Source organism: Treponema vincentii F0403 (assembly GCF_000412995.1).
In the GTDB taxonomy this organism is placed as follows: Bacteria; Spirochaetota; Spirochaetia; order Treponematales; family Treponemataceae; genus Treponema; species Treponema vincentii.
The window spans coordinates 492,697-608,039 of sequence record NZ_KE332512.1; the positions used below are offsets into that span (position 1 = coordinate 492,697).

Consider the following 115,343-nt stretch of genomic DNA (forward strand, 5'->3'; position numbering starts at 1 on the left):
CACGTTAAGGGTCTTGAGCTGATTGGTGTTGCAGTCAAGCTCTTGCAAAGCGGTTAAGCCCGACACGTTAAGGGTCTTGAGCTGATTGCTTTGGCAGTCAAGCTCTTGCAATGCGGTTAAGCCTGACACGTCAAGGGCGGTGAGCTTATTGAACCGGCAGTTAAGCTTTTGCAAGGCGGTACAGCCGTGCACGTGAAGGGCGGTAAGCTCCTTATTGCTTTGGCAGTCAAGCTCTTTCAAAGCAGTTAAGTCCTGCACGTTAAGGGTGGTAAGCTTATTGCCTGTGCAGTTAAGCTTTTGCAATGCGGTTAAGCCGTGCACGTTAAGCTCAGGTATCTGATTGCTTCTGCAGTTAAGCTCTTGCAAATCCTTTAAGCCTTGCACGTCAAGGGCGGTGAGCTGGTTTTTGGCACAGTCAAGCTTTTGCAAGGCAGTGCATCCTGACACGTCAAGGGCAACCAGCGATCTATTGCTAGTGTCTTCTGAGCCTCTACAGTTAAGCTCGGTGAGCTCTCCTATTAGGGCAATTTGTGTTCCCGCCACTTTTGCGGTCAGTGTGGTTTCCGCCTCGTTTGCAAGCTCGGTCTCGTTGCAGCCTTCCACAGTTATGGGCTTGCCGTCAGCTGTCTTTGCCTTCACTTTCACGGTGTTTTTGCCTGCCTCAAGGGTGAGGAGGGCTTTTTTTGGCTCAAAGCTTACGGTGACGGCGGCAGGCTTTGTTACAGTAAGCGTGTATTCTGTGTTTGTGCCTGCTTCGGCGATGGCTGTTCCGTCAAGCGTCCAACCCTTTACACGGTAACCAGTGTCCGGCGTTGCGGTAAAGGTTACGGTTTTGCCGTGCTCGACCTTGTCGCCCGAGTTGATTTCGGTTTCGCCGACCGTTGCTTTAAGCGTACCGCCGACACCACCGTCTACGCCGAAGGTGATTGCATAAACCGGCGCCCACTGTGCGGTGTATGCGGCATTAGCTTTAGGAAAGAGAAACGGTGTAGGCGGTTCGGGAGACCATCCTTTAAAAGCGTAACCCTCTCGTTCGGGAGCGGGTGCGGGTGCGGTCAAGGCTGTTCCGTATTTGCCTGTTTTTATGATATCGGCCGTATTGCCGCTGACATTGCCGCCTGCAAGTTTAAAGGTTACGTTCACCGTATTGCGCTCGTAATAGAGTTCTACGACGGTGCTGCTGTCAGCATTTATCGTACCTTCTGTCTGTACGGTGTTGTTTACTTTGGTAAGCGCAGACTTGTAGGTAAAGCCTGTGTAGTTTTTCGGCGTGTATGCAGCGTTTGTTCCGACCGTACCGTTTAAGTTTTCGGTTTCCGTCGGTTCTGCAGGATAGCCGCCTTCCGCTTTTTCCTGATAGTGTTTTACCGTATACGAAGCTCCGCCTGCAAGAAAGTTTACCTTAACGGTTAGCGCTTTTGTTACGGTGCAGGTATAGGTGTTTGACGTGCTGCCTGTAACAACGGCGCCGTCTGCCTTCCATTCTTTTACCGTATAGCCTGCATCCGGCGTTGCCGTAAAGGTTACGGTTTTACCGTGCTCAACCTTGTTGCCCGAATTGATTTCGCTTCCGTCGACCGTCGCTTTCAGCGTGCCGTTCCCGCCGTCTACACTGAAGTTTACCGCGAACAATTCGGGCGGTAGCTTTTCAAAGCTCACTTTTACGGTTACCGCTTTCTCGATCTTAAGCGGATAGGAGTCGGAGGTATTGTTCTCTACGGCTTTGCCGTCAAGCGTCCAGCCCTTTACCTTGAATCCGGCAGTAGGCGTTGCGGTAAAGGTTACGGTTTTATTCGCTTCTACTTCGTTACCGCTCTTTATTTCTGTTTCACCTATCTTTGCGGTAAGGATACCCCCCCCCCCCCCCGTCTACGTTAAAGGTTACCTTGTACTTGGACGTTGCCGTTTGCACCGTCGGCTGTTTACAAGCGGTAAAAGCCATCGCTGCAAGCGTAAAAAATGCAGCTATGATGAGCGCCGCGGCTCCTCTCAAGGTGTGCGCCTTTTTGCCGATTCTACACTTTGTCATATAAATCTCCTGTCTTTTTAATTTGTAATTGGTAATGTGTAATGTTTAATGTTTAATGTTTAATGGGTAATTGATAATTACCAATTACAAATTACCCATTATTAATTAACAATTATGATAGAAAAAATCTTCTTAATAAAGCAATTTTAATGAAAAAAGAACTCCGGTTGCTTAAAAAGAACCATGGTTACAGTAAAAGATCGTAAGGGCGGACACGGACTGCTGCGGCTGCACCGGAATCGAACCGGGCGCAATGACACCGGTGATCATTTTGATGATCGTCGTTTTTCCCGCTCCGTTCGACCCCAAAAAACCGAAAACCTCTCCGGTTTTCGCCTTAAAAGAGAGGTTATCAACCGCCTTTCCCGCCGACCGGCCATACGTTTTTGAAACATTCCGTATCGTAGGCATCTTGCCACCCTGTACAAATTCTTAATTCTTAATTAAGAATCACCCCCTCTCCCACCATTCGTCAAACATCGCCTTTGCCTCTTCCTGTAAGGCAGGCGTAACGCAGAGTTCCAACTGTTTGAGGTTATCGGCATAGTACATACGGCCGAGTTCCCGTACCGCTTCTCCTATCTCGCTGCCGATAGCGGGATGTTCATTCAAATAAGACAGAAGAATAGTAAAAACCGAAGAGGCGGAACACACCTTTTGCCATGCGGCAAGCTCGGTGATTTCCCTGCGGGACGTTACACCGGTGTTGATGCGATAGTTATAGATAGTATCGGGTATGCCGAAATACGTACCGGCATGTAAGGCGATAAAAAAATAGAGCAACAGGTCTTCCGCCATGGTGCAGTAGGTAAAGGGAATTTCTGTGTATGCTTTTTGAACAAGGGCGGTTTTAAAGAGCTTTCCGCATACAAAGCCGCTGTATCCGTTTTCAACAATAAACGCACGAAGGATTTTGTTGCCGGTCAAAATGCCCTCGTACACGTTTTGAGCCTTCTTATTAAAGGCTTCGATCCGCGCTTCGGGCTCCCCTTCCGTACCGAATACGGCAATACTACCATGTATAATATCCGCACCGGACGCACAGGCTGCATCGTACAAGATACGGAGTGCATCGGGCGGGAGCTCATCGTCGGGGTCGACAAAGATGAGGTGTTCGCCCGATACCGCATTTGTTGCCGTACGCCGCGCTTCAAGCGTCCCGAGGTTTTTGCTATGTTCCAAAAATACGAGCGGCAGTCCCCGCTCTTTAAACTGCTTGGCGTACGTTTTAATGATGCACCTGAGTTCTTTTGCGCCGGGACTGCCGTCGTTTACAATGACAGTTTCAAAAAGCGGCGCAGAGTCCTGCTGCAACACGCTGTCTAAAAACCGCCCGACAAGCCCCTCCGTCCCGTAAAGGGGAACACAGAGGCTTACGAGCGGCTTTTGCCGTGTCGCATGCCGAGAGCGTGCAGCACGAAGAATAAAGCTCATCGTACGGTTTAGTTCCAGAAAAAACCGGAACTGGTAAGAGTTTTAGAAAATGTACCGCCCGATTCTTTGTCCTCTCCGAATACCATGTCTTTTAAATTGAATTCCACAATCCTGTCACTATTGTCCCCATTCATGCTGTTGACTCCATCACCCCATGCGCTATCCGAAGCGATGATGCACTTGATCCGTTCTTGTTCATCGTATTTTACGGCAATAAAGCGGTAAAAGCCGTAGCCGATTCCAGCTCCAGCTGGTTTTTCTTTTGTAACTAAAGGCTCGTTAGGCAATGCCTCCTTCGTATCACCGATTCCATACAGTTTACTGCTGTGTTTAAAGACATCCGTAAAATACCTACCAATATACAGTTTCCATTCCCGATGCAGCTTTGATGAAATACCGTACAACTTACCGTTACCTATCTGCAAACCGTTAATTGTCTCTTGATATTGATGACAGGGAGTATTAGGCTCATGATTCAGATCCAGAGAGGGGGCAGGGATCGGAATCGGCGGATTTGCCGTATTGGTATACGAAACGGCATTATCGACAAGCGTAATTTCACTATCGTGACCTCCATCTGCTTTTTTGTATTTTTGTACCTTCAGCCGGTATTTATCAATTGTACCGTCCTTGTATTTTTCTTGTACGGCAACAAATAACCCGTCCTTGTTTGCGGCAAGCGCGGTAACTTCTTCACGACTTGTCGGTACTGTGATGCTGTAAGCAGTATCAGACTCGGCACTCGTAAAACTTTCATGACTGGTGTGCCCCCATTTAAACCTTTTTACGGTGTGCGGACTACTATTGGTATCTGTATAATACAAATAGTTTTTCCCGTCGGAAATATCCGCCGCAATCGCAGAAATAGTATGGGGTGTGTTTAAGTCCAAATTTTGAACCGAAATAGTATCGTACGAACCGTCTTCTTTCAGTGCAAAACGTCTAACCTTGTAAGCTGAACTGTCTTTCCACAGTATATACAGATTACCGTCTTGGTCATAGCAGAAAACATCGGTAGGTTTATTCGAAGAGTCGGCTTCAAAAAGTTGATTCGCTTCGGACACGTCGGAAAATTTTTCCTTTCCCGTCTCGCTTATCCAATAATTCATACCACCATTGGAGCCTTTTTCCCACAACAGTATTTTCGTGTTGGGCTTCTTGTATTCAAACTCTGCGTACCATGTCGCATTCGTATCGCTGAAGGTCAGGTTGCCCTCTTTGCGGTTAAACGCTGCAATGCGGTTCTTATTACCGCTGACTCGCCAGTTTTCGTTGAGATATTCGATATTTGCACCGTCGTCGGCAATGTAGATGTTCTCTTCATCGCTGCCGATAAAACCAATCGGATTGGAAAAATACCGTGCATTAAAAGCGATGGCGTTTTCAGTTGAAGCGACCGGATTAAGCCCCACCTTGGTTTTCTCGGTAAGCGCACTGCCGGAATATGTATAATGGACAAGCTGCCCTTGTGCATACATCTTTCCGTTACGCAATTCTTGCTCTTTAAGCAGGCAGTACACCCCATCCTCGTCAGCAAATAGACCGATACACTTGGTGCTATTATTGCCAAAAGAAGGAGCTGTGCGAAGCTTTTGAAGCGGCTTCGTATCCATTTTTGTCAGCGCCAATACAGGCCCCGACAGGTCAGCCTTACAAGCCATCACATGAAGGGGTTCGGAGCCTGTCTTTGTTACCGCTAAGTACACTATACCATTATATGCTGCAACAGCATGGATATCAGATACGGCAGAATCAATCCGTGCTATAGAATCAGGAAGTAAAGGAACAAAACTGTTTTCTTTATTAGTGTAATAAATTTTCCATCCCAATGATGTTCTTGCCACAAGGAACAACGTATCCGTTTTTGTATCAACCGCAATATCAGTACAGTGGAGAACAGCCGTTAACAATGCTGCGCCGGGAAATGAAGTATCTTCCTTCCCCTCTACATCAAAGCGTTTAAAATGACGAACGGAAAATCTATCTTGATAAAAAAGGTATAGTCTGCCGATACTATCCCGTGCAGTAAGCGGTTTTGCGCTGTTATTGATCAGAATTCCGTCGAGCAGTTTTTTACCGTTTTTCATGCTTAAGGACACGATATTACTCCCCGAAGTGTGTGTCCCCGTAATAGAGAACAGCAGATTGGCAACATCTTTCGGCGCTTTGGAAAGCTTTACGGCAACGGTATTGGTTCCTGCCGTAACGGTGTGCTCTTTTGTACCGCGCCATTCGCCTGCATCGGCTTTTACAACAACCTTTATATTGATCTTCTTTCCGATATCAAGCGTCAATGTAATCGGCGTTGCCCCCGAAGCTTTCTTCAGCTCAGTTCCGTCCTCGCCGGTAACGGTGATAGTAGTATTAGATCCATCAAAAACAGGCATTCCCTCGGCATTCACGGCTCGGCTTGCTCCATTATCGATGACAATCCTTACCGTGCCGGTACCCTGTCCGGCTGTCAGACTCTGGTTACAGGCCGTAAAGATAATGCCCAGCGCTGCAAACAGAATACTTACAGAGATTAAACGCAGTGTTTTCATATCCTTCCTCCTTAGTAACTATCAGCTATGCTGATGAGGGATGGCAAAAAAGTAACCACCTTTTGAGACATCCCCATTCCCTACAAACAAGAGTCCCAATTCATTCACTATCTTGTTAACCAATCACATTTTACCGGTTTATTCAAATGCAGTATAGGGCATCTTTGCTGAAAATTCGATTTTGCCGAAGGGAGTAACTAATTCATAATTATGGATTAATGCGTTTACCCAGCGGTTATGTTAGATGAGGGATAAAAGCCAATCTTTTAGTTCTTGCACTGACGAGCATTCGAGTATCGGCTTATCGGCCGTTTGCTGGTTATATTCAAAACGGTGAGGTACCGAAGGATATATCCCTGTTGCCGTTCTTACCATTTCGGAATGGAAAGCGGGGTGGCTTATTTCAGGTATAATCGTAATACAGGAATGCACGGCAGAATCATCGGATAGCCAGCCGGGCAACGACCCGCTATGCAAACAAAAATTTTCGATAGTTTCCGCTATTGCAGTTTCCGTAAAACCGTTCCGCACCGCCCCCCAAGCATACCACACAGCCGCAACATCGGGACTGACAACATACCCCGTCCGTTCTTTACAGTCTCTCATCGCTTCTACAATAGAATCTTGATTTAATCGGAACAAAGCAATTTCCGGTATGCATTCCTCCGTATTGCCCTGTGTATACAGCATTTTCACGCGGGTGCATTCTTCTTCGTAATCTATCTGCGGATCATTGCAGAAAAAGTCGGCCGTTGCTATAAAACCGTTTATCGGCGCACCCATTTTCTTTGCGAGCACGGCAGCGCTGACGGCATTCGGCTGCTTCAACGGAGTACCGATAATAAGCTGAGGCTGTTCAATATTGTTATCATAACCGGCTCGCGAAAGTACCGTCAATACGGCATACAGACAGCAGCAAACTTGCGATAATAAATAAGTTGTCTGAGCCGGATGAGGAATAAACAGTTCCATAGAACCGCTCATATCAGCATCTTCGGTTATTTCCGCGATGATTGCCTTGCAGTCATCCAAAGAACCATTGACATTAAAGATATGAATATTTTCCGGAAGCGAAATAAATTGCTGTTTTATCATATCCTGAACATCATCTTTCGGATATAAAAAAGTAGCATGAATATCTTCAAACTCGGAAAATGCTTTTGCAAGCGAAAGTGTTTCCAGCTCGCTGCCGGCAAAAAGAATATGCATCGGGAGCTCGCTGTGCCGGCAGAAATAGTCGATGAGCAGTGCAGTAAACCTCGCCCCAAAATCGGCATAGGAGCCGCCGTCTCCGTGTGTAAGCTCAACGATATAAGTACGCGGGTCAATGGGAAATACCGGCACCTTGAAAGGGAAAGCACGTGCAATAAGGGTATATAAATCGGATTCGGAAATAGCATCCTGCAAGAATGAGCGGAACACTTCAAATGCAACATCACGAAATGACGGCGGAGGATCTTTATATATCAGCGAATCGGGTAAGGACGGTATCTGTTGCGGAATATAATATCCCCCCTCCGTACCGTTTACTCTCAGAACCTTTTCTAAGGGAATGCATACGGACGGATCATGCACATTATAAAAAGGTATAGACGATTGCATATCTATTTATAGCATAGATATACGGCGCATTCAATTATATACTGCATATTTTTTCTTATTTTTCCTGCCAAAAGGGCTGCTCGTGCGCTATATATCATGTATGACTGTAAATCAAAATATGAAGGAAAAACCGAATATACGGGAACGTCTTTTAAAGTATGGGGCGGAAAAGCTGAGCGATGTCGATTTGCTTGCCGTTCTCCTGCATACCGGTATTGCGAATAAGCCGGTAACAAAACTGGCGGAAGAAATTATCCGGCATATCGATACTCGCAAAGCGGAAAGCATTGAAGCGGCATTACAGACCGTTAACGGAATAGGAGAAGCAAAGCTGTCAACTATTCTTGCGGCATTCGAGCTTGGAAGGCGGTATTACGGTGTTGGGGGTGAAAAAATCCGCCACCCGTGTGATATTGTCCCCTTCTTGCGGCACTATTCGGTTCGTAAGCAAGAGCAGTTTATCTGCACCTCGCTAAACGGCGCACACGAAATTTCGGCAATCCGCGTAGTGTCGGTCGGGACGCTGACGCATACGCTCGTTCATCCGCGAGAGGTATTTGCCGACCCGCTTGCCGACAGAGCCGCCGCAGTTATTATTGCGCATAACCATCCGTCCGGCAGTTTGGAACCGTCGGCAGAGGACTTAACGCTTACGAGGAGACTTTATCAGGCAGGTAATCTTTTGGGAATTGAGGTGTTGGATCATATCATTCTGTCGCCGAACGGCGAGTATCTGAGTTTTATTGAATCCGGCTTTCCGCTCGGGTAATCGCATCAGATGAATTTTTGAATATCCCCGCAAAATAAAGAGACTATTCGCCCAGAGTTGAACCTCTTCGCGGTTCAAATGGTCTCATAGTCTTTTTATTTTGCGATTCTGATGTATAATTATCTGATACGATTACCCTTTCTATAAAAAAATGCAGGGAATTTTAAGAAAAATTTCCTGCAAAAGGAAGGTAATCGCACAAAGTTTTGTTGAAACAGGCCCTATCCATTTTTGAAAAACTACGCAATTTGCTTAGCGGCGTAAAAAGTTACGGAAAGTATATGCGGGATAGCGTTCCTTATCGGTAGAGTAAAACCAGCCTTTTATCGCTTCAAAAGCGGCCGGTTGTAAGTACGGAAGGGAAGCATCCGATATTGCCTGCTTTAAGAATAGGTCGAGCCAGCCGAGTATCAAAAAGCGGTAGCGCATATAGAGTTCGCCGTTGAACCAGCCTGAAAGGATATTTCCCGAACCGTCGAGCGAACCGCTGTGGCCGCTGTCTTTAACGGATAAAAAAGCCGCCGGGGCGGAAGTATTGCAGTTTCGGTAAAATTCAAAGGTTTTTTCGGGATAGGCTACCTGATCATTGCTGCCGGTAAAAATAAGAACCGGTGTTTGCAGCGTTGCAAGATCGGTTCCGAGCACTTCATTTTTACCGGCGACTAATTCTATAAGAAAAGGAGCACGGTTATAGGGATTCAGCGCTATAACGGCACTGATATCGGAACGCCCTTTTGCAAAGTGCAGTGCGGCCGTTCCTCCCATAGAGTGTCCGATTACGGCTGTTTTGCTTATTTCGATACGGTTAAACAAAAGGCTTGAGGCATTTTCGTTTGCTTTCTTTAAAAGTGAATACGCCGCTTCAAATGATGCAATAAAGTCTTCAGGGTAATCTTTCTTCTTTGCCGAAAGAATTGCCGTAACATAGCCTTGAGAGGCAAGATAACGGGCTAAGCTTGCATTCGGTTTTTTTGAAACTTTCCATCCATGGCAGATAATAACAAGCGGGTACGTTCCTTCAAGCACGGGATAAAATACCGTGAGCGGAGCGTCGAAAATAGCTTTATCGGTTAATTCAGGCGCGGCAAAAGTTTGATTGAGTTCATAGTCATATATGTGATTATATTTTTCAAAAGATTCAGGATTCAATACGGCAACTTCATATTCAACTAAGGCGTTAACGCTTTGTGCATACGGTACGGCGGCGCCGATTAACAGAAACGGTAAAACAAGAAAGAAAAATTTACACTGTAGACATGACGTCTTTTTATATATTTTCATAAAAGCTGAGAGGCAAGCAATTCATTGTACGGACGCACTTCGATAGCCGATCGCGGAATCTCCAACGCGGCAAGCAGCGTATCGAAAATAATCCGGGCATTGCGGATGTGCCGTTCCGAAGCGGCGGTATCGGAGTTTTCGTCAGGGTATAGAACCTCAATTTCCAAAAAATATCCAAGCGGATGTATGACGGAAAGTTCCGCCGACACTGAACGGGCGTCTTCGAGTATGTCCGCTGTGAACAAACTTGAGTGCGGAAGAAAGACTTTCGTATCCTTTTGTTTTTCCGCTGTGCGGATCATGCCGAGGCTTTCGAGCATTTCGATAAATACCGGTACGGACGATACCGGAAGTTCAAATTCAAGTTCGCGGTTGGTCTCTATCGTTCCGGCATACTGTTTCTGCTTATGCGTTACCCAAACCGTTTCTTTGCCGGCAACGAGCTCTCGCCGTACCCGTACCGTTTTTTCGCCGAGCGTCCAGTACCGATCGGACTTAACACAGCGGAACGAAAAATCCGCAATACGGGCTAGGCGCACCTCGGTTTTTTCGGGGTGCTCAAGATGCGCCTTTAATTCAATTTCGTGCATTAAACGGATAGAGCCTTATGCTTGGACACCGTTTTTGATCGTGCGGGCGAGTTCAGCGCCCCGTCCTTCAAGCAGCCGGAGATCGGCGTCAAGCAGCTTTCCTTGCCATTCATACTGCTCCAGTTGATTCCATTTCAGGTTGGCTATTTTCTGCTCGTATTCCTTCTTTGCGCCGCCCGACCATCCCCAGTTTCCGATGCGCAGTACCGTTTTATCGGTGATGTGTTTGCGTTCAAACAAATCCAACACGTAGGCCATCGGCGGGAACATCTTATATTCATACGTCGGCATTGCGAGTACCAGCCCCGCAGCCTTGTACGCATCACCCAGTATATAGGATACATCCGTGTCGGGAATATCGTGGATGGTATAAGGTACTTGTTCCGATTCAATTCCTTTGATGACGGCATCGAGCCCCTGTTTTGTATATCCGTACATGGAACCCCAGATAATGCAGATTTCTTTTTCGCATCCGCCGCCGGTATTATAACCTGCAAATCGTTTATAAAGAGAAAAAATCCGTTGTACATCGGAGCGCCAGATAAGGCCGTGACTCGGTGCAATACATCGGATGTCCAGCGAGGCGAGTTTATCCAAGGCTTTTACGACAAAGGTGCTGAAACTTGCAACGATATTGGAATAATAGCGCAATGCTTCGGCTTCGTAAAACTTGAGCGATTCTTCCGAATGCTGATCGTCAAAGATTTTTTCGCCGATAGCGCCGTAAGAGCCGAATGCATCGCAGGAAAAGAGCACTTTACCGGCAGGATTATACGTCATCATCGTTTCAGGCCAGTGTACGTTCGGCGTTTCGTAGAATTGAAGAATCTGTCCGCCGCCGAGGTCAAGGCTATCGCCCGTTTTAACCGCATGAAGATTCCCGTGTACTTTAAAAAATTTCTCGACCATCGCAAGTCCTTTTGAAGTGCTAATGACTTCCGCTTGCGGATTACAGGAATGAACATACTCGATTAAATCGCAGTGATCCGGCTCCAAGTGATTCAGGATAAGATAATCGATGTCTTTGAATGAAAGCCCGATGGACTCCAGCTGCTCAGTGTAGCTTTTTAAAGAGCCGTCCCAATCGCGGACAATGTCAATCAAAGCGGTTTTTTCGCCTTTTACGATGTATGAATTAATGCTTACCCCTTGAGGCAGCAGCCACAGGCCTTCAAATCGGCTGGTACGTGCACAAATATCCGCATGGATACAATACACCCCCGCACTTATTTCTTGTGCTTTCATAGAGTCCTCCACATTATGTGATTTATGTGATATCAGTACCGGCCGGCACCGGCGTTTCAGGCTTTAACAGAACGCAGATCGATGAATCCGGAGATTCCGCACAGAGCAGCATACCTTCGGAGATATGCCCGCGCATTTTAGCCGGTTTGAGGTTTGCAAGTACGATAATTTCCTTACCGACCAATTCTTCGGCAGTATAATAGTCGACTAAACTCGAAACGATTTGACGCGGCTTTTCTTCGCCGAGGTCAACCTGTAAAATGTAGAGTTTTTCCGCATTTTCAGCTTTTACACATTCCAAAACTTTGCCGGTTTTCAGCTGCAGTTTTGCAAAATCATCATAGGTAATTATTTCAGTTGTTTTCTCATTCATACTGTTTAGTATATGAGAAAGTGATAAAAACTGCAAGCGCCGGCATTTTGTGTACGGTGTACGGTACAAGAAAATGGCCGGCGAAAAAGTTTCCGAGTTCTAATAGAAAATTATGAGTTATGCATTCTTAATTATGAATTATCAATACGTCCACTTTTCGGTTGCGCTTGACTTTTCAATCATGCTCTTATACAGCGCAGATTTTTGCAGTAGTTCCGCGTGCGTACCTTCCGCATCGAGTTTGCCGTTATTCATCACGATTATTTTGTCGGCGTTTTCAACGGACTTGAGGCGATGCGAAATGATGATAACGGTTTTGCCTTTTATGAGCGTGTTGAGACTTTCCTGAATTTTCATTTCGTTTTCGACATCGAGCGATGCGCTGATTTCATCAAGGATGATAATCGGCGCATCTTTTAAAAGAGCGCGGGCAATGGAAAGCCGCTGCCGTTCTCCGCCTGAAAGTTTACCGCCGTTTTCTCCGATGACCGTGTTGTAGCCGTCGGGCAGCGCTTCGATAAACTCGGTACAGTTTGCAAGACGAGCAACTTCTTTTACTTGATCGTCGCTTGCATTTTTATTTCCGACTCTGATGTTTTCCATAATCGATGTATTGAAAAGTCCGACATCTTGGAAGACAATCGAAATTTTATCGAAGAGACTGTCGGTATCGATCTTTGCTATATCTTTGCCGTCGATGAGAATGCGCCCCTTGTCGTAATCGTAAAGGCGTGATGCAAGCCGAAGCACGGTTGTTTTTCCGCAACCGGACGGACCGACAAGCGCGGTAACGTGATTTTGTTCCGCCGTAAACGAAATCCCGTCGATCACTTTTTGCCTGCCGTTATACGAAAATGCAACATTTTCAAATTGAATACCGTAATGCTGCAAAGAAGCGGGCTCGCCTTCCTGCGTTTCCGTTTCGCGCAGTTCGTTTATCCGTTTGACACGCGCATCGATATACATCATCTCCGCAAGGTTCGCCTCAACACCTGCAACAGCATCAACAATACGGGCTGCAGCAATGATATAGCCGATAAAATACAGGAGCGAAGCGGTTCCTGCCAAATACATTTTTAAACCGAAGAATACGGTAACGCCGATGGAAAATTTCAACAGCAACAGCGCAACGTTAAGCGGAATAGCTTGATGAGCTTCCACACTCAAATGCAGTTTTTCCGCTTCGTCGACATTGCGGTTCAGCTTCGCCGCCGTGGATTCCGTAAGACCGTAGCTTTTTATTTCCTGCTGTAACTCGATTGCCTCTTGGAAAAATTCCGTGCGCTCGCGCTGTTTGTGAAAGTCCCGCGTGGTTTCCCGCACTTGGATTTTTTTTGAGAGAATGAGCAGAATAAAACTGATAAAGATCGGTACGAATACGCACAATCCCAATCCCGGATGAGCAATAATCATTATCGCACCGATGATAATCAGATAAATAACCAGCCCTATCGTTTGCGGAATTGCATGACTAATGGCATGTTCAATAGTCGCGACGTCGGTCATTACCGTTTGCGATAAATCGGAAACATCGTGCTTTGAAAAATAAGCAAGCGGCAGCGCTTTAAGTCGATCGGCAATGTTGACACGCAGTTCTTTGCATTCTTTAAATGTCGCCGTGTATAGCGTATTGTAATTGGTATGCACAAGCACATACATCACAACCGCAAGAGCCGCAATAATACCGATATAAAATCCCGCCGAACGCAGCGTTCCGTCAAAGTATCCTTGCAAAAAGAACATCGTTAAAAACATCGGCAAAATAAACGCCACATCCGCAAGCATCGACCATATCGACGCCGTAACGATGCCCTTTGCTCCCGATTCGGTTACCCCAAACCATTTTTGTAATCTATTCATATCAAACTCTCCACTCATTCGCTTTTGAATATAGTCGTTGTAGATGACTGTATTTTCCGCCTTTTTGCATAAGCTCGGCATCGCTGCCGCGTTCGGCGATGTTTCCGTCTTCGACCACGAGAATTTCGTCGACGTTTCTAATCGAGCTCAGGCGGTGCGCAATCATAATAACCGTTTTGTTTTTCATCAAATTGGAAAACGCTTGCTGAATTTCGTATTCGTTTTCGGGGTCGGCAGCGGCGGACGCTTCATCCAAAATAACGATGTCCGCATTTTTCAGAATGGCGCGGGCGATTGCAACGCGCTGAATTTCTCCGCCGGATAGGTGCGCGCCCTTTGAACCGATAACCGTTTTTTCACGTTCGGGGAATTTTGCCAAAATATCTTCGCAGCGTGCAAGCCGGAGCGCAGTCATTACTTCTTCATCGCTTGCATTCTTGTTTCCCATTTTGACGTTTTCAAAAATACTTGTTTTAAAGAGCTTCGATGTTTGGAATACAAAGGCAATATGGTGCATCAGCGCATTCTTTGAATATGATGAAATATTTTTCCCGCCGATTAAAATCTCACCCGAATTTATTTTGTAAAAACCGGAAATCAATTTTGCAATGGTTGACTTTCCGCCTCCCGATGAGCCGACCAGCGCATACGTTTTATTCGGTTCAAGTTTAAAGCTGACATCCTTTAAAATTTTTTCTTCCGTGTACCCAAACGAAACGTTTTTAAATTCAATACCGAAGTTGTCAAACGTTTCTTCCGTACCGTGTTCAAGATTATCTTTTTCCATTTCCGCAAAAAGATTTTCGAGTTTGTCTACCACGCTTTTTGCCTGAAAGTTATACATACCGACATACATAACGCGCATAAATGCCGAAAACAGTATGCCTGCAATACAAACAAAAAAGATGATCTTTGCAATGATGAGATTTCCATCCGCACCCTTGTTCATAAGATACACTGCAACCGGAATGGTGAACACCGAAAAGAGATTAAACAGCACTTGGAACAGCACATACGGTGTCCGGCAGCTGAGCGTGTATTTGTACGCCAAATCGGAATAGCCGGTAATCGCTTCGTAAAATGCTTTAAAGGATTCAACCGTGCTTTTAAAGATTTTTACAATCTGCATTCCGCGCACATATTCCACCGCTTCTGCGTTCATCCGTTCCAGCGCCGCTTGGTACTTCCGCATAAAGTCTTTATTGCCCATCATAAACATCATCTGCACACCGCCGATGACGGCGACGGCGACCAGCAAGAGACCAAGCTTTACATCGACCGCAAATACGATGATAAACATAAAAATCGGCGTAAAGAGCGCGGAAATATTGTCGGGAATTAAGTGAGCAATCAGCATGTGCGTTTCCTGCGCATTATCGTCGATGAGCTTCCGGATTTTTCCCGACGGGTTCATATCGAAAAAAGCAAACGAAGCGTTCATCAAATGTTTGATTGCCGTTTTGCGTAAATTCGATTCGAGCCGGAACCCGAGTACGTGCGATGCCCACAAGGCGCAGAAGTAGACGACCGAATAGCCCGCTAAAAGTGAAACAATCACCGTCGCATACATCGAACCGTCCGTCACGCTTTTGGTAACCAAAAGCGCGTACAAAAACTTCCACAAGAACCAAAACGCGCCCATCTGCGAAGCAACTCCCAGCACGGCGCACACCACCGAAATATACGCGCAATACATTTTCTCCGGCGTATATTTTAACAATCTTTTATATGTATCCATAGATAACAATGTTATGAAAAAGAAGGAAAAATGTCAAGCATGGGTAACTACTATGCGGAATATTCATAATGTGTAATTGATAATTAGTTATCACACTACATATTAGGACTTACCCGTTAAACCATATCAATTACTTCACCGCTTTATCTTTAAGCCCTTAAAATAGTCTTCGTCCTTTTCATAGATAAAACACCGCGCCGTATCCAAATTTTTTATCCGTAGCGGTTTTTGAACGGGATAATGCCGCGCGAGGATATGCAGCATGACCGTCATCTGAAATGCGTGACCGACAATAACGACATTTTTATTGTGCATTCGTGCAATCAGATCGGCAACTTCATGCTCAACCGTCTGCTTTGTTCTCTTCTGCTGCGGATGATTGCAAAACCACTGCACCCGACCCCAGAAGAGCCATCGCCGGAGTGCAATCTCTTTATCGGAATCCCTGTACGGATATATCGGTATTTCAGAAAGCTCCGGTAGCTGTATCGGCGTGTTATCGGGAAAGAGCATTGCTGCCGTTTCAATGCTCCTTTTCAATGGACTGGTATAGAGCTCAAACTGCTCCGGTAGCGCATCTCTGATACGCCGAATTTCCAAATCGGTTATCCGCTCTATCGGAGCTTGATCGTACGCAGCCTGAGCCGCAGCAAATCCGGAGGCTGTATATTTCTTTTCCCAATTAAAAAGCACTTTTGCATGCCGTATCAAAATAAGCATAAGAAACACACCTCATCAATTACTCTACGCAACATCCATAGTACCATACATTACACGCGGACGTCTATAAAAAATGAGAGCAGTTTTTCGCGGGCTGCGGCGGTGTTCAGTGCATAGGTTTCTTGTACCGTGCCTGATAAGCTTATCGGATGGGCATCCCTTAAACGAAAGTTCAAACAGGGAGAAATGCACAACATCCAAACCAGCTGTAACAGAGCTGCCTTCGAGCGTTCTTTCATAATAATGCGGGATGAGCCCATTGATAGCCTGCGTTACCGTTGTTTTTCCGCAGCCGGACGCGCCGCAAAGCAGCACAAAAAAGCCGCGCTCTATCGTCATGGAGTTCTGCTCTTTGCCGTTACATGTGGAACATCGATACGCAACACCGTAATCGATTTTGTCATCTGTTCGGATATGTCAAAATCTCTACCTGTCTGTGTTTTCATCAAGAGCTGCAAGCCGAATATTTTTTCAGCAACATCTTCAACAACAACAACCGTGCCGTCGCCCATAACGCTTGCATATTCGGATCCGTACTTACACGGAATGTCACCGCCGGAAATAATTGCAGCTTCAGTTTCGAGTTCGATAAAAACACGCGGATTCTTTTTGATAATATCGAGTTTCCGCCCTTCCTTTGCACAATGCACATACAAGGTCAGCTGTCCATCGGCAAAGACAAAACCGTACTGCATCGGCACTACATACGGGCGGCTCCCGTCAACCATACCAATATGCACAACCTTTGCCTGTTCTATAATCGATTGTATTTGCCGGTTATCCGTTACTTCTCTATCCGTTCTTCGCATCGATAAATCTCCTAATCATATCAAAATTCTTTACGTATTCTTGTTCCAAGTTTTTTTTTCCAATCGCCATTGAGGCGGTTTTCCATCGTCGCCCCAATACTCATCCAGTGAAATTATTTTATCGTCTTTCAGTTTTATAAACGACACTACGTGAAACGAATCGGTTTTATCGGTACTGTACACGTTGACGGCTGTATCCTGTATGTTCATAGTTTTACCTCCTTCAGCGTTTTGTTTATAAACAATACAACGGCTTCTTCGAGCTGTGCGATGCCCGGCTGTTCAATCGGAAAATGGCCTGCGTTTTTAAGTGTGCACAGTTCTTTTGTACTCCCTATGCGGTCGAAAAAAAGGCGGCTTATCCGTTCGGGCGTCCAACGGTCTTTTTCGGGATGACAAAGCAAAAGCGGAAGCTCGAATGCTTCAGGTTCTGCGGCAGGAACGCTTTCCATCATCGAACATAAAAAACCGAGGTATACGGAAGATCCTGCACCCCTTTTATCCTGCAGCAGCAAAGACAGTACCCGTCCGTCGTTGACGATTGCGTTCATATTCGTTACCGCCTTTACGGGGATTTTTAAGCGCCTCATCTGTTTCGGCATAAAACGCAAAAGCGGCAGGGCAAAGCGGGCATGCAGCTTGTTCTTTGCCGAATATTCCCGCACCGGCTTTAAGCGATTATCCAACAGGGTGGTAACGATGACGCCGGACACACCTTGAACCGAGCAAGCGATGTTGTATGCGAGCATACCGCCTGCGCTCAAACCCAGCACAAAAAGCTTTTCGCAGCGCTGCAGCTCCTGCCTCACGATATGAATGCCCGTATCGATCCATGTTTTATAAGACGGCACGCCCTCGTATTCGGTATAGCCGTACCCCGGCAAATCAGGACAAATAACCTTATAGCCGCGCCGTGCCAATGGAACCGCTATAAACGACAGAAGCCGCCCGTTCCCTCCTACGCCGTGAAACAGCACAAGCGTAACACCGTTGCCGTTCCATTCGTTGTATACGTCGATATGAATATTCGCCCCGCCGAATACATTGAACGTTTCTGACGGCGCACATGAAGCGCTTATTCTGTTGCGTTCGGGCAAAAACGCTTGAAGCTTTTTCCATGTTTCATCGTTCGCATACATGTTCATAATTATTAATTATTTCACCTATCAATCTGTTCTATCCAATACTGTTTCCAACCAGCACAATGATAGATATTAAAATCGAGCGCATATTCTACAGCTTCCGATTTTTTTAAATCATGATAAAAAATTTCTTTTAAATTTTCAAAATGTGCAGATACCATGACATGAACAAAAAAACTTCTCCGGCGCGAAATCGTCACATTATCATATTCCAATAAACGGATCGTATCGTGCTCGACAAGATCGATAGCTTTATCAAAAATGTGTTCATAAGAACTTCCTTTAGAACAACAAACAATCAGCTTCATAGCCACCCAGTTATCATAAAAGAAATCTACCATTCTTAAAAAGCGCAGCCGCGATACTTCCGTAATTGCAGAAAGTTCACCGGTTTTCATACCGATATCCTTTTCTTTAAAAACATCAGTGTGCGTTATGAGACCTAAAAATTCATCAAATACATTTCCGATAAGGGCATCAAACAAGCCTTCCTTGTTTTTAAAAAGGTGATACAGTGCGCCCGTCGTTACGCCTGCACGTTCTGCAATAGTGCGGACATTAGCATCCGAAAAGCCTTTATCAAAAAACTCCTGCTGTGCCGTACACAAAATCCTTCCGCGCGTATTCAATTCTTCCGCATCGATTACAATCTTTTCTTGCATACCCGTTATACCTGTTTATTCCGTTACGCGGGGTATATGAGGAAGATATCGGCTTGCCATTTGCAGCTGATAGTTAATTACCACTTTACAATACAAAATCGAGGAGATATACGCATTACAAGTTAAAAAGATAATTTGCACTAATGACGGCGGCGTATATTGCGGATTATCAACAATGGAAAAGCCGATATAAAAAGCGGGAATATACAACATAAGAAAAAAGGGCAGAACAACAACAAGATTTTTCCGAAAGATAGCTTTGCTTTCCGCAATAATAAGTTTCATCTTCATGCTCTCTTTTTTATAAACCAAAATTGTCGGTACAAATACTAATCGACTAAACCAATATAAAAGAAAAATAAAAACCAAACCTTTTCCTATCAAATCCGTAATAGAGAATATGGAAGATGCGCCCGACTGCAGTGAAGTGAAAATAATCATAACCGCAGTAACCGGTATCGTTATGATCATCAACTGAATAAAATAAATAAAATAGAGATGCAGAATTACCGTAAAAATAGAATTAAAAACAACATTTCCTATCTGTTGCTTTATATATGCCCGCTGAAAATACACAATAGCAGCTGTTTGAAAAACTGATACAGCAAGTGTTACGAGATACAAAAACGAGTTAACCGCTTTGTTTGAACTGTTAAACAGGGATACCAGATTTGAAATGACCGCTAAACCTATATACACAAGGGTATAGTTAATAAAAGGCTTTCTCAGAAGCTTCATATCAGAGATAACGGATTGAATAATACCTATGAGCTGTTTCATTCTTATATTCCTTTTTATGAACGCTACTTTACCGCAAACGCTTAAGCTGCCCGTATGATAATCGATATTCAGTGTTATTACAATGAGATAATAAATTTTCCGGTTAATTAACCGTTACTTAACAGGAAAAATAAGCATTCCCCTCACCTGCCCTGCATAAGGTTAAAAAGCTTTTCAAACATATCTTTTGCGGTTCTGCCGTACCGTACGTCAAGCCGCTCCAGTACCGAATGAACGGCTCCCCTCCCCTGCGTTTCCGCGTCGGCAATCGAACCGCTTGCACTCAATAACGCAATCGCTTTTTCCACCGCAGGGCTCTCAATACCCTCCCGCTGCGCCTGCTCAAAATAGGCGGTAAGCGCCGCGGCATCTTCAGGATGTTTTTCGATATGCAGTATCACGGGCAGGCTTTTTTTCCCTTCCACAATATCGTCGCCGCGTTTTTTTCCGGCATTGCCGGCACTGATGTTCTTTGCATCGTCGAGTATCTGAAAGCCGACGCCGGCAGCTTCAAAAAGAGACGCAAAGGCTGCGCTTTCTTCATGAGCTTTTCCCGCAGCGCGCATACCGGTATAGGCCGCAAGCGCGGCGAGCGCCCCCGTCTTTAAACGGATCATCCGCTCATAGTCCTTCCGCGAAGGGAAAAAACCGGCAGTCCGGTGCCAATGAATGTCGAGCGCCTGCCCTTCATGCAGGGCACGGATATGCGTAAGCGCCGCGGCATATAAATCGAGTTTTATGTTTGCAGGCGCCCGATATGCTTCGAGCGAGCCCAATGCCTGAAAATAGAGCCAGCTGCCGGAATTAAGCGCCGAATCAAGCCCATAAGCAACATGGGCGGCAGGCTGCCCGCGGCGCAGTTCGGAATTATCTTCTATATCATCATGAATAAGGCTTGCCGTATGGATTCCTTCGATAAGCGGAGTAAGCGTGTATATTTCCTCTCCGCTGCCGCCCGCAAGCTGATAGGCAAGTACCGCAAGCAGCGGCCGCCAACGTTTTCCGCCGCCTGCAACCAATGAGGCGCACGGAGCGGATAACAGCGCAATCGGATTGAGCTCCGAAGCGGCATTCGGCATATCGGGTAAAAAGGCGGAGTGCAGCGCACATTCAATTTTTGCAAGCCGTTGCGTAAATTCATCATTCATACTACTATTATAGCCAATATTTTATTGATAGAGAACTACTCTAGCAAAGTGCAAAGGCATCGAATAGTTTCTAAATATAGCCCGCAGAATAATGGAGGCTGTTCAACCAGAGTTTCGCCGCTTTGCGGCTCAAATGGTCGCCCAACCTCCATTATTCTGCGATATTGCTTTACTCTTTCGATACCTTTGCACTTTTTGGGGTAAAAAAAGGAATAGATGGGAAATCAGTATCGGGAACCCGACTATTGGTCGCGCAAGGCTTTTTCGGAAGGCTATCCCGCGCGGTCGGTCTATAAATTGGAAGAAATGCAAAAAAAATTTAACCTATTCGGAAAAACCGATAGTGTGCTCGATCTCGGTGCGGCGCCGGGAAGTTGGACAACGTTTTTGCTTCGGTTCCTCTCTCCGGAAGGGCGCGTATGCGCAGTGGACTTGCAGCCGCTTTCAGAATCGATACGGGATCCGCGGCTTTCGTTCTTCCAAGGAGACCTTACCGGCGCGGACATGGCTGCTGCGGTAAAAAGCTGCGGCCCCTATCGCTCCGTTATCTGCGATGCCGCCCCCGCGACCACCGGCAACAAAACCGTCGATACCGCCCGTTCCGCCTCCCTTGTCGAAATGGCGCTTTACTATGCCGAAACGCAGCTGGAAGCTCACGGCAACTTCGCCGTCAAGATTTTTCAGGGCGGCAGCGAACAGCAGTATTTGCAGCAGATGCGGAAGCTGTTTAAAAGCGCCCGCGCCTTTAAACCGGAAGCATGCCGCAGCAGCAGCTTTGAAACCTACCTCCTCGGCTTAGACTTTAAAGGCTGAGGGTAAGCATTCTCGATTATTTTCTTGACAATTCCTACAACTAGCATTTACAATATATAATAGTTAATTTAACGGGAATCCCTAAACTCGGTTTGTTAGAGATTCCCTAACATCGTATGAGGAGCTTCGTGATGGGAATTGGAACAGAAAAAATAAGAACGATTGCGATTGCAGGACATGGACAGTCCGGTAAAACAACACTTATTGAAAATCTTGCAGCATTAACGGGTACGATTGCACGGGCGGAACCGGTTTCCGGCGGAAAAACGTTGAGCGACTATACGCCCGAAGAAATAGAGCGGAAAATTTCGATATATTCGGCGCTGGTGTCGATGAACTGGAACGATACGGTTATCAATTTCTGGGATACTCCCGGTTCTTCGGACTTTATGGGTGAAGTTATCGCGGCCTTCAGGTCGGCGGAAACAGGCTTGATGGTACTCGATGCAAAATCGGGAGTACAGATTGAAACCATTAAATACTGGCGCGACCTTGACCGCCGGAATAAACCCCGCTTGGTTTTTGTCAATAAAATGGACGAAGACCGCGCCGATTTTAATCACTCGATGCAGGATGTAAAAACACAATTCAAAGCGGATGTCTTTGCCGTTACCTTCCCCATCGGAAAAGGAGCGGATCTTACCGGCATCGTCGACGTACTGCACGGTGTCGCCTATCAAATAGATTCAAACGGGAAAGAGAAAGAAATTCCCATCCCCGACGAAGCAAAAAAACAATATGAAGAGATGCGCGAGGTACTTGCCGGAGCTGCAGCGGAAGGTGATGAAGACTTATTGGTAAAATTCATCGACGAAGGAGAGCTCAGCAGCGAGGAAATTGCAAAGGGGCTTACGCTCGCGATGAGAAACAATAGAATCGTGCCGATTTTTGCCGGTGCGGCGCAGACGGGACTCGGCTTAACCGCACTCTTGCGCTTTATCACCGAAATCTTACCCTCTCCCGCCGGGTGTTTGGAACGTGCGGTAAAAGACGGCGAAGAGTGTACTATCAAAATCGATCCCGAACCGGCATTTTCGGGATTTATCGTCAAAACCGCAAACGATCAGTTCTCCGGACGGCTTTCGTACATCAAAGTTATTACCGGTACGCTCGTATCGGATGCGGAAGTATATAACATCAATGAACAAAAGAAAGAGCGAGTCGGTAAGTTATACCGTGCTGCAGGAAAGAAACTGACTGAAGTAAAGGAACTTGTAGCCGGAGATGTCGGCGTTGCAGTTAAACTCGCGGCAGCAAAAACCAACGATACCCTTGCCGCCTCTCAAGATTGCCCGCCGTTTGTGAAACTGCGTAATCCCGATCCTATCTATTCGCTTGCGGTAGCCGCCGTCGATAAGAAAAATGACGACAAGCTCGGGGAACAGCTGCTTCGCGCCTGCGAAGAAGACATGACGCTTTCTTTTGTCTACAACCCCGAAACAAAGCAAAACGTATTTTCCGGCATGGGAGACTTGCATACCTCTATCGTGCTTGACCGCATTAAAAAGCAGACAAAGATTGAAGTACAAACTTCTATTCCCCGCATCGCCTACCGCGAAACTATCCGCCAAAAAGCGCAGGCAGAATATACGCATAAGAAACAGTCGGGCGGACACGGACAGTTCGGACGAGTCGTACTGGCGATTGAACCGCTGGAACGCGGTGCAAAATACAGCTTTACCAATGCGGTATTCGGTGGTGCGATTTCCAAGGGCTATATTCCCGGTGTTGAAAAGGGCGTAAAAGAAGCCATGGAAAACGGCGTCATGGCGGGCTATCCCGTTGTCGATGTCGGTACGACGGTGTTGGACGGTAAAGAGCATCCGGTAGACTCATCGGAAATGGCCTTTAAGATCGCCGCCCGAAACGCATTCAAAAATGCAATGCGTAACGCAGGCCCTATCCTTCTGGAACCGATTATGAATTTAACGGTCTATGTGGAAACAGCCTACCTCGGCGATATTATGAGCGACCTGTCTTCACGCCGCGGCCGCATCCTCGGACAGTCCCAGCTTGCAAACGGCATCGAAGAAATCCGTGCACAGGTGCCGCACAAAGAATTGCTCCGTTACGCTATTGATCTGCGATCGATGACCAGCGGTACCGGTTCTTTCGAAATGTCGTTTGATCATTACGATCCGATCTCCGGCAAAATTGCCGATGAAGTAGTTGCCGCTGCCAAGGCATTTATCGAAGAACAAGAGGAGTAATATCTTTAGCTGCAATACGTAAAATTAAGTCATTGATATATAAAAACTTAATTTGAAGTTTGTTGAGGATGTCCCGAAAGACAGAAACTTTTGGGACATTCCCGTTTCCACCATATAAAAAAGTTGGCACATATACACAGAGAGGAGAGTATTATGGCAGAAACAACAGCAATGCAGGAATATCAAAATCCCCCTAAACAAATTCTTATTTTTGATTTATGCACCAACCTCGGATGGATAGCGGCTAATTTTATCACCTCGCCCTTCGTCGGCAGCATGGGAGGTATCGAAGCCGTTGTAAAGACAAAGGCATTTATTGCTTGCGTCATCATTGCAGCCCTCAATCCTATTATAAAACAACGCCTGTTATTTCCGGCAATTCTTAACTGGAAAGAAGATCTTCATAAGGCAAAAAAATATATTGTGCTTTATGAAAAATTACTATTGGCATTTCCGCTCACTATGGCCTTTACCGTTCCCTTCTTTATTTCGCTTGAAATGGGATTATTACAAAACACCGGAATATTTTTATCTGCGGTGTTCAGCACGACTGGGAATATCTTATTAATCGGCGGCTTATTTTGTGCATGTGCCGTCAGAAGTTTTGAAAAATGGGCGATGTTTGTACCCATCGATGAAGAAAGCCTTTCGCTTTCAATGTTAAAACGGGTGGCGCTTGTAAGTATTACCTGTATCGTCGCAATTGTGCTGCTTGTTCTTTCTCCGCTTGTACGGTACCAACAGCATAATGTCCATGCAAAACTCATGACCGCGGTGCTGCCGCTTTTTATATACGGTTTAATTCTTTCGGTATTTAACTTGCTGTCAATCATACGTTCATTTGAACGGAGAATAGCGTTAATACAGCAAATTGTTAAGATGTTGGCACACGGGGATTACCGGCAAGAACTACTGAGAGCATGGACGAGAGATGAGCTTTCTCTTTTATTACAGGATGTTAATACTTTCCTTACATTCAATAAAACATTTTTACATGATTTAAATAAAAGCGTTACCGTTTCAACCGATACGGCAGAAACACTTTCTTCCAATATGAAAATGACTTCAAACGCCGTTAAAGCAATTACCGAAAGCGTTTTGTCCGTGCAGAATCATATTCAAAACCAATCGGAAGGCATTTTAAAGATGCAAGCAACCATTCAAGAAATTGCACAAAATATTGAAAATCTTGATGCCAGTATAGAAACACAATCCAACTCCGTAAACGGTTCCGTTTCTACAATCGAACAGATGGTAATGAATATCCAGTCCGTAACCGATACGGTCAAAGACACTTTTGATTCAATTGGCCATCTGAATACCGCGGCCGATGCAGGCAATACGGCAGTATTAAATGCTCATGCAATTGCAAAAAGCATCAGCGAACAGTCCGAAGGATTATTGGAAGCAAGTAACGTTATTCAGCATATTGCAAGTCAAACCAATTTACTTGCAATGAATGCCGCTATTGAGGCGGCACATGCCGGAGATGTGGGCAAAGGGTTTGCGGTTGTTGCCGATGAAATCAGAAAACTTGCGGAAGAGTCCAGCACACAGGGAAAAAATATCACGACGGTGCTGAAAACCCTCAAGATGAAAATTGAAGAACTCAATTCTACAGCAGAAGCAACGTCCATGCAATTCGCGGAAATTATGCGGTTATTAACAACCGTTAATAGAGGCAGCAGCACGATTATGGAATCGATGACGAAACAAACCGACGGTAATACGCAAGTCCTCGAAAGCGTTAAAGAGATCAGCGCCATCACGGCAAAGGTTAAAGAAGGCTCTTTGGAAATACTTACGGGAAATACCGAAGTCGGCAAAGAGATGGCAAAATTGGTTGAAATTTCGCGGCATATTAACAGTACCATACACAGCGTAAGCGGTGATACGGAACAAATTAGAAAAGTCATCGACGAAGTAAGCAACAGCAGCGCACAGAATCGGAGCGCAGCACAGCATGTTATGAAGTATCTGGAGCAGCTTTCGTTGTAAATACTCGATTGGAAAAAAGCTAAGGGGAGGGGTAGCTTTTTTTTGTTAACCGATATATAATTTTAATATGACAAGGATGTCCGGCATTTGTAAGCAGCAAACTATGTACCTCAATAGTCTCAAGAAGTCTCCCCCTCTTGACACGATGCCGTATGCCCTCACAATAACTTCACGACTTCACGACTTCACGACTTCACGACTTCACGACTTCACGACTTCACGACTTCACTGCCGTTTCGACGATTATATTCTCACCATTTTCAGAATACGGCGGAAACTATACGCACGGTAAAACGCTCTCTGCATAACATAGCGTATGCGGCCTTATTCCTATTGTTTCTTTTCTGCGGTGCTGCACTTTCGGCACAGGTTGTAACGCTCAACCAATCGGTTACAACGCTTTCCGTAAATGCAGACGATACCATCCTTGCAGCCTCAGACGCCGATTCGCTTTCAGTGTACGAAACAGCTTCGTACAGCCGCATCTCCGCAATAAAAGAAAAAGCCGTTAACAGCAGCCTTTTCTATCGATTTCAGAACAGCGAATTGCTTGTTACCATAGCCGATACCGAAAAATTTTTACTGTATATGCGCTCTGCGAACGGCGAAAAGGCATATACCCAAGCCGAAGCATACACACTTACCGACTATACGGAAGGAAAAACCATCGGCTGCGCTGCTTTCAGTAATAATACCAATTACATAGCGGCAGCATGCACGGATTTTTCAATTCAGCTCCATTTTAAACTGCGCTTTACACAGGAGATGATTACCAGAACACTGGACGGCCACCATGCAGAGATATACGGACTTGCCTTTAGCGATGACGCAAAATATCTTGTTTCCGTTTCCAAAAACGGTGAGGCATTGCTGTGGGACTGCGCCACCTATACACAGGCGGCACGGCTCAACACCGTCTACACTGACTCGAACATTCCGGCCGTATTCACGGCGGACAGTTTGCACATCATCAGTATGGAAAGTGAAACTTCCGTACAAGTTTCCGATATTACGGGGAGAAAACTCGTAAGCATAGATACCGGCAGCGTTATACGCGCATTGGCCGTCTTATCCGATCCGGATAAGATTGCAGTAGTAAACGATAAAAACGAAATTCTTATCTACAGCATTCAGCTGCAAAAATCAATGGACACGATACGGCTGCCGAAATCCGAAAAAACAAATATTACAGCCGTTACCTTTTGCCATACCGAAAACGCGGCATTTGTAGGCTGTGCAAGCGGTGCGGTATATAAGCTGCATCCGGAAAATTTCGGCATTGCGGAACCGGATGTTCAACAAAACATCTTGCCGGAAACTTCCGGTGTTCAGACGGAAGAATCTGCCGAAGCGGCTAAACCGTTTAAACCTTCTCTTAAAACCGAACGAAGCCGTTTTTTCACGATATCCGCATTTATGGGCTTTTTGCTGCCGGAAAAGACTCATTACCGCTTCCTTTTTGGAGCGGATATGGGTTATCGAAGTACCTACCTTACCGCTCCGGTGTATGTCGGTGTAGGACTCCGTGCATATTTAGGACTGCCTAAAACGGATTTTCCCGCACACTATGAAGACTTTAGCGGCAACGCAATTAAATCTCCTCTATTATGGATGGGTGAAGTATATGCACCTGTAGGAATTGAGGTTGTCCTTGACCGCAGGGGATATGCCGTTCTATTTGAAGAAGTTGCCGCTACAGTACGGTTCAGTATGCTCAATAGACCTAAAACCGCATCATCCAAAGCGTTTTTTTCCTATGGCGGACGTTTTACCACCGGTATAACGGTTAAGTTTTTCACATTCGCGGCGGCGATCAATTACGATTCACTTTGGAATCTGTTTCCCGAAATCATCTTAGGCGGCAGAATCAACTTAACAAAAAATACTAAAACAAAGAGGGCGACATTATGATAAAACGGTTGATGTTTTTTGCGCTGTCCGTAAGCTTTGTTTTCCTTTTTGTATCGTGCAATACGCCGCAAGACGTGCTTAACGACTACAACAAGCATTTTGAAAAAGTACCAGCCGTCACGCACGATATTCTTGAAACCGGTAACGCCCATCTGATGCTGCAAGAGCTTTACAAGGTTGATATTACCCATACGCTGGTGCTTACCGCTCCGCTCGGATGTGAAAGCTATGTATGGCGCATTACCGATGTCGGCGGCCAAACACCGCACATAGCACCGCAGTCAAACCTAAGCTTGAATGTGTATATTCCGAACACCCCGCTGTATGCAGCGGTTTTGAATACCGACGGCAAAAGCCGCCTCTATGAGGTTACTTTAACGGTAACATATAAGGGAAACGTCTATTCCGATACCGCTGTACTTATCTTGTATGCAGCAGACTGATAGGGAAAGTCTGCCGATATATAAAAAAGGCATTCCGCGAACGAGCTTCGGCCGCGGTGCCGCATTTTCAGTCTTTATAAGGAGGTTTTTATGAGATTGAAAAAAAGCTCTATAGCCGTACTTGCGGCTTTAACCATGGTCATTGCCGGCTGTTCGCATGGTTTAGGCGGACGTATGTCGGGAGACGGCACCGCCGCAAGCACCGTGACATTTTCCGTTACGGACATTCCGCCCGAATATAACGACATGATCAACCAAGCGCGAAATCCTGCTACGCGCAGTATTTTACCGAACGCACCGTTTAATTCTTCATCGGGACTTAATTTTGTTCTTACCGGAACCTCAAACAGCGGAAAAAAAATCGATACGGCGGTTTCCGTATCGAACTCACCTCCTTATACCTTTAGCGTGGATCTCGATCCATACGTGTGGGATTTAACCCTAACCGCGTATAAAGGGCTTGTGGCCGATAACAAAAAGGCGCTGATAGGGCACTGTACCATAGATTTGACAAAGGGCAACGGGGCGGCAACCTTTCAGATGTCTATCAAAGGCCTTACAACGCCGGGAACGGTTAAGATAACAGGCTCGGTTACAGATACTGATCTCATCTGCGACTCCTACGAAATCGGTATTTACAACCTGTATTCGGGCGAATTGGTTACAGAATATACGGATCCCGCTACTACACCGCCGGCTACTCATCAAAGCAATGCTCAACAGTCTTATGATACTGTGCTCCCCCGTGTCACTCCGTCTACGTTCCATTACGGGGATACATCAGTAACCCCGACTCCCGATCCTGTGGTAACACTTAATGCAGGCGCCTATGAATACCGTATGGTCTTTTATAAAGGTACCGGACTGAACAAGACACCGATCGGTTCCTATAGCGACACAATCGTTGTATATCCGGCAAACGACCTTGACAAATCCCTCGGAGAGATTGATGTACTAAATAGAAAGCCGACAAAGCCTGAAAACCTGCGGGCATATCTGGAAGACAAAAGCGAGGACAAAGATCCTAATTACTACTATGTAAAGCTTACGTGGGATCCTTCTAGATTCGAAACAAACTATGAACTGAAGGTTCAAACTTCTTCCAATGACGGCACGACTTTTCCTCCCACGGATGACAAGATCTACGGCTTTAAGGCAACCAATTCGACAGCGGAAGATTTCTTAGCATCGTCAATCTGGCATGATGGCAGCCTTGCATACGGCAGTAAAACTTGTACGATTAAACTCCAGTTAGGCAAGGTATATGAGGTAAGCCTGCAAGCGCGCAACTACATCGGTGCAAGCGACTGGGTAGAAAGATTAGTGGAGGGGCCTACCACTTCCGCACCGGTGACCGGTCATACATACTTTGAAGCAGCAGCGGGGAAACATATCAATAGGCGTCGTATTCACTACGATCTGAATCATGGAACACTCAAACTTGATGCCGGAGTACCATCGACTCCGCAGAATACCTTTACCGTTGAGTATTCCGAATACGATTCTTACGATGGGACACCAAAACCGTTGCCTCTTCTGCACATTCAGCCCTCAACTACAACACCGCTGGCAGGAGTAACTACCCTTACCAGACCAAGTGCTACACCGCCGGCAGTAAGCGAATGGAGAAAGTGGCTTAATCCGAATGACGGAGCAGGAGTAACGGCCGCTCTGCCTACACCGCCTACACCGATTACCGGTATATATAAGCATGAAAACGTATTTCTAAAGGCGGATTTCGGTTTCGGACTTGAGGGCACGGTAACAATTACCGGACCGCAGGATATTCCAACAAATAAGCTTAAAATTACTTATGACGAAGAACACGGAACTACGAATACGCCTATTTTAGCTACGCCTCCCGGTTCCAACCTTTATCCTGTTCCAAAACTTACGAACAGTAATGCAACGTGGATTACCGTTCAATTTAACGGTCTTGCTACACCTGCGGATTATGACAATCTGCACTGTACCGCATATTTTGCATCCGGCGCCGGTTTAATGAGTAAAGTTGACCTTCAAGCAACCGGCAACATCTGTAAATTTTCAACGGGTGACTACACTCCGCAAAGATTTACATTAAAGGTGATGGCTGAGGAAACAGCTACTCATCAGATGCGTTCGCGGACCTATATCATCGAGCTGTACTAAACCTTTCTCTATAGGTTATATTGGGCACCCTAAAAGCTTATTGGGGTGCCCTCTTTATCTACATACTGATTTTCCCCATAACGACAAACTTCTGTGCACCGGTCGCTGACGGGACATTATTCGGATTGCCGCAAAGCGCTTCGTTTGCAAGTACGGCAAAAGCGCACGCTTCCTTTGAATCGCTGTTCTTACCGATATCTTCATTTGTCAGTACGGAACAGCCGGGAAGCAGCTGCCGTAGATGCGCTAAGATGACGGGATTCTTGCTGCCTCCTCCGCCGACTATCAATTTTTGCGGCATCGGCAATCCGAACGTTTTAAGCGAATACGCGATTGAATATGCGGTATAATAAGCGGCGGTTCTCACAATTGTTTCGGCCGGCAGCTGCAGCGCCTTTCCTTTGTTGTAAAGCTCTCGTATAAATACTTCGGAATAATGTTCCCGGCCGGTAGTCTTCGGCGGCTTCAGCTGTAAATACGGATCGGTTTTAAGAAATTCAAGCAATGCCGAATCGACGGCGCCGGCTGCAGCGAGTTTACCGTCGTCGTCATAGTTTTGTCTGCCGTCGGTAATAAGCCGCATTAAGCCGTCTATCAGCATATTGCCCGGACCGGTATCAAAGGCGATAATGCCGTCCATTCCGTCAGCGGCCGGCAGGAGAGTGATATTGCCGATACCGCCGATATTCTGCAAGCCGATTACCGTACCGGGTTCCCGGTATAATAGATACTCGGTAAACGGGACAAGCGGAGCACCCGCCCCGCCCGCCGCAACATCCCGTACACGGAAATCGGCAACGGTAATGCATCCGGTTCTTTCCGCAATAACGGCCGATTCGCCGATTTGCAGCGTGCTTGTAATATCTTTGCCGAAGTAGCGCCGTTTATTCGGTGCATGAAACACCGTATGTCCGTGTGAGCCGATAAAATCCACCGTGCTTATATCTACCCCCGCTTCTTTACATACGGCGAAGCAAGCGTCCGCAAACAGTTCTCCAAGATAAAAATTCATTGCGCTTAATTCTTCGCTGCCGCCGAAAGAACCGGAAGCAAGCGCTAACAGCCGCTGCCGTACTTCTTGGGAATAGGGCACGGTAATAAATGCCCGTTCCGCAATGCGCGTAGTAAGGCCGCAGCCGCTGATAGTCAGCAGCACGGCATCGATACCGTCAACGGAAGTACCGCTCATCAACCCTATCGCCGTTTTTTCTTTTTCCCCGCTTACATCATCCAAACGCTTCATACTCCAATGCATTTTACTCCTGCGGTTTTTTAAAGAATTTTAAAAATGGATTTTTGCGCTTTTTTTCGGTATCCGTTTTCTGGATTAAGTGTTTGACGTTTTCCATAACTTTGGTAACAATCGGCTGCTCGGACAAATCCACCAAAAAGAACGACAATGTACCGGTAACGGAAAATACCGGAGTACATACGATATGCGTATCTTGTTGTACGGCCGCATGAGTAAGCGTTGCATGTTGAATTGCTTCTCTAAGATTGATGGCGGGTGCAATTTCGGCGAGCACATCGCCTTTTTTACATCCCGTTTCCGTCTGCGCTTTAGCAGAAAAATTAAGAATATCTCCGGTAAGGCTTACAACCAGCAGCGGCCGGTCGATTAGCAGCAGAAGCTCGTCGATCAGTCCGTTTAAACCGGCAATTTTTAAACTTTTTTGCGCGGTAATTTGATAGGCATCGTCAAGCGCTTCCTGCAGCACAATACCTAAATTTCCCAATTTTTTTGCGCGCGAATCCGAAAGTATGCCGTTCAGCTGAATCGCTTTTGTAACCATTAAAAAGTCGTTCTCTTTTCTTTTTGCATACACAAGCATTGCAATCAGTAAGCAAAATTCCAAGCCTGCCCCGATAAATCCGAAAAACAGCACAAGCTCCGAATCGCTTTTAAGCGCGCTTTGCATTCCGACTTTATATCCCCAAATTGCCGTTGCTAAAATAAGCAAAAATGAGAAAACCGCCGCACCGATCAATTTCTTTTTTCCGATAATAATCATGAACGCATCCTTATACGTTTCTAAATTCTGCAATCTTTTCGCTGCTGCCGAAGAGAAATAGCTTATCACCCGTCTGCAATTCAAGATTATCATCGGGTTCATACATTACTTCGCGGTTCAAAGGATTACCGACCGTATCGATATCGAGTTCAAGCCGGGCAATCGTGACTAACGTTAGATTGAATTTTTCTTTGAGGGCAATTTGCGAAAGCGTTTTCCCGATAAAAAACTTGGGCACTTTTACTTCGCATATTACATAGCCTTCGGTAATAGAAAGGGAATTGAGCGCTTCGGGATTAATCAGTTCGCTTGCAATACGGGAAGCGGACTCTTCTTCAATCTTTAATACTCTGTTTGCACCGACCCGCTTTAACACAATTGCATGGAGCGGCGAAACGGCACGGGCTACAATATAGGGAATTTCCCGTTCTTTTAACAGCGTAGTTGTTAAGATACTTGCTTCTTTATTATCGCCGATTGCAACGATAGCGACATCGATATCGTCAAGCGGAGCTTTTCTCAGCGCATTTTCATCGGTAGTGTCGATCACCATTGCTGCAGGAACGATTTTTTTTACCCGATCAACCGCCTGTGCATCATGATCAAACGCTACAACCGAACCTCCTCCCTCCGCAAGCATTTCGCAAATACGGATACCGAATTCACCTAATCCGATAACCGCAAAATTTTGTTGAACATCCATAATATTTCTCCTCTCTTACATTAACGGTGCAATAGCTTTTAAAACAATGCCGGAAGCTTTTACCATCCACTTTTCCCGCCGGATTGTTTCAGCCGTTACCCTGCGGCACTGTTTTAGTACGGATTGATAATCCGCTTCAATATCGCCGATACAGTCGACACCGTACAAATAGGTAGCGCATTCAAAATGATGATATAAGCTGCGGTAATCCAAATTGATGGTGCCGATAACGGCTTCCCGATTATCGCATACAAAAACTTTCGCATGAACAAAGCCGGGCATATATTCATAAATCCGCACACCCGACGCCAGCAAAGAAGCGTAATGAGTTTTTGCCAATGCGTACGGAGCTTTTTTGTCGGGTATTCCCGGCAGAATCAGTGTAACATCCACGCCGCGTTCTGCAGCAAACTTCAATACCGTTTCCATTTCGCCGTCAAGAATGAGATAGGGCGACATGATATGCACATACCGCTGCGCTCTGTTAAGGATATCCATATACACACACTCGCCGACCTTATTTTTATCGACGGGGTTATCTCCGTACGGAATAACAAAACCGGTACTAGCCCCCTCATCAGGCGGCGGTAATGCCGGAACATTTAAATACTCACTAAAGTCCCATTCTTTTTCGCGTATGCTCCACAGCTGTAAAAACATCAGCGTAAAGCTTTTAGCTGCAGCTCCTTTCAACATAACCGCGACATCTTTCCAATACCCGTATTTGTTAACAACATTGATATACTCATCAGCCAAATTAATGCCGCCGTTAAAAGCAACTATACCGTCAATAACTAAAATTTTACGGTGATCCCGGTAATTATAATATGTCGAAAGAAACGGAGTAAGCCGTCCGAATATCTTACATTTAATACCCAATTTATTCAAACGAGCCGGGTAGTCATGAGGTAGCGTAGAAAATTCGCAGGTACCGTCGTACATCACCCGGACATCTACACCTTCTTTCGCTTTTTGCACCAATATTTCCAAAATGCGTCCCCACATCATCCCTTCTTCTACAATAAAATATTCCAGAAAAATAAAATGCCGCGCCTGCTTCAACTGCGCAAGCATTTCTTTCCACTTAGCCTTGCCGGAAGGAAAATACGTTACCTCTGTTTGACTGAATACCGGATGGCAACCGGTATGCCGCATATAATAAGCGAGTGCCGCCGCGCCCTTATCCTGTGCAGAAAAGGCATCGGCAACCTTGGGATCCTGCGGGATGCTATCTTGTGTTGATTTAAAAAGGATATTAAGCCGTCTCCGCCCCAAACGATTGCCGATATCGCTTTGAGTATACCAAAACAATAAAGAGCCGAATGCCGGAAGCAGCATAATAATAACAAGCCACGTAATTTTTGCAGTGGGGTCAATGTCCGTATTCAGTAAATACAGCACCATAACGAGGGTAAATAAAGATTCTGCGATAGAGTAGTAAGGAAATATTTCTTTAAACCGATAAGGGATACTTAATAAAATAAAGGCCTGCACCCCTAATAAGACAAGGAACAGCCCCAACCGGCTGAACAAAGCGCGTACAAGCCCCTTCTGTCCTTTTTTGAGTAAATAGAGCCCTTTCCGTTTCTTACCCTTCTTTATTTTCGTACCTTCCTCCAGTTAAAAAAGCCTCTTCGGTACTGTATCCTATTAAGCATAAAATGTCCAACATATTAAGTTATTCGTACTTTTGCCGATGCCTTTAGTATGAGCTTCTTACAACTTTTTACCTTGATAAAGAATGTCGTTATTTCTCCCGAAGTAATTATCGTTACGATACTGCTGATATTATACTTAAACCTTGTATTCTATATTGTGCGGTATCAAAAACCGAAACTCCCCTCGCTCCAAAGCAGGCTTCAAAAAAACTTGCAAAAACCGCCGGCAGAGGCTAAAAAGGACAACACACCCGCCAATCAGCAGCAAGCTTGATTTAAACTTTTTTGAATGTAAAACTATGCCGCTGAATGGGCGAAGCACCGTATACTTCAATCAGAGAACGGTGGAGCTTTGTTCCATAGCCCTTATGCAGATCATAACGGTAGAGCGGATACTGTTTATGATATTCCATCATGCAGCGGTCACGTTCTGTTTTAGCGATAATAGAAGCCGCCATCACACACGGATAGCGCCCATCCGCCTTAGGTTCTGCGGTCAAGTTAAAATCACCATGAATATCAGGCAGTTGATTTCCGTCAACAATGACGGTTAAAGATTTTTCAATATCGGCAGTCTTACCTATACTATCCCGCCTGTACCGTGCAAAAAGCCGATCGAAAGCTTCCTTCATTGCGGCAAGCGTTGCCTGTAAAATATTGATTTTATCTATCAGATCGGGCGGCATCGATGCAATATGCCAATACAGCGCCCCTTCAAGAATAGCCGCCCGTGCCGTTTCCCGCCGTTTAGGTGAGAGTTTTTTTGAATCATCCAATACGGAAACATCAAATGAAGCAGGTAAGATAACAGCTGCGGCATACACGGGGCCTGCAAGCGCTCCCCTCCCCGCCTCATCGATGCCGCAAAACAACATTGAATTTTCGTCCTATCATATTCATTTCTGCTGCACCATAGGCCATATTTTATCTTGTGTTATCTGCGGACAAGCGATTCCGTAAAACCGATTAATTCAAAAGAAGCCGACGATTCAACTTTAGAAGCATTATCGGCAATGATAGCAGCATCCATCATTTCAAACAAAGGGGATATATACGAACACCGGAGCTTCCGAGTCTTTAAAGTTGAGTCGGTAAGTTCGGCTACTCTTCCGGTATACTGCGGCATAAGATTACAAACCGTATCGGTTAAGGTACACTGTGTTTTTACAAAATCAAAGCATAAAGCCATTAAGCCCGTTGCCGTAAAAGTGCTGCGCACTGCGGAAACGGAACTTTTCCGGGCACGTATCAATACAGCCTGCGCACTTTGTCCGGAAGTAAGAGACGCATCGGTACACGCTAATCGGCTATCCCGCAGTATCACGGCATCACTGCCCTCGTTTAGAGTAATCGAAACCTTGTTCAATGTAATGGATGCATGGGAACCGTATAAAACCGGAACGGTACGAGGTTCCGTAAGCCGTTCCGATCGTTTTATCAAGCAGTTTCTTATCTCCAAAGAAGTTTCGCCGACAACAAAACCGGCATTTTCTCCAAACGTAATCGCCGGTTTATTGACACCGCTCAGCCTAATAGGAACGGTAAGAAAGAGCGCGTCTTCCACATATACATCGGAATGGAGAAAAATAGAAACAGGTTCCTGTTTTGCATTTTTTGCAGGAGTTCCTTGACGGTTTATATAAGCATGAGCCGCCGCAATTGCTTGTTCAAGAGAATCGAACGGACTATCCGATGTACCTTCCCGGCCGGTTCTTTCTGCAGCGGCATCTACATAAAGAACCAATCCGCTTTCGGCAAAAAGAGAAAGGAGAGAAGAAAAATAAGCAAATAGGAAAACTAACCGCTTAACATTCTTACGCATCGGTCTCTTATAAAACACCCTTAAAAATTTCGCGTAATTCGGGATATTGCGCGTAGTAGTGTTCTTCCAGTTCTTCCTGTGTTAAACCGGTTAGCTCATGGCTCATATAATGGATCCACTGACTGTCTTTATCGTCATAAATATCGTGCTTTCTACACCAATAATCCGGTTGAATAGGTTCGCTGTTTTTTCTATTATGGAAAACTTTATAATCATGTACCGCTATCTTTATATCACGCCGCGGAATGCCTTTTTCCAAGAAAGCCGATACAAGATAGTTAATGGTAGCACCGCTATCAAAAATATCGTCAACTAACAATATTTTATCACCGCTTCTCAAGTGTTCGGGAGAATACGTCCACCCGTCAATCATCATCTTTGATTGTTGATTGGCATCGGAATAAGAATGAGCGACAACAGCAGCATACAAAATAGGCTTCACATCTTTATTCACCAACTTAAACCATTCATGAATGGCATTCCCCAACGATGAACCGCCCCGTAATGAAACGTATATCACATCAGGAGTAAAGCCGTCTTCCCAAATTTGGCGCGCCAAACGGAATCCGTTATTACGGACCGTATCATAGGATAAAAATTCCTTGCTCATAGTCTTTTCCTTCGTTTACAATATATGCTTATTCCAAATCGAGATACGTCAACCTCAGCCGTTTTGGAACGGTTTCGTTCAATTTTGAGGAAAAATATCATTAATAGGAAATAAAGCTCTCATTTTCCTAGTATAACGATTTTAAGATGCTTGTTCAATATAAGAAAATAAATAAAAAAGCTGCTTCCCGAAACTAAGGCAGCAGCTTTTAAATCAGTGTATTTTGTAAGATTATTTAAAATCTTTAGGTCGGCGTTCAATACGATGACATTTTGCGCATTCAGCGATATTTTTTATTTTTCCGTTTTCAACCATTGTCTTTAACACAACTTCACCGCCGCATGGACAGCTAAATTTCTGTGTCGCGACAGCAGTACGGGAGTTTTTACTTGCACCAGCCATACCCCAAGCCTCCTCATGAAAAAATTTATTCTCTATAATAAAAACTTTATGCCGAACTGTCAATACCCCAACAATTTGTAATTTATCCCGTTTTGTGATACACTCACCCCTATGTTACAAATATATTCCGCGTCCTCCGGATATGCGAGGGTACGCTATCGGAATAAGCTATCTACAGAAACGCTTCCGCTTCTCCTGTTACTTGTATTGCTGTGCTGCCTTTCGGGATGTGCCGCTACCCCTATAGCCCGCTCTGATGCGCCGTATCAGCCTTCTGCCGCAGAAATACGCTGGCGTAGCCTGTCTCCGGGTATTGAAGCCGCCGATATAGCCGATCCGCAATTACCGCTCATCGTTCATATCGTAAAAATAAATTTACTCAATCCGTCGGTTTCCGTCATAACCTCGGAAGCGGCTCTTTTTAAAAACACCCGAGGCCGTATCCGCGGCGAAACGACACGGGACTTTGCACTGAGGCACAATACAATCGCAGCCTTTAACGCCGCTCCGTTCAAAACGAACTCGCTGCTTTTCAGCATATACCGTACCATCGTCGGCATTCATATTACGGATTTCCGCCGGATGAGTATGCCGAACGAACGCTATGGCGCATTGCTTTTTTATAAAGATAAAACCGCCCGCATTATCGGCTCTCAAACGGAGGATGCCCTATCGGCGGACGTCCGCTATGCCGTAGGGGGCTTTTGGACAATTCTCCGAAACGGTACTATAGTCCCTCAAAAGCTTCACCGCCGCGATTCCCGAACCGCCGTAGGACTTGCCGATAGCGGTAAAACGCTCTTTGTCGCAGCGGTAGAAGGGGAAAATAAACGGAAAAGCCGAGGCCTTTCGTTTGAAGAAACGGCAATGCTGATGCAAACCTTAGGAGCTGATGACGCACTGCAACTTGACGGCGGCAGTTCAAGCACGCTGGTATTGCAGGAAAACGGCGAACAGCACATCGTTGCCCCGACCCTCGGCCTAAATATCCATATCCGTGTTGCAAGTAACATCGGTATTATCGTTGAATAAAGAAAGACACATCTTCATGAACCATTTGCTTTTATGATAGAAGCGATGTAAAATGTATCAGCGATGGGCATCTCTATTCCGAAGGATGCAAAGCAAATCTAACCGTTTTTTTGCAGATGCCTTAAAGAATACGGAGGAAACTTACTATGAATGCAGTGATCGATGCGCTTTTAACACGGGTAAGCGTACGTAAATTTACCGATCAAAAAATTGAAGATGAAAAGTTAAAGCTCATTGCCGATTGTGCAAAGGCAGCTCCTTCAGGTAAAAACAGACAGGCACGGAAATTTACGATTGTACATAATCGGGAAAAAATTCAAGAACTCGCTCAAGCAATCGCAAAAGTACATAACCGCAGCGATTACCGGATATATGATTGCGATGCCATCCTTTTAATCAGCTTTGCGGAGAATGACATATACGGACAATGCGACTCCTCCTGTGCAATCGAAAACACGTATCTGGCAGCGGAAGCTCTCGGGCTGGGCGCCGTATGGATTAACCAACTGCGTGATAAATGCAACGAACCGGATATCAGAAAGGTTCTTGACTCCTTCCATATTCCCTCCAACCATGTAATATGCGGATTTGTCGCCTTGGGATATCCTGCAGAGAAACCTGCCCCAAAAGAAAGAACGGAACCGGTAGAATTTATACAATAGGACATCGAAAAATAGGAAATGTATTATGAATGAAAAAATCGCTATCCTCGGAGCAGGGGCATGGGGAACGGCAACAGCCTGTGCCCTTGCACGGAGCGGCAATCGTGTTATGCTGTGGAGCCGAAGTGCCGACGTATGCTCATCTATCAACACCGAGCATATAAACACAAAGTATTTGCCGGGCTATCCGCTCCCCGCTTCCATTTCCGCTTCGCCGGACATGCAAGAAGTATGTAAGGATGCTGCGGTCGTTTTTTTAGCAAGTCCCTCGCTCTATTTAATGGATACGGTAAAACAGCTTCTAACATTTCCTCCTTTCAGTATTGATACGGGAACACAATCATATCCGCTTATCGCAGTGCTCACCAAAGGATTTATCCCCGATGAACAAGGGGAGCCTCACTTAATCATCGAAGCGCTTGAAAACAAGTTACCCGATTTTTACAGGGATCACCTCGTATATGTCGCAGGGCCAAGCCACGGCGAAGAGGTTGCGGCGGGAAAATTAACCGGCCTGATTGCAGCATCGAAAAATCCGCTCAGCTCCATCCGCTGCCGCGAGATTCTTAAATCGCGCAGCCTGCTGGTATACTCAAGTCTTGATATTGTAGGCGTACAGGTATGCGCCGCAACCAAAAACGTCATCGCTATCGCTTTCGGCCTCCTCGATGCGCTTATCGAAGGTTCCGACTTTTTTGGAGACAATACCGAATCACTTTTGTTGGCGGCAGGTCTAAACGAAATTCAAATTATCGGACGAGCGATGGGAGCAACACATCCTGAAACATTTACATCGATTTCCGGCATCGGCGACCTTGACGTTACCTGCCGCAGCAAATACGGCAGAAACCGCAAATTCGGCCGCGAAATTATTACCGCAGATATTTTACGCCCCTTTACCGGCATCGATGACCTTATGGCGCACATCGGAACAATAGGCTATTTACCGGAAGGAATCGCCGCCTGTTATTATCTCAGCAAAATCGCCGTAAAATACGACCTAAAACTGCCGCTTTGTTCGGGGCTTTACCGGATGCTCAACAAAGAACTGGGCTATACGGAATTCCTCGAGGACTTGCTGAGCGGAACCAAGAACTAGACGCATTCAGGGCAATTACATTAGACGCTCTCTTGAACACCCCGCAGAAAAAATAGGCCGTTCAACCAGAATTTCGCTGCTGTGCAGCTCAAATGGTTGCCCAGCCTATTTTTTCTGCGATTTTATCTATTTGTCTAATGTAATTGCCTTTCTTCTAAAAATGAACTGCGCAAAATTTTATACAAAATTTTGCGCAAAAGGAAAGCAACCTCTTGAAATATTTCTGGTGCGGTTGCTCTTACACCACATCAGACCCTATATGCTGTAATAAATAGAAAAGAAGTGCATGAGGCTTCCGGCGAGTACAAATAAGTGCCAAACGCCGTGCATCCACTTTATTTTTTTCATTGCATAAAAGACACAGCCGACAGTGTAAAGTACTCCACCTAAAATTAAGAACCGGAAGCTTACCAAAGGGAGCTGTTCTTTAAGCGGTTTCCCGGCAAATATAATAAGCCACCCCATCGGAATATAGGTAACAACTGACAAGACGCGTACCCTGCTGCCGAACACGGCATAAAGCACAATACCGACTACGGCAAGCCCCCAAATGACACCGAAGATAGCCCAGCCGACGGCACCCCGCAACGCAGTAAGACAGTAGGCGGTGTAGGTTCCGGCAATAAGGACATAAATCGAACAGTGATCAAATATACCGAATACTTTTTTAGTACCGAGCGGTAAGGCATGATAAAGCGTAGAAAACAAATATAAAATAATTAATGAAGCACCGAAAATAGTAAATCCGACAATACATCGCGCTCGATATTCTTCAGGTGCATATCGAATAGCCCGAATAATAAGAAGCACCAACCCTGCAATAGAAAGCAGAACACCGATACCATGCGTTATTGCATTGACAATTTCTTCGCCTGTCGTATACCGTTTCGTATTTATCTGTGCCATCATATCTCCCATAAAAAACAAAACACTAAAACCAATCCGTTTTAGTGTTCTATCTCTACGGAATAACGGACTTTTAGTCTTTAATATTATAGCGTTTCTTAAAGCGGTCGATGCGTCCCGCAGTGTCTACCAGCTTCTGCTTGCCGGTAAAGAAAGGATGGCAAGCAGAACAAATTTCAACTTTAATATCTTTCACTGTAGAACGGGTTTGAATAACATTTCCGCATGCGCACGTAATCGTTGTTTCCGCATAGTTAGGATGAATATCTTTTTTCATTATAACACCTCTTACACACTACCCTAGAAGGAGCATTACTATACCGTTTCAGTCTCAATCAGCAGGGGCTTATTATTGCATAGTTCCGGAATTCATCAATTTCAAGAACACTTCATTATTCTTACTTTTCTTCATTTTGTCAAGGAGTAAGTCCATAATTTCAAGATCATCCATCGGATTAATGACCTTCCGCAGCAGCCAAATCCGCTGTAGATCGGCTTCGTTAATCAAAAGCTCTTCTTTACGTGTTCCCGATTTCTTAATATTGATTGCAGGGAATATACGGCGGTCCGATAACCGGCGATCCAAATTGATTTCCATATTACCGGTTCCCTTAAATTCCTCAAAGATAACCTCGTCCATACGGCTGCCGGTTTCTATCAGCGCCGTAGCGATAATAGTTAAACTGCCGCCTTCCTCGATATTACGTGCGGCACCGAAAAAACGCTTAGGCTTATGCAGTGCATTTGAGTCGACACCTCCGGAAAGCACCTTACCGGAAGTAGGCACCGTCTGGTTATAAGCGCGGGCAAGACGTGTGATGGAATCAAGGAGAATTACCACATCCTTTTTATGTTCAACCAGCCGCTTTGCCTTTTCCAGTACCATTTCTGCTACCTGAACGTGCCGTGTTGCCTGCTCATCGAAGGTTGATGAAATTACCTCACCGTGAACAGTCCGCTCCATATCGGTAACCTCTTCCGGACGCTCATCGATCAGCAAAACGATAAGATAAACCTCAGGATGATTCTGCGTTATAGCATTCGCGATTTGCTGCATCAATATTGTCTTACCGGTACGCGGAGGCGCAACAATCAAAGAACGCTGTCCTTTGCCGATCGGACAGAATAAATCCATAATACGGGTTGAATACAGCTCGCTTGTCGTTTCCAGATTAAGCTTCTCGCGGGGGTACAGCGGGGTAAGGTTATCAAAAGGGATGCGGCTTTGAGCGACCGAGACATCCTCAAAGTTTACCGATTCGACACGCAGCAAGGCAAAAAAGCGCTCGCCTTCTTTCGGTGAACGGATTTGCCCGTATACGGTATCTCCGGTTTTAAGATTAAACAACCGTATCTGGCTCGGCGAAATATAAATGTCGTCGGAACCGGATAAATAGCTATTCTGCGGCGAACGTAAAAAGCCGTATCCGTCCGGTAGAATTTCCAAGGCGCCTGAGGCAAAAATAATACCGCCGTTTTCGGTATGATGTTTCAGGATAAAAAAGATAATTTCCTGTTTCTTCATCGCTACCATATCTTCATGCGGTATACCGTATTGTGCCGCCAAATCGCGCAGCGCATGCATTCCCATGCGTGTTAAATCGTTAATAACCAGTTTCAACTTGTTTTCATTATCTTCGGAACCGCTATTTCCGTCTGCAACAGAGGTGGCATCCGGTGCCCGATTATACGTTCGCCGCATAGAAGATTGGCGGCGTGTCTTTTTCTCTACCTCCGGAACACTTCCATCGCCGGTTGATTTTTTACGCATACGAGACCGCACAACTAATTTCTTTTCCGGCGCCTCATCAGAACCGGCAAAATGTTCCGCATCATTTTCTGCTTGGTGTGCAGCCCGATCAGTTTCAATGGCCGCAGTACTCTCCGCCTGTTGTTCAAGATTCAACTCAGGTTGCACTGAAAAATCAGGAGCGGCACCGTCATCGGTAAAAGGCGAACGGCGTACTTTTAAGACTGTCATAAATTTTCTCCATAGTAAATTTTGCTTTAGTAAATTTTGCTTTTTTAAAATATCAAGAAGATACGAAGTATTCTCTAAGAAAGATTAGCTTTGATAAGTTGCTTTAGAAATGCCAAAGTTACCACCGATTATGCTTGTCAATGGAATAACCGGTTACTTCTTTATTGTACCTTGTTGTTTTTTATCTTGTCAAGAGGATAGTCAAAGCTTTATCTGTTTTGACAATTAGGAACCTCTAAAAACTGAAGCTTTTAGAGGTTCCTAATTCTCTTTTAGCTGCTGCCACAGCATTTGCATTGCAGCTTGGTATGTCTGTTCGCGGATAGTATCGCGAGTACCGCTAAACAAATATTTTTCAGAATGCATAAAGGAGATATATTCATTACCCGCACAGGCGATACATACCGTACCTACCGGCAGTTGAGGAGTCCCGCCGGAAGGCCCCGCTAATCCGGTTACTGCGAGGGCATACCCTTGCCGTCCGGAAGAAGCAGAAGCGGCAGTCAATGCTCCTTTTGCCATTGCAGCTGCCGTTTCAATACTCACCACTCCAAAATGCTCCAAAATTTCAGCCGGGACATTTAACAGATGGTGTTTTGCCTCGGCAGAATATGTTACCCAGCCTCCCCAAAAAATATCGGAAGCGCCCGGTATATCCGTAATATGCTTTGCTATAAGACCGCCGGTTAAGGATTCAGCTGTAACAAGAAAAAGGCGCCTACGTTTTAGTTCGTCAAATATACATTGAATTTGCTGAAACATTAGCCGCGCAGCTTTTGCTTGAGTTGTTCGGGATGCATGGAAAAAAGATTCCCGTCAATTCCTGCGTTGTCCCGCAGCATATACACGGCGCCTTCAAATGAAACACCGTCTGCAATTTTAATACGTGCGGCGTGGACATCCCCATGTACGATACTACCGGTCTTCATCTCTATTTTATCGGCAGCAGTTAAAGAACCATAAACAGTACCTTCAATAATAATTGAGGCAGCTCTAATATATTGGGTTTTGCAAACTGCACCTTTTTCTATCAATAACGCCCCCTGCGCATCTATAGCACCCGAAAAGGCTCCTTGAATATGCAGGTCTTCAGTAAATTTCAAAAAACCGTCAAATACCGTTTCTCTTCCTAAAACAGTTAATTTTTTTTCTTTATCGATTTTTTTCATGCAGTTTTCCTAAATTTAGTATAGCCCGTACCGAGCCGATAATCAAGAGGCCTACGGCTGCTATCGTCACGACAATCCCCAACACATCACCCCACATAACATACCATGTATTGGATTTTTCGGTAAACACCGGAATATCGACACATATATACCCTTCGACAAACGGCGAAAGCATCGCAGTAATATTCCCATGAGGGCTAATTGCAGCCGTTTGCCCCGAGGCTGTTGCCCGCACCATCGGTAAACGGGTTTCAACCGCCCGAAATACGCTCATGCTTAAATGCTGATATTGACACGCAACGCTCTTTGCCCATGCATCATTCGACATATTAACAAATAATTTTGCTCCGTGACGCGCAAAACGCCTCGTAATATAGCCGAATGTATCTTCAAAGCAAATCGGAACGGAAAACTCCAAACCGTTCACGGAAAAAACCGCCGGCTCATCTCCTTTTTCCCAAAAATGAGTATCATTTGCAACCAATGCATCATAGATAGCGGGAAAAGTTTTTTTATACGGGAAATGTTCGGTAAAAGGCACCAAATGCATCTTTCGATACCGATCGGGACGAGGCGGCAATACGTTTTCGTGGGGACGAAAAAGTAAAGCAGCATTATAATCGAGCCTATCCGGTAACCCCTCTTCAGTTACCGCTTTGACGGCATCATCATTTCCAATTAAAAACGGCACCGGCTGCGCATCCACATAGGTTAGAAGTTCGTGTACAAGCTCAAAGCTGTTTCTATCTTCACGGTACCGATAATGCCAATCGATACGGGGTATAAAAGCTGTCTCCGGCCATACGACAAGCGCAAGATTGGGATTATCGGCAATTGCTTGATCCGATAGTTTTTTCAGTGTGTTAAAATCCCTTCTATATGCTTCCAGTCCTCCTACCCACGGATCGGAGTTCGGCTGAATAAGCGCAATACGGGCAGTCGGCAGCTCGTTATAATCCCTCTGAACTGACACACCGTAAATCAGCGCACCAATCATACAAAGACACCAGATTAACGCGGAAACACGCTCCCGATATGCAAAGGCGCGGAAGCCGTGCAGCCAGTTCCGCAGAGGCTCCTTGCAATAAGGTTTTATTCCGGCAGCTATCCATGCAGAAGGGAAGCAAACCAATGCCGAAACTCCCCACACACCGAAAATCGATGCAATTTGAATGAATGGTATAAACTGCCATTGCGAATAACCGACCAATCCATACGAAAAGCCGAGGAAACCGAGCGTCTTAATATACTCGTATCCGATCCAGATCAGCCATTGCACGGCAAAACCGTACCGGGGAAAACAGAGATCTGCTAATTTAAGCAAGGGAATAGTAATCATATAATACAGAAAATATTCCAATGCAACAATATACATTGCCAGCGGATGAAAACCCCACAGCCAATAACTAAAAATACAGTAATTAAGAACCCCGTAGATTCCTCCCCATAAAAACGACGAACGGAAAGAAATTCTACGGATTAAAATAAAAAGCGGAACAAAAATAATATAGGCAAGAAACGGCAGCCCGGTTGAAACCAAAAAGCCGGGCTGCGAAAGAGCAAAAAGCGCAGAAGAACTTAGAAGCAGAAAGACATTAAGGCTCCAATAGGCAAGCTTTCTACCGCTTTGCATCCGGAGCGTCCTCCTCCACAAGCGGACGAACAGCAGCGCTCAATATTTTTCCCGGCCGGAATACGACCACGGAATGGTCTGCAGTGTCAACCAATTCGCCCGTTTTAGGATTCCGCATACCTTTTCGTCCTTTGCGGAACTGTACTGAAAATGTACCGAAACCGCGTATTTCTATTGTTTCGCCTCTTTCCAGAGCTTGAAACATCTCTGCAAAGAATAAATCGCTAACGGAATGAATATCCTTTAGCATGTGATCCGATTTTTTGTAAATTGCATCGACAATACTTGTTTTTGTTTGTTTATTTATCTGCTTATGTTTACTCATCTTTAACCTTCCAGTTGGAATACAAAACTTAGTATAAAAGCAGCCTTTAAAACAGCAGCACAAACAGTGAACAATAAAGTTAAAAAGCCGGCTGCTGCTCTAAAAAGGCAGAAGCGTAAGGAGTGTCATTTATATTATATTATCCATATTCAGTTTGTACTCCATCAGATCGATAGATACACTATTCAATAGAAAACAGTTCTTAAAATACACTGCAATTCGATTGACAAAATAAAAAAGAATAAGGGATAATGAAAATGTAAAAAGATAAATACGCTATTTTTGTAAAAAAGTTACATTATACAACTTTTGCATACGGGACTTCTTTCGTGCAGCAGCATTTTTTGTAATAATTCCCTTTCGAGCAGCGCTATCAAGCTGATGCGCAAGTTCTTTCAATAAAGTCATAGCCGATTCGGCATTTTTTTCAACAACAGCAAGCGTATATTTTTTAGCACAGGTTCGCGCTGCCGATTTCACCGATTTATTATGAATACGGCGAACTTCGCTTTGTTTATGCCGTTTTATAGCAGATGCATTATTTGCCATTTAAAAACCTCCAATAAAATTACTAGCATACAATACAGAATGCTAATATTAAACCATATCAATCTTTTTTGCAATAGCTGCCCGTAATTTCTTTTCTTCTTCGGCAGAAAGGCCAAGAGCAACAGCATTATCAAGATCATGTAAGGCCAAGATAAGCTGATTTTCTTGGAAATAAGCCAACGCACGCCTAAAATAAACATGCGCTTGATACCCGTTTATTTCAAGCGACTTGGTAAACATAGCGATTGCATCAGGATTTTTATCCATCATCATCAATACAATACCGGCATAGTAATACGAGCGGAAATTTTTAGGATTTTCATTAAGGCTTGCAGAAAAATCTTTATATGCCCTTTCATAAGCTCCTTGAGCAAAAAAAGCCATACCGCGATGTTTATAAACAATAGAAGCCACTAATGCGTTCGGTTTTTGGTCTAATATCTTAGTATACAGAGTCTCCGCCGTTGCAAAATCACCGCAATTATGAGCCCTGATAGCATGGAAAATCATACTATCGATTGTTTCCAAAACCGAATTATTTGCCGATTCCATAGCAGTTTTTTCTTCAGCCTCTGCAGAATCGCCGAGCAGTCCGTTTGTAAACTCATCGGCACGCAAATAAAACTGTTCACGCCGTTTATCCAATTCAGTATTCAAACTGTTTTGAGCATCTCTAATTTCTTGAAACAGAATATCGGCAAGGCTGAGGCTTGCATTGATGGAAGCAAACTTCCGTTTAAGCGGAAAATCAAAAGGGGAAAATTCAAATTTATAAATCAGTTCATGCTCAACTTCCGCCCATGCATCCTGTAAAATCGTTCTAATTTGGACTTCAAATATCAGATTTTCCGGCAGCAATAGACCGACCTTAAAGCTCTCGGGGATATCGGCTAAAATATGGGTAGATTCATAGCCGAATTCCCGAAACGTACGACCTGCCCCCTTCCGTTCTACTTCTCTAACGGTAAAATTTTTTACCAAAAGGTCTTCCACTTCACCAAGGTTTTGCAAAAAAGGGCATACAATCCGAATACCGATTAAATCGGTAACAACCGGAAATTTAATTGCAGGATCTGCCGGGGGAAATTTTAATAACTTTGCATAATAGCTGTCAAAACTTTTTACCCGTGTTTTATACGCGGGCAGCGCCGATACCTTAACAATTGATCGCAAATGGTCTTCAAGACGCTTTAATAAGACGGTAAAATGCGCATGATATTCATTATACTGTTTTTTTAATTGATTTTTATCTGGTATCCATACGGTATCGACTGACATAACGAAACTCGAAACAAAAAAATAGGCGGTAGAATATACCGCCTATTCATTATCAGCTTACCACTGACTATTGCTTTGTATTTTCGGCAGCAGCAGCTGAACCTTCAGAAGGAGTAAAGCCGGCTTCGGTTGCCATCTTCTCCTGCTCTAAGAAGCGGAGAACTTGTGTTTGACCGAAACGGGCAACTTCACGCTGCATACGCTCATTGTTCAATTTTGTCTGGATACCCCAGATATCTTCATCCGCAAAATCACGTACGGTGTTCAACACGGCTTTGTCATAGATGAGTTTAACATCTTTGAAGTAACCTACAAAAGATCCGCCTTCATGTGCTGCATCACGAGTTACCAAGAATCCTTCAAATGTGCAGTACGGGAGTGAAGTAGGATAGGCAGGATAGATGCGGGTTTCACGGCTGCGTACATCGCTCAAATATGCAGGATTGTTCCATACAAGCTCTTTCCATCCGTCAAACAGCAAATAACCCATGAAATAGCGTTTTACTTCATTCTTTTCATTGCGGATGAGTACATACAGCCCATGGGGGAAATTCATACCATAGGTATTAACTGCAATAGACTTGATGACACCGGTATTGCGTACAACGCCGTATCCGTCTTCAAAGCGGCCTTTTCCGGAAGCTTTTTCTTCATCAGTGGCTTCCTGAACATTTCCCTGATCATCAACCTGTGCAAGCGGTTCATATACGGGGATATCAAAAGTGGGTTCAATCGTAGCACTTGCATTGTGTGCCCAAAGCGGGAATTCAATGCGGACACCCATTAAGGTTTGGCCTGCAAAATTTTTCGCTTCATCGCTTACTTTTGATTCAGCGGCATGAGAAACCGCAACAGCAGTAGGATTGCGGGAAGAAGAGTTCAAAACCACTTCCCATTGACCGATAGCCAATGATGTTCTCATCAGAGCCTTCTGCTCATCGGTGTAGGTAGAACCTGCGACGGTAGCATAATCCATAACCGTTCTGCGGTTTTGAGTCATGGCGCCGTTCTTATCCGCAAGGATATCTGCGTTCAATAACGCAAAGTCAACCAAAATTGCTTCTTCAGCAACCGCAAATGCACCGATAAAGAGAAGTGCAATTGCTACAAGTATGCTTGTTCTTTTCATTCAAAAGCTCCTTTTCCATTGTTAAGAATGCCCTGTTGAAAATAAGTATACGAAAGATACCTATTCTTGTCAACTCTTTTTATTATCGGCTAAAACATGAGAATTTTTTATATATGTAAAGCGGTTTTTTAGTAAAGCGTTTTTTAGAGCTGCTGATATGCCGGCACACCGTCGATATAAAAATAAACGGAATCGATATGCTTACAGTTTACGGTGATATTTTTTTGCAGTAAAGTATAAACGGTATAAAAATCGGGGGTTTTAACAGCGGGTGTTAAAACTTGAGCGGGTAAATCGACATAAAGTGCGTTATCCCGGACAAAGCAGCTGCGGAGCCGTAACTGAGGATCGGCAAACCGTAAAAAGCGGTGATCGGAAGGGCCGAGCAGCAGTTCATTGACAAGCGATACGGCAAATTCCGATTCGGGAAGCTGAGGCAGATACCGCTCTTCAACGCCGACAGTATGATCGTTTGCCGGAAAATATAAAAGCGTACGTTCCATTTTAGGACTCATCATATACGATACAAACAACACTCCGGAAATTACAGCGAGAAGCCCCCAGCATATCAGCCTCGGCTTTGTAAAAAAGTTCATATTTTACCTTACCTATCAGGGTAATCGCATCAGATATTTTTTGAAAATCCCCGCAGAATAATTAAGGCTGTTCAACCTTTCCTTTTAAAAATATGCGGGCATCTGCGTTGTCGCTACGCCGAAATAAATACTCGCCATATACCCGATATGTCTCCGTTTTATTTCGGCTAGGCTCCTAGCATCTGCTCCGCCTATTTTTAAAAGGCTTACGGAAAGATTTTCAAAAACAGTCCATTTTTCTGCGATTCTTATCCATTTGTCTGATGCGATTACCCTGCTTTTAACAATAAATCGCACGAAATTTTGTTTCTTTAAAATGCGACAGTTGAACAAAATATAAATTTTGGAAACTGTTGCATTGGTGCGCTGAAAGCGCACGCACCAATAAGCAAGTTTTCTTTCGAAAACTTGACGGTTAAGGTGAGCGGCGCCATCTTAGACGCTCACCTTATACCTTTGAAATTTCGTGCAAAAGGAAGGTAACCGCTCAAATATTTCTCGTGCGGTTACCCAATTTTACCTATTGACTCTCGAAGCGAGAGATAAATGCGGTGAGGCCATTATATATGCCCTGTGCGCATTTTTGCAAGTAGGAGGGGGTATTCAGCCGCTTTGCTTCTTCGGGATTGCTTACAAAACCAAGCTCGATAAGGACGCTCGGCATCTTTGCGTTCCGCACGACGAACCATTCTTTTTCTTTTAAACCGCGGTTTTTGCTTTCCTTACCGATCTGTGCCTCCAAACCGTCAGAAATATTTTTTGCAATCAAAATACTTTCGGTAGAAAATTCTTCTTCAAGCATCGAATTTAAAATATGTACAATTTCTTTCGATGCAGTATTCTTGTCGATTAAATCACGGCGATAGTCGGGAGGTAAATACCAAACCTCAAAACCGTAAGGTTTTTTATTGAACGGAGAAGCGTTTGCATGAATCGAAATATACAGTATCGCCTCGTTTTTTTTGAGCGAAACCTTATTTGCCATTTCGACCCGTTCCTCCAAACTGGGATACGTATCACCCGAGCGGGTAAGGAGAATTTTTTTATCGGGATAATTTTTAGATAACATATCATAGAGCGTAACAGAAACGGTTAACGCAATATTTTTCTCATACACGGGAATAGTCTTACCGTTTTCGACATAAGAACCGACGGTACCGGGATCTTTTCCACCGTGCCCGGGATCGATGAGAATTGCGCCGACACGGAAAAACGAGCCGGTATCAAACTGCTTAAAGAAATCTTCCAGCTGGGTAAAGAGCGCTGCGGGGAGCTGGGGGTGAGCGTTAGTCCCTATCTGAGGAGCTTGAGCGAGCACTGTTTCACGGTAGTCAAAAAATACGAGCGGACGGCCGATCCGGCACTGCGCCGTATGATCGCCGACAGTGAAGGTGATTTCCTGTGAAAGCGGATCCCATGTCAGATCTGCGTCAAGCGCTTTTGCAGCGTCAAGCACAGAGACGGTTTTATCGGCTGCAAGTGCGGGAACACAGCTCAGCAAAAAGAAGAGAATGCCGGTAATAAAAAATTTACTGTTATGCCTTTTCGCAGTCATACCGATAGAGTAATCCTTGCAGTCCGCCGCGGATTAGCGCCTTCCAATATCCGTTCTTCCGCTGCATATCCGGAGAAGCGGCGGAGCTGCTTTCCGCCGGAACTGAACACAGCACGGCAGCCAGTCCCGGTTCTTCGCCGAGCGCCTGACGCAGCAGTTCCCGCAGCGTCCTTCCTTGCAGGTCGCGGGCGGAATCGAGCGCAGCGGTTAAAAAGCACGGCAGGATAAACCCGTCTTTTTCTTCGTAAGCCGCATCCGCGAGTAAGCGCTCGAAAAAAACACCCGAAGCGGCAGAGTCGGCGCCGATGAGCGGCTCCGTAAATTGCAGAAAATTCGGCGGAAATGCCCGCTGTTCTGCGGGAGAACGCACATCGGCTAAAAACGCTTCGGTTTCCGCGACATGGGGTTTAAGCCTCAGTACGATTTTACGGCAGGCAGTCTCGCTTGCCTGCACCGCTTCGAGGCGGCTCGGCGCAGCGCTCAATACGTTGCCGCATTTTTCCACATTGTTCTGCGGAAACACCACCGTATCGCCTGCACCGGCACGGGGAAACACATCTTTTACGAAGGGCACTGCGCGCGCGGCTTCCAAGCCGCTGACGGCCGCCGCCTGCCCAGGGATGGAAATCCATGCCCGCTCTGCAGAAACAAACGAACAGTTCTGTTTAAGCGGCACTACGAAATGATCCTTGCCGCAGGTGTGCAGCCGGGGCGAACCGCCGAGCGCTAACGTCAGCGCCGCCGCCGTAATATCCAGCCCGGAACTGTAGGGAACAGTCCAGCCGGACATGTAGCCGCCTGAAAGACGGGCGGCGATCTCTCCGACAAAAGCCTTACCGCCCCGCACTAAAATATCACCCTTCACCGCTCCGTCAGTTAAGCCGAGCGCATGAACGCCGCGCTCAAACACGGAAATAACCTCATCGGCAATTTCTTGGGGGCAATCCGACGGGATGGTATGCCCCATCTCGATAAAATACGGCGGAAAAAAGATATGCCGATCGGCAAGCGCGGTTACATAAAGCCGCCCGCCGAAGATCAGCCCTTCTATAGAAAACTCGCTTCCTTCTATGTATTCTTCAACAATGACGCGCCCGCTCCGCGAATACCGCACGGCGGTTGCCGCCGCTTCCCGTAAACCGGAAATATCTTTGACCAGCGAACACCCGCGGGCGCCCATGTTATCGACGGGCTTTACCACCAAGGGGAAACGCCCTGCAAGTTCTCCAAGCAGAACGGCAAGCCGCTCACGCGTACCGGACTCAAACTCGGAGACGCTCCTACCGGCAGCTGCAAAAGGTTCCGCCGCTCCGGCCGGAACCGCAGCATGTAAAACAGCGCCCGCAGAGGCAGAAGTTTCAAGATCGGCGGCGGTCAATTCGATAAAAGCAGGAGACGGAACGCCGGCTTTACGGAAACATTCGCGCATCCGCACCTTGTCCGTCGCATTGAGCGCTGCTTCCAGTGTGTGCCCGCGCAAGCCGCAGGCAGCCGCGATCGCGGCAACTGCGGCGGAGAAATCCGTCGCGGCGGTAAACACCGCATCGAGTCCGCCATTCTGCTGTAAATACCGCGCATAGTCGATGAGGCGCGCGGTATCTTTTAAGTCGATGCATACGAACTCATCGGCTTCTCCTGCGCACACTGCGGACGGATTTCCGTCGGCTGCAACAACGGTGCAGCCGAGCGCGCGGGCAGCGCGTATCGCAACGCCCTGCATAAACCCCGCACCGAGCATAAACACCCGTTTTTTAGTCATCAAACGCTCCCATCTTTACCGCATAGATTTCCATGCTGTCTCCCAGCTTAAAAAGCTTACTGACCAGCATCAGTATGTTCCACCGGAGGCCGCCTTTTTTTATCTTTGCGGCGTGAGGGAACCGCTCGGGATGATGCCCGATAGACACGATCTTTTTTACGGTAAAGCCGTAACGTTCCAGCTGTTTTTTTGCCTGACGCCTATCCCAGATAGTATAGTGATCGGTCGGGCTCTGCGCAAAAAAGAGGCGGCGGTTCCAGCGGCCGGTAACGCCAGACAATGCTGGCGTCGAAAAGGCAAAAAGCCCTCCGCCGATCAAAAGTTCGTAAACCTTCTGCAGCACCGAATTCAAATCTTGAAAATGCTCGATCACAAACCACATCGTTACCGCGGAAAAACCGCCCGCTTCAAGCGGAATGCTGAGCGATTGATTATGCTGTTCGGTAAAGGTTTTTTCAACCGTAAAAGGGAACCGTGCCGGAAGTACGGGAAACGGCGCCTGACACGCGGGAAGCTGCAGCGTCTTGCAAACATAGTGCACAGCCTCCGCGGAAATATCGGTACCGACCGGATTCCAGCCGGCTTCCTTTGCAGCCGCAAGGAAGGGGCCGTAAGCGCAGCCTACATCGAGAATCCTCTTTGTGCCGTGGTGAAGCCCTTCAAAAAGAGATTCTTCCTTGCCGCCGTTAAAAACCTTTGCATAGATTGCATTGATGATCGACATCCGGCGTAAGCCCTGCCGCTTAATCGATTCAAAGTCTTCAAGATAGGTTTTTCCATATTGTGCCTGATATTCTTCAAAAAAATACTGCTCGCTGTAGTCTTTTTTCTCGGCGGCAATGAACGAAGGATAGTGCATCCCGCAAACCGGACAGAGTGAAACGGTTTTATTTTCCGCCCTGCCTTCGGGAGGAAGCGGAGATTGTTCGTCGCAGAGCGGGCAGCGGTGCGCGGTTGCCGTAGAAAGCTTTAAGATAAAACGCGCAAGGCTTTTCTCTTTTGACTGAGGTGTAACGATGGACGGAATACCGATACCGGCTTTGAACAGTGCCTTAAAATCCTGAGCGGAAGGAATACCTGCGGGCATCGTGGAAAATCCCGCGTTGATACCCAGCTGATAATGATAATCGGTTGGAGAGACCAGAATGACGGCGCAGCCTGCAGCGAGCGCTTCAAAGGCGGTAAAACCGTAGTGCGTTACCACGATGTCCCATTCGCAGAGCCTATCCCTCAGGTTTTCCAAATAAGGATACACATAGAGGTTCATTTTCTGCTGGGCATATTTTTTTTCGCTCGGCTCAATGACGGAAACTTCCGCGCCGAGTTCGGCAAGCGTATAAGCAAGAGGAAGTCCCATTTGAGCGGCATCTTCCCCGCCGCATGCAATCAGGAGTTTGGCATTTTCAAGCGGGAAAAAATATCTTCCGTTCTTTTCATATTTTTTCAATGCGCCGTCCCGCTTCCGTTTCCGAGGCAGCTCGATAAAGTTGACTTCGGTGAGATTCGCACGGAGCGCTTCAATCGATTCTAAGTGATCTGTACTACGTTCGGCACTGTCGGAATAATCGGTACTACGCTCTGAATGATCTGCAGTACGATGTAACGGCTCCGTCGATGAAGCCGATGCCCCCTGCGGCGCACCCGATGTCTCCGACGCTCCGACCGATACATTATCAGCAGGCGGTGTGGTTAATCCGCTTTTGCCGGGCAAAGAAGGGAGAATATCGATTAGATAATCGGCAAACGCCCTACCCTCTCCTCCTTCGTCCAAGGCAATCACCGGTGCAATTTTTTTAAGCTGACGCACTTCTTCCGCCTGCGTCCTAAAATTATCGAGGATAAAAACACAGGCTTGATCGGGAATTTCGCTGACCGTCTCGGTAATTCCCATTTTCTTAATCACATCCCGCACAAACGGAGGCTGGGATGAAGGGAGATACAGTACGCAGCGCAGCTGAGGAGACAGTTCTTGTATCAAGCTGCAGGCGCGGCGGAGATGCCCCGTTCCCTGCCCTTCCCGTACCGACGGAATAAAGACTGCAATTCTGTCGGCATAACGGCACGCATTCATCACTGCGGAGGAAGACGGAGGCATTGAGGCTTTTTCCCTTTGCAGGTACTGCATCATCAATTCCGCACGCTCAAAATCCTCCTGCGTATCCACCGTCGTCCGGAGGTGCGGCGCATACCACCGCACCGGAGCGGTTTCTTTTACACAGATAAAGGTGTCGGTATGCCGATACAGGGCGGGGCCGACGTGCTCATGGTCATACACGTCATCGGTGAGCCGCTCCGCAGTAAGAAGACTCTTTGCCTTTAAAATTTCGACGCCGCTGCCGTGCGGAAGTCCGGTGTAAGTAAAGTAATCGGGCTCTCCCAGTTCTACGAACCGCTGAACGGAGGCTTCGGCCGCTTCGGTAAACAAAAAAGGATTATCCGCCGTCGCACGGATAATCGTCGTAATAGGCCGGAGCGAGGTTTCAAACTGCCTGATCACCGAACAAAAGCGCCCCAACACATCGGTTTCAGAACCGCTGATGAGGGTATAATGATAGTGCTCCGCTATCGGCGCAAAGTCCGCCGCAGAGGCCTTGTCGCAGGCAAGGATGTACCGCTCCGCAGGAATCTCCCGCATCGCTTCAAGCGTATAGGCAAGAAGCGGCTTACCGCAAAGGTTTAAAAGCGCCTTGCGCGGTAGCCGTGAAGAATTAAGGCGTGCTTGTACGACAACGGCAACGCCCGAATAAACGCTCATATAAAAGGCTCCCAATGCTCTATCAGCGTACGGGCGGTGGCGGTAAACCGATTTTTATTCAGTTCAGTCCATCGGCGTACGGCAGAAAAATGCTGCCATGCGTGCAGCGGATTTAAACCGGAGTTACACAAATAACTCCAGAATAACTTAAAAGGAATAGCAGCCTCCCCGTCCGTCAGCTCCGGCGCAAGATTCTTGAGATAGAACTGCCGGTACGAGGCATCGGTAGAAATATTTTCCGGCGCCGGTTCTCCTTCATAATGAATCCGGAATGAAGTAAAGATACGGATCGACTCTCCCCAGAGGTAGGCACGAAAGCCGAGATCAAGGTTTTGCCAATAGGGATTCTGAATAGTGTAATCGAAACCGCCGAGTTGCATACACTTATTTCTACTATAAATTCCCATAAAATCATAGGGATAGATCGTTGCCGTCTTATTTTTGATGCAGGGAAACTGTTCGGTGGAAAACCGGTTTCCGTTCAAGCTGGGAACCATCTGATTGGGAACCGCTTCTCCCCGCGCATTCGCCAGCACCGGCGCTGCGCAAAATAAATGCTCTTGCTTAATTTTTTCAAGCACCCGTTCGGTAAAACTTCCCGGCGGAATATGCGTATCATTCCATAATACCATGATATACGGGGCGGCTGTTTCCGCAAAGCCGATATTGATCATCTCCCCGACGGTGAGCTTTTCTTGCGGAAATAAAAAACGTACTTGCGGAAATTTTGCGGTTAAGGTTTCCATATCGCCGGCATCGGTGCTCGACTCTATCGAAATAACGGAGGTAAAGCCTTCCGCCAGCAGCTGTTCAAAAAAGAAAGGACGATAATACCTTCTGCCGCGGTTTAACACAATAACGCAAAAATCTTCCGGCCGATTTTCTCCCCGATACTGCATACCGCCGATAATGGTATATGAAACTTTCCGCTCATTAAAAGTTGTAGGTATAATATTCGTCACAATGTTCACATACCCCCTTATAGCAGGATTGTATCTGCTCACGGTAAAAATCCTGTCCGTTTTGCCAAATCGTTTCGAGCGGCATCGTAAAAGCGTTACCAAGTACAACCGAACGATTATAATCTTCTTTACAGAGCGGAACGGTTCCGTCCGTACATATAGACATATCCCGCTTGAGATGCCAGCACGGATGCCGATGGAGCGGAGCAATATCTGCAGGACGCCGATCGGGAAGCGCCCCGCAAAGGTGATCGTATTTTTGAATAAGCGGCTTTGCTTCCCTCTTTTCCCATAGCCGGTAGAAAGGTTCCAGCTCCGCCTCGTTTTCATTCATCCGCGTCATCTGTACCCATACGGCCTTTGGAAACACTTGAGCTAACCGATCCGCAAAGGTTACCGCCTGCTTTAAACAGCGTTCGGCGTCCTCATCGGAAAGCTGATGAACCGCGCCGTATGTTTTTGAGCCCGCTGCATCGACATCGACAATCCAGTAAACCGGTAAGTGTCCGTTGCTTCTCGGCGGCGCGTCCTTACAAACTTGAGCCAGCCGGTCAAAATAGGGTGCATTATCTACGGCTTGCTCCGTATCTGCGGGCTGTTCCGTAATGCCGCTTGTTTCTATCAATACCGAAAGATTCCGATGGTTCAGTATCTGCGCTGCAATCGCTGCAAAATGCGGATGCAGGAGCGGCTCCCCGTACAATGACAACGAAATAACCGCACTTTCGGAAAAGGCGGCAATCGCATCGATAAGCCGGACGGCGTATTCAACATCCATGCAGCAAGAAAGGTCAAAGTGTTCCGGAAACAGCTTGGGGCGGTAAATGGAATGCAATGGGTGATAGGCTGTTATTTCAATCCCGTAATAGGCGGGCAAGGTACGCAAATACTCCAGCCGCTCCGAAATGTACGCCGCATAATTTTCCGCAGTGATACCGGCAAAATGCCGGCACAAGAGCCATGAAGCCTTGTCGCCGGTGTAGAAGGCAAGCCTGAGGTACCGCACGTCATCGGGGGCGATCATGGTCTCCAAATCATAAGAGTTTATATCTTTTTTAATGGTATCAAAGAGAAAGGAACGGTTAAGCGGTACCTCTGCCGCAAAAGGCAGCGCCGCTAATATCGGCACAAGCCCCGCCGCTACGATTTGCGGAAGCAAGCCTTCGGGGTATCCGTCCGCAAAACTGTATTCCGCCTTATATGTGCAATGTTGAGCATAAAGCTGCGCCGCACCGGAGCTGTCTAAAAACGGAGCGTCCGCCCACGCAATAAAGAGGTGATCGGCTTCCGCAGCAAAAGGACTCAGTGCCTGAAAAAACGCAGCTGCAGTATGTTCCGCAACCGGAACAACCTGCACCGGCGGCAGGGCGGCAGGGCGCACCTCACCGCAGTATTTTTGAATTTCAGCGCATCGCTCCGCTTCGGCAGTGATAATTGTACCCGCATAATCGGGAAAACGGCTTGTACGCTCCAGAGCGGAAGCAAGGGCGGTATAGCCGCCTTCGGTAAGCGGCTGCATGGCATAATCGGAAATACCGTTAGCAGCCAGCACAACAAAAGATTTCATATTCTCCAATATCGGCGCAAAAGGTCTTTATTTAAACCGATGCAGTTAGAAAGAGGTACGCGAAAGCGGCGAACCGATCCACACACCCTCCGCGCCGAGATAATCTTTTTTTTGCCCTTCGATTAGGAACTGCACCGATTTTACGGTCGAAAACTCCGTTGCCGTAAAGACAACCTGCGAAAGCTGTGCCAACGCTCCGTCGATACCGTATTGGTTAAATTGAAATTCTTCGCTCACATTGATAAAAGCCACACCGTCTTTTACCCATGCTGAACGGAGCTTTGTCCCCGGCGGTACAAGCGTCCGCACGCCCTGTTTTAATTCCTCTACGGTAGGAGCGGCAAAAAGCGCTTCAAGCGCATCGCTCATCGGTGCGTCGGATTTAGGCATCAACCGGACTGCGCTTTTCGGAAGCAGTTTTCCGTCCGCATCCACCCGTATCCAATATATAACCGCTTTTCTGACTGAAACCGACTGATCTTTATCGGCTGCCGGTTTTACCGGTACGGCTGCAGCGGATGACGGCGCCGATGAAGATACTGACGGCTGCTGTTGCACAGCTGCAGTGCTGCGCTGCGCAGTTCGTTCATCAGCCGGTTTAGACGTCGCCGCATTCGGTGCGGTTGTCTGTGCAGTGCTTTGTTGAGAAGCACTCTGCGTTTGATTTTCCGGCGATGTTTTCTTGATTTGCTCACTGTTTCGCGGATTAGCAGGTTCAGGCTTTACCGGTGCAGCCGGCTGCTTATCCGCAGATTGCTGCTTGGCATTTTGCTGAAGCTTGGCCGGTTCGGTCTTTGCATCCTGTTCCGGCTCTTTACTGCCGTCTCCCGTTACCGGTGCACCACCCGCACTATCTTCTTTAGATTGAATTTCAGGCAGTGTCTGTGTAGATTCTTGAGTTTTTTCAACTTTATTGTTTGAGAATATACTCCTTGCATTTGTTTTCTCTAAAACAAAAGAAATAGTATCTTTATTTAAGAAAAAAAGCACAGCAATCAATAAAATAAATACAATCCAAAAAAGACAGCCGAGCGATATTTTCCTTTTTGTACGTTTTGCCATAGGATGTATCATACGATACTTTACACTCCGTATGCAAGTGGCTGAAAACAGGGTAAAAACAGGGCGCAAAATCATAAAGTTTTGAGGATTTCCGATAAACGATTGAGCATTACGGGGATTAAACCGAAAATAAAAGTATGAGAGTGCTTTTATATGATCAAGATCTGCAAAGAAATAGAAGTCTCCACCGGTATCTTGAAGATGCCAATATACAAGTTGCGGCTGCTTATTGCTTAAAGGATTTTCTTTCAAAGTTTGAAAGCCCATCGCTTAAAATATTACTTATCGAACACAGTAGAATAACGCATTATAATATCAATATTGAGGAATTACTCGATCAGCTCGGCTTAACCTTTACCGTGATTGACTATACCGAAACGGAAACAACCTTTGATTTTTCCGTTCATTATCTATCGTCATATTATTACTATCCGTTCACAACGGAAAAAGATAAAGAACTGATTAAAAAAGTTAAGAAAAGGCTTCGAAAGTATAAGAAACAAAAAGAAAAAAATACACATCACATAGAACCCGAAATCCTCAATGCTCGATATGCAAACGCAAACACCGTTAATCAGATAATGGAATACTTTACGGAGAAACAAAAACAACTAATTACCAAGTTATTAGAAAAACAAGAAGGTATAAGTATAGAAGAAATTATTGAATTATTAAATGCACAAAATGTTAAAAACAGCCAAAACTATGTACAGGCACATATCTATCGGCTTAGAAATAAACTACACCGTCTTCTCGGAAACGATTATATTATCACGTACAAAAAGCATACCTACCAGCTGCTCTGTATTCATAGATAAGCACTATCCGCGGCAGTTATCCGCCTATTCAAACGGGTGCAAAATACTGCCTTACTAACAAAGTTTTTCTGTACAGCAAGGCAGTAAAATAGCGAAAACTACACTATTTCGATAAAACGGCAGCGATGCGCTCGAGTACCTTTTTGCGATCAAGCGGTTTTACGATATAGTTTTTTGCTCCAAGCAGCAGCGATTTCTTTACCAGTTCTTCTTTTCCAAGAGCGCTGATCATAACGACTTTTGCATTTTTATCAAAAGCCATTATCTGTTCAAGAGCTGTAATACCGTCCATTTTAGGCATGGTAATACCCATAGTAACAAGGTCAACGTTCGGACACAACTCTTTATACTTTTCAACGCCCTCAAAACCGTCGACAGCAGTTGCAATAACTTCATAACCTTCGCTGGTTAAAATTTGGCCAATCTGTTTGGAAACAAAAATAGAATCATCTACCACCAGGACTTTATAAGCTGAACCATCAGCCTTTACACCGCCCGGGGCACGTTCGTTAATAGACGGAAAATCTTGTTTAGAAATCATAGCCTACTCCTCTTATGCTCTGTCGCGAATAGCAACGTTTATTTCAACTTTACCTTGCGCCGTTTCCATCGGTACAATCAATGCCTCAATATCGCTGCTGGATATTGACATATTATCACCGGTGAAAAGAGCAGGCGGGGTTAAATCGAATTTAAACCCGAGATCATGCAGTTTTGTTACTGCTTGTGCGGTAATGAGGTTAGCAAGTTCCGTGATTGTCGCACGGCCCAGTTCATCAAATTCGGTGAACTCTTCTTGATTCATCGTCGATGCGATCTTTAATGCCGTTTCAGGTGTCATATCAAAAATAACCCGCCCTTCAACATCACCGGCCAAACCTACAATTGCCGCAACGCCCATCACAGGCATACAAGTAGATTTCAAATACAAGTCACCGCGTTTAACTTCACCGCCGAGCACTTGCACTAAGATATTATAGGCAGCTTCGCTAAACGGATTGATATACTCTACACGCATCAAAATCTCCTTCCGAAAAAAATTAAACGAATAATAACATCCGTTACGGTACGAGGTCCGTTTTCAGTTTTATACAAACTGCGCATGACTGCCGCTTGTCAAACAGCAGCCAGCCCTCTGTTTATCAATAACTGAAAATCTTGAGCGATCTTCAGCTATCCGCTACAAGCTACTCCCGTGAGAAAGTAGTTATATCCCCCATTAGTTGCCGCATCCAACCGCTCTGCTTAGGCATCATTTCATTTGCACCTAAAATAACAATACCGGTTGTTTTCAGCTTGTCTCTAAACTCTTCCAATAATATACTTTGTTTTTCCGGTTTCATAAACGACAATACATCACGCGCAAGAATAATGTCGACATCCGGCACCGTATTTTGGTGCAAACAATCATGGTATTCAAACAAGATCATATCTTTTATTTCTTGATTAAAACTATATGAATCATTGACACCCTTCACCAAATACGGTTTAAATCTATTGATTACCTGATCTTCAGGAACAGTTAGCATCGGTGCATTTGAAATAGCTAATAGATCGGCATCATTTGCATAAATTCTAATAGCAGATCGGGGATATTTTTGCTTTAGTAAGACTGCAAGGCTGTATGTTTCATATCCCGCATCACATCCGACATTCCAAACAGTAATAATTTTAGCATCATTGTCGGGTAAGGCCGCCAATACCGTATTCATATACCCATCAGACCAAAAACGATGTGTGTCCGGTGAAAGAAAATTACTCAAAAACTCCCGTGCTTGATCTTCCGATTGTATCTGAATACTGGAAGCAACACGCATATCCCGCCATTCGTAATACCGTTTTTCCAACCATGCATTATTGACGGGAGAAGCATAGAATTGACCAAGAGCAGCGAGCGTATCACCGATAAAGCGGATATCAAGCGCGTCATTTGATTGAGTAACATCCGACACGACAGCCTTTGTAACAGTATCAGCAGCAGCCGGTACAGCTTCTTCTTCGACAACTACCGGCTTAGCATCCGTCACGGTACGGGCAGCAAAAATACGATCAACATCCAATAAAATATATAACTGTCCGGCATTTTCTACTACGCCGTAAATATACTTAATATTTATATCACCAAAAATAGGATGCGGCGGTTGAATAGTGTTTTTTGAAACCCCAACTACTTTATCAATTCGGTCGACAACAATACCGAAAGTTTGATCGTCAACATTGATGATGACCATACTTTCAATAGTATCTTTTGCACGCTGCTTAATCGGAATATTGAAGAAAATACGCAAATCGATAATGGGGATAATATCGCCGCGAAGGTTATACACGCCAAGTACAAACGGCGCCGTATTCGGAACATACGTAAAGTTATTCGCTTTTGCGATCTCCTTTACTTTCATAATATCGATTGCGTAATCTTTTTCTGCAAGAGAAAAAGTTATCATTTTAAAGTCGATAATCGAAACATGTTCGCTGACATATTCCTCTTGCATCTCTTCATTTACGCTTGTATTCAACTCGGTTCTTTCCATAGTTATCTAATCCCCTTTTACCAGATGGAAGCCTCGCGCCGTTCACGGGCATGCATTTCCTGTTTTAACCCCAAATCAAGTAATTGCCCGACATCAATAATCAATGAAACGGATCCGTCTCCTAAAATTGAAGCACCGGCAATTCCCGGAGAATTTGTAAACTGATCTTTCAAGGGCTTGATAACGACATCTTCCTCACCGATAAGACTGTCGACCATCAGTCCAACTTTCTTTTCAGCTGTTCCGACAATAACGATATAATGATGCCCGTCATCACCTTTTTCCGCAGAAGGAACACCGAACAATCTATTCAGACGCAACAAGCTGATCACCTCGTCGCGCACATTAAACACTTCATAACTGTCAATGCGGTTAATTTCTTCGCTGCGCACACGATGACTTTCAATAACTGAAGTAATCGGGATAGAATACACTTCTTCACCGACGCGTATCAGCAAGCCTTGAATAATTGCAAGCGTCAGCGGCAGTTTTATTGTAAAACGGGTTCCTCTGTTTCTTTCAGACACAACCGTGACGGTTCCATTCAGTTTTTCGATATGGGTCTTAACGACATCCAATCCGACACCTCGACCCGAAACACTGGAAATTGTCTTTGAAGTCGAAAAGCCCGGTGCAAAGATCAGCTGATACGCTTCGACATCGGTGAGGTTTTTTCCCGGATGTAAAAGGCCTCGTTCAACGGCCTTCGCTTTGACGGCGTCAATATCGATACCCCTACCGTCATCGGCAACTTCAATAACAATCATATTGCCTTCATTGCTTGCTTTAAGAAGAAGCGTTCCTTGTTCGGATTTACCCAAGGCTTTTCGGTCTTCCGGAGTTTCAATACCGTGATCCATCGAATTACGCACACAGTGCATGATAGGATCAAGGAGGTCCTCGACAACGGACTTATCCAACTCGGTGTCTTCACCTTCGATAACAAGCTGAATGTTCTTATTTAAAGTTTTGGAAAGGTCGCGAACTACGCGGGGGAAACGGCTGAAAATCTGGCTAATAGGCACCATACGGATTTTCATAACCCCTTCCTGCAATTCACCGGAAATACGCCCTAAATTCTGTGCGGAAGAGCGGAATTTTGTAACCGAATACTTCATCGAGGTTTCAAACTGACTAAAAAGTTCAAACATACCGGCATAATCCGCCGAAAGTTCTTTCTTAACGGTATTTAAATCCGCACCCTGCTGAAGTTTTTCAAGATATGTGGGGAACTTATCCAAAAGCTTGCGGATTCGGTCTTTATACTCACCGTTAGCATTTTGGAAAAGTGCATACAGCTCATTAAATTCCATCGCACTCTGGTTAAGGGATGCTTTAGTGATAACCGTTTCGCTGACCAAGTTAAGCAGATAGTCAATTCGTTTTGCATCAACACGCAGCACTGAACCGGAAGACGAATGACCGGTATTCGCAGCTGCGGCAGGCGGGCGTTTCGGATGTCCGGCATCACCGGATGCAGCAGGCTGCGGTGCATCCGGCTGCGCCGCTTCTTCTTTCGGTTCTGCATCGGCTGCGGCAGGCTGAGCTGCGGCTGCCTGTGCAGCGGGCTGCTCCGGCTTGACATCTTTTGTTTTTGAGGCATCCCCTTCAGCACTGAAGGTCAGCTCATCGATGGAGGCGCTCAATGTTACATCGGGAATATTTGCAATCGACAGCAGACTGCTTTCACTCGCAGATGAAGCAACATAATAGAGAACTTCAGGGTGAAATTCATCTTCATAAAGTGCGTCAAAATCGGGAACAGTCTTAAGCACCATTGCAGACTGTTTTAATGCGGCAAACACCTGAATTCCACCGACGGTATTCATTAAACTTGATTCATCAAATTTGACACGAATAGCGTATACTTTATTATCGGCAGGGACGGCTTCGCGCAGTTCCAATATTTCATATTCGGAAAGCAAGGATGCCGGATCGACAGCATTCTCATCACCGGAAGATGAAACCTTTGCTTGCGGCTGTTCTACCGGTGCAGCAGCAGGTTTCGACTGCGGTGCTTTTGCAGCAGTTTTTTTGTTATCTTTCTTTTCCGGTATATTAGACCGCAAGCGGGCAACGGTTGCGGAAACATCTTCTTTATACACATCACCGTTAGCTCGTGCATCAAGCATTGCTTTAATGATATCCAAAGAATACAGTAAAAGATCAATAGTATCTTCGGTAACTGTAACCTTATTTGACCGGATAGCGTCAAGCAAATCTTCTACGGCATGAGTGAAACCGGATAATTCACTCATTTCAACAGTTGCAGAACCGCCTTTTAACGTATGAGCAGCTCGGAAAATTTCATCAATAGCCTCTTTATTAGTAGGATCCTGTTCGATAACAAGGATATTACTTTCCAATTGTTCTACTTGCTGTTCTGCTTCACTAAAAAAGTCTTTCAATAATTCTTCATTATTGATATCCAGATAATCACTCATACCAATTATATTAATTGCTTTTTGAGATTAGTCAAGGTCTCGCATACGAATTTTATAGTAATTAGCTTTTATCGTTATTAAGAAGATTGATAAAATGTCTGATAAGTTAAGAGGAGTTGCTATAAAAGCGTACCGATTAGTACCCGATACGCTTTTATTCATAGCATTTTTACTTTAAAAACTTACAGTACTTTTCACGGTATTCTTTAACTTCCGCAATAATTGCAGGAACATCAAGAACCATTTCCATCATACTGATCTGTTCTTCATAGACCTTAGGATCTATTTGATTTTTGATTTCCGGTTCAACCACATGATAACACAAAAGTCCCAACGAGACTCCTGCCAACGGACCTGCAAAAGTAGGATCACCGTTTGTAACGGTTTCACAGGCAAGACCTGAGGATTCAGCTTCGGCACCGCCGAGAAGCACTACCGTGTTCTCGCAACCGTACTTTTCAGCTAAATTTTTAACCCGCTTTTGGTTTTCCAAGTCCATTGCGCCTGCGCTTGTTCAGACGAAGCATTCGGTTGCCGCATAAACAACTTCAGCGCCCGCCGTTTCAGCACAAAGCTTTATGGCTTCCCCGGGAATGCCGTCGCGGTCACCGATGATGATGACCTTTTTGCCTTTTAATTCCATAGCATACCCTCCAAGGAAATTATAGAGATCTCTAAAAACCGGATCGGATCTTTAGAGATCTCCCTATATCAGGGGATACTCCCCGATACTTCACTATCAAAATACCCTAGTGCAATGCAACAGGATATTGGACATCCCACGTCAATGAACAGATCTAAAATTCTTACAGATATTTTTGAAGTGTATCTTCAATCTGTTTGGCGTTCAGACCTTCGCCGGTCAGGTGTTCTTTTTTTTCTCCGTCAACATAGATTAAAATTGAAGGAAGACCGAGCACCTGTTCCTTCATTGCTACTCTGCGTCCAAGTCCGATATCAAATGAGCAGAATTTTACCTTTCCCGTATAACGGTCTGCCATTGCATGGACATCAGGCATCAACTGCTTACACGGTACACAAGACTGAGACCAGAAATCCACCAAGGTAACACCCTTGGAACCATGAACTTCTTGTTCAAATGAATCTTTTGTTAATTCAACCATTTTTAGTCCTCCTATATATGAGTCCCGCCGAACAATGCTGTCAAGCGGCTATCTTATCATTATTTAGAAAGCTTTTGACGTGCTTTTATGTCATCAATATAGTTACCAGCCCAAATTCCGGCTAATGCTCCGTCTGCTGCTGCAGTAACCACCTGCCGGGATTCTTTACGGATCACATCGCCTGCGGCATAAATACCGGGCACATTGGTTTCCATCCGTCCGTTGGTAATAATATAACCCGCTTCATCAAGTTTTACCAGGTCTTTTACCAGTTCGGTCTGAGGATCATGCCCGATAAATACGAACAATCCCTCGGTCTTAAAATCTGAAATTTCTCCGGTTTTCGTATCCCGCAGTTTAAGGTGCGAAACGAGCCCGTCGCCGCATACTTCGTCTACTACGGCATTCCATTTAAAGGCCATCTTAGGATTGGCAAACGCTTTTTCCTGAATAGATTTGGCAGCCCGCAACTCATCGCGGCGGTGGATAATTGTTACCTTATCGGCAAACTTTGTCAGATACATTGCTTCTTCAACGGCAGCATCTCCGCCGCCGACAACAGCGATCTCACATTCTTCAAAGAAAGCGCCGTCGCATGTAGCGCAATACGAAACGCCTTTTCCGCTGAATTCTTTTTCACCTTTACAGCCGAGTGTTCGAGCTCCCGCGCCCGTTGCAATCAAAACCGCAAGCCCTTCATAGTCGGTTCCGTTGGTTCCATGTACAATATAATGAAGAGAATCACTACTCTTTTCAAGTTTTTCCGCACCCGTATTCACAAAGACGACACCGAACTTTTCGGCATGCTTATGGAAAGCCTCGCTAAGAGACGGACCGGTTGCTTCAGGAAAGCCCGGGTAATTCTCAATTTCTTCGGTAATATAGCATTGACCGCCTGTATTCCGCTTTTGTTCCAAGACAACGGTCTTTAATTTTGAACGTGCTGCATAAATTCCAGCTGCCATTCCCGCAGGACCGCCGCCAACAATTATCAAATCATACTTTTCGATCATTTGTTCCCCCGTTATTCGAATAAATTACCACAAAAAATATCTTTTGGCTAGGTGCAATCGACACCCTCGACGCAGAGCGTCGGGGTATGTTGATTTACCGATAGCTTTACCGTTCCGGCGGTTATTCTTTTACCGCTCCGGCGGCAAGGGACTTGAGCAGGAATTTCTGCCCTGCCATAAACAGCAGCGTAAAAGGCACTGCTACGAGCAGCGCTCCGGCGGCAAACATCGTAAAGTTGTCGTTTGCGCGGCCGTTAATCAGCTCGAAAAGGCCGAGCGCCAAGGTCTTTTTATCATCGCTGCGCAAAATAAGGCGCGGGAAGATAAAGTCCATCCACGGTGCGGTAAAGCTGGTAAGCGCAAGGAACATAATCATCGGCTTTACCATCGGCAGTACGATTTTCACGTAGGTGGTAAACGAACCGGCGCCGTCGACATGGGCGGCTTCTTCAACGCTTTTCGGTACCGTATCAAAATAGCCTTTCATCAGCCATACGTTAAAGGGCACACTGCCCGCCGCATATACCAAAAGGAGCCCCCAATGGGTATTTAAGCCGTTTATCTTCCATAGCAGCACATACGTTGCAACCATTCCGATAAAACTTGGGAACATCTGCAGCACAATCATAGAAGCGAGCAGCGGCTTTCGCAGCGGGAACCTAAAACGGGAAAAGATATAGGCGGCGGTTACGCAGACAGCCAAGGTCAAAAGAACATTGAACACCGCAATTTTGAGGGTATTGCCGTACCATTTAACATAGTTGGTGCCGCGCACATCGGTTGTGCCTTCGACGATTTTTTGTCCGCGGGTGTTAAAAGCCGTTTGAACTGATACACCGACGGTTCCTTGGGAATAGGAGAAATGCTTGTTGCCGCCAACGAATTGGTCTTGGTAAACGCCGCGCCGACGGTAAAGGCAACGGGATAGAGGACAAAGAGCACCGTCGAAATAAGGACGGTATATAGGATAATCAGCACCAGTATGGTACTCAGAGAATGCTTTTTCATTACAGTTCTCCTTCTTTAAACGCCTTGGTATGCGTAAAATTATAGACTGCGAACGGCACCAGCACGACAAACACGAGGATGGAAAGTACCGAGGCAAGGTTGTACAAAGTCGGCGTATCATACGTAAGTTTATAAATCCACGAAATCAACAGGTCGGTTGCACCCGCCTTTGTCTGAATACTGTCGTCAAGATTCGGACCGCCGGCAGTAAGGAAAAATACCGCACCGAAGTTGTTGATATTGGCGGCAAACTGCATAATGAGAATAGGCATCGTTTGGAACAGCACCAGCGGGAGTGTGATGCGGAAGAACTGCTGCATCTTATTCGCGCCGTCGATGGTTGCCGCCTCATAAATATCCGCAGGGATGGCCGTCATATTGCTGGTAATCAATATCATACTATACGGAAAACCGATCCAAATATTGACCAACAGCATCGTAATCTTTGCCATAAACGGGTCGGAAAGCCACTTAATCGGTTCACTCAAAAGACCGAACTGCATCAGCGAGCGGTTGATGGGGCCGAATGTTCCGTTTAAAAGGTTCGCCCAAATGAACAAACTCAGCATAACCGGAATGGCGTACGGCAGGATAAACACGGTTCGGAAGAATTTCGGCAGCTTGATGCGCTTGTCGACAAGGATAACTGCGAATATCATACCGGTAAAATAACAGGTTGTGGTTGCAAAGAACGCCCAGATAACCGTCCACAGAGCGACGCGCCCGAAGGCGGAGAACCAGCTGTTTGCCATCTTTGAATTAAACATCGTGATAAAGTTTTCAAAACCGACCCAGTCGACAAGGTTGTTCGGCGGAATGTGCTTGGGTGATGAATAATTCGTAAAGGCAACCAGCGCCGAAAAGATGAGCGGCAAAACAGTGAAAAACAGCATCAACAGGATCGCAGGACTCAGTCCGAGATACGGAAACGCCGATTCGACAAACTTCTTGCGGGCTTCCGCCGCGGACGGATAACGCTGCTTTTCCACGATATAGGCCGCCGTTTTTTTGGCAGTGATCACGTTCGCAACATACACGCCGATAAACACGACGAGCAGCAATACGGTGATAAGGCCGCCGATCATCATGAAGATGGAATGATCCTTCATCTTGATGGGGACATTCGGTTTTTCATCTCCGAGTGTGATAAGGCCGATCAGACTCCGCACGATAGGGCCTTTTCCATTGAACTGCATAACCGTCTGATCAAAAAAGATCAAAAATAAGACCGCCAATTCCATCAAAGCGAAAAAGGCGCCGCGCACGTATTGCTTTAAATAGAGGATCTGACCGAGCCCCATAAAGCATGTCGATGCGGTTGACGTCTTTTTGATAATTGATTTGTCGATAACGGCGGCGCCTTGTAAGGTCGTTGTAGCCATTAAAACTCCTCCTATAAAAACTTTTGCAGGATGTTTAAACATCCGAAAAAGTTTTTAGTCGTGCGCATGTCCTGCAACGAGGAGCTTTGTTCCGAAGTTCAGGACGTCGCACCCGTAAATAATCGAGTTTGCACCGCAAACTTTACCGCCACGGATGGCGGTGGTTATAACAGAAGCGATATTTTGGCATTGCCAAAATTCGCCATCAACCGATGTACACGGAAGTTCATCGGTTGATGAGGTGTTCAAAAAAGATAAAGCCGCCGGGCTGTACCGTTTTATCCCTGCAGCGCAGGGAGAGGTATACCCGTGCCTTTTCATCTATTATCTGTGCGATTGATACCGGAGCCGTACCGCAATTGAGAATGAGGTCTATGCTCCGCGTAATCGGCATTTCCGCGCTTTCAACGGTCTCCGTAGTTTCCGCGGGTTCTACCATTTCGGCATACTTTTGCAAATGAATAATTCTATTCGGTTCGCTTTCGGTAAGCGGCACGTCATGCAGATATGAGTAACCGGAAGCGGTCATTGCCGGATGCGTATGGCGCAAAGCAATCAACTGCCGCATCATGCTTATCGGTTCGGCGTATTCACCTGCTTCGATAGCCTGCCACGGCATACAGCGGCGGCAATCGGGATCATGTCCGCCTGCAAGCAAAACCTCGCTGCCGTAATAGATACACGGCGAACCGGGCAGGCTCAACAGCAGGGCGTATTGCTGCCATACGGCGGACACATCGCCGCCGTTGCGGGTAAAAAGGCGCGGCGTATCATGGGAGTCCAGCAAATTAAACAGGCCTACGGTAACCGGTTCGGGATAGGCCGTAAAAACAGCGTTTATGTCCTGCTCCAAAGTCAGGGCAGGCAGCGTTTTATCGTAAAAGAATTTCCAAAAGCACAGCGCGAGCGGATAATTCATTACCGAGTCCAACTCGCCGCCGCGCAGCCACGGCAAGGCACTGCGCCATATTTCTCCGAGCAGGTAAAAGTCTTTTTTAAGACTGCGCATCCGCCGATAAAGCTGCCTGCAAAATGTGTGCGAAAGCTCATTCGCAACATCAAGCCGGAGCCCGTCAATATCATAACTGCGCACCCATGTTTCGCATACGTTCAGCAGATAATCGACGACGGCAGGATTATTGGTATTCAGCTTCGGCATCGTATCGACATACGCAAAAACGCTGTATCGTCCGCTCTTTCCATTTGTACCGGACGGTCGGCTTCGGCTCGCGGCGTTTTCACATTCCGGTTCCACAGCAGTTTCAAACGGCCATTCTTGTACGATAAACCAATCGAAATACGGCGAGGCTTTTCCGTTGCGAACGACATCCTGCCACAGTGCAAAGTCCCAGCCGCAGTGGTTAAAGACGCCGTCCAGCATCACTTTTATACCGCGTGCATGGGCTTCCTTTACCAGCGTATGCAGATCATCTGCGCTGCCGAATGCGGGATCGATATTCAGATAATCGGATGTGTCATACTTATGGACACTCGGCGAAGCATTAACCGGATTAAGATATAAGCCGGTAATGTTCAAATCGGCAAGATAGTCGAGCTTTTCGATAATACCCCGAAGCGTACCGCCATAGTGTTCATTGTTGGTAACGGCATCCTCGGCAGCAGGCCACGGCAGAGCATTCGGTTTCTGCGAGGCGGTATCCCTGCAAAACCGATCGGGAAAAATTTGATACCACACTGTGTGGGGTACCCAATCCGGTACGCGGACGCATTCGGCGCCGTCCAGCCACGGAAACTCAAAACCGGGAAAATTACCGGTTATTCGGCGCAGCGTAACAAGCTCATCTGCCGTGTAAAACCCGTTTTCCAGACAGTAGCGGACATCGCCTTCATCTTGACCGTGCAGTTCAAAGCAGTATTTACACCGTCCACAAGGAAGCGTAACCGTTACCTGCCACCATGTGTGATACGGAAGATCTTTTTTGCGGGTGATTTCCTGCCGTTTGCCTTCCCACGCCCAGCCGTCCGGTGTTACCGAACCGTCGAACGGATCTCCGTATACAATAAATACACGCCGTATGTCGCTGCCGGTTTTAAGGCTGATCATAAGTTCATTTTCATTGAGCGGATAACAAAAATTATCCGTACTGCGATGTTCTATTGCCGAAAACTGCATACCAAGCACCTATATCCAAGGAAACTGTCCAAAAACTGTTTCGCAATTCGCTTTAGCGGATATAACGAATAATTTCCTTACAGAAAAAGTCGATAGGCTTTCAGTTTTTGGACAGCCCCATGTCCTATTGTATCGACTCCATTGTAGCGGCAGCGGCATTCAGTTTTTCCGTAACATTGCCGCCGTCCCAGATATTCGTAAAAGTTGCATTCATTGCAGACCAGTATTTGCCCATTTCGGGAATGGTGGGCATCGGTGTTGCGTATTGCGCCTGCGCTAAAATACCTTGGCTTAACGGATCGCTGATGGTGATATCGGAGCGGGGCGGAATTTGCTTGGTCATTTCATACCGTTTTTTCAATATCGGCTTTGAAGTAAGGAATTTTGCAAAGTCTTGCGCTTCCGCCGGATGATCACTGTAAGCGCTGACAAAGGCCATGCGAAGACCGGAGAACGATGCCGGAGGTTTGGTCATACCGGGAAATACCGGAATGGGTGCAATACCGTAGTTAAGGCCTGTTTTTGAAAAATCTGAGATCTTCCACGGGCCGGTAATAATCATCGCAGCTTTACCTTCCGTAAACGAGGAATTGCAGAAATCGTCGGTAATGTCACCTGATGGAACATCGAGCATCTTCTTGCGCAGGCTCTGGAAATAGGTTAAGCCGGTAATAGCATTGGGGCTATTGATGTTGTGCTGCTTGGGATCATCGCCGTTCGGACCAAAAAGCGGTGCGCCGAAGCCGCTCATAAAAATATAGTTAAAGTATGCGTTTCCGACACCCCAGACCAGCGCATATTTATTTTGAGCTTTATCGTTCCACGTCTTTGCAAACGATTCCATCTCTTCCCATGTTTTGGGAGCTTCCGGCAAAAGGTCTTTATTATAGAACAATGCGTAGGTTTCGATTGCAAGCGGATACCCGTAGTTTTTTCCCTCATACGCGGCGGATGTCAATGCAGCGGGGATAAAGTTGTCGAGGACTGACGCATCGTCAAAGGGGAGAATATGACCGCCTGCGACAAGGGCGCCGATATGATCGTGCGGTGCAACAAAGATATCTGCGCCGACACCTGCAGGGCCGTCCATTTCAATCTTTGTGCGCGCATCGGTCGACTGAACCGGTTCATACACAAAGGATACGTTCGGATGCGTTTTCTTGTATTCTTCCGCAGCGAACAACATAAAATCTTTTTCGGGGCCTTCGGATTCCCATATTTTAACGGTAACCGTTTCACCCTTCATATCGCCGGCTTTATCGTCCTTTCTCTCGGAACCTCCACCGCAGCTCGTAAGAGCAAGGAGAAGCACCAATGATACACAGGCAGAAAACCCTATCATTGCTTTTTTCATATAACACCTCCAGTCTGTTATAAAAAAAATCTACTCACTGCGAACAATAGCCGCAGTGTACGGATCAAGTATGATCCGATTTTGCTCAAATCGTATGCCGGAGGGCTGTGTAATACCGTCCGGCGATGCCGCCGCTCCGTCGACAAAAACGGTGGGGTTTTTTACTGTGTCGACGAGTGTAAAACAGTGTTCCGTTTCCGCCGCATTAAACAACAAAAACCACGTGCCGTCCGTCCAGTCGAGTGTGTACCCGAATGCCTGCCCGTACTGCATCTCCGTTTCGGACAATGCTCCGTCATCGCTCTTTGCGGCACATCGGTTACCGCTGCAATCCCCCGATGCAGCAACCGCTGCGTCTTCTGCAGGCAAAAACGCGGCGGCTTGTGCAATGCGTCCGGCATTTCCTATTCTAAACACGTCAAACCGTTTCCGCAACGCGATAAGCCCGCGCGTGTATGCGAGCAGCTCGGTGTAATCCTCATCGAGCGTCCATACAATACGGTTAACGCTGTCCGAAGCGTCATAGCTGTTGCGGACAAAAGCGCCGGTGCATTCTTCCGCTGCTCCGTGCACATTCGGCTTAGTACGGCCCCGCTCCTGTCCGGCGTGTAAGAATGCGATCCCTTGACAGGTAAGCGCCAGCGCGTTGCCGAGTTTGATACGGGCAATCAGCTCCTGCCGTTGCGAGGGGATACGTTCATCAAGCCCGGCATTATGGGCGATGCAGTCGTGCAGAGTAAGCCCGTCGTGGCAAACAAGGTACTGCACGTTATCACCCGGGCTGTCGGCGGTGTAATTGCACTGAGGTAACCCGATACAGTTGCAAAAGAGCTGTTTAAGATCGACATTGCCGCCGGTTAAAAAGCCCTTGCCTTCCTCGTTCATACCGCCTGCTTTCACCAAATCGCGGAATTCGTCGTTAAAGACGGCAACGCTGTCGGTTTGGGTCATGTACCGCTGATCCATACCGACGGTACCTTCGGCTCCGTTATACAGCTTCCAGCCTTCCCCGATGAACAGTACCGACGGATTAAGCTTCCTGCAGCAGTTGTACGCCTCCAGCACCGTCTCGGTATCGAGCAGTCCCATCAGATCAAACCGGAGACCGTCAACCTTATAGTTTTTCACCCAGTGTACAGCCGAATCGATAATGAGCTTTCGTACCATCAGCCGCTCCGAAGCAATATCGTTCCCGCAGCACGAGCCGTTGGTATAGCTGCCGTCGGGATTTGTCCGAAAGTAATAGCCCGGAACAATCGCATCGAAAAAATCGGTACGCGCAACATGATTATACACCACGTCGAGCACTACACCGAGTCCCGCCCGATGGCACTCATTGATCAGCTCCCGCAATTCGCGTACGCGGCTTTCGGGATTTTCAGGCTCGCTTGCATACCAGCCTTCGGGCGTAAAATAGTTGTGCGGATCGTAGCCCCAGTTATAGTTGTTGTTATGCACGGTACCGGCATCTTCATACTGCTGATTTGTCTCGTCCGTATAGTAAAAGTTCAGCACCGGCATCAGCTGAATATGCGTAATGCCCAGTTCGCGTAAGTAGGGGATTTTTTCGATAAAGGCTTTATATGTGCCGGGGATATTTCTAACGCCGGAGTCGGGGCTTGCGGTAAAATCGCGGACGGACACTTCGTAAATAATCGCATCCTCCCGTTTTTGCAAGGTGATATACGGATATTCCCGCTCCGGTTTGAGCGTTTCTTTTTGCAGGTTGATAATAGCGCCCCGTCCGATACTGCCGCTGTCGGTACAAGCAGCCATCGAGAGGCTGTACGGATCGAGCACAGTATGCGTTCCCGTTTCGTTTGACAGCGTGTAATCGTAAAAGAACAGTTCCGGATCCCGTTCCGCAAAGATGCCGCACCACAGACCGGTTACATCGTCATACCGAAGCGGAACCGTAAAAGCAGGTTCTGAATCACCGGCGTTTTGATAGAGGTTTACCGACACATCGCGGGAATTCGGCGCCCATAAAGAAAAACGGCAGCTTTGAGCGGCGGCATCATACACAGCGCCGAGCTGCATATCGCGAGGCGGAATTGTCTGTTCAAGAGTTTTGACAAGTGTTTCCATAAGTCTCCACATCGATACTTCATAATAGCATATTATCTCTTAAATCACCAATATATAAATATTTTTTCATTCGTGCGGCTTAATCTAAGACTGCGATCGGTTACTTTTAAAACCGTTTACATGCCAGTAATCATTACTAGAATAAAACGAGATGGCTATAATGTCAAATAGAAATTCAAACATGGATTCCGCATTATAAATATTTTAAGCGATTGCCGCCTTCCTATGCGAAATTTTGAACAAAATTTCGCATATTTTTTTGAGTGGGCGGGTAAACGCATCAGGCAGAGTAGATAAAAAGCGCAGCCCCAATGGTTCTGCGGGAAACACGAACATTGTACTTCCTTGTACAATATTCGTGTCAAGTTTTTCTAGCGAAAAACTTGCTGCTGATTAGTATCACCGCCGTCCGTGGCGGATATGAAAAAACGGCCTGACGCGTTTACCCTGACAACCTATCAATGCAAGATTGACAGAATCGTAAATTCACGGCACAATATCCTTTCGTAATGCTAGTAAGATATACTCGAAATACAACGAATAAAAAACTGTCAAAAGCGCTTATATATACGGCAGCAGAGCATTCCATCGATCCCCGTAAGGTAGACAGCGAGGCTATCCGAATCATCAGCGGGCTGTATAATGCTGGCTATGAAGCTTATATTGTCGGCGGCGCTGTCCGTGACTTGCTTATCGGGAAAACACCTAAGGATTTTGATATTGCAACATCGGCGGAACCCGCCCGTATCCGTAAAATTTTTAAAAACTCCCGGCTTATCGGAAAGCGGTTCCGTTTGGTACATGTCTTTTACGGTCCCAAAATATACGAAGTTTCAACTTTTCGTTCGCTGGAAGAAGGCTCCGTCGGGAATAACTTCGGTACTATCGATGAGGATGTACGGCGCCGGGATTTTACCTTAAATGCGCTCTACTATGATCCGATAAAAAATATCATTGTCGATTATGTCGGCGGTGTGGAGGATATACGCAAAAAACGGCTGCATCCGATTATCGACCTTTCCCATATCTTTGTAGAAGACCCTGTGCGGATGATCCGTGCGGTCAAATATGCAACCGCTACCGGCGCCGCAATCCCGCTGCTTCTCCGCTGCCGGATTCACCGTGATGCACCGCTGATTGAATATGTATCTCCGTCCCGGCTAACCGAAGAAATCGGTAAAATACTGGTGAGCGGTCATGCGGCAGAGATTTTTAAAATGCTTTTGCATTATCGGCTTTTTCTCTATTTACAGCCTTCCGCATTCTCATTTATGGAAGATTCACCTCATTTTTCCGAACATTATTTTGCCGGTATGGAAGAACTTGATGGATTAATTGCAGAACATAAAATCCAACGGCAAGGGCAGGCGCTGGTATACCTGATCCGCGATTTTTTACAGCTAATCACTAATTGGAAGGAAGAGCCGCGGGCAGTTTATAAGGCGGTTTATGCCGAATGCCGCCATTTTGTCTTACCGATGAATCCCCAGCGGATTGAACTTGAATACGCAGTAAAATACTGTCTCCGGAAGGGGGGATTGGATATACGGCTCACCGGCGCCACAAAAGCAAAAGAAGCGCCCAAACGCCGCCCGCGAGGCGCTATACGCCAAAACACTCCCGCAAAGCAGGGGGCACGCGTATCGGGAACACGCAATTCCAGACCCGCCGCTTCGCCTACTGAAGAAAAACAGTAGTCAGCCACGGAATATAGGTAACCAGCAGCAAAATAATACTTTGAATGCCGAGAAAGGGGAGAATATTCTTTACTATCTTGATAACAGGCTTATTGAACGTATAACTCGCGATGAATAAGTCCATTCCGATCGGCGGTGTTAAAAAACCGAGTGCAAGATTCATCAAGAAAATAACGCCGGTATGTATGGGATGAATACCGAAGGATTCGGCAATCGGCATAACAAGCGGAGACACAACCAAAATTGCCGAATACAAATCCATAATACAACCGACAAAAATCAGCAGTACATTTAACAGCAGCAAAAATACATATTTTGAATGTATATAGGTTTGTACAATGTCTGTCAAAATCGCCGGCACATTCGCATCGATTAAATAATAGGCCAATCCTTTCGCTGCACCGATGATAATAAGAACACCGCCTGCAACCGGGATACTTTTCAATATGAACGCGGCAGCTTGTTTCCATGAAAAATCTCTGCGGATGATAACTTCCAATACACAGGTATAAAGCACGGTAAAAGCTGCCGTTTGGAGGAGCGAAAACAGCCCGGAAAAATAAAGGACGATAATAAAAACCGGCAGCAGAAGCTCAAAAAAACTGCCGAAAAACGCCGTTTTTAGAGCAGCCCATGAAAACGGTATTCTCATTTTTGAACGATCCCGTATTACGCCGATAACGATCATCGAAAACGTCAGCAAGATACCCGGAAGGACGGCTCCTTTAAATACATCAAAAATATCAACCGTCATAATATTGGTTACGCCGAAGATAATGATCGCCATACTGGGAGGGAAAAGAATACCGAGGGAACCGGAAGCGGTAATCAGCGATTCGGAATCATCTTTTGAATAGCCGTTTCCGGTTAAAATCAAACTGATAAGCGGGCCGAGTGCTAAAATGGTTACGCCCGAAGCGCCGGTAAAAGTTGTAAAAAAAGTGAGCACAAGAACGGAGGAAATAATAACGCCGCCCCTAATCCAGCCGACGCTGCCGCGAACCAGTTCCATGAGCCGCCGTCCGGCGCTCCCTTCTGCAAGCAAGCAGCCCGCAATGGTAAAGAGCGGAATAGCTGCGATGCTTGTATCGGTTAAAATGTGATACATTTCCAAAGGGATCACATCAACATACCCGCCGCCTTGGCTGAATGCCGTATAGGTAATACCAAGCAATACGATAAAAAGCGGCAAGCTAAAAAGCGCGGCTGCGATCAATACCAGAATAATCGGAAGCAGCAACGGAGCGCTCAAAGACTGCCAAAACAACACGCACGAGGTCAGCAGAGGAATATCGCTGCCTAAGAGCGTATATACGATCGTTGCGATGGAACCGCAGCTGATAAAAAGACCGGTAATCAGCCCCACCATGGACGACACAAGCATATTTTTCTTTTTTAAACATAAAAACAGCTGGGCAAAAAACATGAGAGGCAGTGCACAAAAAATAAAGCGCACCGGCACCCCCCACAAGAGGTCGGCAGAATCTATGACTGCTAAAATATTCGGAAAGCATGCAAAAAAGATTGCGGTAAGAACAGCTGCCGTTATACCGTTATTGATACGCATTACGGCAACTTTCAGTTTATCCGAGAGTTTAAGGTTAAAAACTTCGATACTCAGCTGCTTGTTATCGGCACTGGTAATCATCCCGGCAAAACATGCAAAAATAAAAACGGCATGGATAATCAACCGCTCTCCATCCAAAATGGGAGCACCGCCGATTTCACTGATAAAGAAAAATACAATCGGCAGTATAATCAATATACCGACCAGAAGAAGCACAAATAGATTGACAGTCTTTCTCATATTTATATCGTACAGTTATTTGCGCATCGGAGCAACGAGCTTTTGAATATTTTGATACATCTCCATATCAAATGCATTCGGGAAAGCCCGATGAATGTCATTAATATTCACGCTAAATTCTTCTTCCCATTTTTTCAGTTCTTCTTTAGAAGGACGGATCATCGTAACACCGCCTGCTTCCATTTTACGCACGCAGTCGGCATCCGAATCGTCAAGGGCATCGTTAAGTCGCTTACGGGCTTGGTTCATCGATTCCTTCATAGCAGCATGGTATTTTTTAGGGATCTTATCCCATGAAGCTTTTGAAATAACGAAACAAGCCATAATGGGACACAATTTCGTATCAAGCGCATAGCTGATATCCTTGTAGTACCCTCCTACATACGCTAAAAGATGCACACCGAAAAAACCGCTGATACCGTTTTTGCTCTTTAGCATTTGAGAGAATTTTTGACTTGAAACATCTACCACGTTAAAGCCGCTCAATTTAAAACTATCGCTTAAAATAGGACTGTCCAAACCGGCAACCGCCAATTTTATTTTCTTTAATTCTCCGAGCGTTTTATAGGGTTCTTTAGTGTAGAAGGAAAGCCAGCCGACATTTGTCCATGCAATTAATTCATAGCCGGCCGCATTAATTTTCGATTCAATTTTATTACCGTATACACTGAGGGCTTTATCAAGTTCTTGCTGATTTTGAAGCAAAAAGGGAAGTGCAAGTGTGTAGATATAAGCATCGGGTACCAATTCATGTAAACCGATCATCGTAAAAATTGCCCCGTCTAAAGGAGCCTGTTGACCGGGGCGTGCAGCTTTAAGTTTTTGAATACCGGCCTTTTCACCGCCGAGCGTAGTCATATTATAGGTTTTTACCGTTACCAGTCCGTCGGTAATGCGATTCCATTCCTCGGCAACTTTTTTAAGCTCAATATCCCATGGGGAACGGGCAGGCGCTACGGTTGCTATCTTTAATACGATTTCTTCAGCGCCGGCAAGAGAGGTTGAAGCAATGCACAACGCCGCAACCAATGTCAAAAATTTTCTCATAGTATCCTTTTCTCCTTACTCAACTGATAATAACGGCTATAACGGCAAACTAATTATCTAAGAAATAATCGCCTTTCATTTTTTGCAGCCAACGGGCTTTTTCTTGACTGAGGGTAATCATGAGTTTATTGTCCGGCTGGGTATTAGGGTCAATGGCCAAGGCGTTTTCCAAAGCCTCGTCAAAACCGGCGCTATCCTGCATCGGAACACAAAACGACTGCGCATAGAGGATATACACCGACGGACGCTGCCCGCCGCTCAATTCCAGAGCTTTCCGATATGCCTCTGCTGCCTTATCCGCACCGCCGCCGAGAGATTCAGGCGCCGCGGCATAAAAGGCTGCAAGCGTTTCCCAGATAGCCCCATCGTTAAACGCAGGACGAAGCTCTGCAGCCCGTTCGAGCATTGCAACTGCGCCCGGAACTGCAGAAAACGTATCGGTATCCATCGGATCAAGGGAGAATGCACCGAGGATACCGCAAGCGGCCCAATAAAGCGATTCAACATCGACAGCTTTGCAGCGTGCAAGGAAAGCGGCGCCGGTATCTTCCGTATATTGAGCCATTGCTTCGGCAAAACCTTTATAAGCGCCGTTAAGGGATTCCATCACATACCCTGCTCCGCGCAGATAAAATTTTTTTGCCCGTAAATATTCAAGATTTTTTCTTTGGAACTGAGTTTCGGGAATATAGTCGGCGGGAGTTTGAACAAAGGCATTGGCGTACATAATATAGAGGGAGCCGGACATAACGGCCAGCCCGCGGTGTTTCGGGTTACTGCGGTGCAGTATCTCGTATGTCTTTAACACGGTTGGAAATACTTCCGCAACCAACGTTATGTCATCTTCGCCGGTGAGGGCTGCGGCGGCATCAATTCCTCCCGAAGCATCGGGTTTCGACGCTGGGAAAGGGGCAAGAGTGTCTGCAATACCGTTGAAAGCCATCTGTTTAATGGAGCAACCGCTCAAAAGCAGGAATATGAGCATTACGCAACCATACATTTTTTTCAGGTTTACATTCATCAGAAGTCTCTCCTTCTCTGCCTTTATTTAAGGGTTAATTCTTTTTGCCATTGATGGATAAAAGCTTCATAAGCAGCGATAGTTGCAGAAAGTGCAATTTGTTGCACACAGCTCCGTCCTGTGGCATTATTACCATCCAAAATATACAACGAATCCAGTATACCCTGTATATCATCGATAGTGCAGCTTGTATCGGCAGCTCTCCGCCTGATGAGGAGGCGGGTTTCTTCATCGAAGACCTCTTGATATTTCTTCTCTTCCCAGTCGATACTCTCGGACATAAGAACGATTATAGAATTTTTCACCGTTGAATGCAATATACCACGCGGCAAATGACATCAAACATATAGAAGGGCATCCCTAAAAACTCGATTGAATTTTTAGGGATGCCCTTAGAGTGTGAAACATTGAGCATAGTACCTCGATGCAAAGCATCAGAGGTGTTGATTCATGCGGAGCATTAGGCATTCAATCAATTTGATGTCTGGTATCGTTCTTCCCGCCGTGAAACAATAAGCGTTCCGACAACATCACCTGTTACGTTGATGCAGGTTCTTCCCATATCAAGCAGTGCATCGATTCCGAGAATCATCGCATAGGCTGCCGCTACGGCAGAACCTTCAGTGAGTTTTAAACCGCAAGAGTCGAGCACCATCAGCAGCATAATAGCTCCCGACCCCGGAACACCCGCAGTACCGACCGCTGCCAATGTTGCCGTAAGCACAACGGTAACCTGCTGTGAAATACTCAGCGGAGAGCCGATTGCATAGCCGATAAACATCGCGCAAACACCGAGGTAGATGGCGGTTCCATTCATATTTATTGTTGCGCCGAGCGGCAGTGTAAATGAAGAAATACTGCGCGGAATCCCCAAATTTTCTTCCGCCACGCGCATGGTAACCGGCAACGTTCCCGATGACGAACGGGTTACAAAAGCGGTAATCATAATCTCGTGAATCTTTTTAAAAAAGGTTATCGGAGAAACCTTCGATGCGGTAAGAATAGCGCCGTACACCACAATCGTCTGTACTACAAAGCCGAGATAGGCACAGAGAGTAACCATTAAAAGAGGTCCTATCGCCTGCGGGCCTTGCTGGGCAAATACGATCGAAATTAAAACGAATACACCAATCGGTGCATATTGCATAATTCCGCCGACGATTTTATACATTGCCTCAGCCGCCCCGTTACAACCGTAAAACACCGTATCACCGCTTTTACGAAGTAACTCGTCTTTGGAACCACGGACAAAAGAAACAGCAAAACCGAATAGCATTGCAAATAATATGATGGGCAGCATATCTCCTTGAGCCAACGCCTCCATCGGATTGGTTGGGATCATTTTTAAGAGAATTTGATTCATTGCAGGCGCTTCGCTAATCTTCGCCTTTGCAGCTGCCGAACCGATGACCGAAAAACCGAAGCCAGGACGCAGCAGATTAGCAAACACAAGCCCGACGAATACGGCAAGCGCACTGGTTAATAAATAGTAGATAATGATTTTAATACCGATCCGTCCCAATTTTGCCGGTTCGATACTGGCCGAACCGCAGATAATCGAAAACAGGACAACCGGTACGACAATCATTTTCAGCAGCCGGATAAATATATCACCGAAAAACTTCGTATAGGTAACGTAAGGCTGCACCGCATGGGGAAAGAAGCCGAGAATAATACCGGTAATTGCACCGAGTATAAGAGCAGCAAGAATTCGCTTTAAAAGATTGGAATCCAGATACAACCTTAATACATTTTTTCTCATCATGAGCCTCCTTTAATTACAACGGGATAGCTCTAAAAACGGAAGATGTGAGGTAAACAGCCTAAGCGGTACAGTGCGTAGGTTGAAGTCATAATATAGAAAAAGTCACAGATGACATCTGCTATTGCACCAATGCCGCTTTGAACATGAAATGCACGGGCACATTTTCCGTCCAAAAAATCACTTACGGCAATACCCAAGGATAAGCAGAGATAATAAATACCGCGGATAGTTCCCGTTGTTATTTCCATATAAGCAAAGACGGATAACGGTATTCTGGATAATGTTAAACAATTAATCAGCACAAACGCTGCATATTTTTTTCCGGCAGTATACATATTTTATGTCCTTATTTTATTGAATGAATATTATTTAATATTCATTCATTTCTACGCGCCAAAAATGAAGCTTCTCTCCGGTTAACGAGGCAACCTTATTTGGTTGCCGAAGTTATACCTTTTATAAAGTACTGTACGAATGTCTGGAGCGTTTCGTTATATCCTTCAAACTCATGCCCGGTAACATGACAATCAATATAATAGATAAAGTCAAATACTTTTAATACTTTACCGATGAGATCAGGCGCGATTTTTTCTTTTTGCAATCGTTTAGAAACCGTTTCTTGTAAAAACCGATAAAATGAATTATTCTCTCTTCCGGTTTGTGAATAATAATAATCGTGCAACATTTTTGAAACGGAACCGTTATTCCACTCAATTAAAATATTATTGTTCATAATATTTTTAACCGTATATGCAAAAAACTGCCCAATAAGCTGTTCTATATCCCCTTCCCAATTAATTTCTTGTACAAACCGGTTCCTTACCGCTTCATTTTCAGCAATATACACTTCTAAAAAAATTGCTTGTTTTGAAGGATAATAATTGTAGAACGATCCTACTGCTACCCCTGCCTTTTTTGCAATCTGTGCAATATTGGTATTTTTATAACCGTTTTTTAAAAATAAAAAATGGGCAGCGGATTGCAGCTTTTCTTTTTTATCATCCATATCGCGATACCATCCTGAATGAATATTTTATAATATTCATTCATAGTATAGTCATTATTGACGAATGTGTCAATAATAACGTAGGGCATCTTCTAAAAATCTATACCTGAGTTTTTAGAGATACCCTGTCGATATTCCCATTCCAAGACTGTCAAGATAAGCTATCAAAGTTGAAATTTTGATATCCTTGCGTTTTTCTATTTTTGAAACGGATGATTGCGTAAAATGTATCATTTCCGATTGATAAAAATTCAGCTTTGTTCCTCGTCTGCGCTCTGCGTCGGGATTGCTAATCATTACCAATAACAAATGTCATACGCCAATATGATATTGCACACCTTTTTTTAGATTGGACAAAAGTGTACAATACGCATATCTGAATTGATGGAAAGGAAAATGGTTGATGGGACAGCCGAATCGGCGAGGAGAATGTATGAGTACACCGGTATTGTCGGTAAAAAATCTGGTTAAGCGGTATAAAGAAAAAATCGCATTGGATCATTTTAATTTGGATGTTGCAAAAGGAGAAGTGCTTGGGCTGTTGGGGCCGAACGGCTGCGGTAAGACAACAGCAATCAACTGCATCCTTTCGCTGTTAAAGTACGATAAAGGTGAGATCAGGATTTTTGATGAGTCGATGCGTCCCGACGCTTTTGCAATAAAACGGAAAATCGGCCTTGTACCGCAGGAAGTATCCGTCTATTACGATTTTACCGTTAAACAAAACATCGACTATTTTTGCGGACTGTACATCGATAACAGAGCCGAACGAAAAAAACTGGTAAAGGAAGCAATCGACTTTGTCGGTCTTAACAACTACGAATCGTATAAAGCGAAAAAGCTATCCGGCGGATTATTACGGAGGCTCAATATTGCCTGCGGCATTGCGCATAAGCCGGAACTCATTTTTTTGGACGAACCGACCGTTGCCGTCGATGCGCAGAGCAGAAACTTTATTCTTTCCGGTATCAGAAAGCTGGCGCAAAACGGCAGCACCATTGTGTACACCACGCACTACCTTGAAGAAGCGGAACAGCTCTGCGATCGGATGGTGATTATGGATAACGGGCGAGATATTGCAAACGGTACCTTTGACGAGTTGAAAGACCTTATCCGCACCAGCGAAAAAGTTGTCGTTGAGTTTGTCGGTCTGCACGATACCGCTGACAGCATCATGGAAGCATTGAAAACCATTCCGCACGTAACCGGCGTTGTACAAAACGGTTCGGAATGGCTAATCACCTTTGAAAACTCCATCAACAACTTAAACGAACTGATCCTCTTTATCAATAAACGGCAGCTCGCATATCGCAAGTTGTATTCCGAACGTCCCAGCCTCAGCGACATTTTCTTAGAGCTTACGGGAAAGGAGCTGCGGGACTGATGAATTTTTTACGCGAATTAAAGTACACGGCAATTTCGATGATCTCGACGGTGCAAGGAATGTTTTGGACAGTAGCATATCCGATCCTGTTATCGTCGCTATTTTTTGTGATCTTCTCCGCCATCAGTACACGGGGATTAAGTACCGCTATAAACACCGGCGTTACCAAAACAAATCCCCATCGAGTCATCCTTAATTTTATTCCGATAGTGCATGTTATCTCGATGGAACAGGATGCTGCCGATGCCGCTTTGCGCGAAGGCAGTATTCAAGTGTTTATCGCAGACGATTTATCGATCAGAATATACAAAGACGGTACCGCACAGACAATCGTTAAAAATATAGTAGAGCAGATAAAGCAAACCGATGCGCTCGGTATCCCGATAACGCCTTCCGTTTACCGGAAACGGTTCATCGACAGTAAGGATGAACAAAACAATTCGATGATGATTTTATTCTACTCGCTTTTGGCGATGGTCTCCATTTACAGTATGTTCGGTGCAATATCCATCCCCGAACGCATGCAGGCAAATATTTCAAAATTAGCGGTAAGAATGTCCGCAGCGCCTATCAAGCGGTTCAGGATATATCTTGCCGGCGTTCTTTTCTTTGTCTGCTTTAACCTTGCATCGAATCTTTTATACATCGGCTATGTTATGCTTGTGTTAAAGATTAACCTCATCACGGATTTTGCGGTAACGGTTCCGCTGTTGATGTATGCAAACCTATTCGGAACCGCTTTCGGTCTGTGCATCGGTTCAATTCCAAAACTGACGGTAAACACAAAAGTGATGATAGGTGTGTTCAGTTCGCTTTTTCTTTCTTTTTTATCGGGCATGATGAGCGTCAGTGTTAAAACCGCGTTGGATGCTTCGTTCCCACTTCTTAGCAAGATAAACCCCATCGCGCTTTTTACAGATACGTTATACAACATCAATATCCTGCACGAATACGATTTAGCGCCGTTATTTTTTATTGTGTACTCAGGATTTATCGCGCTGTTTTTAAGCATTGCATTCTTTAATGCGCGGGAGGTACAGTATGACAGTCTATAAGCATTTTTTGCAGATGATATGGCAGCGGAAAATCGGCACCGTCATCTTTCTTGCTATCTTTTTGTCTCTGTGTTTTGTAAGGCTGCAGCCGGAAAGCAGGAATGCGCACGGTTTTTCCGAAACGCGGCTTACCGTTTGCATTGCAGATCAAGATCATTCACCGCTTTCGAAGCAGCTGACCGCCTATTTGCAAACAAAACACACGGTTACGCTTTTGGACGGTTCCGGTTTAAGCGATGAAGCGCTTTTGAAAAAAGTTAGGAAGGATATTTCCGTCGGTTTGATCGATGCGGAACTAATTATCTCCGAAGGGTTTGAACAGAAAACAGAATTAGGACAAAAAGGAATCATCAGCATTAAAGACGGCAGACGGGCGGCAGCGTTCTATATCGATTCACAGATACAAACCTTTTTACGCTTTGCACTTTCAACAAAGGAAGCAACGGGGGCTTTCGACTTTGAAAAAGTACGAAACGCGCTTGCGGTACGAACCGAGGTTATCAAGGTGAACCGAGAGGAAGACACATCGACTGCCGCAGGGCTTAAATATTTTTTCAATTTTCTGGGATGGGCGATATTCTCGTTGATTATCAATTCCATCGGCTGGGCGCTGTTTGAATTAAATAACGAGCGGCTGAGAATCCGCACGGCCGTTTCACCGGTGTCGAATATGCGGCTTGCCTTTGAAAATTTTGCTGCGCAGCTGACCGTCGTCGTCCTCCTTCTTGCGGTGTTAATTGCCTTTGCCGCACTGATATACCGGCAGACTATCCGCACCTTGCCGCTTGCAAGTTATACGCTGAACGCTGCCGTCTACGCAGCGGTGGTTTTAAGTGCGGTTTTTATGCTGAACGCCGCGTTAAAAAAAGGTGCGGTAATGGGGATTGTCGGTACGGTGCTGCCTCTATCGCTTGCCTTTATTTCGGGGATTTTTTTGGAACAGGGACTGCTGCCGAAAAGCATTACTACGCTCGCTCAAGTCTTTCCGACATACTATTATGTGCGTGCAAATAGTTTTACCGAACGGATGCTGCGCCCCGATTGGAATAATATCGGTATGCAGCTTTTGTTCCTGCTGTTGTACTTTACGCTTGGCGTTTATTTCAGCAAGCTGAACAGGGTGCGAAATAAAATCGAGTTTGTGCAGAAGTAGAGGGGGCTGTTTATACTGCGCCCTTTTGTCAATACAAAAAAATAATTTATTTAAGGTGTATTTAAGCAACCATATTTCTATCCGGCTTTTCCGACCGGAAGCTTTGATACATATCATCGGGAACTTCATAATCAAGTCCCTGATGTAAGTGCACCGAATTATAATAGTTAAAATAATATCTAATTCATTCTTTTAATTCTCCCATTGTTTCATAGTATTTCAAATAAATATCTTCATATTTAAGGCTTCTCCACAGCCGTTCTATGCGGATGTTATCCAACGCTCTTCCCCGTCCGTCCATACTGATTTCAATACCATACTCAATAAGCACTGACGTAAAGACATCAGAAGTAAATTGTGCTCCCTGATCCGTATTGAAGATCGCGGGGCAGCCATACTGTTCAATCGTATCTCGCAAAAGCCGTGCATACTGTCCTGCATCCATCGTATTAAAGACCTGCCATGACAATACTTTCCGAGAATACGAGCCGATTATCGCCATCAGATATACGTTCCCACTCGGCAGTTTGATATACGTAATGTCTGTCGACCATACCTGATTAGGGTAGCGGATACTCTTATTTTTCAGTAGATATGGATATTTCTTATGCCGTTTACAGCTTTTTGACAGGTTTTTACCTGGAAATAATGCCATAAGTCCAAATCGGTTCATCACACGTCTGATTTGTTTCTCTGTTGCCTCTTCTCCTTGCCTTTTGATTTCTCGCCATATCTCTTGCGATACCCTTTTTCAGGATGTTCCAGCTGTATTGCTTTTATCTGCTTTAGCAGTTCAAAATCTTTCATTAAAATGCAGCAACTGAACAAAGTATAAACTTTGGAAGTTGCTACATTGATGCGCGATAGCGCATACGTTAATAAGCGATGTTTGCCGCAAGGCAAACTCGCCGGTTAACGAGGTAGCCTTATTGCGGCTGCCGAAGTTATACCTTGGGATGAACACTGTATTTTACCGACAACTGCTGTATTGTCGATTCTTCCCCTAATGCTTCAAGAGCTATCTTTACCTTGAACTCCTTGCTGAATGTTTGTCGGGTTTTATCCATCTCGTTTTTTTCTCCTTCTTTTGCTCTGCTTTTTCCACCTTAAATTACTCTTTTTTTCTGTTCTGTTCTACGGGCGCAGTATATTCGTAGCCGCCGCTACGCTCAAAGTACATTGTGTTCACATCAATCACAATCTTATTGAACAATGTTGTGCCTTTTCTTAATCCACGAAGCGACACCAGACCGTCAGTTTCCATCTGATTCAACTGCTCCATATAGGTCGGGGCAAAAGGCTTTTTGAAATGCACATTGTAGGGTATGCGCTCCTCAATCACATTCATATTTTCATAGGTTTCATTCCTTTGCCTTTTTAATGGTCGATTTCTTGAACCCTGCGGCTTCAAGTTTTTCTTCACAATCCGAAGAAAGCATTTCTCCCTCTTTCAGCATTTCAATCAGAAACGCTTTCGCCCTGACTTCCTTATCATTAGGTCTGCCGATTTTCGGGGCGAGGGATTGGAACGCTTCTTCTGCTTCGGTAAAGGGTAGAGGTACACCCTTAGAGAGCAGGGTGGCAACGGAAAGCATTAACTTGCTTTTCCCATTTCTGTTTAAGATACTGGCAAACTGGAATTGTTCTAAGTCTTCTCGGTTGCACCTTCTTGCCCTTCGGACAAGGAGTCTCCCTCGTTCAAAGAGCTCGGTCAATTTCTGTTTAACGATTTCTTTTTCCGGTATTTTCTGTCCCTCGGATTTCCTCATGATAGAAATAATCCACGATCACCGGATGTCCCTGCGGGACTCTGCCATAAGGCATTTCATTATCCACAAAGGGACAATCATACTTTTTAGCCATTCCCTCAGCTTTTACTTCAAGTGCTTCAAAGTAGCTGCGGTTATGCTTGTTATAGATCTCATCATAAAGCGGTACAAGATCAGGATATTTTCCAGCGATATAATCCATAATCGTCTTCTTGAAACCGCCCCGAAGATTGAGATTTTCGAGCCAGAACAGATCGCACTGACCCTTTACCCGCTCAAAGATCGCTTCAAAATCCGTGATACCGGGGAATACCGGGGATACGAAACAGACTGTACGGATACCTGCATCATATACCTGCTTCATAGAAGCGATACGACGCTCAATGCTCGAAGCAGAGTCCATATCGTTCTTGAAATTTTCATCCAGTGTGTTGATCGACCATGAAACGGTTACTCGTCCAAGCTTCTTCAGCAGATCAATATCCCGTACCACAAGATCAGACTTTGTGCAGATTAGAATATCTGCGTCACTGCCGATCAGCTGCTCCAGAAGTTTTCTGGTATTCCCGAATTGCTCCTCCTGTGGATTGTAGCCATCCGTCACAGAACCGATGACCACACGCTGTCCGGCATATTTCTTCGGATTTTTAATTTCCGGCCAATGCTTCACATCAAGGAAAGTGCCCCATTCCTCCTTGTGTCCGGTAAAGCGCTTCATAAAAGAAGCATAGCAATACTTGCAGGCATGTGTACAGCCTACATAGGGATTGACCGAGTAACCGCCTACCGGCAGACTGGACTTGGTCATGATGTTCTTTGTTTCCACCTCACTAATGAGGATTCCATCGATTACTTCTGCCATGATCTCTGTACCACCAACACTTTATTGAATTCTTCTGGCATTTCCTGAATCATATTTTCATCCCCTATGATAGAGACAAGGTCTTCCTTCATAAACACCGGAATGCCGAGCGCGTGTGCCTGGTCCGTCAGAGACCATGCCCACTCCGGCTCCGTATGAACCTTCCTGCTCTGAGCTCCAGTCATGGTGCCGACAACAATCCAGTTGATTCTGGAAAGGTCAACTGAACCGGGATCGTCGAATAACGGTTCAAAGGTAACATGGTAGTGTTTTGCTCTGACGTTTTTCCGAAGGGCGTCAATACGCCACAGTTCTGCTTTCCTCGTTACTGTAACGCCAAACCATGCGTTTTCCAGATCGGTATCAAAATCCAGCAGATCGGGGCGCTTGGTAAGAAACAGGAACTGATGCTGTGGATTTTCACGGATCTTTGCAAATACCTCGTCTCTCCATTCCAGCTTCCATCCGGAGAGATCGCTCATGCCGGTAAGAAGAAAGTTCTGCGGACGTTTCTTTTCCATCATCTTGAGCTTACATGGGAAGAACTCAGAAACAGAGAAATCATCAATCATATGCCAGCGTTTCACATTGTTGCGGGCATAGCAATATGCACACCCCACTGTGCAGCCGATGACGATATTCATGTTCTGAATCTGATTTTTGATACAAATACTCATGACTCCTGCCAATCCTCAAGATTCTTTCTGATGCGGTCGAGGCATTCCTCAAACCGGGTAATTTCTTCCTCCGAAAAACCTTTGTAGTAAATGCTGCCCATATCATCAGATACAGAATCGTACTCGCCCTTTAAGGCATGTGCTTTCTCAGTCAGAAACAGGAGTGTTTTCCTTTTGTCCGTTTCAGACTGAACGCGGCTTATCAGCCCTTGATTTTCCATTCTTTCCAGCATCGTCGTAAGAGAAGTTATCGCTAATCCACATTTGATCGAGAGTGACCCAATCGGGATTCCATCCTCCTGCCACAGCACATAAAGAATACGACCCTGGGCTCCATTGAACGCATCAATATTCTTTTCACTGAGAATCTTCTCAAAGATCCGGTCTCCAAGCTGTTTTATTTTGGTAACAAGGAATCCTCCATTCATTTCCATACAAAAGATCCTATATAGTAGTTTATCAAATCATACTATATAGGAGTTTTGTTGTCAACAGTTTGTATGTCTAAATAGAGGTAAATTCCGATAGAACGAATTTTGAAAAGCGTTTAACTGCCGATAATATCAAGGCTTCAACAGTATCAGCACTAATTGTATGGGAAGTACAAGAATTAACCCTGCTTGCATACCCGCCGCAACGGTAAGAATACTGGATAGAACCATCTTTCTTGCTGTAATGCGTTTGCAAAGTCATTCTCCTACCACAGTCGGCACAATATAGATAACCGCTCAATCGGTTGGGGATTGTCGGTACGGTGCTGCCCCTGTCGCTTGCCTTTATTTCGGGGATTTTTTGGATCAGGAACGGCTGCCGAAAAGCATTACTACGCTCGCCCACATTTTCCCAACATACTATTATGTGCGTGCAAATACTTTTACCGGACGGATGCTGCGTCCCGATTGGAACAATATCGGTATGCAGCTTTTGTTCCTATTGCTGTACTTTACGCTCGGTGTTTATTCGTGCGGAGAATTTAATACCCCGACGCTTGCGTCGTAACAAAGGGTATTAAAGCCGACTGCAACCACCTTATAGAACACACAGTGCGAAACGTTGAGCACTGTGCCCCGACGCTTGCGTCGGGGTATGTTGATTGCAGTAAGCTGAACAGGGTGCGGAACAAGATTGAGTTTGCGCAGAAGTAGAGGAAGATGATTTATATCCTTTTATATAATTTCTTGACAATTATTACGTATGGCATTATATTTTATACGTATAAGGAAAAATACTATGCAAAAAAAACTAACGCTTAATATTGACAATGATCTCATTAACTTTGCTCATGCATACTCCCGTCAAAATGGCGTGTCCATTTCAAAATTATTTGAACAATATTTAAGTAAATTAAAAACAAATGATCAAACACAAACACTCCATCCCAAAATACATACGCTATATGGAATCTTTCAAGATTCGCCCATTCCTGATAAAAAAGAATTAAGGAACATATTCAATGAAAAAAGTGCTCATTGATTTAAATATCATTCTTGATTTCTTAAATAAACGAAATTTTCATCAAGAGGCTGCGCAGTTGCTTAACAGGTGCGTTGAAGGAAAATTATCAGGATACATTTGTGCACATGAAGTTACAACATTATCCTATTTTTTATTTAAGGAACAAAAAGATAAGAATAAAGTAGCAGCCATCATTTCATCATTGCTCGATATTTTTCATGTTATTCCGATTGATGAAACGATACTTAAAAATTCATTACTATCACCAATAACGGATTATGAAGATGCGGTAATTGAAGTCAGTGCTGTAGCATTCGATATTGATTATATTCTTTCCCGTAATATCTCCGATTTTAAGCTATCGCGTATTCCGGTATATACGCCTGAACAATTCTTTCTACTGTGAGCATAACAAAAAAACGTCATTGAATGCCGTCGGGATATTGCATCTTTCTTCTGATTGCGCTATAGTCTGAATTACAGTGTAATATTACGTTGTAATATTGTTCTAGTGGAGGGTGATTGTATACCAAGGAATTTTCAGCAAACACACGAAAATCTGCTGCAATGTGCAAAAGAGCAGTTTTTGACGTTCGGCTTTGAACGGGCAAGCATTCGGGAAATTTGCAAGGAAGCTCATGTAACCAACGGCGCATTCTATAATCATTTTACGGATAAGGAAGCACTCTTCGGCGCTATAGTAGACCCGGTTTTTCAAACTATTTCTCAAATGTATAACGATGCCGCAGCGGAGCAGTTCGCATTAGTAAAAAACGATGATCTTTTACAGCTGTGGAAACATGAAGCAGAAACCTTGTGCAGCATGATCGAGTATATCTACGCACATTTTGAAATATTTAAGCTTTTACTGATGTGTTCAGCCGGTACAAAATACGCAGATTTTCAGGATATGGTAGTACGTGCCGAAATGCGGGAAACCAAAAAGTTCCTTGCCGAATTAAAGCGGCGGGGTATTCCTTTTCGGGATTTGGAAGATGATGAATGGCATATCCTTGTACATGCGCATTACGCGTCCCTTGCCGAACTTGTGTTGCACAATTATCCAAAAGAAACCGCATTAAAATATGCTCATACGCTCGCCACTTTTTTTGAGGCGGGATGGAAAGCGGTGTTAGGACTTCCGTAATGGGTGGTGAGCGGGGAAGCAAACTACGGCAGCGATTTTGATCTATCAGGAGATAGTAGGCATCTTTTAACAACTCTGGTTAGATTTTTTATGGAGTGTAAAATAAAAGCCGTACAAATGGCACGGCTTTTATTTACTCAAGTTTGCTCAAGCGCAAACTTGTATATCATCTGCACGTTCTCACTTTGTTGCGAACGTGCGTAAAAAGTCAATCGAAAGTTGATACTTTCTTCTTGACTTTTTATGGAGAGGAGAATATATGGATATTTTAAAAAAGCATATCGGTGCAATCATCTTTCCGGTGATTGTTGCCATTCTCGGCGTTGCGTGCGGCATTCTTCCGTACTTTGCAGTCGCGTCCATTGTTACGCAGCTGATAAACGGCGTAACGGATTACCGTGTTTTCTTACCCCATGTCGTGCTTATCTTTGCAGGTCTGGCAGGTTCGATTATCGGGCATTCGATCTCGACAATCGGTTCGCACAATCTTGCGTTCAGTATTATCGAGGATACGCGAAAGCAGGTGGTCGAAAAACTCAGCCGTCTTTCGATGGGTACGATAGAAGAAAAAAGCAGCGGCAAGTGGTCTCAATTCATGGTGGAAACGGTTGATAAAATGGAACAACCGATTGCGCACGTCATTCCCGAAGTCCTTGCAAACGTGATCATCCCGATTGTCATTGTCGTGGTCATTTTTATATTGAATTGGAAGATCGGGCTTGCAAACCTCGTAACGCTGCCGCTCGGTATGCTCTTTTCGATGCTGATGATGAAGGATTACGAAGCAAAGTCAAAACGCTATATCGAAGCCTCTAAGAAAATGAACGCCACCGCCGTCGAATATATTCAGGGTATCAAAGTGATCAAGGCATTCAATAAATCGGCGTCTTCTTATGATAAGTTTCAAAAAGCGGTGGAGGATAACCGGGACTCGATGCTCGACTGGTATTTGAGCGTGTGCTTTGCGATGGTCGCCGCAATGGAAGTGCTGCCGTCTACGCTCCTTGTCGTACTGCCGGTTGGCTTGTACCTCTTTATGACCGGCGGCATTGCGATCCCTACGCTGATTATGTGCGTACTGCTTTCTTATGCGTCATATAAGCCGCTCCTGAAGGCGATGACGTATACGGACGCGATGGCGAATGTGCGGGTAGTATTCGGCGAAATAAAATCGGTACTCGATTTGCCGGAGCTGGTACGGAGTAATACCGCTCCCGATCCGCAAGGGTACGATGTGCAGTTTGAAAATGTCGTATTCGGCTACGGAGACGGCACGGCGGACAGCGCAAAGGTGTTTGACGGTTTGAACTTTACCGCAAAGGAAGGCGAGCTGACCGCGATTGTCGGTTCTTCCGGCAGCGGCAAATCGACTATCGCAAAACTGCTGGCAGGCTTTTGGAATATCGATAGCGGGCACATCACCATCGGTAAAGCCGACATCGGCAGCATGAGCTTGGAACGGAACATGCAGCTGGTTACCTACGTATCGCAGGAAAACTTCTTATTCAACAAGAGCATTCGGGATAACTTGAAGATGGCAAAAGAAGATGCAACGGATGAAGAGATCGCCGCTGTGTGTAAAAAAGCAAGCTGCGATGAGTTTATTCAGAGCTTGCCCGACGGATATGACACTAATGCGGGGAACGCAGGCAGTAAGTTTTCCGGCGGCGAACGGCAGCGGCTCACCATTGCCCGTGCCCTGCTCAAAGACAGCCCCATCGTTGTGCTCGACGAAGCAACCGCCTATTCCGATCCCGAAAACGAGGCTATTATCCAGCAATCCATCGACAACCTCGTAAAGAATAAGACGGTTATTATGATTGCGCACCGGCTCTCCACCGTTGTCAATGCGGATAAAATCCTTGTATTGGACAAAGGCAAAATTGCCGCAGAAGGCACACATGCGGAACTCTTACAAAATTCTCCGCTCTATCAAAACATGTGGCAGTCCCATATCAGCAGCAGGGATAATTAATTCATAATTAAGAATGCATAATTATGAATTAAAAGGAGTAATGGATGATACGGAATATACGGCTTGAAGATGCAAAGGCTATTAGAGACATAAGCGAGGTTTCGCTCGGCTATAAAACAACGGAGACGGTAACCAAGCTGCAAATTGAAAAACTCCTACAAAACACAGAGCATTTTATACGGGTGTACGAGGATGATGCAACGCACACGGTTGCCGGTTTTATCCATGCCGAAGCATATCAACTCTTATACAACGAACCGGGTTTTAATATTTTGGGACTGGCTGTTTTACCTGAATATCAGCACCGCGGAATCGGGAAACAATTACTGCAAGCAGTAGAAACCGAAGCCGCCGCCCGGAATTACCGCTTTATCCGTCTTAACTCCGGCGAACACCGGATGGAAGCTCATGCGTTTTACGAACACTGCGGCTATACCTGTACCAAATTGCAAAAACGTTTTATAAAGGAATGGTAAGATTATGTTTGATTTACTGAAAAAGATATACGCGATTGCGGGGAAGCAGTCAAAGCGCATAACGGTTATGTTTATCTGCGATATGCTGAAAAGCATGTTTGAAGGTTTTACACTCGGCGGTTTAGGCTATTTTTTACTGACGCTGAGCCGCGCTATATTCCAATCACAGCCGGTTACAAAAAGCAACATCATCACAGTGTTCTGTATTCTGCTGGCAGGTCTGACGGGGAAAATCATTTTTTCCTATATTTCCGACCGGAATAAAAATATCGCGTCGTATACGATGGGGGCGGAGAACCGGCTCGTTATCGGGGATAGACTGAAAAACGTACACATGGGTTATTTTTCCGAAAGCAAGCTCGGCGATATTTCCGGGGCATTGACAACGGTTATTGCCGACGTTGAAACAATCGATATGATGATCCTCGAAATGATGCTTGCAGGCAGTATTCAGACAGTTATCATGGCGCTGTTTGTCTTTCCGTATGATATGGTTACCGGCTGTATCATTTTTATCACATTGGTTGTTGCAACACTATTCAACAATCTGTTTCAAAAAAAGACGGATGCGGTAACGACAAAGCTGACGGAGCTCAAGCTGCAGCTGCGTACCGATATTTTGGAGTATGTACAGGGAATCGGCGTGGTAAAGGCATTCGGTAGAACAAGCGAAGCGCTCAAAAATGTCACGGAGAGTATTAAGAAAAGCAAGACCGGATTCTTTGCCGTAGAAAAGACGCTGACGCCTTCGCTGCTGGTGTTCTCACTGCTGCTCAAATTAGGAACCGTCGCAATTATTGTGAGCGCTCTATACCGTTATTCCGTTGCGGTGATCGATGTTGAAAAAACGCTGATGCTGATTGTCGCAAGCTTTGTGGTGTTCGGCGGCTTTGAAATAGCGGGCACGATGCAGCGGATGCGCGGTGTCGCGGTACAGAATTTGGATACGCTCTTTAAAGTGAAAAATATTCAGGCCTTGCCGGAAGGTATGCAGCTGCCTCATGGGCATGACGATATTGCCGTCAAAAACATTACCTTCGGATACGGCGGTAAAGGACAAACCGAGGAAAAGCTCTTCCGCAACTTGGACGTTCACATTCCGAAAAACAGCACAACCGCCTTGGTCGGCTATTCCGGTTCGGGCAAGACAAGCCTTTGTCAGCTCATTGCGCGGTTTTGGGATGTCGATTCAGGAGCAATACAACTCGGCGATACCAATATAAAAGACTTTGCGTACGATGCGTTTTTATCGAACTTTACCTTTGTATTTCAAGATGTCTATTTGTTTGAAGATACGATAAAAAACAACATCAAATTCGGAAAACCTGATGCAACTGATGGAGAGGTTATCGCCGCAGCAAAAGCCGCGCAGTGCCATGACTTTATTACGGAGCTGCCGAACGGCTACGACACGGTATTACAGGAAGGCGGCAGCAATCTTTCGGGCGGGGAACGCCAGCGTATTTCCATCGCGCGGGCAATGCTCAAGCCTAGTTCCATTGTCATTCTCGATGAGGCAACCTCCAGCGTCGACCCCGAAAACGAAGAAAAACTGATGAGCGCCCTCGATGAGCTTTTAAAGGATAAAACCGCAATCATCATTGCGCACCGGTTGTCGACTATCAAAAACGCCGATCAAATATTCGTCATGGATAAGGGACGCATTGTACAGCACGGTAAACATGCCGAACTGATGCGGCAGGATGGTATCTATGCCCGCTTTGTCGGTATGCGTGAAACCGCCGCCGCATGGAAGGTGTAGAAAAGACAGCTCTTTTGCATTATCATATAAAGCGATCACATCCGATAATATTTTAGAAGTTGAGGTAATCGTTGACAAGTTTTATATTTAACGAATTATTAAACAGTGACAAGCCCGAAGAATTACTGGAGGCGGCCTACCCGTTTGCACATCTGATGATGCAGTACCGCTGCGCATTGCGGGAAGTCCAAACCAAACTGGAAGTTCTTAACACGGAACTGTCGATGGATCACGACCGTAATCCTTTTGAATCGATTGCTTGCAGGATTAAGAAACCTATCAGTATTATCGGTAAATTAAAAAAGATGGGACTGGACATATCGATTGAAAATATCGAGCATCACCTGCATGACGTTGCAGGCATTCGCGTTATTTGTACGTTCCAGAAAGATATTTATATCCTTGCCGAAAAACTCTGTGAACAAGATGATATAAAACTCCTTGCCAGAAAAGATTATATTAAAAATCCTAAACCGAACGGCTACCGCAGTCTTCATCTGATTGTAGAAATTCCCGTTTTCTTTGCCGAAGGGAAAAAGTATATGCAGGTCGAAGTACAATTCCGGACAATCGCTATGGATTTCTGGGCAAGCGTCGAGCATAAAATATATTATAAGAAAGAAATTGATCATAACACCGCTCAATTCACGGAAAAATTGCGGCGCTGTGCAGAGAATATCAATGCCATTGCAATCGAGCTTGAAAATATCAGCAGAGAAATCGAAGCACAAGAAGAACAGGAACAGCCGGAAAGGAAAGCCGCAGCATCTGAACTTCTTGTGCTTTGAACGTTTTTATTGCGCTATTCCTTTCACGATAAACATATTCTGCCAAAAAGCGCTTTCTGCAGTTATTGTTACGGTACCGTCCAGCGTATGTGTTCCTTTTTTCATATACACATCAATTCCATCCGCCTCAAATTTATCGTAGTCATTAATGTCTTTGGGCATACCGACAATCACGGTCGGATCTACAATAGTACCGCCTCACGACGCTCCCATTGCTATGCAATAAACGGCAGTTGCGTTTTGCTTGGTAAGCGCTGCCAGCGCCTTATCATCAAAAACCACATGAGTAACCGGTTTTTCGGACGCGGCAGCAGTTTGCGAACGATTATTCGATGTACTACAGGTTTGAGCCGTCTCTTGCCGCGCTTCACGGCTGCATCCTGCGTAGCCTAATGCCAATACCATTAAGCATATATACGGTAAACTTTTTTTATATATTTTCATTACTATTCCCCCAATAAATGAAATATTATAATGATATGTAATGTCAACACGAACCGGTTCACTTGCCGACGCAAAAGCCGGAAAATATTTTATCCAATATATCGTCGGAGCGTACTTCGCCGGTAACGCTTCCAAGCGCATGGACGGCATCCTCTATATCCTGAATGACGGCGTCGAGCGGATATCCGCTGCGCCCGGCTTCAAGTGCATATCGTACGGCTTCAAGCGCGGCAGTTACCGCTTCTTTTTGCCGCTCCGTACCGAGCGAGACATTTCCGTCCGGCATCGGCAGCGCGGTATCCGCCGTTACCAAATCGACAACGGTATCGATCAGTCTATCCATACCGGCGCCCGTTTTTGAACTCAAGCTCACGGCAGGGTACCGCTGCAAAGCCGCCGGCAGGACTTCCGGCTCTACCTTCCCCGTTTTATCAGCCTTGGTTTGCACAATAATGAGCGGTACGGTATTTCCCCGGATAAATGCAATATCTTCTTCTGCCGGCGGCTTTGTCCCGTCAATCAGATACAGCACAATGTCGGCTGCCGATGCCAGCTCAACACTGCGCCGCACCCCTATCGCTTCGATTGCATCTTCCGTAGCGCGGAGACCGGCAGTATCAAAAATATGCGCGGGGATTCCCTTAAAATCGAGTTCCGCTTCAAGCCAGTCGCGGGTAGTACCGTGAATGTCCGACACTATTGCTCGGTCTTCTTTTAGCAGCGCATTAAAAAGAGAAGATTTACCGGCATTTGTTTTACCCGCAAGCACGAGCCGTACACCTGCCTGATATATCTTTTCCGTTTGCCATGAATCGGCAAGCAGCTGCAGCGCCGAAAGCGGCTTTTTAAGAAGAGTCTCATCAAAACTATCGGCTATTGTCTCTTCATCTTCAGGGTATTCAATTCCCACTTCAAGAGCAGCAAGCGCCGTTATTAAATCGCTCTTTACGGATTCGATTTCCCGGAATACATTGCCCGAAAGCCGGCCTGCTGCTTTTTTCTGTGCAGTATGTGTTTTTGAATCGATAATTTCACGCACTGCCTCCGCGCGGGTTAAATCCGCCTTACCGTGTATAAACGAGCGGAAGGTAAATTCTCCACGCTCCGCTGCGCGGAAGCCGTTTTTAATGCAGAGTCGATAGACGGTTTTTACAACTCCCGGCCCGCCGTGACAGATAATTTCAACGGCATTTTCACCGGTATTGCTTTTCGGAGCACGGTAGACACAGAGGACAACTTCATCGATTTTGACACCTTCATCGTGTATCCAGCCATACACCAGTGAATGCCCCTTTGCCTGTAACAAGGCTTGAGGACGGGAAAAAAAGCGGGATATAAATTCGAGACTCCGCTTCCCGGAAGTACGCACAATACCGAGTGCAGCAGGAGCCAATGCCGTTGCAATAGCGGCAATTTCATCATCGAGTGTGTAATTCAAACGGTTTTATCCTTATCCGTGCGGAGAGTTTAATCCCGCCGCAGCAGCCTTTAGGGCTTACGGGAAAATAGTTTAATAAAGTTCTCTAAGATAACTTCCGGAGCCGGTTGAGCATCCAAAGTTATAAGAAGATTCTTATTTTTATAAAACTCAATTAACGGAAAGGTTTGCTCACGGTAGGTTTCAAGCCGCTTTACAATTGCTTCTATTTTATCATCTTCACGGACAACCAATGTACCGCGGCAATTATCGCAAATGCCTTCAACCCGCGGTTTCATAAACTCAATATGAAAATTCTTTCCGCACGAAGGGCATAGCCGCCTACCCGACAACCGTTTAATAACTGCCTCATCTAAAATATCAAAATTTATGACGGCATCAAGGCTGCAAAACCTTTCCAGCATTTCCGCTTGTACAATTGTCCGCGGAAAGCCGTCCAAAATAAAACCTTGACGGGCATCAGCCTGCTCTAATCGTTCCTTTACCAGAGCTGCTGTGGTTTCATCATCGACAAGTGCACCGGAATCGATGATTTTTTTTATTTTATCTCCCAACTGAGTATGATTTTTTATAGCGGTGCGGAACATCGAACCTGTTGAAATATGAGGAATACCGTAATATTTTGCAGCTTCCGATGCTAAAGTTCCCTTTCCCGCCCCCGGAGGGCCTAAAAATACCAGTTTCATATACCGCCTCTATGCTAAATTTTTATACCCGGTTGAAAAGATATAAGTCAGGCAAAGTATGACAGCTTTCTGCATCGAGTTCCCGTTTTACACTCAAATCGCTTACCAACCCGAGTTTAAAATGATAGTGAATGGGGTCATACCCTTCCCGTTCCGCATGAATATAAAAATTGAAAATACGTTTCTCTCCTAATTCAGAAGCAAGGACGGGAAACGGCCAAAAGGTATAGGTGCCCGGTGTTTTCTGAGAAATTGTATAGGGATTATCCCAGAGGTGATTCATCTGAGCAACTAAGGTGTCTTCCAAATATAAAGCAACGGGAATGTCAAAAACAGGAGAAAACGTTTGACCGTCTAAGATACGTCCCGTAATGGTTGGAAAATTAAATACATGGCCGGAAGGCAGTACTTGCTCTGAGGATGTATGGGAACGCTTTGTACTCAGAACAGTTTTCATACCTTCAAATGCCAATGTCGAAATATCGGCAAGAAGCTGATTTTTTTCCGACTGATCAATCTGTAAAAAATGCGCCATACCTCTACCGGAAGCGGTATACCGCGGTTTAATCCGATTTAAAACAAAACAAACCGTATCCAAACGGCATTGCATACAATTACACGTAAACCACGGTTCGTCCTTATCTTTTGCAGCATCAAAGACTTTGTTTACTTCATTGTATACGAAATCTTCCATAAGGTTATGTATTGTCATTACAAAAACTCCTATCTAATTAGTGTAACGTAACATCATAGATTTTGCAAGCTGTTTTACAGCTGCCTTAGTCTTATTCCTACCACAAGCCCGATAGCAATCATCGCAGTCCACAACGAAGAACCGCCGTAGGATAAAAATAGAAGCGGAATCCCCGTGATCGGCATAAATCCCATGACCATCCCGATATTTACAACAAAATGAAAAAACAGCATTCCAACGATACCGGCTGCAATGAGTTTACCGAACAAATCATTCGTCTTTTTGATTGTAAGGAATATCCGCACAAAGATAATTGCATAAAGAGCAAATACCAAAAGGCCGCCGAGAAAGCCCCATTCTTCCGATAAAATACTGAAAATAAAGTCCGTACTCTGTTCAGGTAAAAAACGGTAATGGCTTTGCGTTCCTTTTAAAAAACCTAATCCTGCTTTTCCGCCCGAACCGATTGCCGTCATCGATTGAATAATATTCCATCCTGCACCGCGGGGGTCGCTATTAGGGTCTAAAAAGATAATAAGCCGCTTCATCTGGTAGTCTTTTAACACCCTACTGCCGACTAATGCACCGGACAAAGAGACGGCAAGAATACCGAACACATAACCGATCCAGTAATAATACCGTTTTTTTAATAAAAGGTATCCGATTGCGGCAATAATACCCGCACCGATAACGGAAAAAATAATCAGCAGCGTGATATTTTTATTACCTAAAACTTTGACCGCAAGAGAAGACCGGCGCAAAATAGTCCGTTCCCAAAGAGGCAGCAGTGTGAATATAAGCGTACAAGCGGTCATTCCCAATACGCCGAACACATACCTAAGCGGAATGCCGGCTATAAAACACATAATCAAAAAAATCGGAAGATACACGGAGGCTGTTCCAAGGTCAGGCTGCAGCAGAATTAAAAACATTGGAATGACCATAATAACGGCAGCTTTTATAAACCGGCGCAGTTCGGGTTCATTCTGGGATCGGGACAAATACCATGCAAGAAATAATATATAAATAATTTTTGCAAATTCCGAAACCTGTATGCCGAAATCGCCGATACCGATCCAGCTTGTCGCGCCTTTGACGTTTTTTCCGAATAGCCGCGTATAAACCAATAAGAGCATCGTAATGACGTAGAGCAATAAAGAGCGATCGGCGATTTTTGTATAGTCGTACACGGCAACCGCAAACAGCAAAACCAATCCCGATGACACCCAAATAAGCTGTTTGATATATTCATTAGAAACCGATATACCGTCGGAATTAACTCCTGAAGAATAAATAAAGAGAATACCGATAACCGATAGAGCGATTACGGCTAAAAAAAGCAGATAATCAAAATTGGTAATATTTCTAAGATTCATTCTTGCCGCATCCTTACCGCCGGTGCAAAGCGCTTACCGCCGAGAGCTTCAAGGGCTTCTTCGTACGTTTGATCGGCAAAGATACCCTGAAAAATAATATTCGTCGCATAAGGCGCCCACCACTCCCATTTATTCTGAGCCTCAACCAGTACAACAACTATAACAGCGTCTTCCGCCGGGGCATTATACGGTCCGTAAGCCGCCATCCATGAATGCCATCTATCCGTAAGGCCTACTTCAGCCGTACCGGTTTTTCCTGCAAGCTGGACAATCTTGTTGTGCATCGGATACCGTGCAGTACCGTCGGTAATCGTATACCGCATATCGGCTCGAACCTGTGCGAACACTTCCGGCGGAATATCGCTTTGCTGCAATATCTCGGGCTTTTTTTCAAAAACAAGTTCGTTGGTACCGGGAGAGCGGACTTCTTTTAACAGATGAGGCTTATAGATTACACCGCCGTTCACAACCATTGCCACCATGTTTGCAACCTGCAAAGGAGAAGCGAGCATAAACCCCTGCCCGATAGCCATATTCATCGTATCGCCGCCGAGCCATTTTTCGTGGAACCGCCGCTCCTTCCAGACGGGGTTAGGTACCTGACCGCTTGCTTGACTCGGTAAGTCGATTTCGGCCGATTTGCCGTAACCGAAGTCGCGGACATAATCGACCATCTTATCGATTCCGAGGTTATCGCGGCATACCGTCCAGTAATAAATATCGCAGGACTGCGCAAGTGCATTCCGTAAATCCAAATATCCATGCCCCGGCCGCCTGATATGGCAGCGGAATAAATGGTTACCGTATTCCACTTCGCCGGAACACTGTACTTTCTTTTCAGGAGGGAAGGCCTTTTCCGCAAGGATAGCGGTTGACATAACAATTTTAAACGTCGAAGCAGGCGGATAGCTTGCATTGACCGCCCTGTTTAATAGAGGATTACGGGTATCATGCAAGAGCTGAGCATACATCTCATTACCGTTATCATTTAAGAAAAGATTGGAATCAAAATAAGGATACGACACAAGGGCAAGGATTTCTCCCGTTGCCGGTTTCAATACAACAGCTGCACCGATACGCGGCCCAAGCGCATCTTCCGCCAATTCCTGAATTTTCCGGTCGATGGTCAAAATCAAATTATTTCCCATCTTAGGAGGAATCACCGTAGTGCTGTTCTCAATTAACCGTCCCTTTGCATCAACCGTACGGTACTCGCTGCCGTCCTCTCCGCGCAGCCATTCGTCATAGTATTTTTCGATACCGGCCTTACCGATCGAAGTATTCGCCGTATAGCCTTTATTATAAAAGGTCTTGAGTTCTTCTTTTGTTATATCGCCGACATAGCCGAGAATATGGGAGAACGAGCGCGTTTCAACGTAGTTGCGCATCGGTTTTGAATGCCACGACACGCCGGGCAGTTCATCGATGTTCTCCGCAAGCGAGGTAATAACTTCGTAGGGAAGATTGGAACGTATTTCGACGCTCTGAAAGGAGCGGCGGATATTTTGCGGGAGTTTTTTTTCAACTTCTGCAACAGGAATTTGAAGCAGCCCAGCAAGGCGTGCCATTACCGTAGGCAGCGCCGCTTTAGGAATTTCTCCGGGAATAACCGATACGGCGAAGGTATTGGTATTGAGCACCATCGGGATATTTGCATTGCGGTCAAATATTTCTCCGCGCTGCGCCGGTATCCGTTCCGAACGCTGCGATATTGTTTGAGACTGTTTTCTAAACTGCGCACCTTGAACAATCTGCATAGAAAACAATCTAAAGATATATATCACCAATACACAGAAAACAAAGATGCTGAAATATTTCAACCGTTTATTAATTTGTTGAAAATCCTGCTCGTACATAAACTCACAGTTCCCTTATTTCAAAAGCGTTCGGAAATAATCCAAGTAACATAAATAATAACGGAGCACAAACGGCATTGCCCGCCGCTTCAATCCAAAAAGTCAGAGCAAGTAAATTATATACCTGAATACTCTGCCCGAATAGGATATTCAATATGAATAGAATACCCGCCTTCAAAAATGTAGCGGAAAGGCCGAGTATGAACGGAAAAAAGAAGCGGCGTACATTATATTTTCGGTACAGCAATCCGTAAAGGAAACCGAGTACGGTAAATACAAAAGAATGGAGCCCCATCGGCGCGAGGGACAGAAAATCGAAAATAAGTCCCGAAAAAAAACCTGCCGTAACGCCTGCAACGGTTCCGTTATGCAAGGCAATATAAACCACAAGAATTAAAATTAAATCGGGCAGCGCAGGTAAAAACCGGATATGAGACAGAATAGCCGTTTCAAATATACCGAGCAAAAAGGCAGCGGCAATAGTCCACAAAACAACCCTTCTCACTCTGCCGCCCCCTCGTTAGTCCCCGACATATCCAGTACAAATACATAATCAAGCCGGGAAAAATCGATAATCGGCTGTACCGTCAACTCAAGATAGGTTTCATAATCATGCACTCTAATACCGGTTACGACACCGATAGGGCTGTCTTTAGGGAACAAGTCATTTTCACCCGATGCAAGAATTCTATCGCCGATGCTTATTTCGTCCTTAGCCCGTTTTTGTACATAGCGCATAATCAGCGGAAGGTCGGCCGTACCTTGACCGTTCACCAACCCCCGATGTTTTGTCGTTTGAACGGATGCGGCAACATAACATTGATAATCATATATTGGGATAATCATACTGCTATCCCTGCCGGTTTGTACTATTTTACCGACCAAGCCGACATTACTGCCCTGAAACGCCAGTACCGGCATATTTTTACGCACGCCGTGTTTTGCACCGCGGTTAATGATAATGCCGGAATAGAGATTATCGGGATCAAATCCGGAAATCTGCGCCGGAATATTCTTATAGGCAATCGTATCCGCAAAACCGAGAAGTTCTTTCAATTCTCTGTTTTCGCGGCGTATATCGGCATTGGAACGCTGTAAAAGCTCGTAGTCTTTTAGTTTTTCGCTGAGCTCCAGATACTTTGAACGCAGTTCCGCAAGTTCCCGCACTGCCGACACCGTATCCGTTACGAATGCCGACACCGAATGCACTGCGTTCTCCGTCCCAGCGGCAACCGAAAAACCGACCGATTTAAAATCGATGATAAACCGGCCGCCGGAAAAGGTCAGTAAAACGGAAGATATGATGAGCAGAAATATCAGCAAAAAAACATCAAGCTTTATTCTAAATGAAAATTTTCTTTTCATTGTATTAGCGGTTTAAACTCTCGTACAAACTGCGGTTACCCGACATATCCTTATACACATCGTAGTATTTCCCGGCGCCGATCGCCACGCAGTCCATGGGGTTTTCGGCAAGGATAACCGGGACGTGCGCTTCCTTAGAGATAAGTTTGGGCAAACCTTTCAGCAGAGACCCGCCCCCGGTCATTACGATGCCCCGCTCGACAATATCCGCCGCCAGTTCCGGAGGAGTTTGAGCGAGCGTTGTTTTTATCTCTTCGACAATCTGGGTAATGGGTTCGCGCAGCGCCTCGCGTACCTCCACCGAATCGATTTCGAGGCGGCGGGGGAGTCCGGTAATGGCGTCCGTTCCTTTAATTTCTACACGCTCCATATTCTTTTCGGGGAACGCATTACCGATTTCAATTTTAAGACGCTCGGCAGTTTGCTCGCCGATGATGAGGTTGTGCACGGAACGGATGTGCTTAATGATAGCCTGATCGAATTCGTCGCCGCCGACGCGGATTGCATTGGTAACAACCATGCCGAGCAGCGAAATAACCGACACTTCCGTTGTACCGCCGCCGATATCGCATACCATATTGCCGGCAGGTTCGGTAATCGGGATATTCGCGCCGATGGCCGCTGCAAGCGATTCTTCAAGCACTTCGACGCTGCCTGCCCCCGCTTTCAACGCGCTTTCGTGTACGGCGCTGCTTTCCACATCGGTAATACAGCTCGGTATTCCGATAACCATGCGCGGCTTAATAAGCCGGTGGCGCGGCAGAATTTTGGAAATAAAGTACCGGATCATTTTTTCAGTCGTATCTTTATCAGCTATAACACCGTCTTTCAGCGGCCTGATAGCGATAATATTACCGGGCGTTCTCCACAGCATCCGTTTAGCCTCGGCGCCGACCGCCACTACCGATTTTGTCCCGCGCTCCACAGCGACAACCGAAGGTTCATTAACGACAATCCCCTTCCCTTTTATATAGATAATAGTATTACAGGTTCCTAAATCGATGCCTATATCGGCAGAAAATCTTTTAAAAAAGCCCATACCCCGAACGTTCCTCCTATTGTGAACCTCTAAAAACTTCAGTTTTTAGAGGTTTTCCTTAGATTTAGCCGCGATGTTTAAAATTAAGTCATTATTGTATAAAGACTTAATTTTAAACTCGTCGGGCATCTCTAAAATCTAACCAAGTTTTTAGAGATGCCCATGCTATTTTATATTTAATTTTGCACGCGTTTCCGCATGTATGGGATTCAGCCGTATTGCAGAGCGCCATTCATACCGCGCTTTTATCATATCCCCTTGCATTTCATATATCAGACCCAGACCGTAATGCGCATCTGCAGAATTGACATCTTTTTCGAGCACGGTGTTAAACTGCTCCAGCGCCTCTTCCGGCTTGTTCTCCTCCAAAAAGAGAAGCCCAAGCTGATTCCGGCACCGTACCTCCAGCACGGCATCGCCGGTTTTTTTTATCGTTTCAAAAAGATAGAGTTTTGCATTTTGTATATCGCCCTTCTTTTTATAATTTTCCGCCACGGCATACAGCACAAAATCCGAAGGATTCACCGCAAGCGCTTGCGTAAACGCCTCTATCGCCTTATCGGTATCGCCTAATAAAGAAGCCGCCATACCGCGGAATTCGGATAAATCGCTTGCATCGATACCGCCGGTATAGGCCTCATCCAAATACTTGACGGCAAGATCTGCGTAGTAATACCCCTGTTGGTAATAGGCCTTACCGAGCACATAAGCGATTTTAGGAATATCTTTATCTTTCGTCAGATAAAGAGCCCTGCGTAAATGCACGATGGCTGCAGTAAGATAGTCGGCGCCGATGGATAAGTCGGTTTGTTCGGCAAAAAGATAGTAGGCTGCAAACCCGTGCAGTGCAAGCGCAGTTCCGTCCATCGGCCGCTTTTCTAAGATTTGCGCGGTCTTTGCATACACTTCCGCATAATCGTTATGTTCCCAATCGGTATACACTGTGTTCATCGAAGGTACACGGAAATAACGCGACCGATAAATGCCGAGAAAAAATACCGCACCGGCAACAATGAAGGCAATGCACAAAAAAAGAAGCACATACCGTACGATATGCGATTTGGAAGAATACTGTGTGCTGCCGTGCTGCCTCGATTTCATAGGTTCTTAATTACTATCCTTCTATAAAAATAAAAATAGAGAGCCGTAAGCCGGATTCTGTCTGCGAACAGGGTAACCATCTATCTTATTGCTGCATTGCTGCAGAAATTTCCGCAATCAACCCGTAAATAGAGGATCGGATATCCTTTACTATTCAATTTTGCTCCTGATGAGGCTTGCACTGCCGCCCCGTTACCGGAAGCGCGGTGGGCTCTTACCCCGCCTTTTCACCCTTACCGTTTTACCGGCGGTTTATTTTCTGTTGCGCTGTCTGTCGCCTGCATTTTACAACACAAGCGCCCGGCCGTTAGCCGGCATCATCTCCGAAGGAGTCCGGACTTTCCTCCGTATACACGGCGGTTACCGGCTCTCTATCTTAACGCTTCTTAATCCTCGCCGCTTTCGGATTCATCATAATCGGACGAATCGTCCAAGTCGGCTAAGCTGCCCATATCCATATCGTCAAAAATCATATCTTCAGCAGAGTCCTGCCCGCTTTCCTGATAATACAGAATTCTACTGCAATAGGGGCAGTACATGATATTTTTTCCTTCCCGTACTTCAATAGCAAATTGAGCCGATAGGATCATGTGGCAGCCCATACAGACATTACCTTGAACGGGAACAATACCGATGCCCTGTTTATTTTTGATAATACGATCGAATTTAAACAACGTATCGCTATCCAGATCGGGAGCAATCCGCTGTTCCCCTTCGGCGAGTTCGGCGAGTTCAGCTTTCTTTTCGGCAATTTCCTTTTCGATCATTGCCTTCCGTTCATCAAGCTCCTGCTCTTGCTGCTTAATCAGCGCCTCTTCGTTTTTAATTTCCTCGTCAAGCCGTTTGTGATTCGCTTCGTTTTTCAGGATTTCCTTCCGCAATTCCGCTTCTTTTTTGGTTGACTCCTGAATTTCCCGATCGAGGGCATCGTATTCCCGCTGCGTCGTAATGCCGTCCATACCTTTTTCGGCACGTTCGCGCTTCTGTTCGGTTTCAAACAACTCCGCTTTCAATGTACCGATTGTTTGCCGTATCGCTTCATCATCGGTATTCTTCTTAATATAATTGGTTTTATACCGCGCCAACAATTCTTCCTGTTTTACCAACAGTTGCGGCGCCTCTAAAATTTCAGTATCAAGCTGATTCTTCCGTGCAAGAATATCCTGCAATTCACGCAGTTTATCAAAAATCTCCGCTGTAACCATCGTCTCTCACTCCCCTATGTATCCAAATAATCTTTTAATTTGGTGCTTTGTTTAGGATGCCGTAGTCTGCGCAATGCTTTCGCCTCAATTTGGCGAATGCGCTCACGCGTTACATTAAAATATAAGCCGACCTCTTCCAAGGTCAACGCATACCCTTCATCCAATCCGAACCGCATCTTGAGTACTTCCTGTTCTCGCAACGGCAGACACGACAATACACTGCGCAGCTGTTCCTGCAAAAGAATATACTCGGTCAAATTCGACGGATTTTCGACATCCTTATCTTCGATAAAGTCGCCGAGCGAAGAATCTTCTTCTTCTCCGATCGGAGTTTCAAGCGAAATAGGTTCACGAGCCACGTTTTTTACCTGTTTAACCCGCTCGACATTCCATCCGAGCTGTACGGCAATCTCTTCATCGGTAGGCTCCCTGCCGAACTTCTGCATCAGCTGCCGCGATTCGCGGGTAACCTTGTTAATCTGCTCGATCATGTGCACCGGCACGCGGATTGTCCGTGCTTGGTCGGAGATGGAACGCGTTATCGCTTGCCGTATCCACCACGTTGCATACGTTGAAAATTTATACCCCTTGCGGTATTCAAATTTTTCGACAGCCTTTATTAAGCCGATATTGCCTTCCTGAACCAAATCGAAAAAGTGCAATCCCCTATTGGTATACGTCTTTGCAATCGACACAACCAGACGCAAATTGGCATTAATAAGCTTATCTTTTGCTTTTTTCAGCATCGCATGGCCGTGACGAATTTCCTTTGCAAGCGCGATAATATCTTCGGTCGGCGCTTCAAAGTCATATTCAATCTTCCGTACTTTGCGGATTAGTGTTTGAATATGCGTATAAATGTCGCGGATGTCATTTGCCGTCATACCAAGCTCTTGTTCCAGCTTCTGTCGCTCACGGGGAATAGCGAGCCGTTTTCCAAGCTTCCGTAAATCGGAATACGCCCGTACGCCGAGCTGCCGCTGTTTCTTTTCGCGCCGGCGGCGGTATTCCCGTATCTTTCGTGCCGCCTCTAAAAAATGGTCGGAAATTTTCTCGATTTCTTCGGTTTGAAATTCAATCTTTTGTAAATAATTGAGAATCTTCTTCCGTGTTTTTTGTAAGTCTTCATCATCCAAAAAGCTGGCAAGCGTTTCTTTATCGTACAGCTTCTTTTTTAAGAGGATATAGGCCTTTATATCAGGATAAATAGGTTTTAATTGTTCGCCGTACGATTGGCGAAGCCGTTTCTTTTCGGCATCCTCGTAACTCAACTCTTTCCGGGGTTTATTGCTTTCGGAAGAACTGATTTTGGCAAAAGCTTTTTGAGCGATCATTTGAACTTCGGAAATCAATACCCCCGAGTTTTTTATCGCATTTTTGATGATATTTTCTCCATCTTCCATTGCTTTGGACAAAATAACTTCCTGTTCGGCTGTCAGCAAGTTTTCCTTACCGATATCGCGCAAATAGAGTTTAATAGGATCGTCAACGATTGCTTCCCTATCGTTATTCAAAAGCTTCTTATGGGTATCTTCAGGTTTGGAAAATTCAGGTTCGTTGCCCGATTCAAGCTCTGCTTCTTCAAAGAGCTGTTCTTCGGCCTCAAGCTCTACTTCATCAAGCTCATCGGTAAATACATCATCGTTTTCCTCAACGGCATCATCGATTACTTGAATCTGCTCTTGTTCGAGTAAATCAAGAATCTCATCCATCACGGTCTCGGACGAAGTCATTTTTTCAGGCAATAAATCGGAGAGTTCGTCCCACGTCAAAGTTTTATGTTCCTTTGCATGGGCAATTAACTTTATAATAATAGGATCTTCAGAGATATCTATCATCTACGTTGTTTCCTTTAATTCCGCAAGCATTCTATCGATATGCAGCTTCTCACTCAGCAAATCATTAGTATGCCGAATTTCATCAATATCACCGCTTTCGCGTACTGCTTGCAATTTACGGATTATGAGTTCCTTTTGCCGCTGTAAAGCATTTTGTTTAATATAGTAGATACCGTCATGTACCAGTTTATCGGGATTTTCTGCAAATTCACCTTTAATAATTGCACTGCTTACGGCATTCTTCAAAGTTTCGGAAGGACAATGCGCTAATAAGCTGTCATACGTATTTGCATCGGCACGATAACATTCTTCTAATACAATAAACAAATCCTTCGCAGCAGGATCCTCAAAATCATCGGAAGTCAACTCTGCCCGCATTTTTTTAAATAGATAAGGATTTGCAGCTGCTGCAAGCACAATCCTCAGCTCCGCGGTCATCTTAAGCGCAGTGCGCTTTTGTGTTTCACTTTTTCGTGTAGGCGGTACCCGTTCTTGTCTTTGGTCATACTGTATATAATCAGTAAATAACGCTTTTGAGCTTATACCCAAGTCCGCCGAAAACTTATGTATTGTTGACTCTTTTTGAATATCGGATTCCAATACCTCAATATAAGGGAATAGAAAAGCTGCAGCCTGAGCCTTTCCTTCGGGACTCACCACATCAAACCGCCCAACGGCAATTTGAATAAGATAATCACTGTCTAAAATAGCATGTTTTACCAGTTCCGTCAAGCTTTCGGCACCCTTACGCACCAGTATCTCGGCGGGATCCTTCCCTTCCTTGATCATCAGAACCCGTACCTGTAAATGTCCGGCGCGGCAGAGCTTTATCGCCTTGTACGTCGCCTGTTGACCGGCAAAGTCGGAATCAAAAGAAAGAATGATGGTGTCGGCAAAGGATTGAATAAGCCTTACCTGTTCTTCCGTTAGAGCGGTTCCCAAGGGAGCAACGGCATTGGTGATGCCCGCTTGATGAAAGGCGATAACATCCATATAGCCTTCGCAAAAGATGACCGCTTTTTCTTTTCTGATCTGCGCAAGCGCCTGAGAAAATGCAAAAAGCGTCTCACCTTTTTTATACTGCGGCAAATCCCCCGTGTTCAGGTATTTCGGTCCTTCACCTTCCAAAATCCGGCCGCCGAAAGCAACCGGTTGTCCGTGCCGGTTGCAGATGGGGAACATAATTCTATTAGAAAAAAAAGAAACTTCGGGATGCTTTTTGGAAAAAAGTCCCGACTTTGCTAAAAATTCTGCGGAATACCCCTTTGTCTGCAAAAACTTAAAAAGCCAGCGGCGGTCAGCCGGCGCATAGCCGAGATTAAACTGTTCTATCATTTCGGCGCTTACGCCTCTTCCCGCCAAATACCGCAGCGCAGCTGCACCTTCGGGAACGTGAAGCAAAAAATAATGAAAGGTACCGCTCACTCTTTTATATAATTCAAGCAGCGTCTCTTTAATTGAATCTTCCGGCGCGGGACTGTAACTTCCTTCGGCATAAACCACGGGAATACCGGCGCGTTTTGCAAGCGCTTCCACCGCTTCGGTAAAAGAGAGTTTTTCCATCTCCATAAGGAATTTGACGGTAGACCCGCCCGCGCCGCATCCGAAGCAGTAATACATTTTCTTATCCGGAATAACGTGAAAAGAAGGCGTTTTTTCGTTATGAAATGGGCAACACCCCCACCAATCGTGCCCGCGCTTTTCCAAATGGGTGTAGTTTTCGACAAGCGACACTAGATCGGTATGGTTGTTTACCGCATCGATTGTTTCAGTCGTAATTTTTGCCATCGCGGTCAGCGCCCTGCAGCCCGTTTTAAAATAATGGCGCCCGCTCTTGCGTGTTCCGTTAAATTCCTTGTAAATACATGCGTGCCCGTTTCAGCATCTTCCAAACGGAAATAAAGATAGTCGCTTTTTTCGGGATTACAGGCGGCATATAAAGCCGTCATTCCGGGGTTTGAAATCGGCCCGGGAGGAAGCCCCCTCCATTTATATGTATTATACGGATGATCGATTTCCAAATCTTTATTCAGCAAGCGTTCGGAATGCGGTTTATGCTGTACTTCCGTAAGAATATATTCGACGGTAGCGCACGATTGCAGTCCCATCCCGATTTGTAAGCGGTTTGAAAAGACGCCGGCTATTTTTGCCGCCTCTTCCGGCACGCGGTATTCCCGCTCGATAATACTTGCTAAAATAACCGCCTCATAACGCTGTACGGGATCGGTAGGGAAATGAGGGATGGCAGCGGTTTTACTAAAAAAATTGTCCAGCATTGTCGTTACAACCCGCTCTGCCGTTTCATCGTATGCGAAAAAATAGGTATCGGGAAATAAGAAGCCTTCGGCGGAATCGCCGAGAATTCCGTAAGATTGCAGCAAAGCTTCGTTTTCTGCTGCGGCGAGGAAATCACCAGCAACAACAACATGCCGGTCTTCAAGGATTGCTGCCGTTTTTGAGAGTGTCAGTCCCTCCGGTACGGTAACCTTGATCAATTCTTGTTTCCCTGCCTGTAAATAGGTGCAGAGCGTGGGCACCGACCAAGCGGGAGAAAGTTTATATGTCCCAGCTTTAATTGATTTATTAGAAAAACGAAAGTATAGATATGTCGGATACTCAAACCGGATAAGTCCGGCTGCTTTTAAATCGGCAGCGATTGACCGTGAAGAAGTACCTCGTTTAATAGTAAAAAGTTGTTCTGCAGGGTTTGCATCAAAAGAAGCAGGTGTATAAATAACGGCAGCCCCTGCTGCAATCAGGAGAAGACATACCGATAAAAGCATTATTAAACAAAAGCGTTTTTTTTTCATATACGTTACCGGCCGCTATAGAGCTGTTCTGCTTCGCCGATAGTAAGATTTCTATAAATATACTTTTCAGCAAAAGCATTGAATGAATAAAGCTCATCAGGCAATGGAAGATTCTGTCTAAAAAACGAAGCAAGCGCTCTGAGTTCGGAATCGGTAAATCGGTAAATAGGTAGTTCCTCGTTCATAAGTATAAATCAATTCCTTCAACAGCGCTGAATATTTCGAGCTTATCGGCGCCGACATAATCGCAGTAATGCTGAGCACTCGATTGTATCGAAAGGATTTTTTTATCGTTATACGTCGGCTCATGATGGAAAAGTGCTAATTTTTTAATACCCCACGAAGTTGCAAAATCAATAGCAAGAGAGAACGTTGAATGCCCCCAACCTATTTTTTCGATAGAATCGGTCATGGTGTACTGCGCGTCGATAATCAGCAGTTCCACATCACTATAAAATGCGATATTGGCATCATTTTTTTCAAAATCTTGGGGGCGAAGTTCCGTATCGGTAGAAAAGATTATTTTTTTTTGATTATCGAAAATTGAATAGGCTACACAGCCGCCCGGATGACGCACCCGATGCCACCCTATCTTGGTATTGCCGATATGAATATACGGTTCATCCGGTGCAATGCAACGGAATTCAAACTTTGCAGTAAAGCCGCCTTTTCCGAACATCGTAATCGGGAAATACGGCCATTTCATCTGCTCTTCCAAAAACTCCCGCATTTTAGGGCGGGTACTGTACACGATAACAGTATTACGCGAATCATACGCAGGGCCGAAAAACGGAAGTCCCTGAACATGATCCCAATGGAAATGGGAAAAAAAGAGATGATAGGTTTGCGGCCGGTCAAAATAGTCAAACCGGTTTTGTAAATTAATTCCTAATTCGCGGATACCGGTACCCGCATCAAAAATAATGTGGTTTCCCTCTTCGGTTTCTACCTCTACGCAGGTAGTATTTCCGCCGATAGTACCGAAAAGCCATGGAGGTAATGAGGCGATAAAGCGTTCCCGTGCATCTTGATCGGTAATATCTTTTTCGGTTATCCGTTGAACGACGGCAGAAATTTTCGCTTGAATTTGCGCTGCGCTCAGCGGAGTTGCAATCGAACCGCGAACGCCCCAAAAATGTACCCGCATACACTCCTCTAGTTTTCGGTGAAATTTCTGCTTTCGCCGGTTTTCTTTCGTCGAATGACAGGAAATTGTTTTGCAGTATCAAGCAAGTCTTGAATTTCTTCCGCCGAATACCGCTTACCGTGATT

At 45.5% G+C, this 115,343-nt stretch carries 115 protein-coding genes and 1 other RNA gene (1 of these 116 running past the window's edge); 24 read left to right on the forward strand and 92 right to left on the reverse strand.

Annotated elements, in window-relative coordinates; translation table 11 throughout:
- The 6 genes from HMPREF1222_RS12895 to HMPREF1222_RS02235 all read right to left on the reverse strand — a co-directional run.
- Window positions 1-1,851: InlB B-repeat-containing protein (locus HMPREF1222_RS12895; RefSeq protein WP_483368392.1), on the reverse strand; the 1,851-nt coding region annotated here is incomplete at its 3' end.
- Window positions 1,829-2,029, reverse strand: a complete 201-nt coding sequence (locus HMPREF1222_RS02215; RefSeq protein ID WP_016518024.1) for a hypothetical protein — start codon at window positions 2,027-2,029, stop codon at window positions 1,829-1,831. The genes HMPREF1222_RS12895 and HMPREF1222_RS02215, both read right to left, overlap by 23 nt.
- Window positions 2,030-2,200: 171 nt before the next feature.
- Complete coding sequence (locus tag HMPREF1222_RS02220; protein WP_016518025.1) at window positions 2,201-2,440, reverse strand: ATP-binding cassette domain-containing protein; 240 nt, start codon at window positions 2,438-2,440, stop codon at window positions 2,201-2,203.
- 39 nt (window positions 2,441-2,479) lie between these two features.
- Window positions 2,480-3,463, reverse strand: coding sequence for a glycosyltransferase family 2 protein (locus HMPREF1222_RS02225; RefSeq protein ID WP_016518026.1), 984 nt, complete (start codon window positions 3,461-3,463; stop codon window positions 2,480-2,482).
- Between the two features lie 8 nt (window positions 3,464-3,471).
- Window positions 3,472-6,006, reverse strand: a complete 2,535-nt coding sequence (locus HMPREF1222_RS02230; RefSeq protein ID WP_016518027.1) for a hypothetical protein — start codon at window positions 6,004-6,006, stop codon at window positions 3,472-3,474.
- Window positions 6,007-6,246: 240 nt separating this feature from the next.
- A complete protein-coding gene (locus HMPREF1222_RS02235; protein WP_016518028.1) occupies window positions 6,247-7,608 on the reverse strand; it encodes a PALP domain-containing protein in 1,362 nt (453 codons plus the stop codon).
- A gap of 100 nt (window positions 7,609-7,708) precedes the next feature.
- Here HMPREF1222_RS02235 and radC point away from each other — a divergent pair, with 100 nt between their 5' ends.
- Window positions 7,709-8,377: a RadC family protein gene (gene radC / locus HMPREF1222_RS02240; RefSeq protein ID WP_038076428.1), complete on the forward strand. Its 669-nt coding sequence runs from the start codon at window positions 7,709-7,711 to the stop codon at window positions 8,375-8,377.
- Window positions 8,378-8,629: 252 nt separating this feature from the next.
- Here radC and HMPREF1222_RS02245 read toward each other — a convergent pair whose 3' ends face one another.
- The 14 genes from HMPREF1222_RS02245 to HMPREF1222_RS02310 form a co-directional block, all read right to left on the reverse strand.
- A complete protein-coding gene (locus HMPREF1222_RS02245) occupies window positions 8,630-9,658 on the reverse strand; it encodes a poly(ethylene terephthalate) hydrolase family protein (protein WP_016518030.1) in 1,029 nt (342 codons plus the stop codon).
- Window positions 9,655-10,248 (reverse strand): hypothetical protein, encoded by a 594-nt coding sequence (locus HMPREF1222_RS02250; protein WP_016518031.1) that lies wholly within the window; start codon window positions 10,246-10,248, stop codon window positions 9,655-9,657. Before HMPREF1222_RS02250 ends, HMPREF1222_RS02245 begins: the two co-directional genes overlap by 4 nt.
- Window positions 10,249-10,263: 15 nt before the next feature.
- Window positions 10,264-11,493, reverse strand: coding sequence for an FprA family A-type flavoprotein (locus HMPREF1222_RS02255; protein ID WP_016518032.1), 1,230 nt, complete (start codon window positions 11,491-11,493; stop codon window positions 10,264-10,266).
- A gap of 22 nt (window positions 11,494-11,515) precedes the next feature.
- Complete coding sequence (gene metG / locus HMPREF1222_RS02260; protein ID WP_016518033.1) at window positions 11,516-11,866, reverse strand: methionine--tRNA ligase subunit beta; 351 nt, start codon at window positions 11,864-11,866, stop codon at window positions 11,516-11,518.
- Between the two features lie 141 nt (window positions 11,867-12,007).
- Window positions 12,008-13,726, reverse strand: a complete 1,719-nt coding sequence (locus HMPREF1222_RS02265) for an ABC transporter ATP-binding protein (RefSeq protein WP_016518034.1) — start codon at window positions 13,724-13,726, stop codon at window positions 12,008-12,010.
- A gap of 1 nt (window position 13,727) precedes the next feature.
- On the reverse strand, window positions 13,728-15,464 hold the full coding sequence (locus tag HMPREF1222_RS02270) for an ABC transporter ATP-binding protein (protein ID WP_016518035.1): 1,737 nt from the start codon (window positions 15,462-15,464) through the stop codon (window positions 13,728-13,730).
- A gap of 135 nt (window positions 15,465-15,599) precedes the next feature.
- Window positions 15,600-16,184: a phosphoglycerate mutase family protein gene (locus HMPREF1222_RS02275; protein WP_016518036.1), complete on the reverse strand. Its 585-nt coding sequence runs from the start codon at window positions 16,182-16,184 to the stop codon at window positions 15,600-15,602.
- Window positions 16,185-16,208: 24 nt separating this feature from the next.
- Window positions 16,209-16,523 carry an ATP-binding cassette domain-containing protein gene (locus HMPREF1222_RS02280; protein ID WP_016518037.1) on the reverse strand — a complete coding sequence of 105 codons (315 nt, stop codon included), beginning with the start codon at window positions 16,521-16,523 and terminating at the stop codon, window positions 16,209-16,211.
- Window positions 16,520-16,993 carry a pyridoxamine 5'-phosphate oxidase family protein gene (locus HMPREF1222_RS02285; protein ID WP_016518038.1) on the reverse strand — a complete coding sequence of 158 codons (474 nt, stop codon included), beginning with the start codon at window positions 16,991-16,993 and terminating at the stop codon, window positions 16,520-16,522. The genes HMPREF1222_RS02280 and HMPREF1222_RS02285 overlap by 4 nt, the downstream gene beginning before the upstream one ends.
- Window positions 16,994-17,023: 30 nt before the next feature.
- Window positions 17,024-17,203: a hypothetical protein gene (locus tag HMPREF1222_RS02290; RefSeq protein ID WP_006187568.1), complete on the reverse strand. Its 180-nt coding sequence runs from the start codon at window positions 17,201-17,203 to the stop codon at window positions 17,024-17,026.
- Window positions 17,200-18,138, reverse strand: a complete 939-nt coding sequence (locus tag HMPREF1222_RS02295; protein ID WP_016518039.1) for an alpha/beta fold hydrolase — start codon at window positions 18,136-18,138, stop codon at window positions 17,200-17,202. The genes HMPREF1222_RS02290 and HMPREF1222_RS02295 overlap by 4 nt, the downstream gene beginning before the upstream one ends.
- A gap of 14 nt (window positions 18,139-18,152) precedes the next feature.
- Complete coding sequence (locus tag HMPREF1222_RS02300; RefSeq protein ID WP_006187566.1) at window positions 18,153-18,797, reverse strand: TetR/AcrR family transcriptional regulator; 645 nt, start codon at window positions 18,795-18,797, stop codon at window positions 18,153-18,155.
- Between the two features lie 15 nt (window positions 18,798-18,812).
- Window positions 18,813-19,577, reverse strand: coding sequence for a hypothetical protein (locus HMPREF1222_RS02305; RefSeq protein WP_016518040.1), 765 nt, complete (start codon window positions 19,575-19,577; stop codon window positions 18,813-18,815).
- A gap of 143 nt (window positions 19,578-19,720) precedes the next feature.
- Window positions 19,721-20,725: a polyprenyl synthetase family protein gene (locus tag HMPREF1222_RS02310; RefSeq protein ID WP_016518041.1), complete on the reverse strand. Its 1,005-nt coding sequence runs from the start codon at window positions 20,723-20,725 to the stop codon at window positions 19,721-19,723.
- A 216-nt stretch (window positions 20,726-20,941) separates the two neighbouring features.
- Between HMPREF1222_RS02310 and HMPREF1222_RS02315 the strand changes: the two genes are divergently transcribed.
- From HMPREF1222_RS02315 to HMPREF1222_RS02340, 6 genes are all read left to right on the forward strand, one after another.
- Entirely contained in the window at window positions 20,942-21,538 is a 597-nt protein-coding gene (locus HMPREF1222_RS02315) for an SAM-dependent methyltransferase (RefSeq protein ID WP_016518042.1), read from the forward strand.
- Between the two features lie 131 nt (window positions 21,539-21,669).
- A complete protein-coding gene (fusA, locus tag HMPREF1222_RS02320) occupies window positions 21,670-23,748 on the forward strand; it encodes an elongation factor G (RefSeq protein WP_016518043.1) in 2,079 nt (692 codons plus the stop codon).
- Between the two features lie 153 nt (window positions 23,749-23,901).
- On the forward strand, window positions 23,902-25,746 hold the full coding sequence (locus HMPREF1222_RS02325) for a methyl-accepting chemotaxis protein (RefSeq protein WP_016518044.1): 1,845 nt from the start codon (window positions 23,902-23,904) through the stop codon (window positions 25,744-25,746).
- A gap of 333 nt (window positions 25,747-26,079) precedes the next feature.
- Window positions 26,080-27,657: a WD40 repeat domain-containing protein gene (locus HMPREF1222_RS02330; RefSeq protein ID WP_016518045.1), complete on the forward strand. Its 1,578-nt coding sequence runs from the start codon at window positions 26,080-26,082 to the stop codon at window positions 27,655-27,657.
- Window positions 27,654-28,100 (forward strand): hypothetical protein, encoded by a 447-nt coding sequence (locus tag HMPREF1222_RS02335; RefSeq protein WP_016518046.1) that lies wholly within the window; start codon window positions 27,654-27,656, stop codon window positions 28,098-28,100. Before HMPREF1222_RS02330 ends, HMPREF1222_RS02335 begins: the two co-directional genes overlap by 4 nt.
- 90 nt (window positions 28,101-28,190) lie before the next feature.
- On the forward strand, window positions 28,191-30,251 hold the full coding sequence (locus HMPREF1222_RS02340; protein WP_016518047.1) for a hypothetical protein: 2,061 nt from the start codon (window positions 28,191-28,193) through the stop codon (window positions 30,249-30,251).
- Window positions 30,252-30,309: 58 nt separating this feature from the next.
- On the opposite strand, the gene HMPREF1222_RS02345 is transcribed toward HMPREF1222_RS02340, so the two are convergent.
- From HMPREF1222_RS02345 to HMPREF1222_RS02360, 4 genes are read right to left on the reverse strand one after another with little or no spacing between them, the layout of a single operon-like run.
- Window positions 30,310-31,506: an anhydro-N-acetylmuramic acid kinase gene (locus tag HMPREF1222_RS02345; RefSeq protein WP_016518048.1), complete on the reverse strand. Its 1,197-nt coding sequence runs from the start codon at window positions 31,504-31,506 to the stop codon at window positions 30,310-30,312.
- Window position 31,507: 1 nt separating this feature from the next.
- Window positions 31,508-32,263 carry a hypothetical protein gene (locus tag HMPREF1222_RS02350; protein WP_016518049.1) on the reverse strand — a complete coding sequence of 252 codons (756 nt, stop codon included), beginning with the start codon at window positions 32,261-32,263 and terminating at the stop codon, window positions 31,508-31,510.
- 10 nt (window positions 32,264-32,273) lie between these two features.
- Window positions 32,274-32,966, reverse strand: coding sequence for a potassium channel family protein (locus tag HMPREF1222_RS02355; RefSeq protein WP_006188134.1), 693 nt, complete (start codon window positions 32,964-32,966; stop codon window positions 32,274-32,276).
- A gap of 15 nt (window positions 32,967-32,981) precedes the next feature.
- The gene (locus HMPREF1222_RS02360) at window positions 32,982-34,499 is read right to left on the reverse strand and encodes a phospholipase D-like domain-containing protein (protein WP_016518050.1); all 1,518 of its coding nucleotides are present in this window, start codon (window positions 34,497-34,499) and stop codon (window positions 32,982-32,984) included.
- 174 nt (window positions 34,500-34,673) lie between these two features.
- On the opposite strand from HMPREF1222_RS02360, the gene HMPREF1222_RS02365 reads away from it, so the two are divergent.
- Window positions 34,674-34,898, forward strand: coding sequence for a hypothetical protein (locus HMPREF1222_RS02365; protein WP_016518051.1), 225 nt, complete (start codon window positions 34,674-34,676; stop codon window positions 34,896-34,898).
- A 1-nt stretch (window position 34,899) separates the two neighbouring features.
- Here HMPREF1222_RS02365 and HMPREF1222_RS02370 read toward each other — a convergent pair whose 3' ends face one another.
- From HMPREF1222_RS02370 to HMPREF1222_RS12695, 4 genes are all read right to left on the reverse strand, one after another.
- A complete protein-coding gene (locus HMPREF1222_RS02370) occupies window positions 34,900-35,499 on the reverse strand; it encodes a ribonuclease HII (RefSeq protein ID WP_016518052.1) in 600 nt (199 codons plus the stop codon).
- A gap of 59 nt (window positions 35,500-35,558) precedes the next feature.
- On the reverse strand, window positions 35,559-36,446 hold the full coding sequence (locus HMPREF1222_RS02375) for a hypothetical protein (RefSeq protein ID WP_016518053.1): 888 nt from the start codon (window positions 36,444-36,446) through the stop codon (window positions 35,559-35,561).
- A 7-nt stretch (window positions 36,447-36,453) separates the two neighbouring features.
- The gene (locus tag HMPREF1222_RS02380; protein ID WP_006188140.1) at window positions 36,454-37,056 is read right to left on the reverse strand and encodes a phosphoribosyltransferase; all 603 of its coding nucleotides are present in this window, start codon (window positions 37,054-37,056) and stop codon (window positions 36,454-36,456) included.
- 231 nt (window positions 37,057-37,287) lie between these two features.
- Complete coding sequence (locus HMPREF1222_RS12695) at window positions 37,288-37,458, reverse strand: hypothetical protein (RefSeq protein WP_006188141.1); 171 nt, start codon at window positions 37,456-37,458, stop codon at window positions 37,288-37,290.
- Window positions 37,459-37,569: 111 nt separating this feature from the next.
- On the opposite strand from HMPREF1222_RS12695, the gene HMPREF1222_RS02385 reads away from it, so the two are divergent.
- From HMPREF1222_RS02385 to HMPREF1222_RS02395, 3 genes are all read left to right on the forward strand, one after another.
- Complete coding sequence (locus HMPREF1222_RS02385) at window positions 37,570-38,490, forward strand: phosphodiester glycosidase family protein (protein ID WP_016518054.1); 921 nt, start codon at window positions 37,570-37,572, stop codon at window positions 38,488-38,490.
- A 146-nt stretch (window positions 38,491-38,636) separates the two neighbouring features.
- Entirely contained in the window at window positions 38,637-39,152 is a 516-nt protein-coding gene (locus HMPREF1222_RS02390) for a nitroreductase family protein (RefSeq protein WP_016518055.1), read from the forward strand.
- 25 nt (window positions 39,153-39,177) lie between these two features.
- Window positions 39,178-40,251 carry an NAD(P)H-dependent glycerol-3-phosphate dehydrogenase gene (locus HMPREF1222_RS02395; protein WP_016518056.1) on the forward strand — a complete coding sequence of 358 codons (1,074 nt, stop codon included), beginning with the start codon at window positions 39,178-39,180 and terminating at the stop codon, window positions 40,249-40,251.
- Window positions 40,252-40,506: 255 nt separating this feature from the next.
- Here the strand turns inward: HMPREF1222_RS02395 and trhA are convergent, their stop codons facing one another.
- The 17 genes from trhA to HMPREF1222_RS02485 all read right to left on the reverse strand — a co-directional run bounded on the left by trhA (window position 40,507) and on the right by HMPREF1222_RS02485 (window position 59,477).
- On the reverse strand, window positions 40,507-41,157 hold the full coding sequence (gene trhA, locus HMPREF1222_RS02400; RefSeq protein WP_016518057.1) for a PAQR family membrane homeostasis protein TrhA: 651 nt from the start codon (window positions 41,155-41,157) through the stop codon (window positions 40,507-40,509).
- A 73-nt stretch (window positions 41,158-41,230) separates the two neighbouring features.
- Window positions 41,231-41,434, reverse strand: a complete 204-nt coding sequence (rpmE, locus tag HMPREF1222_RS02405) for a 50S ribosomal protein L31 (RefSeq protein WP_006188146.1) — start codon at window positions 41,432-41,434, stop codon at window positions 41,231-41,233.
- 72 nt (window positions 41,435-41,506) lie between these two features.
- A complete protein-coding gene (gene rho, locus HMPREF1222_RS02410) occupies window positions 41,507-43,063 on the reverse strand; it encodes a transcription termination factor Rho (protein WP_425314949.1) in 1,557 nt (518 codons plus the stop codon).
- A gap of 336 nt (window positions 43,064-43,399) precedes the next feature.
- Complete coding sequence (locus HMPREF1222_RS02415; protein WP_016518059.1) at window positions 43,400-43,900, reverse strand: CinA family protein; 501 nt, start codon at window positions 43,898-43,900, stop codon at window positions 43,400-43,402.
- A complete protein-coding gene (locus HMPREF1222_RS02420) occupies window positions 43,900-44,307 on the reverse strand; it encodes a bactofilin family protein (protein ID WP_016518060.1) in 408 nt (135 codons plus the stop codon). Before HMPREF1222_RS02420 ends, HMPREF1222_RS02415 begins: the two co-directional genes overlap by 1 nt.
- Window positions 44,291-45,940: an apolipoprotein N-acyltransferase gene (gene lnt / locus HMPREF1222_RS02425; RefSeq protein ID WP_016518061.1), complete on the reverse strand. Its 1,650-nt coding sequence runs from the start codon at window positions 45,938-45,940 to the stop codon at window positions 44,291-44,293. Before lnt ends, HMPREF1222_RS02420 begins: the two co-directional genes overlap by 17 nt.
- On the reverse strand, window positions 45,927-46,265 hold the full coding sequence (locus HMPREF1222_RS02430) for an HU family DNA-binding protein (RefSeq protein WP_006188151.1): 339 nt from the start codon (window positions 46,263-46,265) through the stop codon (window positions 45,927-45,929). Before HMPREF1222_RS02430 ends, lnt begins: the two co-directional genes overlap by 14 nt.
- Before the next feature lie 276 nt (window positions 46,266-46,541).
- Window positions 46,542-46,814, reverse strand: coding sequence for a 30S ribosomal protein S20 (rpsT, locus tag HMPREF1222_RS02435; protein ID WP_006188152.1), 273 nt, complete (start codon window positions 46,812-46,814; stop codon window positions 46,542-46,544).
- Window positions 46,815-46,862: 48 nt separating this feature from the next.
- Complete coding sequence (locus HMPREF1222_RS02440) at window positions 46,863-48,092, reverse strand: RelA/SpoT domain-containing protein (RefSeq protein ID WP_016518062.1); 1,230 nt, start codon at window positions 48,090-48,092, stop codon at window positions 46,863-46,865.
- A gap of 67 nt (window positions 48,093-48,159) precedes the next feature.
- Window positions 48,160-49,221 carry a flagellar filament outer layer protein FlaA gene (locus HMPREF1222_RS02445; protein ID WP_006188213.1) on the reverse strand — a complete coding sequence of 354 codons (1,062 nt, stop codon included), beginning with the start codon at window positions 49,219-49,221 and terminating at the stop codon, window positions 48,160-48,162.
- Window positions 49,222-49,364: 143 nt separating this feature from the next.
- Window positions 49,365-49,724, reverse strand: a complete 360-nt coding sequence (locus HMPREF1222_RS02450; protein ID WP_232502066.1) for a GerMN domain-containing protein — start codon at window positions 49,722-49,724, stop codon at window positions 49,365-49,367.
- 613 nt (window positions 49,725-50,337) lie between these two features.
- Window positions 50,338-51,372: an N-acetylmuramoyl-L-alanine amidase gene (locus HMPREF1222_RS02460; RefSeq protein ID WP_016518064.1), complete on the reverse strand. Its 1,035-nt coding sequence runs from the start codon at window positions 51,370-51,372 to the stop codon at window positions 50,338-50,340.
- Window positions 51,353-53,131 carry an ATP-grasp domain-containing protein gene (locus HMPREF1222_RS02465; protein ID WP_016518065.1) on the reverse strand — a complete coding sequence of 593 codons (1,779 nt, stop codon included), beginning with the start codon at window positions 53,129-53,131 and terminating at the stop codon, window positions 51,353-51,355. Before HMPREF1222_RS02465 ends, HMPREF1222_RS02460 begins: the two co-directional genes overlap by 20 nt.
- Window positions 53,124-55,886 (reverse strand): cytidylyltransferase domain-containing protein, encoded by a 2,763-nt coding sequence (locus HMPREF1222_RS02470; protein ID WP_016518066.1) that lies wholly within the window; start codon window positions 55,884-55,886, stop codon window positions 53,124-53,126. The genes HMPREF1222_RS02465 and HMPREF1222_RS02470 overlap by 8 nt, the downstream gene beginning before the upstream one ends.
- Window positions 55,883-56,848 carry a glycosyltransferase family protein gene (locus HMPREF1222_RS02475; protein ID WP_016518067.1) on the reverse strand — a complete coding sequence of 322 codons (966 nt, stop codon included), beginning with the start codon at window positions 56,846-56,848 and terminating at the stop codon, window positions 55,883-55,885. The genes HMPREF1222_RS02470 and HMPREF1222_RS02475 overlap by 4 nt, the downstream gene beginning before the upstream one ends.
- The gene (locus HMPREF1222_RS02480; protein ID WP_016518068.1) at window positions 56,820-58,415 is read right to left on the reverse strand and encodes a spiro-SPASM protein; all 1,596 of its coding nucleotides are present in this window, start codon (window positions 58,413-58,415) and stop codon (window positions 56,820-56,822) included. Before HMPREF1222_RS02480 ends, HMPREF1222_RS02475 begins: the two co-directional genes overlap by 29 nt.
- A gap of 45 nt (window positions 58,416-58,460) precedes the next feature.
- A complete protein-coding gene (locus HMPREF1222_RS02485) occupies window positions 58,461-59,477 on the reverse strand; it encodes a GerMN domain-containing protein (RefSeq protein ID WP_038076439.1) in 1,017 nt (338 codons plus the stop codon).
- A 137-nt stretch (window positions 59,478-59,614) separates the two neighbouring features.
- Here HMPREF1222_RS02485 and HMPREF1222_RS02490 point away from each other — a divergent pair, with 137 nt between their 5' ends.
- Complete coding sequence (locus HMPREF1222_RS02490; RefSeq protein ID WP_016518070.1) at window positions 59,615-60,295, forward strand: helix-turn-helix domain-containing protein; 681 nt, start codon at window positions 59,615-59,617, stop codon at window positions 60,293-60,295.
- A 103-nt stretch (window positions 60,296-60,398) separates the two neighbouring features.
- Here HMPREF1222_RS02490 and HMPREF1222_RS02495 read toward each other — a convergent pair whose 3' ends face one another.
- From HMPREF1222_RS02495 to HMPREF1222_RS02555, 14 genes are all read right to left on the reverse strand, one after another.
- Window positions 60,399-60,836: a response regulator gene (locus tag HMPREF1222_RS02495; protein ID WP_016518071.1), complete on the reverse strand. Its 438-nt coding sequence runs from the start codon at window positions 60,834-60,836 to the stop codon at window positions 60,399-60,401.
- A 12-nt stretch (window positions 60,837-60,848) separates the two neighbouring features.
- Complete coding sequence (locus HMPREF1222_RS02500; protein WP_006188200.1) at window positions 60,849-61,313, reverse strand: chemotaxis protein CheX; 465 nt, start codon at window positions 61,311-61,313, stop codon at window positions 60,849-60,851.
- Between the two features lie 169 nt (window positions 61,314-61,482).
- Window positions 61,483-62,826, reverse strand: a complete 1,344-nt coding sequence (locus tag HMPREF1222_RS02505) for a CheR family methyltransferase (RefSeq protein WP_016518072.1) — start codon at window positions 62,824-62,826, stop codon at window positions 61,483-61,485.
- A gap of 17 nt (window positions 62,827-62,843) precedes the next feature.
- Window positions 62,844-65,270: a chemotaxis protein CheA gene (locus HMPREF1222_RS02510; protein WP_016518073.1), complete on the reverse strand. Its 2,427-nt coding sequence runs from the start codon at window positions 65,268-65,270 to the stop codon at window positions 62,844-62,846.
- 169 nt (window positions 65,271-65,439) lie between these two features.
- On the reverse strand, window positions 65,440-65,913 hold the full coding sequence (gene grdA / locus HMPREF1222_RS02515) for a glycine/sarcosine/betaine reductase complex selenoprotein A (protein ID WP_081636870.1): 474 nt from the start codon (window positions 65,911-65,913) through the stop codon (window positions 65,440-65,442).
- Window positions 65,914-66,076: 163 nt separating this feature from the next.
- A complete protein-coding gene (gene trxA / locus HMPREF1222_RS02525) occupies window positions 66,077-66,394 on the reverse strand; it encodes a thioredoxin TrxA (RefSeq protein ID WP_016518075.1) in 318 nt (105 codons plus the stop codon).
- A 59-nt stretch (window positions 66,395-66,453) separates the two neighbouring features.
- The gene (trxB, locus tag HMPREF1222_RS02530; RefSeq protein WP_016518076.1) at window positions 66,454-67,407 is read right to left on the reverse strand and encodes a thioredoxin-disulfide reductase; all 954 of its coding nucleotides are present in this window, start codon (window positions 67,405-67,407) and stop codon (window positions 66,454-66,456) included.
- Window positions 67,408-67,528: 121 nt separating this feature from the next.
- Window positions 67,529-68,182, reverse strand: coding sequence for a sugar ABC transporter permease (locus HMPREF1222_RS02535; protein WP_244870101.1), 654 nt, complete (start codon window positions 68,180-68,182; stop codon window positions 67,529-67,531).
- Complete coding sequence (locus HMPREF1222_RS13085; protein WP_016518078.1) at window positions 68,113-68,415, reverse strand: ABC transporter permease family protein; 303 nt, start codon at window positions 68,413-68,415, stop codon at window positions 68,113-68,115. The genes HMPREF1222_RS02535 and HMPREF1222_RS13085 overlap by 70 nt, the downstream gene beginning before the upstream one ends.
- A complete protein-coding gene (locus HMPREF1222_RS02540) occupies window positions 68,415-69,797 on the reverse strand; it encodes a carbohydrate ABC transporter permease (protein ID WP_016518079.1) in 1,383 nt (460 codons plus the stop codon). Before HMPREF1222_RS02540 ends, HMPREF1222_RS13085 begins: the two co-directional genes overlap by 1 nt.
- Window positions 69,798-69,851: 54 nt before the next feature.
- Window positions 69,852-70,046: a hypothetical protein gene (locus tag HMPREF1222_RS12700; RefSeq protein ID WP_155997543.1), complete on the reverse strand. Its 195-nt coding sequence runs from the start codon at window positions 70,044-70,046 to the stop codon at window positions 69,852-69,854.
- The gene (locus HMPREF1222_RS02545; protein WP_016518080.1) at window positions 70,024-71,931 is read right to left on the reverse strand and encodes a glycoside hydrolase family 13 protein; all 1,908 of its coding nucleotides are present in this window, start codon (window positions 71,929-71,931) and stop codon (window positions 70,024-70,026) included. The genes HMPREF1222_RS12700 and HMPREF1222_RS02545 overlap by 23 nt, the downstream gene beginning before the upstream one ends.
- 124 nt (window positions 71,932-72,055) lie before the next feature.
- Entirely contained in the window at window positions 72,056-73,285 is a 1,230-nt protein-coding gene (locus HMPREF1222_RS02550) for a sugar ABC transporter substrate-binding protein (protein WP_016518081.1), read from the reverse strand.
- A 30-nt stretch (window positions 73,286-73,315) separates the two neighbouring features.
- A complete protein-coding gene (locus HMPREF1222_RS02555) occupies window positions 73,316-75,373 on the reverse strand; it encodes an alpha-amylase family glycosyl hydrolase (RefSeq protein WP_016518082.1) in 2,058 nt (685 codons plus the stop codon).
- A 509-nt stretch (window positions 75,374-75,882) separates the two neighbouring features.
- Between HMPREF1222_RS02555 and pcnB the strand changes: the two genes are divergently transcribed.
- Complete coding sequence (pcnB, locus tag HMPREF1222_RS02560; RefSeq protein WP_016518083.1) at window positions 75,883-77,070, forward strand: polynucleotide adenylyltransferase PcnB; 1,188 nt, start codon at window positions 75,883-75,885, stop codon at window positions 77,068-77,070.
- On the opposite strand, the gene HMPREF1222_RS02565 is transcribed toward pcnB, so the two are convergent.
- The 7 genes from HMPREF1222_RS02565 to HMPREF1222_RS02595 form a co-directional block, all read right to left on the reverse strand.
- Complete coding sequence (locus HMPREF1222_RS02565; RefSeq protein WP_016518084.1) at window positions 77,051-78,877, reverse strand: TRAP transporter large permease subunit; 1,827 nt, start codon at window positions 78,875-78,877, stop codon at window positions 77,051-77,053. The two genes, pcnB and HMPREF1222_RS02565, sit on opposite strands and share 20 nt — an antisense overlap.
- Window positions 78,878-78,892: 15 nt before the next feature.
- Window positions 78,893-79,924 carry a TRAP transporter substrate-binding protein DctP gene (gene dctP, locus HMPREF1222_RS02570; RefSeq protein ID WP_016518085.1) on the reverse strand — a complete coding sequence of 344 codons (1,032 nt, stop codon included), beginning with the start codon at window positions 79,922-79,924 and terminating at the stop codon, window positions 78,893-78,895.
- 49 nt (window positions 79,925-79,973) lie between these two features.
- On the reverse strand, window positions 79,974-80,945 hold the full coding sequence (locus HMPREF1222_RS02575) for a TRAP transporter TatT component family protein (RefSeq protein WP_016518086.1): 972 nt from the start codon (window positions 80,943-80,945) through the stop codon (window positions 79,974-79,976).
- A 23-nt stretch (window positions 80,946-80,968) separates the two neighbouring features.
- The gene (locus tag HMPREF1222_RS02580; protein ID WP_006188113.1) at window positions 80,969-81,226 is read right to left on the reverse strand and encodes a hypothetical protein; all 258 of its coding nucleotides are present in this window, start codon (window positions 81,224-81,226) and stop codon (window positions 80,969-80,971) included.
- Window positions 81,227-81,417: 191 nt separating this feature from the next.
- A complete protein-coding gene (locus HMPREF1222_RS02585) occupies window positions 81,418-82,710 on the reverse strand; it encodes a dicarboxylate/amino acid:cation symporter (RefSeq protein WP_038076442.1) in 1,293 nt (430 codons plus the stop codon).
- Between the two features lie 29 nt (window positions 82,711-82,739).
- Window positions 82,740-83,045: a CDP-alcohol phosphatidyltransferase family protein gene (locus HMPREF1222_RS02590; RefSeq protein ID WP_016518088.1), complete on the reverse strand. Its 306-nt coding sequence runs from the start codon at window positions 83,043-83,045 to the stop codon at window positions 82,740-82,742.
- Window positions 83,046-83,140: 95 nt separating this feature from the next.
- Window positions 83,141-83,716: a TetR/AcrR family transcriptional regulator gene (locus tag HMPREF1222_RS02595; RefSeq protein ID WP_016518089.1), complete on the reverse strand. Its 576-nt coding sequence runs from the start codon at window positions 83,714-83,716 to the stop codon at window positions 83,141-83,143.
- 433 nt (window positions 83,717-84,149) lie between these two features.
- Between HMPREF1222_RS02595 and HMPREF1222_RS02600 the strand changes: the two genes are divergently transcribed.
- From HMPREF1222_RS02600 to HMPREF1222_RS02610, 3 genes are read left to right on the forward strand one after another with little or no spacing between them, the layout of a single operon-like run.
- On the forward strand, window positions 84,150-85,100 hold the full coding sequence (locus HMPREF1222_RS02600) for an ABC transporter ATP-binding protein (RefSeq protein ID WP_016518090.1): 951 nt from the start codon (window positions 84,150-84,152) through the stop codon (window positions 85,098-85,100).
- Window positions 85,100-86,155 (forward strand): ABC transporter permease, encoded by a 1,056-nt coding sequence (locus tag HMPREF1222_RS02605; protein ID WP_016518091.1) that lies wholly within the window; start codon window positions 85,100-85,102, stop codon window positions 86,153-86,155. The genes HMPREF1222_RS02600 and HMPREF1222_RS02605 overlap by 1 nt, the downstream gene beginning before the upstream one ends.
- Window positions 86,142-87,308, forward strand: a complete 1,167-nt coding sequence (locus HMPREF1222_RS02610) for an ABC transporter permease (RefSeq protein ID WP_016518092.1) — start codon at window positions 86,142-86,144, stop codon at window positions 87,306-87,308. The genes HMPREF1222_RS02605 and HMPREF1222_RS02610 overlap by 14 nt, the downstream gene beginning before the upstream one ends.
- Window positions 87,309-87,492: 184 nt before the next feature.
- Here HMPREF1222_RS02610 and HMPREF1222_RS02615 read toward each other — a convergent pair whose 3' ends face one another.
- The 8 genes from HMPREF1222_RS02615 to HMPREF1222_RS13385 form a co-directional block, all read right to left on the reverse strand.
- Entirely contained in the window at window positions 87,493-87,963 is a 471-nt protein-coding gene (locus tag HMPREF1222_RS02615; protein ID WP_016518093.1) for a DDE-type integrase/transposase/recombinase, read from the reverse strand.
- Window positions 87,964-88,252: 289 nt separating this feature from the next.
- Window positions 88,253-88,375 (reverse strand): transposase, encoded by a 123-nt coding sequence (locus tag HMPREF1222_RS12900; protein ID WP_016518094.1) that lies wholly within the window; start codon window positions 88,373-88,375, stop codon window positions 88,253-88,255.
- 44 nt (window positions 88,376-88,419) lie between these two features.
- Window positions 88,420-88,656: a plasmid recombination protein gene (locus HMPREF1222_RS02625; RefSeq protein WP_016518095.1), complete on the reverse strand. Its 237-nt coding sequence runs from the start codon at window positions 88,654-88,656 to the stop codon at window positions 88,420-88,422.
- 13 nt (window positions 88,657-88,669) lie between these two features.
- A complete protein-coding gene (locus tag HMPREF1222_RS12450) occupies window positions 88,670-88,903 on the reverse strand; it encodes a hypothetical protein (protein WP_016518096.1) in 234 nt (77 codons plus the stop codon).
- A 127-nt stretch (window positions 88,904-89,030) separates the two neighbouring features.
- Complete coding sequence (locus HMPREF1222_RS02635; protein ID WP_006188103.1) at window positions 89,031-89,939, reverse strand: radical SAM mobile pair protein B; 909 nt, start codon at window positions 89,937-89,939, stop codon at window positions 89,031-89,033.
- Window positions 89,927-90,616, reverse strand: a complete 690-nt coding sequence (locus tag HMPREF1222_RS02640; RefSeq protein WP_016518097.1) for a radical SAM mobile pair protein A — start codon at window positions 90,614-90,616, stop codon at window positions 89,927-89,929. The genes HMPREF1222_RS02635 and HMPREF1222_RS02640 overlap by 13 nt, the downstream gene beginning before the upstream one ends.
- Entirely contained in the window at window positions 90,613-91,050 is a 438-nt protein-coding gene (locus HMPREF1222_RS02645; RefSeq protein ID WP_016518098.1) for a radical SAM mobile pair system MarR family transcriptional regulator, read from the reverse strand. Before HMPREF1222_RS02645 ends, HMPREF1222_RS02640 begins: the two co-directional genes overlap by 4 nt.
- A gap of 70 nt (window positions 91,051-91,120) precedes the next feature.
- On the reverse strand, window positions 91,121-91,453 hold the full coding sequence (locus HMPREF1222_RS13385; protein WP_425314947.1) for a recombinase zinc ribbon domain-containing protein: 333 nt from the start codon (window positions 91,451-91,453) through the stop codon (window positions 91,121-91,123).
- On the opposite strand from HMPREF1222_RS13385, the gene HMPREF1222_RS12905 reads away from it, so the two are divergent.
- The 8 genes from HMPREF1222_RS12905 (at window position 91,409) to HMPREF1222_RS02685 (ending at window position 98,219) form a co-directional block, all read left to right on the forward strand.
- Complete coding sequence (locus HMPREF1222_RS12905; RefSeq protein ID WP_038076447.1) at window positions 91,409-91,615, forward strand: hypothetical protein; 207 nt, start codon at window positions 91,409-91,411, stop codon at window positions 91,613-91,615. The genes HMPREF1222_RS13385 and HMPREF1222_RS12905 overlap by 45 nt on opposite strands.
- A gap of 231 nt (window positions 91,616-91,846) precedes the next feature.
- Window positions 91,847-92,089 (forward strand): DUF6364 family protein, encoded by a 243-nt coding sequence (locus HMPREF1222_RS02655; RefSeq protein ID WP_016518099.1) that lies wholly within the window; start codon window positions 91,847-91,849, stop codon window positions 92,087-92,089.
- Window positions 92,070-92,477, forward strand: coding sequence for a PIN domain-containing protein (locus HMPREF1222_RS02660; RefSeq protein WP_016518100.1), 408 nt, complete (start codon window positions 92,070-92,072; stop codon window positions 92,475-92,477). Before HMPREF1222_RS02655 ends, HMPREF1222_RS02660 begins: the two co-directional genes overlap by 20 nt.
- Window positions 92,478-92,582: 105 nt before the next feature.
- A complete protein-coding gene (locus HMPREF1222_RS02665) occupies window positions 92,583-93,218 on the forward strand; it encodes a TetR/AcrR family transcriptional regulator (RefSeq protein WP_016518101.1) in 636 nt (211 codons plus the stop codon).
- Between the two features lie 259 nt (window positions 93,219-93,477).
- Window positions 93,478-95,193 carry an ABC transporter ATP-binding protein gene (locus HMPREF1222_RS02670; protein ID WP_016518102.1) on the forward strand — a complete coding sequence of 572 codons (1,716 nt, stop codon included), beginning with the start codon at window positions 93,478-93,480 and terminating at the stop codon, window positions 95,191-95,193.
- Window positions 95,194-95,237: 44 nt separating this feature from the next.
- Complete coding sequence (locus HMPREF1222_RS02675; protein WP_016518103.1) at window positions 95,238-95,669, forward strand: GNAT family N-acetyltransferase; 432 nt, start codon at window positions 95,238-95,240, stop codon at window positions 95,667-95,669.
- Window positions 95,670-95,673: 4 nt separating this feature from the next.
- Complete coding sequence (locus tag HMPREF1222_RS02680) at window positions 95,674-97,431, forward strand: ABC transporter ATP-binding protein (RefSeq protein WP_016518104.1); 1,758 nt, start codon at window positions 95,674-95,676, stop codon at window positions 97,429-97,431.
- Between the two features lie 71 nt (window positions 97,432-97,502).
- Window positions 97,503-98,219, forward strand: coding sequence for a GTP pyrophosphokinase (locus tag HMPREF1222_RS02685; protein ID WP_016518105.1), 717 nt, complete (start codon window positions 97,503-97,505; stop codon window positions 98,217-98,219).
- A gap of 6 nt (window positions 98,220-98,225) precedes the next feature.
- Here the strand turns inward: HMPREF1222_RS02685 and HMPREF1222_RS13250 are convergent, their stop codons facing one another.
- From HMPREF1222_RS13250 to HMPREF1222_RS02770, 18 genes are all read right to left on the reverse strand, one after another.
- Window positions 98,226-98,663 carry a CC/Se motif family (seleno)protein gene (locus HMPREF1222_RS13250; RefSeq protein WP_342302482.1) on the reverse strand — a complete coding sequence of 146 codons (438 nt, stop codon included), beginning with the start codon at window positions 98,661-98,663 and terminating at the stop codon, window positions 98,226-98,228.
- A 58-nt stretch (window positions 98,664-98,721) separates the two neighbouring features.
- Window positions 98,722-100,101, reverse strand: coding sequence for a tRNA uridine-5-carboxymethylaminomethyl(34) synthesis GTPase MnmE (mnmE, locus tag HMPREF1222_RS02695; protein WP_016518108.1), 1,380 nt, complete (start codon window positions 100,099-100,101; stop codon window positions 98,722-98,724).
- A gap of 50 nt (window positions 100,102-100,151) precedes the next feature.
- On the reverse strand, window positions 100,152-100,787 hold the full coding sequence (locus HMPREF1222_RS02700) for an adenylate kinase (protein ID WP_006189299.1): 636 nt from the start codon (window positions 100,785-100,787) through the stop codon (window positions 100,152-100,154).
- Window positions 100,788-100,809: 22 nt separating this feature from the next.
- Entirely contained in the window at window positions 100,810-101,499 is a 690-nt protein-coding gene (locus tag HMPREF1222_RS02705) for a late competence development ComFB family protein (protein WP_016518109.1), read from the reverse strand.
- Window positions 101,500-101,555: 56 nt separating this feature from the next.
- Window positions 101,556-102,857: a rod shape-determining protein RodA gene (gene rodA / locus HMPREF1222_RS02710; protein ID WP_016518110.1), complete on the reverse strand. Its 1,302-nt coding sequence runs from the start codon at window positions 102,855-102,857 to the stop codon at window positions 101,556-101,558.
- On the reverse strand, window positions 102,854-104,713 hold the full coding sequence (gene mrdA / locus HMPREF1222_RS02715; protein WP_016518111.1) for a penicillin-binding protein 2: 1,860 nt from the start codon (window positions 104,711-104,713) through the stop codon (window positions 102,854-102,856). Before mrdA ends, rodA begins: the two co-directional genes overlap by 4 nt.
- Before the next feature lie 4 nt (window positions 104,714-104,717).
- Entirely contained in the window at window positions 104,718-105,218 is a 501-nt protein-coding gene (gene mreD / locus HMPREF1222_RS02720; RefSeq protein WP_016518112.1) for a rod shape-determining protein MreD, read from the reverse strand.
- A complete protein-coding gene (mreC, locus tag HMPREF1222_RS02725; protein ID WP_006189293.1) occupies window positions 105,215-106,078 on the reverse strand; it encodes a rod shape-determining protein MreC in 864 nt (287 codons plus the stop codon). The genes mreD and mreC overlap by 4 nt, the downstream gene beginning before the upstream one ends.
- Window positions 106,079-106,082: 4 nt before the next feature.
- Window positions 106,083-107,117, reverse strand: coding sequence for a rod shape-determining protein (locus tag HMPREF1222_RS02730; RefSeq protein ID WP_016518113.1), 1,035 nt, complete (start codon window positions 107,115-107,117; stop codon window positions 106,083-106,085).
- Between the two features lie 165 nt (window positions 107,118-107,282).
- The gene (locus HMPREF1222_RS02735) at window positions 107,283-108,218 is read right to left on the reverse strand and encodes a tetratricopeptide repeat protein (RefSeq protein WP_016518114.1); all 936 of its coding nucleotides are present in this window, start codon (window positions 108,216-108,218) and stop codon (window positions 107,283-107,285) included.
- Between the two features lie 31 nt (window positions 108,219-108,249).
- Window positions 108,250-108,593, reverse strand: an RNA gene (rnpB, locus tag HMPREF1222_RS12400) — RNase P RNA component class A.
- Between the two features lie 11 nt (window positions 108,594-108,604).
- Entirely contained in the window at window positions 108,605-109,423 is an 819-nt protein-coding gene (locus HMPREF1222_RS02740) for a zinc ribbon domain-containing protein (protein WP_006189290.1), read from the reverse strand.
- A 14-nt stretch (window positions 109,424-109,437) separates the two neighbouring features.
- A complete protein-coding gene (rpoD, locus tag HMPREF1222_RS02745; RefSeq protein ID WP_016518115.1) occupies window positions 109,438-111,261 on the reverse strand; it encodes an RNA polymerase sigma factor RpoD in 1,824 nt (607 codons plus the stop codon).
- Complete coding sequence (gene dnaG / locus HMPREF1222_RS02750; RefSeq protein WP_016518116.1) at window positions 111,262-113,049, reverse strand: DNA primase; 1,788 nt, start codon at window positions 113,047-113,049, stop codon at window positions 111,262-111,264.
- A 5-nt stretch (window positions 113,050-113,054) separates the two neighbouring features.
- Entirely contained in the window at window positions 113,055-114,071 is a 1,017-nt protein-coding gene (gene mltG, locus HMPREF1222_RS02755; RefSeq protein WP_038076452.1) for an endolytic transglycosylase MltG, read from the reverse strand.
- A 5-nt stretch (window positions 114,072-114,076) separates the two neighbouring features.
- Window positions 114,077-114,256, reverse strand: coding sequence for a hypothetical protein (locus HMPREF1222_RS02760; RefSeq protein ID WP_016518118.1), 180 nt, complete (start codon window positions 114,254-114,256; stop codon window positions 114,077-114,079).
- The gene (locus tag HMPREF1222_RS02765) at window positions 114,253-115,218 is read right to left on the reverse strand and encodes an MBL fold metallo-hydrolase (RefSeq protein ID WP_016518119.1); all 966 of its coding nucleotides are present in this window, start codon (window positions 115,216-115,218) and stop codon (window positions 114,253-114,255) included. The genes HMPREF1222_RS02760 and HMPREF1222_RS02765 overlap by 4 nt, the downstream gene beginning before the upstream one ends.
- Before the next feature lie 8 nt (window positions 115,219-115,226).
- Window positions 115,227-115,343, reverse strand: the 3' portion of a protein-coding gene (locus HMPREF1222_RS02770) for a YkgJ family cysteine cluster protein (protein WP_016518120.1). Its footprint extends 360 nt past the window's final position; the window shows 117 of its 477 coding nt (coding positions 361-477); its start codon lies off the right edge, out of view; it ends in the stop codon at window positions 115,227-115,229.

Excerpts from the sequence above, each read along its gene's own strand:
- HMPREF1222_RS02215 (WP_016518024.1), bottom strand. The coding sequence starts at position 2,029 with ATGACAAAGTGTAGAATCGGCAAAAAGGCGCACACCTTGAGAGGAGCC.
- HMPREF1222_RS02220 (WP_016518025.1), bottom strand. The coding sequence starts at position 2,440 with ATGCCTACGATACGGAATGTTTCAAAAACGTATGGCCGGTCGGCGGGA.
- HMPREF1222_RS02225 (WP_016518026.1), bottom strand. The coding sequence starts at position 3,463 with ATGAGCTTTATTCTTCGTGCTGCACGCTCTCGGCATGCGACACGGCAA.
- HMPREF1222_RS02230 (WP_016518027.1), bottom strand. The coding sequence starts at position 6,006 with ATGAAAACACTGCGTTTAATCTCTGTAAGTATTCTGTTTGCAGCGCTG.
- HMPREF1222_RS02235 (WP_016518028.1), bottom strand. The coding sequence starts at position 7,608 with ATGCAATCGTCTATACCTTTTTATAATGTGCATGATCCGTCCGTATGC.
- radC (WP_038076428.1), top strand. The coding sequence starts at position 7,709 with ATGACTGTAAATCAAAATATGAAGGAAAAACCGAATATACGGGAACGT.
- HMPREF1222_RS02245 (WP_016518030.1), bottom strand. The coding sequence starts at position 9,658 with ATGAAAATATATAAAAAGACGTCATGTCTACAGTGTAAATTTTTCTTT.
- HMPREF1222_RS02250 (WP_016518031.1), bottom strand. The coding sequence starts at position 10,248 with ATGCACGAAATTGAATTAAAGGCGCATCTTGAGCACCCCGAAAAAACC.
- HMPREF1222_RS02255 (WP_016518032.1), bottom strand. The coding sequence starts at position 11,493 with ATGAAAGCACAAGAAATAAGTGCGGGGGTGTATTGTATCCATGCGGAT.
- metG (WP_016518033.1), bottom strand. The coding sequence starts at position 11,866 with ATGAATGAGAAAACAACTGAAATAATTACCTATGATGATTTTGCAAAA.
- HMPREF1222_RS02265 (WP_016518034.1), bottom strand. The coding sequence starts at position 13,726 with ATGAATAGATTACAAAAATGGTTTGGGGTAACCGAATCGGGAGCAAAG.
- HMPREF1222_RS02270 (WP_016518035.1), bottom strand. The coding sequence starts at position 15,464 with ATGGATACATATAAAAGATTGTTAAAATATACGCCGGAGAAAATGTAT.
- HMPREF1222_RS02275 (WP_016518036.1), bottom strand. The coding sequence starts at position 16,184 with ATGCTTATTTTGATACGGCATGCAAAAGTGCTTTTTAATTGGGAAAAG.
- HMPREF1222_RS02280 (WP_016518037.1), bottom strand. The coding sequence starts at position 16,523 with ATGACGATAGAGCGCGGCTTTTTTGTGCTGCTTTGCGGCGCGTCCGGC.
- HMPREF1222_RS02285 (WP_016518038.1), bottom strand. The coding sequence starts at position 16,993 with ATGCGAAGAACGGATAGAGAAGTAACGGATAACCGGCAAATACAATCG.
- HMPREF1222_RS02290 (WP_006187568.1), bottom strand. The coding sequence starts at position 17,203 with ATGAACATACAGGATACAGCCGTCAACGTGTACAGTACCGATAAAACC.
- HMPREF1222_RS02295 (WP_016518039.1), bottom strand. The coding sequence starts at position 18,138 with ATGAACATGTATGCGAACGATGAAACATGGAAAAAGCTTCAAGCGTTT.
- HMPREF1222_RS02300 (WP_006187566.1), bottom strand. The coding sequence starts at position 18,797 with ATGCAAGAAAAGATTGTAATCGATGCGGAAGAATTGAATACGCGCGGA.
- HMPREF1222_RS02305 (WP_016518040.1), bottom strand. The coding sequence starts at position 19,577 with ATGAAACAGCTCATAGGTATTATTCAATCCGTTATCTCTGATATGAAG.
- HMPREF1222_RS02310 (WP_016518041.1), bottom strand. The coding sequence starts at position 20,725 with ATGAATGATGAATTTACGCAACGGCTTGCAAAAATTGAATGTGCGCTG.
- HMPREF1222_RS02315 (WP_016518042.1), top strand. The coding sequence starts at position 20,942 with ATGGGAAATCAGTATCGGGAACCCGACTATTGGTCGCGCAAGGCTTTT.
- fusA (WP_016518043.1), top strand. The coding sequence starts at position 21,670 with ATGGGAATTGGAACAGAAAAAATAAGAACGATTGCGATTGCAGGACAT.
- HMPREF1222_RS02325 (WP_016518044.1), top strand. The coding sequence starts at position 23,902 with ATGGCAGAAACAACAGCAATGCAGGAATATCAAAATCCCCCTAAACAA.
- HMPREF1222_RS02335 (WP_016518046.1), top strand. The coding sequence starts at position 27,654 with ATGATAAAACGGTTGATGTTTTTTGCGCTGTCCGTAAGCTTTGTTTTC.
- HMPREF1222_RS02340 (WP_016518047.1), top strand. The coding sequence starts at position 28,191 with ATGAGATTGAAAAAAAGCTCTATAGCCGTACTTGCGGCTTTAACCATG.
- HMPREF1222_RS02345 (WP_016518048.1), bottom strand. The coding sequence starts at position 31,506 with ATGCATTGGAGTATGAAGCGTTTGGATGATGTAAGCGGGGAAAAAGAA.
- HMPREF1222_RS02350 (WP_016518049.1), bottom strand. The coding sequence starts at position 32,263 with ATGATTATTATCGGAAAAAAGAAATTGATCGGTGCGGCGGTTTTCTCA.
- HMPREF1222_RS02355 (WP_006188134.1), bottom strand. The coding sequence starts at position 32,966 with ATGGATGTTCAACAAAATTTTGCGGTTATCGGATTAGGTGAATTCGGT.
- HMPREF1222_RS02365 (WP_016518051.1), top strand. The coding sequence starts at position 34,674 with ATGAGCTTCTTACAACTTTTTACCTTGATAAAGAATGTCGTTATTTCT.
- HMPREF1222_RS02370 (WP_016518052.1), bottom strand. The coding sequence starts at position 35,499 with ATGTTGTTTTGCGGCATCGATGAGGCGGGGAGGGGAGCGCTTGCAGGC.
- HMPREF1222_RS02375 (WP_016518053.1), bottom strand. The coding sequence starts at position 36,446 with ATGCGTAAGAATGTTAAGCGGTTAGTTTTCCTATTTGCTTATTTTTCT.
- HMPREF1222_RS02380 (WP_006188140.1), bottom strand. The coding sequence starts at position 37,056 with ATGAGCAAGGAATTTTTATCCTATGATACGGTCCGTAATAACGGATTC.
- HMPREF1222_RS12695 (WP_006188141.1), bottom strand. The coding sequence starts at position 37,458 with ATGGCTGGTGCAAGTAAAAACTCCCGTACTGCTGTCGCGACACAGAAA.
- HMPREF1222_RS02385 (WP_016518054.1), top strand. The coding sequence starts at position 37,570 with ATGTTACAAATATATTCCGCGTCCTCCGGATATGCGAGGGTACGCTAT.
- HMPREF1222_RS02390 (WP_016518055.1), top strand. The coding sequence starts at position 38,637 with ATGAATGCAGTGATCGATGCGCTTTTAACACGGGTAAGCGTACGTAAA.
- HMPREF1222_RS02395 (WP_016518056.1), top strand. The coding sequence starts at position 39,178 with ATGAATGAAAAAATCGCTATCCTCGGAGCAGGGGCATGGGGAACGGCA.
- trhA (WP_016518057.1), bottom strand. The coding sequence starts at position 41,157 with ATGGCACAGATAAATACGAAACGGTATACGACAGGCGAAGAAATTGTC.
- rpmE (WP_006188146.1), bottom strand. The coding sequence starts at position 41,434 with ATGAAAAAAGATATTCATCCTAACTATGCGGAAACAACGATTACGTGC.
- HMPREF1222_RS02415 (WP_016518059.1), bottom strand. The coding sequence starts at position 43,900 with ATGTTTCAGCAAATTCAATGTATATTTGACGAACTAAAACGTAGGCGC.
- HMPREF1222_RS02420 (WP_016518060.1), bottom strand. The coding sequence starts at position 44,307 with ATGAAAAAAATCGATAAAGAAAAAAAATTAACTGTTTTAGGAAGAGAA.
- lnt (WP_016518061.1), bottom strand. The coding sequence starts at position 45,940 with ATGCAAAGCGGTAGAAAGCTTGCCTATTGGAGCCTTAATGTCTTTCTG.
- HMPREF1222_RS02430 (WP_006188151.1), bottom strand. The coding sequence starts at position 46,265 with ATGAGTAAACATAAGCAGATAAATAAACAAACAAAAACAAGTATTGTC.
- rpsT (WP_006188152.1), bottom strand. The coding sequence starts at position 46,814 with ATGGCAAATAATGCATCTGCTATAAAACGGCATAAACAAAGCGAAGTT.
- HMPREF1222_RS02440 (WP_016518062.1), bottom strand. The coding sequence starts at position 48,092 with ATGTCAGTCGATACCGTATGGATACCAGATAAAAATCAATTAAAAAAA.
- HMPREF1222_RS02445 (WP_006188213.1), bottom strand. The coding sequence starts at position 49,221 with ATGAAAAGAACAAGCATACTTGTAGCAATTGCACTTCTCTTTATCGGT.
- HMPREF1222_RS02450 (WP_232502066.1), bottom strand. The coding sequence starts at position 49,724 with ATGGAACGTACGCTTTTATATTTTCCGGCAAACGATCATACTGTCGGC.
- HMPREF1222_RS02460 (WP_016518064.1), bottom strand. The coding sequence starts at position 51,372 with ATGACTGCGAAAAGGCATAACAGTAAATTTTTTATTACCGGCATTCTC.
- HMPREF1222_RS02465 (WP_016518065.1), bottom strand. The coding sequence starts at position 53,131 with ATGACTAAAAAACGGGTGTTTATGCTCGGTGCGGGGTTTATGCAGGGC.
- HMPREF1222_RS02470 (WP_016518066.1), bottom strand. The coding sequence starts at position 55,886 with ATGAGCGTTTATTCGGGCGTTGCCGTTGTCGTACAAGCACGCCTTAAT.
- HMPREF1222_RS02480 (WP_016518068.1), bottom strand. The coding sequence starts at position 58,415 with ATGAAATCTTTTGTTGTGCTGGCTGCTAACGGTATTTCCGATTATGCC.
- HMPREF1222_RS02485 (WP_038076439.1), bottom strand. The coding sequence starts at position 59,477 with ATGGCAAAACGTACAAAAAGGAAAATATCGCTCGGCTGTCTTTTTTGG.
- HMPREF1222_RS02490 (WP_016518070.1), top strand. The coding sequence starts at position 59,615 with ATGAGAGTGCTTTTATATGATCAAGATCTGCAAAGAAATAGAAGTCTC.
- HMPREF1222_RS02495 (WP_016518071.1), bottom strand. The coding sequence starts at position 60,836 with ATGATTTCTAAACAAGATTTTCCGTCTATTAACGAACGTGCCCCGGGC.
- HMPREF1222_RS02500 (WP_006188200.1), bottom strand. The coding sequence starts at position 61,313 with ATGCGTGTAGAGTATATCAATCCGTTTAGCGAAGCTGCCTATAATATC.
- HMPREF1222_RS02505 (WP_016518072.1), bottom strand. The coding sequence starts at position 62,826 with ATGGAAAGAACCGAGTTGAATACAAGCGTAAATGAAGAGATGCAAGAG.
- HMPREF1222_RS02510 (WP_016518073.1), bottom strand. The coding sequence starts at position 65,270 with ATGAGTGATTATCTGGATATCAATAATGAAGAATTATTGAAAGACTTT.
- trxA (WP_016518075.1), bottom strand. The coding sequence starts at position 66,394 with ATGGTTGAATTAACAAAAGATTCATTTGAACAAGAAGTTCATGGTTCC.
- trxB (WP_016518076.1), bottom strand. The coding sequence starts at position 67,407 with ATGATCGAAAAGTATGATTTGATAATTGTTGGCGGCGGTCCTGCGGGA.
- HMPREF1222_RS13085 (WP_016518078.1), bottom strand. The coding sequence starts at position 68,415 with ATGAAAAAGCATTCTCTGAGTACCATACTGGTGCTGATTATCCTATAT.
- HMPREF1222_RS02540 (WP_016518079.1), bottom strand. The coding sequence starts at position 69,797 with ATGGCTACAACGACCTTACAAGGCGCCGCCGTTATCGACAAATCAATT.
- HMPREF1222_RS02545 (WP_016518080.1), bottom strand. The coding sequence starts at position 71,931 with ATGCAGTTTTCGGCAATAGAACATCGCAGTACGGATAATTTTTGTTAT.
- HMPREF1222_RS02550 (WP_016518081.1), bottom strand. The coding sequence starts at position 73,285 with ATGAAAAAAGCAATGATAGGGTTTTCTGCCTGTGTATCATTGGTGCTT.
- HMPREF1222_RS02555 (WP_016518082.1), bottom strand. The coding sequence starts at position 75,373 with ATGGAAACACTTGTCAAAACTCTTGAACAGACAATTCCGCCTCGCGAT.
- pcnB (WP_016518083.1), top strand. The coding sequence starts at position 75,883 with ATGCTAGTAAGATATACTCGAAATACAACGAATAAAAAACTGTCAAAA.
- HMPREF1222_RS02565 (WP_016518084.1), bottom strand. The coding sequence starts at position 78,877 with ATGAGAAAGACTGTCAATCTATTTGTGCTTCTTCTGGTCGGTATATTG.
- dctP (WP_016518085.1), bottom strand. The coding sequence starts at position 79,924 with ATGAGAAAATTTTTGACATTGGTTGCGGCGTTGTGCATTGCTTCAACC.
- HMPREF1222_RS02575 (WP_016518086.1), bottom strand. The coding sequence starts at position 80,945 with ATGAATGTAAACCTGAAAAAAATGTATGGTTGCGTAATGCTCATATTC.
- HMPREF1222_RS02580 (WP_006188113.1), bottom strand. The coding sequence starts at position 81,226 with ATGTCCGAGAGTATCGACTGGGAAGAGAAGAAATATCAAGAGGTCTTC.
- HMPREF1222_RS02585 (WP_038076442.1), bottom strand. The coding sequence starts at position 82,710 with ATGATGAGAAAAAATGTATTAAGGTTGTATCTGGATTCCAATCTTTTA.
- HMPREF1222_RS02590 (WP_016518088.1), bottom strand. The coding sequence starts at position 83,045 with ATGTATACTGCCGGAAAAAAATATGCAGCGTTTGTGCTGATTAATTGT.
- HMPREF1222_RS02595 (WP_016518089.1), bottom strand. The coding sequence starts at position 83,716 with ATGGATGATAAAAAAGAAAAGCTGCAATCCGCTGCCCATTTTTTATTT.
- HMPREF1222_RS02600 (WP_016518090.1), top strand. The coding sequence starts at position 84,150 with ATGAGTACACCGGTATTGTCGGTAAAAAATCTGGTTAAGCGGTATAAA.
- HMPREF1222_RS02605 (WP_016518091.1), top strand. The coding sequence starts at position 85,100 with ATGAATTTTTTACGCGAATTAAAGTACACGGCAATTTCGATGATCTCG.
- HMPREF1222_RS02610 (WP_016518092.1), top strand. The coding sequence starts at position 86,142 with ATGACAGTCTATAAGCATTTTTTGCAGATGATATGGCAGCGGAAAATC.
- HMPREF1222_RS02615 (WP_016518093.1), bottom strand. The coding sequence starts at position 87,963 with ATGGCATTATTTCCAGGTAAAAACCTGTCAAAAAGCTGTAAACGGCAT.
- HMPREF1222_RS12900 (WP_016518094.1), bottom strand. The coding sequence starts at position 88,375 with ATGGATAAAACCCGACAAACATTCAGCAAGGAGTTCAAGGTAAAGATA.
- HMPREF1222_RS02625 (WP_016518095.1), bottom strand. The coding sequence starts at position 88,656 with ATGAATGTGATTGAGGAGCGCATACCCTACAATGTGCATTTCAAAAAG.
- HMPREF1222_RS12450 (WP_016518096.1), bottom strand. The coding sequence starts at position 88,903 with ATGCTTTCCGTTGCCACCCTGCTCTCTAAGGGTGTACCTCTACCCTTT.
- HMPREF1222_RS02635 (WP_006188103.1), bottom strand. The coding sequence starts at position 89,939 with ATGGCAGAAGTAATCGATGGAATCCTCATTAGTGAGGTGGAAACAAAG.
- HMPREF1222_RS02640 (WP_016518097.1), bottom strand. The coding sequence starts at position 90,616 with ATGAGTATTTGTATCAAAAATCAGATTCAGAACATGAATATCGTCATC.
- HMPREF1222_RS02645 (WP_016518098.1), bottom strand. The coding sequence starts at position 91,050 with ATGGAAATGAATGGAGGATTCCTTGTTACCAAAATAAAACAGCTTGGA.
- HMPREF1222_RS02655 (WP_016518099.1), top strand. The coding sequence starts at position 91,847 with ATGCAAAAAAAACTAACGCTTAATATTGACAATGATCTCATTAACTTT.
- HMPREF1222_RS02660 (WP_016518100.1), top strand. The coding sequence starts at position 92,070 with ATGAAAAAAGTGCTCATTGATTTAAATATCATTCTTGATTTCTTAAAT.
- HMPREF1222_RS02670 (WP_016518102.1), top strand. The coding sequence starts at position 93,478 with ATGGATATTTTAAAAAAGCATATCGGTGCAATCATCTTTCCGGTGATT.
- HMPREF1222_RS02675 (WP_016518103.1), top strand. The coding sequence starts at position 95,238 with ATGATACGGAATATACGGCTTGAAGATGCAAAGGCTATTAGAGACATA.
- HMPREF1222_RS02680 (WP_016518104.1), top strand. The coding sequence starts at position 95,674 with ATGTTTGATTTACTGAAAAAGATATACGCGATTGCGGGGAAGCAGTCA.
- HMPREF1222_RS02700 (WP_006189299.1), bottom strand. The coding sequence starts at position 100,787 with ATGAAACTGGTATTTTTAGGCCCTCCGGGGGCGGGAAAGGGAACTTTA.
- HMPREF1222_RS02705 (WP_016518109.1), bottom strand. The coding sequence starts at position 101,499 with ATGACAATACATAACCTTATGGAAGATTTCGTATACAATGAAGTAAAC.
- rodA (WP_016518110.1), bottom strand. The coding sequence starts at position 102,857 with ATGAATCTTAGAAATATTACCAATTTTGATTATCTGCTTTTTTTAGCC.
- mrdA (WP_016518111.1), bottom strand. The coding sequence starts at position 104,713 with ATGTACGAGCAGGATTTTCAACAAATTAATAAACGGTTGAAATATTTC.
- mreC (WP_006189293.1), bottom strand. The coding sequence starts at position 106,078 with ATGAAAAGAAAATTTTCATTTAGAATAAAGCTTGATGTTTTTTTGCTG.
- HMPREF1222_RS02730 (WP_016518113.1), bottom strand. The coding sequence starts at position 107,117 with ATGGGCTTTTTTAAAAGATTTTCTGCCGATATAGGCATCGATTTAGGA.
- HMPREF1222_RS02735 (WP_016518114.1), bottom strand. The coding sequence starts at position 108,218 with ATGAAATCGAGGCAGCACGGCAGCACACAGTATTCTTCCAAATCGCAT.
- HMPREF1222_RS02740 (WP_006189290.1), bottom strand. The coding sequence starts at position 109,423 with ATGGTTACAGCGGAGATTTTTGATAAACTGCGTGAATTGCAGGATATT.
- rpoD (WP_016518115.1), bottom strand. The coding sequence starts at position 111,261 with ATGATAGATATCTCTGAAGATCCTATTATTATAAAGTTAATTGCCCAT.
- dnaG (WP_016518116.1), bottom strand. The coding sequence starts at position 113,049 with ATGGCAAAAATTACGACTGAAACAATCGATGCGGTAAACAACCATACC.
- mltG (WP_038076452.1), bottom strand. The coding sequence starts at position 114,071 with ATGAAAAAAAAACGCTTTTGTTTAATAATGCTTTTATCGGTATGTCTT.
- HMPREF1222_RS02760 (WP_016518118.1), bottom strand. The coding sequence starts at position 114,256 with ATGAACGAGGAACTACCTATTTACCGATTTACCGATTCCGAACTCAGA.
- HMPREF1222_RS02765 (WP_016518119.1), bottom strand. The coding sequence starts at position 115,218 with ATGCGGGTACATTTTTGGGGCGTTCGCGGTTCGATTGCAACTCCGCTG.